Consider the following 110,840-nt stretch of genomic DNA (forward strand, 5'->3'; position numbering starts at 1 on the left):
GGGGGAAAAAAAAAACAAGGGGAGGAGAGAAAAAAACGAAAAAAAAAAAGAAGGGGCCAGTCTTTCCCGGGGCACCGAAGGGGGGGGGGGGAGGAACCCCCCCCCCCCCCCCGACGCCGTGGTGGTGGTTGCGGCAGATCAGCGCGGCACTACTTCTTCAGGACCTCGATGGACGGGTAGTCCGGCATGCGCCTGAAGTCCAGGGCCGCCGACTTGAGGTTCTTCGACTTCGCCGCGACGCCCTTCTCGTCCCACGTCGGGATCGACGGGAGGTCCTTGGCGATCAGGTCCTCCGCCTGCTGGTACAGCTTGACCGCGGCGTCCTTGTCGGCCGTGGCGTCCGCCTGCGCGAGGAGCGCGTCGACCTGCGGGTTCGAGTACGACGAGTCGTTCGAGGAGCCGCCGGTCTTGTAGATCGGGTTGAGGAAGTCCTCGATGGACGGGTAGTCCGCCGACCAGTCGGAACGGCCCATGCCGGTCAGCTTCTTGCCGGTGACGATGCTGCGCCACTGGCCGAAGTCGGTGGCCGGCACGAAGTCGCACTCGACGCCGAGGGTGTTCTTGATGCTGTTGCACGCCGCGGTCAGCGGTTCCTTGCGGCCGCCGTCCGCGTTGGACGCGATGGTCAGCTTGCCCTTGAAGCCGGACTTCGCGAAGGCTTCCTTGGCCGCCGCCGGGTCGTACTTGCAGTACTGGCAGACCCCCGAGCGGGCGCCGGTGATGCCTTGGGCGACGTAGCCGTCCAGCGGGACGTAGGTGTCGTTCATGACCGTCTTGGTGATCTGCGCGCGGTCGATCGACATCGAGATGGCCTTGCGCAGCTCGAGGTTGTCGTAGCCGGGCACGTAGTACGGCACGGCGATGGTGCTGACCCCGAGCAGGTGCCCGGTGACCAGGCGGTCACCCAGGTCGGCCTTGTACTTGCCGCCCGCGACCGCCGACGGCGGCAGCGCCTCCATGAAGTCGAGCCGGCCGCTCAGCAGGTCCTGGTAGGCGGTCTCCTGGCTGGAGTAGATCTTGATGTCGAGGTCCTTGAAGTGGACCTTGTCGTCACCCTTGTAGTCGTCGTTGCGGGTGAGCTTGATGTCCTGGTTCGGCGTCCGCGAGACGAACTTCATCGGGCCGTTGCCGATCGGGTGCTGCTCGAAGGCCTTGGGGTCCTTGAAGAACGAGTCCGGCAGCGGCGCGAACGCCTGGTAGCCGACCTTGATGTCGAACACCGAGAACGGCGAGCTGAGCGTCACCTGGAACTCGTAGTCGCCCTTGGCGACCAGGCCCGACATCTTGTCGGTGGTCGGCTTGGCGTTCTCGTCCTCGGGGTGGACGTCCTTGTACCCCTGGATGTTCGAGTAGAAGTCCGTGTTGAGCTGGCCGTTCGGCGCGTAGGCGCCGTAGTTCCAGGCGTCGATGAAGTTGTGCGCCTTCACCTCGGTGCCGTCGTGGAACTTCCAGCCCTGCTTGATCTTGATGTCGTAGACCTTGGAGTCGGTCGTCGTGATCGAGTCGGCCATCAGGTTGAACGGCTTGGCGTCCGCACCCTTGAACCCGACCAGCGTGGCGAACATCGCCTGGACCGCTTTGGTGCCGCCGAGGTCGTTGATGTTGGTCGGGACCAGCGCGTTCTGCGGTTCGGTGCCGTAGACGCTCACCGTGCCGTCCGGGTCCGTCTCGCCGGCACCCGCGGAGCTGCCCGAACCGCCGCCGCAAGCGGCGAGCGCGAGCGCCAGCGAGGTCATCACCACCGTGGGTCCCCAGAGCCTGCGCGAACGACGCATGTCCCCTCCATCTCCGTCTGTCCGAAAGGTGAGACGCACGCTAGCGGGGGCGGTGAAGGTGATCACAGGACTGCGGTGTTGCAAATCAGTGACGACCGTCGGGACCACCTGGTTGGAGCACAACAAAGGTAGGAAACCGGGTACTCCGGACGGCCTAGCGCGGACAGGTGGTCATCACGCGCTCACGTTCGGTTCGCGTTCGATTCCCGTTGTGCCACAAGCCCTTTCGGATGTCCGAAAGGGCCGGTGGGGAGGTTGTCAAGAGGCCTTTGTGGCCGGAACCGGACCTCCCGGTCCGTCAGGCGAGCGAGAGGGCGATGCCGTCCAGGATGTCGTGCTCGCTGACCACCAGCTCGGTCGGGCCGCCGCGGGCCGCGAGCTGCTCGGCGAGGGTCTGGACCACCACCGCGCCGCCGCCGATCACGTCGACGCGGCCCGGGTGGATCACCGGGTTCGCCGCCCGGGTGGCGTGGTTTTCGGCCAGCAGCTTCGTCGCGAGCCGGTCGATGTCCGCGGGGCCGAGCTTCGACAGGTGGACGCGGTCGCTGTCGTACTCCGGCAGCCCGAGCGCGATCGCCGAAAGCGTCGTGACCGTGCCGGCGACGCCCACCCACGTACGAGCGCGTGCCACGTCGACGACGTCGAACGCGTCGGTGAGGACCTTGCCGGCCAGGTCGCGGGCGGCGGCGATCTCGCCGGCGGTCGGCGGGTCGCTCTTCAGCGCGCGCTCGGTGATCCGGACGCAGCCGATGTCGACGGACTTCGCCGCGGTCACCTCGGCCTTCCTGCCGTCCCAGGTGCCGAGGACGAGCTCGGTCGAGCCGCCGCCGACGTCGGCCACGACGAACGGGCCGTCGTCCGGGTCCTGCTCCCCGACCGCGCCGGTGAAGGACAGGCGGGCTTCCTCGTCGCCGCTGATCACCTCGGCCTCGACGCCGAGGGTCTCGCGCGTCATGCGGAAGAAGTCGTCGCGGTTCTTCGCGTCGCGGGTGGCGGAGGTGGCGACCATCCGCACCTTCTCGACGCCTTTGCGCCGGGCGGCGGCGGTGTAGTCGGCGAGCGCGGCCCGGGTGCGTTCGAGGGCCTCGGGAGCCAGCTCGCCGGTGGCGTCGACGCCCTGGCCGAGCCGGACGATCCGCATCTCGCGGTGCAGGTCGCGCAGGTCGACCGTGCCGTCGTGGCGGGGCGTCAGCTCGGCGACGAGCAGGCGGATGGAGTTGGTCCCACAGTCGATCGCGGCAACACGAGGCATGCGATCACCCTAACCGGCGGCACCCCGCCGACTCAGCTCGACGGCCCCGTGGTGATCGTGGTCGGGGTGGTCGTCGTGGTGACCGAGGTGACCGTCTCCCCGCACGTCGGTGTCGTCGGCGGCGGAGGCGGCGTCGTGGTCGGCTGGCCGGTCGTCGTCTCCGGTGTCGTCGACGGCGGCGGGGTCGTCGTCGTGGTCACGCTCGTGACCGTCGTCGTGGTGGTCGTCGTGGTCGGCGGCGCGCACGACGGTTCCTCGGACGTCGGCGGCTGCGACGTCGTCGGCGGGCCGGCCGGCGTCGTCGTCGGGACCGGGGGCGGCGGGATCGCCGGGACGGGCGGGCCGGCCGCCGCGTTCGGGGCGCCGATCGGGACCGTGCTGTCCGGCACCTGCATGATCCCGTTGCGGTAGGCCTCGGCCCACAGGACCACGGTGTTCACGTACGTGTCGGAGTTGTTGTAGCGGTAGATCGCGCCGCGCAGCTGGTCCGGGTTGGAAAGGTCGAAGCCGCCGGAGCAGAGGTAGCGGCCGGTGGCCAGGGCCGCGTCGAAGATGTTGTTGGGGTCGGACTTGCCGTCGCCGTTGCCGTCGGAGGCGTAGGCGCGCCAGGTCGCCGGGATGAACTGGGTCGGGCCGACCGCGCGGTCCCACACCGGGTCCGTGTCGAGCTCGCCGTGGTCGGTGTCGGGGATCGCGGCGAACGCGCCCTGGCCGTTGAGCTCCGGACCGAGGATCGGCTCGCGGGTGGTGCCGTTCGCGTCGACGTAGCCGCCGCGCGCGTGGTTGGACTCGATCCGGCCGATGCTGGCGATCAGGGCCCAGTCGATGTGGCACGCGGCCTGCTCGCGGCCGAGGATGTCGGCGGCGTTCTTGTACGCGGCGAGCGCGGTGGCGGGGATGCCGAGGGGGCCGTCGGGGAGTTCGTACGCCGGGAGCGGCAGCGGGGTGGGCGCGCCGGGGAGGGTGCCGTCGACGGCGATCTGCTGGATGGCGGAGTGGCCGGGGTCGTAGCCCTGGCCGAGCGCGGCGTCGCGGGTGTGGTCACCGCTGCCGCCCAGCCAGCCGAGCGTGACGACGCCGGCGAGCAACGCCGGGACCACCGCGAAGATGCCGGTGATCAGGGGGTACGCCGTGCGGTGGCGGATCCCGAATCTTCGGGTGTGGCTCCCGACTGCGTCAGGCAGTCGCCGCACGCGCATAGCTCGAAGCCCTCCTGGCCGGATCGGTCACCCACCCTCGGGTGACAGCCTGCCGTACCCGGGGCGCGGTTTCACCCCTTCGGGAGTCTGGATCTCGCCGGACGGGGGTTTTCGCTCACCCAGCCCAGTTATCTGTTTACGCGGCGCGAGCGTTACTCGGCACAGTCTCCCGTGGGCCACCCGTTCGCCTTAAGCAGCTCCAGCGTCTCGTCACCGAACGGATTCACGCCGGGACCGACCGCGAGCGAGTGCGCGACGTGCACGTGCAGGCACTTGACGCGCCCGGGCATGCCGCCGGCGGTGACCTGGTGGCCGAGCGGCTCGATCGCGTCACGCTCGGCGAGGTAGGTCTCGTGGGTGCGCTGGTAGTGCGCGGCCAGGTCGGGATCGGTGGTGAGCCGCTCGGTCATCTCCTTCATGATCCCGGACGCCTCGATGGTGCCGATCATGGAGTTCAGCTTGGGGCAGGTCAGGTAGTAGAGCGTCGGGAACGGCGTGCCGTTCTCCAGCCGCGGACTGGTCTGCACCACGGACGGGTGCCCGCTCGGGCACCGCGCGGCCACGGCCCGCAGCGCCCGCGGCGGCCGTCCGAGCTGCTCCGCGATGATCTCGCGGTCGGCGTCGGTGACGGGCTCGAACCGGTGCTGCTGCGTGCTGTTCACGCGCACCAGGTTAGTTCAGCCGCCCGAGACCTGGTTCCAGAGGTTCTCGTACCAGGAGCCGTCCGGGATCTGCTGCTGTCCCTGCTGCGGTGCCGCGTCCGGGGCCTTGTCCTCGGGCAGCTGGACGATGTACGGCGTCTCGCCCGGCTTGACGTACCGCAGCCGGCGCCGGGCCTCGGCCTCGATCTGCGCCGGGTCGCTCAGCTCCGCCTTGCGGCCCTGGAGCTGGGCGACCGTCTGCTGCAGCTGGGCCTGCTGCGCCTGCTGGTCGCGGATCTCGGTGCGCTGGGCGAGGTACGTGCGCAGGGGCACGGCGATGGTGAACGCCAGCGCGCACACCACGATCGCCACCACCGCCGCGCGGCGGGTGGTGGACATGCCGAGCACCTTCGCCGCACCGGACGCGCGCTTCGCCGCCAGGCTCCGGCGCAGCCGGGCCCGGGTGGTGTCCGCGTCGCCGGTGCGGCGCCGCGCGGCCGCCGTGCCGTCCGTGGGCCGGGGCGGCCGGGAGCCCTGGTTTCCCGCGCGCGCCGCTTCGGGGCGGCGGGCCGGCGCGGGCCGGTTGGCCCGCGTGGCTCCGCCGCCGCCTCGGCGGTTGCGCGTCGTCCTCCCCCGGTCGGCCATTCCCGGCTCAGCCCTCGGCGCTGAACCGCGGGAAGGCCAGCTCGCCGGCGTAGCGGGCGGCGTCACCGAGGGTCTCCTCGATGCGCAGCAGCTGGTTGTACTTCGCGATCCGCTCGCCGCGGGCCGGGGCGCCGGTCTTGATCTGGCCGACGCCGGTGGCGACCGCGAGGTCCGCGATGAACGTGTCCTCGGTCTCGCCGGAGCGGTGGCTCATCATCGACTTGTAGCCGAAGGACGTCGCCAGCGAGATCGCGTCGAGCGTCTCCGACAGGGTGCCGATCTGGTTGACCTTCACCAGCAGCGCGTTGGCGGCGCGGCGGGTGATGCCCTCCTCGAGCCGGTCCGGGTTGGTGACGAACAGGTCGTCGCCGACGATCTGGACCTTCTCGCCGATGTCGGCGGTCAGGGTGACCCAGCCGTCCCAGTCGTCCTCGCTCAGCGGGTCCTCGATGGAGACCATCGGGTAGTCACGGATCAGCTCGGCGTAGTACGCCGACATCTGCTCCGCGCTCTTCTTGCTGCCTTCGAAGGTGTACGCGCCGTCGGCGAAGAACTCCGTCGCGGCGACGTCCAGCGCGAGCGCGACGTCGCGGCCCGGGGTGTAGCCGGCCTTCTCGATGGCCTGCAGGATCAGGTCGAGCGCCTCGCGGTTGTTCGCCAGGTTCGGCGCGAAGCCGCCTTCGTCGCCCAGGCCGGTCGAGAGGCCGCGGCCCTTCAGCACCGACTTCAGCGAGTGGTAGACCTCGGCGCCCCAGCGCAGGGCCTCGCGGAAGGTCTCCGCGCCGATCGGCGCGATCATGAACTCCTGGACGTCGACGTTGCTGTCCGCGTGCGAACCACCGTTGAGGATGTTCAGCATCGGCACGGGCAGCACGTGCGCGTTCGGCCCGCCCAGGTAGCGGAACAGCTCCAGCTCGGCCGACTCGGCGGCAGCCTTCGCGACGGCCAGCGAGACGCCGAGGATGGCGTTCGCGCCGAGGCGGGACTTCGCCGGCGTGCCGTCGAGGTCGACCAGCTTCTGGTCGACGATCCGCTGGTCGACAGCTTCGATGCCGACCATCTCCGGGCCGATCTCGTCGAGCACCGCGGCGACCGCGCGCTCGACGCCCTTGCCGTTGTAGCGGCCGGTGTCGCCGTCACGGAGCTCGACCGCTTCGTGTTCGCCGGTGGACGCACCCGACGGGACCGCGGCCCGCGCGAGCGTGCCGTCGTCGAGAGCCACCTCCACCTCGACGGTCGGGTTGCCACGCGAGTCCAGAATCTCGCGCGCGCCTACCTGCTCGATGAGAGCCACGCCATGCTCCTCGGTGCGTCGTGCCTGCGGTAACGCGCCCAGCCTAGCCGTCGTGGCAGTTCACCCGTTGGAGGCACGGCCGGTCACTCACCCGTCGGCGCGGATCGCCTGCCACCCCGGCGGCAGCTCCACGGTCTCGGACGTCTGCTGCCAGAAGGTCCAGCTGTTGCCGCCGAGGTCGGCGACGGTGAACACTCGCGCGCCGTAAGGCTGGTCCTGCGGCGGGTCGAGCTCGCCCTCGTCGCCGAGCGCCACCTCGACCCGCCGGTAGACGTCGTCGACGTCGTCGACGTAGAGGATGTTGAGCTGGCCGACCGGCCCGTCGACGCCCTTGGCCTGGAAGTAGTCGGGCCCGACGCCGGCGAGCTGGATCCGCGCGTCGCCCGCGCGCAGCGTCGCCTGGAAGACCTCGCCGGCCCCGTCGCAGAACCGGACCTCCTCGGTGAACCCGAAGACCCTGGTCAGCCAGGCGAGCGCCGCCGTGGCGTCGGAGTAGTACAGGTAGGGCGCCAGGCCCCGGTACGGGCTGCTCATGGCGGGACAGTCCATCACGTCCCGTTCGGAGGCGTGTGCAAGCCCCTCCCACGAGGTAACGTGGGATGACCATGACGGACGCCGCAGCTGCTCCGCAGCCTCCCGAAGAGTCGCGGTTCCATGCCTTCCGCCAGGCCGAAGATCTCGTCGCCCGGCGCCGTCCGCTGGACGCGCTGAAGGCGCTGCAGCCGTTGCTGGAGTCCGAGACGGACAAGCCGTCGGTCCACCTCCTGGCCGGGCGCGCGTACTTCCACTCCGCCCAGCTGCGACGCGCCGAGCAGGCGTTCACCCGGGTGCTGGAGCTGGACCCGACCGACCACTACGCCCGGTTCATCCTCGGCCGGACCCTGCAGCGCCTCGGCCGGTTCGTCGAGGCGCTGGCCCAGATGCGGATGGCGTCGGCGATGAACCCGGTGCCGGAGTACCTCGAAGCGATCAGCGAGGTCAAGGCGCGCATCGCGCTGCGCGAATCCTGACCGCCAGGGCCGAACGGCCCGCCTGACATCGGACTTTCGGCCGATCCGGCCGGGCCCCTCGGCCGATCCGCCGCACCCCCTCCCCGGGCGAAGCTGGTTCCAGACCGAATCAGGGAGGAACCGGAAATGTCGATCTTCGCCACGCTGGGTGCTTACGCCGGCTTGCTGCTGCTGGTGCTCATGGCCGTCACGCCGCTGTTCGCCGACCGGGAGCTCTGACTCACGGCGCGACGCTCGCCTCCGCGTAGGCGTCCGCCGCGCTGAAGACGTCCTGGCCGTACGGGACACCCGAGTTGTAGAAGAGGATCGCGCGCCACCAGCCCGCCGGGGTGCCCAGGTCGTCACCGCCCGAACACAGGTAGCGCGCCGCCGTGAAGGCCGCGTCGTCCACGTTCTGCGGGTCCGGCGCGCCGCCGTCGCCGTTGGCCCGCTCCTGGTACTTCTTCCACGTCGACGGCAGGAACTGCAGCGGGCCGATCGCGTGGTCCCACGACTTGTCGCCGTCGAGCTTGCCGCCGTCGGTGTCGTGCACCGCCGGGACGCCGGGCGAGCCGTCCAGCGGCGGGCCGACCACCGGCTTCGCGACGCGGCCGTTCGCGCCGACCGCCGAGAGGTCGAAGTCCCCGCGGCCGGCCTCGACCCGGCCGATGCCCGCCAGCGTCGCCCACGACAGGTGGCACGTCGGCTTCTGCCGCTGCATCCACATCTCCGCCCGGCCGTACGCGGAAAGCACGCGCGCCGGGAGGTGCGTCTTGTCCGCCACGCGCGTCGCCCACGCGTCCAGCTCGGCCTGGTCGGACACCGCCGGCCGGTCGACCGGGGCGGCGAGCCCGGCCCGCGGCGACTCGGCACCGGGCTGCGGGCGCTGCTCGGGGATGGCCAGCGCCGGCTGGACCGGCGGCGGCGCGGCGGGCTCGTCCGGGTTCCGGACACCGATGGTGACGACGAGGACCACGCCGGTGAGCACCAGCCCCAGCGCGAGGGCGATCCGGCCGACGTACCGCCTGGGCGGGCCGCCCGGAGGCGACGACGGAGGCGTGACGGTCGGCTGAGCGGTATCGGCCACCCGATCAGGTTACGGAGCCACTCAAGGGGGTCGCCCGGAAGCCTGACCAGGCAAGCGGATGGTTAAAACAAGCCCACTGCCAGCGACGTCACAGAATTCGTTATCGAGTCGACGCGCAAGGCCCTGACCTGCGGTTACCCTAACCTAACTTCACGACCGCGTCCTGTTTGTCCGGTTGCATCGTTTCGATCGGTCGTACGCTCGCTGGACTTACAGGTGAGCCTTACCTAAAAACTTCCTGGACCCAGAAGAAACTCAGGAGGCGGACCGGTGTTGTTCTCGAGCGCGCTGATCGGGCTGCGTGAAGGCCTGGAAGCCGCACTGGTCGTCAGCATCCTGGTGGCATTCCTGGTCAAGACCGACCGGCGCCACGCGCTGCGCTGGGTGTGGCCGGGCGTCGGCGCGGCCGTGCTGCTGTCGGTCGCCGTCGGCGCGGTCCTCACCTTCACGACCGCCCAGCTGTCCTTCGAGCACCAGGAGCTGCTCGGCGGCAGCCTGTCGATCGTCGCGGTCGTGTTCGTGACGGCGATGATCTTCTGGATGCGCAAGGCGTCCAAGAGCATCGCCGCCGAACTGCGCGGGAAGATGGACGACGCGCTGGACGTCGGCCCGGCGGCCGTGCTGCTGCTGTCGTTCCTCGCCGTCGGGCGCGAAGGCCTCGAGACCGCGGTGTTCTTCTACTCGACCGTCCAGGCCGCGCAGTCGAGCACCGTGCAGCCGCTGATCGGCTTCGCCATCGGCATCGTGGCCGCGGTGCTCCTGGCCTGGCTGCTCTACAGGGGCGCGGTGCGGTTCAACCTGTCCAAGTTCTTCACGATCACCGGCGTGCTGCTGGTGTTCGTCGCCGCGGGCGTGCTCGGCTACGGCCTGCACGACCTGCAGGAGGCCGCCTTCCTTCCGGGCATCACCACCCTCGCGTTCGACGCTTCGAACACGCTGCCCGAGACGTCCTGGTACGGCGCCCTGCTCAAGGGCATCTTCAACTACTCGCAGCAGACGACCGTGCTGCAGGCCGTCGCGTGGGTCGCCTACGTCGTCATCGTGCTGCCTCTTTTCCTCAAGCCCAGCAAGAAGACCGCGCCGGCGCCCGCCGCCGCGGCCGCCCCGAAGGAGTGACCGTGCGCAAGTCCCCCAGAACCCCGCTGGCCGTGGTGGCCGGCGCCGCCGTGTTGGTGACGCTGGCCGCGTGCGACAGCCAGGGCAGCACCGGGAACGACACCGCAGCGGCCGGTGGCCCGGTCAAGGTCGAGGCGTCCGACACCGCGTGCACGGTCTCGGTCAACACCGCCGCGGCGGGCAACGTGACCTTCGAGATCACCAACAAGGGCACCAAGGTCACCGAGTTCTACCTCTACGCCGAGGGCGACCGGATCGTCGGCGAGGTCGAGAACATCGCGCCCGGGCTCAACCGGCGCCTGATCGTCGAGGCCTCCGACGCCGGCAAGTACCAGACGGCGTGCAAGCCGGGCATGGCCGGCAACGGCATCCGCGGCGACTTCACCATCACCGGTGGCGCGCCGAAGCAGAGCGACGCCAGCGCGCAGAAGGCCCAGGCCACCAAGAGCTACGCCGACTACGTCGCGAACAACACGACCGCGCTGGAGGAGGAGACGGGCAAGTTCGTCGACCTCGTCAAGGCCGGCAAGGTCGACGAGGCGAAGGCCGCGTACGCGCGCACCCGCATCTACTACGAGCGCATCGAGCCGGTCGCCGAGAAGTTCGGTGACCTGGACCCGGCCATCGACGTCCGCGAGGCCGACCTCGAGCCGGGTCAGCAGTTCACCGGCTTCCACCGGCTCGAGAAGGACCTCTTCGTCTCCGGACTGCAGGCCGACAGCTCGCAGATCGCGGACAAGCTGCTGACCGACGTCAAGGACCTCGTCGCGAAGTCGAAGACGCTGCAGCTGACCGCGCTCGACCTGGCCAACGGCGCGAAGGGCCTGCTCGACGAGGTCGCCACCGGCAAGATCACCGGCGAGGAAGAGACCTTCTCGCACACCGACCTGTGGGACTTCCAGGCCAACGTGGACGGTTCGAAGGGCGCGATCGCCTCGCTGCGGCCGCTGCTGCAGGAGCGCGACGCCGCCCTCGTGTCCACTTTGGACAAGGAGTTCGCGAACGTACAGGGCCTGCTGGACAAGACGCGCGTCGGTGACGGCTACAAGCTCTACAACCAGCTGTCCCAGGATGACATCAAGGCGTTCGCCTCGGCCGTCGACGCGCTGGCCGAGCCGCTGAGCAAGGTCGCGGAGGTCGTGTCCAAGTGAGTGAAAACGGCACCCGCGTCTCCCGCCGGAAGCTCTTCGGACTGGCGGGCGCGGGTGTCGCGCTCGCCGGAGCCGGCGCCGCGGCGGGCATCGGGATCGACAAGGCGACCGGCGGCAACCCGGCCGAAGCGGCGGTGAACACCGTCGACTTCGACGGCGAGCACCAGGCCGGGATCGTCACGCCGGCGCAGGCGAACCTGCACTTCGCGGCGTTGGACGTCACGACGAAGGACCGCGAGAAGCTGCGGCAGCTGCTGAAGACGTGGACCGACGCGGCCCGCCGGATGACGGCGGGCCAGGAGGTCGTGGCGAACGGCGCGGTCGGCGGCGGCGAGTTCGCCCCGCCCGGCGACACCGGCGAGGCGCTCGACCTGCCCGCGTCGCACCTGACGCTGACGATCGGCTTCGGGCCTTCGCTGTTCGACGGCCGCTTCGGCCTCGCGGGCAAGCGGCCGCCGCAGCTGATCGACCTGCCGCTGTTCCCGAAGGACAAGCTCGACCCGGCCCGCGGCGGCGGCGACCTGTGCATCCAGGCCTGCGCGGACGACCCGCAGGTGGCGGTGCACGCGGTCCGCAACCTGGTCCGGCTCGGCTTCGGCGTCACCGAGGTCCGCTGGTCGCAGCTCGGCTTCGGCCGCAGCTCGTCCACGTCGCGCACGCAGCAGACGCCCCGGAACCTGTTCGGGTTCAAGGACGGCACGAACAACATCAAGTCCGAGGACACCGACTTCCTGCGCGACCAGGTGTGGGCCACGCCCGCCGACGGCCAGGCGTGGATGGCCGGCGGCAGCTACCTGGTGGCGCGCCGGATCCGGATGCACATCGAGACGTGGGACCGCGAAACCCTGGACGGCCAGCAGCAGATCGTCGGCCGCACGAAGGGCACCGGCGCCCCGCTGGGCCAGACCGCGGAGTTCGACGAGCTCGACCTCGACGTCGGCGGCGCGGGCGGCGAGAAGGTGATCGCCGAGGACGCGCACGTCCGGCTGGCCTCGCACCAGGCGCTGAACGGCGTGCGGATCCTGCGGCGCGGCTACAACTTCGTCGACGGTTCCGACGGCGTCGGGCACCTCGAAGCGGGCCTGTTCTTCCTGGCGTTCAACCGGGACACGCGGAAGCAGTACGTGCCGATGCAGCAGGCGCTGTCGTCGAAGGACGCGATGATGGAGTACGTCCAGCACACGGGTTCGGCGCACTTCGCCGTGCCGCCGGGCGTCTCGAAGACCGGCTACTGGGGCGAAGGGCTGTTTGCCTAATACCTTTAGGCTGATCTACACTCTCTTTAGGCAAAGGGAGGTGTAGTGATGGTTCGTGCCGGATTGACCACGGAACGCGTGGTGCTCGCCGGGGCGGAGCTCGCCGACGAGATCGGCTTCGACGCGGTCACGCCGTCGGAGCTGGCGCGGCGGTTCGACGTCAAGGTCGCGAGCCTGTATTCGCACGTCAAGAACGCGCACGACCTGCGGACGAGGATCGCGCTGCTCGCGCTGGAGGAGCTCGCCGACCGGGCCGCCGCCGCGCTGGCCGGGCGCGCCGGGCGGGAAGCGCTGGTCGCGTTCGCCGGCGTCTACCGGGACTACGCCCGCGAGCACCCCGGCCGGTTCGCCGCGGCGCAGCTGCGGCTCGACCCGGAGACCGCGGCGGCGAGCGCGGGCGTGCGGCACGCGCTGCTGATGCGCGCGATCCTGCGCGGCTACGACGTGACCGGGCCGGACCAGACGCACGCCGTCCGGCTGCTCGGCAGCTTCTTCCGCGGGTTCGTCGCCCTCGAAGCCGACGGCGGCTTCGACCACAGCTCGCCCACGTCCGCGGACAGCTGGACCCGCCTCCTCGACGTCCTCGATTCCCTTCTCCGCGATTGGCCACGACCGTGATCACCACCCCGCTGACCGCCGGCCTCGTGCGCGGCGCGCTCGAGCTCGAACCCACTCCCCGCGGCCTGGTGCCGCACCGGCTGCCGGCCCGCGCGCGGGCGCAGAACACCGACGAGCGGCTCGCGATGGCCGAGGCGCAGCCCGCCGGCGTCCGCCTGCGGTTCCGCACGACGGCCACCGTCATCGAGCTGGAGACGGTGCCGACGAAGGTGGAGTATCCGGGCGCGCCACCGCGTCCGGACGGCGTGTACGACCTGCTCGTCGACGGCAAGCTCGCCGCACAGGCGACCGCGCCCGGCGGCGTGCGGTTCCCCGGCCTGCCCGGGCACCTCAAGGACGTCGAGATCTGGTTGCCGCACAACGAACTCACGGCACTGGTCGCGCTGCGGACGGACGCTCCGGTCGTCCCCGCTCCTTTTGCGGACCGGGTGTGGCTGCACCACGGCAGTTCGATCAGCCAGGGCTCGAACGCGCCCAGTCCCTCGGCGACGTGGACCGCGCTGGCCGCGGTTTCGGCCGGGGTCGAGCTGATCAACCTGGGCTTCAGCGGCAACGCGCTGCTGGACCCGTTCACCGCCCGCGCGCTGCGGGACACCCCGGCCGACGTGGTCAGCGTCAAGCTCGGCATCAACGTCGTCAACGCCGACCTGATGCGGCTGCGCGCGTTCGGCCCGGCGGTGCACGGGTTCCTGGACACGATCCGCGAGGGTCATCCGTCGGCGCCGCTGCTGGTCGTCTCGCCGTTGTACTGCCCGATCCACGAGCGGACGCCGGGTCCGGGCGACTTCGACCACGCGGCGCTGGCCGCCGGAAAGGTGCGCTTCCGGGCCACCGGCGACCCGGCCGAGGTCGCGGCGGGGAAGCTGACGCTGGAGGTGATCCGCGACTCGCTGGCGAAGATCGTCGCGCAACGTTCGGACCCGGCATTGCACTACCTGGACGGGCTTTCGCTGTACGGGCCGGCGGAAAACGCCGAGTTCCCGCTGCCGGACGAGCTGCACCCGGACGGCGCGGCACACCGGGTGATCGCGTCGCGCTTCACGGAGCTCGCCTTCGGCGGCCCGTTCGCTTGACTTCAACCTCCCTTGAAGTTGAATGCTTCGGGGCATGTTCACCGAAGCAGAGCTCGCCTACCTCGACGCGCAACCCCTCGGCCGGCTCGCCACCCGGCAGCCGAACGGAACCCTGCAGGTCAACCCGGTCGGCTTCCGGTACAACCCGGACGAGAAGACGATCGACGTCACCGGCCACAACCTGCGCGGCAGCAAGAAGTTCCGCAACCTGGCCGCCGACGACCACGTCGCGTTCGTCGTCGACGACCTGCCGTCCACGGACCCGTGGCGGGTCCGCTGCCTGGAGGTCCGCGGCCGCGCGGAGGCGCTGACGGAGGTGAACCTCCCGGACAACCACTTCGACGACGCCGTGATCCGGATCCACCCGTCGCGGATCCTGGCGTTCGGAGTGGAGGAGTGGGACCGGGAGCCGCTGGAGCTGGAGACGAACATCCGCAACGTCTGAGGCGTCGGCCGCCACGGGACCTGGGGGTTCCCGTGGCGGCCGTCACCGCGTGTGCAACGGGGCATCACACGTGATCAGGCGGGCATCACACGTGATTGGCCGGGCATCTCGTGTGATTGGGCGGGCATCACACGCCGGGCGAGTGATGCCCCTCCAGTCACGCGTGATGCCCCTCCAGTCACGCGTGATGCCTCTTCAGTCACGTGTGATGCCTGGCCGGGCACGTGTTGTCAGCGGCGGCCGCCGCGGGCCGTGTAAACCGCTGTGCCCGCGGCGGCCAGGACCAGCGCCGTCCAGGTTGCCGCCGGGGTCTCGGGCGGCTGGAGCATCCAGGCCACTATGTGGCTCGTCGTCGAGCCGTCGTCCTGGACGAAGGGCGTTATGGCCGCCCACAGCAGCGGGAGCGTCCAGCCGAACTGGCCACCCGCGATCGCTGCCGCCAGGCCGGCCAGGCCCAGTAACCCCGCCGCGTCGCGCAGGATGATCGACAAGTCGACAGTTTCCGTGCCCAGCTCCTGGACCACCAGTACCGCGCCCCCGGCCGCCAGGCCGATCAGGGCCAGGTGCGCGAAGCGGCGGAGCGGCCACGGCAGCGCCGCCGTGCGGTCGAGGTCCGGGTCCTGGCCGCTCAGGCCGATCGCCGCCACCGCGATCCCCGACGTCAACGTCAACATCACCGGCAGCGGTGACCACGAGTCGCGCGCCAGGAACCACAGTCCGGCCGTTGCCAGCAGCAACGCCGTGAACGCCGCCGGGACCTGCCGCGACCGCGCGTACAGCGTCGCCCACCTCATCGCGACGCTCCCGGCACCAGCGTGTCGAGCGGGTCACCCTGGCAGGTCAGCAGCACCTGGCGCACCGCGACCACCCGGGCGCGCTGGACCTCCGCCGGCAGAGCGTGGAACGTCGCCCACGCCCGGTCGAGCTGCTCGGGTTCGCGGAGGATCCACCGCCCGCCGAACTCGGGCAACGGCTTCAGCTCGCCGGTGAAGTACGCCGCCGCGATCATCCGGGCGGCCAGGTCGGCCAGGCCGCCGCCGTACGGGTGGACGCACGACGGCACTCCGGCGCCGGACAGCACCGCGAGCCGCAGGTCGGCCGCGTCCGCCGTGAGCAGGGCGTCGTTGAGCTGGAAGTTCAGGTAGACGACGCCGGGGTCGCGGACGGGCGGGTCGAGCACGGGGGTCGGCCCGACCTGCTCCTCGACCCGCGTCGGCGCGCCGGGGAGCTTCGCCAGCATCGCCAGCGCCTCCCGCCCCGGGCCGGCCAGCGCGGCCAGCCTGTCTTCGTGCGCCCGGCTGACGCAGATCGGCCCGTCGCAGAGCTTCTGCGCGGCGATGCTGTCCGGGGCCAGGAGCCCGCCCGCGGAGGCCGGGAACACCGGCAACGCGATCGCGGCCCCGGCCACCACCGGCAGCAGGCCCAGCAGCCGGGCCCGCACGGAGTTCGACGCCAGCAGCAGCAACCCCGTCACGGCGAGCCCGGTGAACCACACCACCTGCCCGAAGTCCACCGACGACGCCGTCGTCACCAGCGCACCCCGAGGCTGCCCGAGCGTCGGCGCCAGCAGCCCGAGCCGGCTGTAGGACAACGAGAGGCCCGATTCCTGCGACGCCCAGGCGAGCATCGACACCACCAACGTCAGCACGGCCAGCGCGGGCGCGGTCAGCGGGTGCGGCAGCAACCGCCCGGCCGCCAGCCCCACCCAGCTCCCCGCCACGACGGCGAGCACCGCGACGAAGACGACCGGCACGAAGCTCACCGACACGAACCCGCCGTGGCCGAGCACCTCCACCAGGCCGACGCCGAACACCAGCAGGAACCCGAGCGTGCTCAACGCCCCCACCGCGCCGGCCAGCCGGATCGCCCGGTGCCAGCCCGGCCGGGACGTCGTGGACAGCAGCTCGACCATCCCGGAACGGCTGTCGCGCATGCCCTGGATCGCCCCGGCCCCGACGGCGATCGGCCACAGGAACACCAGCAGGAACCGCAGCCACAGCGCGGTGGTCGTCGTGTTCCCCGTCCACGGCGCGGGCACCTTCCACCACGGCCCGGACAGCAGGAACAGGAAGCCGAGCGCCACCACGAGCAGTGCCAGCCCGGCCCAGGGCGCGATCGAGCGCCGCAGTTCGGTGCGCAGGATCATCACCAGGCCCCCTTGCCCGGCTCGTGGTTCAGCAGCGCCGAGTAGCCGCGCTCGATCGGGCTGTCGCCCACGTGCGCCTCGGTGCCGGCTGCGGCCAGCTCGCCCGGCGTGCCCTGGAACACCAGCTTGCCCTCGGCGAACAGGACGACGTCGGAGCACGCCGTGCCCACGTCCTCGACCAGGTGGGTCGAGATCAGCACGCACGAGTCCTGGCCGAGCTCCTGCACGAGCTCCCGGAACCGCACGCGCTGCGCCGGGTCGAGCCCGGCGGTCGGCTCGTCCAGCAGCAGGATGTCCGGGTCGTTGACGATCGCCTGCGCGATCCCGACCCGCCGGACCATGCCGCCCGACAGCGTCTTCATCCGGTCGTCCGCGCGGTCGGCGAGCCCCACCCGCTCGATCGCGCGCTGCACCGCACCCGGAATGTCCTCTTTGGACACTTCCTTGAGCCACGCGATGTACTCGACGAACTCCCGGGCGGTGAACCGCTTGTAGAACCCGAAGTTCTGCGGCAGGTAGCCGATCCGCCGGCGCAGGCCGCGCTGCCCGGTGTGTCCCCCGGCCTGTTCGCCGAGCAGCGACAGGCTCCCCGACGCCGGCCGGAGCACCGTCGCCAGCGCCCGGATCAGCGTCGTCTTGCCCGCGCCGTTGGGCCCGAGCAGGCCGTGCACCCCCTTGCCGAGCGACAGGTCCAGCCCGTCCACGGCCATCTTCCGGCGCCCTACCCGCACCTTCAGCCCCTCGGCCCGGATCTCCCAGGCGTAGGCCGTCGGCGCGACCTCGGCGGCTCCCACAGCACGCATGTTCTTCCTCCCTAGTCGCGCGCGTCCAGCCGGGTGAACGCGCCCTTGTGCAGGGCGACGACCACCGACGTCAGCGCGAAGATCCCCGCCCACACCGGCAGCGCGCCGGTGCTGAGCGCAAACGTTTGCCCGCTCGCCACCACGGTGGGCAGCACCAGTACGGCGACCCACACCGCGACGAGCGTCAGCGCCGCCCGGGTGACGCCGATCAGGCCACCCAGCGCGAGCGTCCCCGTGGTGAAGGCCAGGCTCGGCAGCAGCCAGAGCGCCAGTGCCGTGCCGGTCAGCCAGCCGGCGACCCCGAGCACCGGCAGGACGACGACGAGCACGGCCAGCGTCCGCCGTGCGATGAGGTACAGCCCGGCCCGCGGCGTCGCGACGACGACTTCGTACGCCGGATCCAGCCCCCGCACCCACGACGCGGCGACGCCGAGCACCGGCAGCACCGGCGCGAAGAGCTGCACCGCCGTCACGTCCAGCGCGGACCGCCAGACCTGGTCGAACGCCACCGCGAGCAGCGTGACCCCCACGATCATCCCCAGCCACGGCAGCATCACCGGCGTGACCCACGTGTCGAGCCACCGCCGCCGGCTGCGGTACCGGACCTTGACCGGGCGCCGCACGGGCGCGCCGTGGAAAGGCGCGTCCGGCAGCAGGATTTCGGCACCGAGCCGGCTCCAGACGACGTCCACCACCGGCTGGACGGGCGCCACCTCGGCGAGCCGCGCCCGGCACGCCCGGCACGTCTCCAGGTGCGCTTCGAGACCCCACAGCCGGTCGGCCGGGAGGCCGTAGCCCGCCACGTACTCGGCGATGAGATCGTCCGACGCGTGGGTCATGACAGGGCCTCCTTCATCGCGAACCGCGCCCGGCGCGCGCGGGTCTTGACGGTTCCTTCCGGCAGCCCGAGCAGGACGGCGGTCTCCCGGACGGTCAGCCCGTCGAGCACCATCGCCTGCAGCACCGCCCGCAGCTCGGGGGCGAGTTCGCGCAGCGCGTCACCGACGTCGTCCCCGATCGTCGCCGCCAGTGCCACGTCCTCCGCCGCCGGCACGGGCGCGACGTCGAGCGCCACCTCCGCCGGCAGCTCGGCGTGGTGCGCGCGGCGCCGGAACGCGTCGACCAGCCGGCGCGCCGCGATCGTCCACAGCCAGCCGACCGCGGTGCCGCCGGTCGAGGCCCCCGCGAACGAGGCCGCCGCACGCCACACGGCCAGGTACGTCTCCTGCATGACCTCGGCGACGACCTGCTCGTCGGCGCACCGGCGGCGCAGGCGCACGGCGAGCCAGGGCGACGTGCGGCGGTAGAGCTCCTCGAACGCCGCGCGGTCGCCCTTGGCCGTGCGCTTGACGAGGTGCTCCTCGTCGGCGTCCTCCAGTGGCGGTTTCCTCACACCAGGCAAGACGCCGGATGATCCGAAACGGTTCTCACCCGATTGTGTGCTGCGTCACACTGAGGGCGACGGCCAGAACTTCCGCCAGCCGTCCGCCTCCAGGGTCGTCGGCTCCAGCCCGGCGTCCCGCGCGGCCTGCTCGGCGGCCCGGATGTCGTTCGCGAACTGCTTCGCCTGCGCCCGCAGCTCACCCTCGGGGTCGACGCCCGCGCGCCGCGCCGTCGCCGCGATGCGGAACAGCTGAGCGGCCGCGGCGGTGCCGGCCGGGAAGAGGTCGAGCGGGATGCCCGCGCGCCCGGAGCGCTGGCCGAGCTTGCCGGCCAGCGCCACCGCGGGCTGGCCGAGCGCGACACCGTCCACAATGGACCTGCGCTGCTTCTCCTGCTGCTTCAGCTCTTCCCACTTGAGGTTCTGGTGCTCGACGGTGTGCACCGAGTCCGCACCGGCGAAGACGTTCGGGTGCCGTCCGACCAGCTTCGCGACCAGGTCCGCGGCGACTTCGTCGATGCCGAACGGGTCGGCGGCGTCCTCCGCCGCGACGCGCGCGTGGAACAGCACCTGGAGCAGGACGTCGCCGAGCTCCTCGCGCAGCGCCTCGCGGTCACCCGACTCGATGGCGTCGAGCAGCTCGTAGGTCTCTTCGACCAGGTACTGCCGGAGCGAATCGTGCGTCTGGGCCGCGTCCCACGGGCAGCCGCCCGGCGAGCGGAGCCGGTCCATCACCTCGGCGGCCTCGACCAGCGGCGGTGCCGGTGCCTCGATGACCTCGGCGCCGGTCGCGATGAGCAGCGACGCCGCGGGCTCGTCGCGGGACCCGGCGACCAGCACGACGTCCTTCAGCGAAGGCGCCTCGGTGATGGCCGGGATGCCGAACGCGCTCGCGTCGACGTCCGTGGCCGCGTACACCGCGGTGGCGTCACGCAGGACCTTCAGCGCCGCGGCGGGCAGCGTCGCCCCGCGGACGACTACGACGACGCCGGTGCTCACTGCTGAGTACGGCCGGGACCCCCGACGGGCAGCACGAGGCCCGGGGCGGCGTCCAGGTTCGGCACGACGTCCATGGTGACGACGTCCCACACGCCGTACCGCGGGTTGACGCGCAGGCCGCTCTCCTCGACGTAGGGCTGGAGGAGGCGGGTGCCGATGACGGTCAGCTGGTCGTCCGTCGGCTTCTGCGGCGCCTCGTCGGCGGGCACCACCTGGTCGGTACCGCGGGTCCGGACGACGAAGACGTACCAGTCGGGCTTGGCCGGCATCCGCGGCTGGAACGCGATGACGCTGTTCGCCGGGGAGCCGAACAGCACGGTCTCGGCCAGGGCCGGGTACTGGGCGGCGCCGAAGAGCGAGGTGAGGCCGGCGTCGGAGAACCCGTTGGGGCCGGGCTGGCCGGTCTGCTGGGCCTGCTGGAGCTCCTGGCCCGCCGCCTGCACCGCGGCCTGGACCTTCGACGGGTCGGCGGCGAACTGCTTCGCGACGTCGAACGCCCGCGCCCGGGTCTCGGGGTCGTTCGCGGCGGCGGCGGTGAAGCCGACGTAGTCCGCGCTGACCGCGAGCTTCGGCAGGAACTTGGCGGCGAGCTGGCGCTCGAAGTAGGTGTCGGAGGCGCGCTCGCCGCGATCGCGCACGTTCGCGGCGATCTGCGCGACGGCGAGCGGGTCGCCCTGCCCGGTGTCGGTGACGGGCGCACCCGGCAGCGACGCGGCGATCTGCGCGATCTTCGCCTGGTCCGCGACGAGGTTTTCCTTCTTCGCGGCGTAGGTGATGAGCTCGTGCAGCGCCGCCTGCCGGACGATCTCGCGGCCCAGCAGGACGACCTTGTTCTCGCGGGCGAGCTTCTGCGCGTACGGCTGGTCGCGGACGGCCTGGTCGATCATCGACTGCACCCGGTCGATGCCGAACGACTGGTCGCCGAGGATCGTGGCCGCACCGACCTGGCTGGGACCCGAGCCGCACCCGGCGAGCAGAAGTGCACCGGCAACGACCGCGACCAGCGCGCGAGGGCGCCCCATGATCCGCATCACAGCGCATACCCTCTCACACCATCGCACCCGAAACGCAACACCCGTGCGGTGTCGCCGGGCGTAACCTTCACGACATGGACCACTGGCTGACCATCGAGGTCTTCGATGGCGAGTCCACGGCTTCCTTGTGGCGACTCGCCCGCGGTGACGCACTCACCGAAGCAGCTCTGACGAACGGCGCGGAACAGTGGGTGTGGCACGAACACCGCTGGGGCGTGGTGCTGGAGATCGAGTTCAAGTCGGAGGAAAGCCGCGACGCCTTCCGCGCGCTTCCGGTCGTCACGGCGGCATTGGACGCCGTCCCGGATCCGGCGCGGGGGTTGCTCGTGTACCCGGGACGCGGTGGCGGCGCGGGTTCGCGCATGCCGCGGAAACCCCGGCCGTTGCCGATGGCGAGCGCCGGAGCGGTTCCGGTGCCCGTGGAGTCGGTGAAGATGGGGTTGGCGGAGGCTTCGCCGCCGATGTTCAGCGAAGTCTGCTGACGCGGAAACCCCGGCGCCACAACGAGAAGTGACGCCGGGTGGCCGCTACACCGCCGCGGGCTTCTTGGTGAGCTGAGTCAGCAGCTTCGTGCACCAGTCCAGCAGCTCTTCGTCGCGCAGGGTCGGCGCGCCGATCCGGCCGCCCGCCGGGCCTTCGGTCGGCTTCGGGACGGACACGGTGTTCGTCACCGCCTTGAACATCGCCTTGGGGTACAAGCGCTTCAGCCGGACCATCTGCGAATCCTGCAACGGCAGCGGTGCGAAGCGGATCGTGCTGCCCTGGACCGCCACCTCCGTCACGCCCGCCTCGCGGCACGTGTGCCGGAACCGCGCCACCGACAGCAACCGGTTGACCGGCGCCGGCGGCTGGCCGTAGCGGTCGATCAGCTCTTCGCGGACCGCGTCGAGGCCCTCGGTGTCCGGCGCCGCCGCGATCTTGCGGTACGCCTCCAGCCGCAGCCGCTCCCCCGGCACGTAGTCGTGCGGGATGTGGGCGTCGATCGGGAGGTCGACGCGGACGTCGGCCATCTCCTCGTCCTCCGCCGGCTCCGCGCCCGCGTGCCGCCGGAACGCGTCGACCGCTTCGCCGACCAACCGCACGTACAGGTCGAACCCGACACCCGCGATGTGCCCGGACTGCTCCGCCCCGAGGATGTTGCCCGCGCCGCGGATCTCCAGGTCCTTCATCGCGACCGCCATGCCCGCGCCCAGCTCGGTGTTCTGGGCGATCGTGGCGAGCCGGTCGTGCGCGGTCTCGGTCAGCGGCGCCTCCGGCGGGTACAGGAAGTACGCGTACCCGCGCTCGCGGCCACGGCCGACCCGGCCGCGCAGCTGGTGCAGCTGGGCCAGCCCGAGCAGGTCACCGCGCTCGACGAGCAGCGTGTTCGCGTTCGAGATGTCCAGCCCGGTCTCGACGATCGTGGTGCACACCAGGACGTCGTACTCGTTTTCCCAGAAGCCCTGGATGATCTTTTCGAGCTTGTCCTCGTTCATCTGCCCGTGCGCGGTGACGACGCGGGCCTCCGGCACCAGCTCCCGGATGTGCCGCGCGGCCTTCTCGATCGAGGAGACGCGGTTGTGGACGTAGAACACCTGGCCGTCGCGCAGCAGCTCACGGCGGATCGCCGCGCCGACCTGCTTGTCGTCGTACGAGCCGACGTACGTCAGGATCGGGTGCCGGTCCTCGGGCGGGGTGAGGATCGTCGACATCTCGCGGATGCCGGCCAGCGACATCTCCAGGGTCCTCGGGATCGGGGTCGCGGACATCGTCAGCACGTCGACGTGCGTGCGCAGCGCCTTGATGTGTTCCTTGTGCTCGACACCGAAGCGCTGCTCCTCGTCGACGATCACGAGGCCGAGGTCCTTGTAGCGGATGCCCGTCTGCAGCAGGCGGTGCGTGCCGATCACGATGTCGACCTCGCCGGCGGCGAGCTGTTCCAGGATGAGGTCCGACTCGGTCTTGTTCGTGAACCGGGACAGGCCCTTGATCGTCACGGGGAACGAGCGCATGCGCTCGTGGAACGTGTTCAGGTGCTGCTGCGCGAGCAGGGTCGTCGGGACGAGCACGGCGACCTGCTTGCCGTCCTGCACCGCCTTGAACGCCGCGCGCACGGCGATCTCCGTCTTGCCGTAGCCGACGTCGCCGCAGATGACGCGGTCCATTGGGACGCCGCGTTCCATGTCGGCCTTGACCTCGTCGATCGCGGCGAGCTGGTCGTTGGTTTCGGTGAACGGGAAGGCGTCCTCCAGCTCGCCCTGCCACGGCGTGTCCGGGCCGAACGCGTGCCCGGGCGCGGCCTGGCGCGCGGCGTAGAGCTGGACCAGCTCGGCGGCGATCTCCTTGACCGCCTTCTTGGCCCGGGCCTTGGTGTTCTTCCAGTCGGAGCCGCCGAGCTTGTTCAGCGTGGGCAGCTCGCCGCCGACGTACTTGGACACCTCGTCGAGCTGGTCGGTCGGCACGAACAGCCGGTCGCCCGGGTGCCCCCGCTTGGACGACCCGTACTCCAGCAGCAGGTACTCGCGGGTCGCGCCGGCGACCGTGCGCTGCACCATCTCGACGAACCGGCCGATGCCGTGCTGCTCGTGCACGACGTAGTCGCCGTTCTTGAGCGCCAGCGGGTCCACCGCGTTGCGCCGCCGGGACGGCATCTTGGTGGTGAGGTCCTTTGTGGACGTTCCGGCGCCGGACCCGCGGCCGGTCAGGTCGGCCTCGGTGAGCACGACCAGGGCGCGCTCCGGCGAGACGAAGCCGTCCGTCAGGCCGCCGCAGGTGACCGTGACCAGGCCCGCCGCGGGCACCCCGGTGAGACCGTCACCGGCCTGCGTCGCCGGGACGTCCGCGCCCGAGAGCTGCTCGACCGCGCGCGCCGCGGTGCCCTGGCCGGCGACGACGAGCACCGCCGTGCCGCCCGCCGCCGTGTGGGCGCGCAGGTCCGTCATCGCGCGCTCGAGCTCGCCGCGGTAGGCGGGCGCGGCCTCGATCGAGACGCGGTAGACGTCCGGGTCTTCGCTGGTCAGCTGGGTGAGCGTCCACCACGAGCGCTTGGTGTCCTGGGCGTGCGACGCGATCTCGTCGAGCCCGCGGTAGGCGGACGCGCCGAGGTCGATCGGGGCCTGCCCGCCCGCCGCGGCCGTCGTCCAGGACGCTTCGAGGAACTCCTGGCCGGTGCGGACGAGGTCGGCGGCCCGGGCGCGGATCTTCTCGGGGTCGGTGAGCAGGACGTGCGTGCCGATCGGCATCGCGTCGGTGAGCAGCTCCAGCTCGCCTTCGCAGAGCACCGGGATGAGGGCCTCCATGCCCTCGACCGGGATACCGTCGGCGAGCTTCGTGAGCATCTCGGCCAGGTGCGCGTCCGCTTCGTACGTCTTCGCCAGCTCCGCGGCCTTCTCCTTGACCGGCGGCGTGAGCAGCAGCTCGCGGCACGGCGGCGCGGTGACGCGCGGGATCTCGCCGGGCAGCGACCGCTGGTCGGAGACGGCGAACGCGCGGATCTCGCTGACCTCGTCGCCCCAGAACTCGACGCGGACGGGGTGCTGCGCGGTCGGCCCGAACAGGTCGAGGATGCCGCCGCGGACGGCGAACTCGCCGCGCTTCTCGACCATGTCGACGCGGGAGTAGGCCAGCTCGACGAGCCGTTCGAGCAGCTCCTCGAACGGCTCTTCCTCGCCGACGACCAGGTCGATCGGCTTGAGCGAGCCGAGGCCGGGTGCCATCGGCTGGATGAGGCTGCGGACGGTCGCGACGACGACGCGCAGGGTGTCGTCCCCGGTCTTCAGCCGGTGCAGGACCTCCAGCCGGCGGCCGACGGTGTCGGCGCGCGGGGAGAGCCGCTCGTGCGGGAGGGTCTCCCAGGAGGGGAAGTCGACGACCCGGTGCTCGCCGATGAGCGCTTTGAGCGACGCGGTCAGCTCGTCGGCCTCGCGGCCGGTGGCGGTGACGGCGAGGACGGGCTTCGCGGCGCCCTCGTCGGCGGCGAGGGCGGCGGCGACGAGCTGCCGGGCGGCGATCGGGCCTTGCAGCTCGAGCAGCGGCGCACCGGCGCGCTCGACCACGCCGCGCAGGGCCGGGTCGGGAAGGATGGCGGTGAGGAGTCCGGACAATGGAGCGTTTGTCACCGTCCCAGCCTACGTGGCACCCCCGACAAGTTTCCGATCACGGCTGGTCGCGCAGCAGTTCCGCCACCTCCGCGAGCCGCGGCAGCTGCTCGTCGAACACCTTCGGATCCGTGCTCGCGATGCGCAGCAGGACGTGCTCCGCGCCTTCGTACTCACGAAGCCGCGAAGCGACCTCCGCGACGCTTCCCGTCACCTGCATCTGGATCCCCTGGACGTACTCCGCCGGCGCGCCGTAGTTGGTGAGGCAGTACTCCTCGAGCAGCGCACGCCCACGGTCGGCGTCGTCCTCGACCAGGACCGTCGCGAACAGCGCCGGCGTCACCGGACGCGACGCCTCAGCGCGGATCCGGGCCAGGCCGGACACGTAGTCCGCGGGGTCCGGCGGGTAGGGCAGCCAGCCGTCGTACAGCCGTCCGACGCGCTCCAGCGCGCCCGGCGTGTACGCCGCCAGCCACACCGGCGGTCCGCCCGGCCGCGCGGGCGAGGGGAAGGACGGCAGCGAGTCGTAGTGCAGCACCTCGCCGTGGAACGACGACTCACCGCGCCACGCCGCTCGCCACAGGCCCACGATGTCGTCGAGGCGAGCCCGCCGTCGCGCCCACGGCACTCCCACGAACGCGAACTCCGGCTCGCTCCGCCCGGCGAACCCCGCGCCGACCGCCACCGTGAGCCGGCCGCCGCTGAGCAAATCGAGCGAAAGCAGCTGGTTCGCCGAGAGAACCGGGTCCCGCAACGCCGGGAGCAGCGCGGACGTCCCCAGGGTCACCCGCGAGGTCCGGCCGGCGAAGGCGCCCAGCACGGTGAAAGCGTCCAGCGGAGCCCGCGCGAGGGTGTCGCCCACCCACACCGAGTCGAGGCCGAGCTCTTCGGCGGCGACGGCGGCGTCGACCAGCTCGGGTGCGGTCCGCCCGGCGTCGAGGATGGGCTGGTAGGTCGGTACGACCAGGCCGTAGTTCGTCATGCCGGAAGCGTCGCCGAAGCGGGGAATGCCCTCAATTCCCCGCGGGGAATGGCGTGGCCGAGCAGGATGGGGCCGTGGACTTCGGAACGGCGCTCAAGGACTGGCGCACCCGGCGGCGGCTCAGCCAGCTCGACCTGGCCCTGCGCGCGGGCACGACGCAGCGGCACGTCAGCTTCATGGAGAGCGGCCGCTCGGTGCCCGGCCGCGGCATGGTGCTGCGCGTCGCGGAGTCCCTCGAACTGCCCCTGCGCGAGCGCAACGGCCTGCTCCACGCCGCCGGCTACGCGCCGACGTACCCCGAGACGAAGCTCGGCGACCCGGCGATCCGGCCGGTGCTCGACGGGCTGCGGCGGCTGCTCGACGGCCACCGCCCCTACCCCGCGATCGTCGTCGACCGCTACGGCCTGCTCGTCGCGAAGAACGACGCGTTTTCCCTGCTCATCGAGGGTGTCGACCCGGAGCTACTCGAAGAACCGGTCGACACGCTGCGGCTCGCGCTGCACCCGCGCGGGATGGCGCCGCGCGTCCGGAACCTCGACGACTGGGCCCGGCACATCCTCGAGCGCCTCCGCAACGACCTCGCGCGCACCCCGGACGACCGGCTCGCCGCGCAGCTCGCCGAGCTGAAGGGGTACCTGCCGCCGGAACGGCCGCCGAGCGCGGACCACCTCGGTTTCGCCGTGCCGGTGCGACTGTCCACTTCGGCCGGTGAGCTCCGGCTGATCACGGCGATCACGACGTTCGCGACCGCCGCCGACGTCACCGTGTCGGAGCTCAAGCTGGAGACGTTCCTGCCCGCGGACGCCGAAACCGCGGAACGCCTTCAGAGCACCAGCGCCGTCACCTGACCCATCAGCAGCTCCGCGCTCGCCCACAGCACGGCCGCGCACCCGCTGCCCGCGGCGAACCGGCGGTACGGCATCGCCGCCGAGCCCGCGACGCGCGGCACCAGCGTCCGGACGCCGGCCAGGCAGCGGCCCGCGACCACCGCCGGGACGCCGTAGCGCGCGACCGCCGCTTCGGCGCGGTCCCAGCGGTCCTGGCCGACGCGGCGGGCGAGCCGCGGTCCCCACGAACGTCCTTCGAAGTACGCCACCTGATCGCCGAGGAACGCCGCGAACACGGCCACCGGCAAAGCGATTCCGAAGTGGAGCGTGCCCCGCTCGGCGAGGAACCCCATGAGCAGCAACGCCGACAGCGTCGGCAGCACGATTCCGGGCAGCAGCGCGGTTTCCGCCGTGATCAGCAGCGCGCAGACGAGGTAGACGACCGGCGGTGGAGCGTCAAGCAGTGGCCGCAGCAGGCTGTCCATGGCTCGTCCTCCCCACCGCCACCGGCAGCGCCGCGCGGTAGACGAACGCGGGCGGCAGGTTCCCCCAGACGACCGAAGTGCGCTCCACGACGGCGAAACGGCTTCGCAGCGAAGCGGCGAAGCGACGCGCGGGTGGCGTCCAGGCCGTGTGGGCGTACGCGAACGTCGTGAACCGGCCGTTCGGGGCGAGCGCCGCCGTGACCGCGTCGAGGATGCGTTGCTGGCGGTCCGCGGTCATGGCCGTCCACGGCAGTCCGGAGACGACGACGTCGAGGTGGCCGGCGTCGAGGTGCTCCGCCGAACCGGTGACGACGTCGGCCCGGGGGAAGCGCTTGCGCAGCGAAGCAGCGAAACGCGGGTTGATCTCGTAAGCGGTCAGGCGCGCTTCGGGGCGAAGCAGCGCGAGGACCGCTTCGGTGAACACGCCCGTGCCCGGCCCGAGCTCGGCGACGCGGGCCGCGCGTTCCAGGCCGAGGCCCGCCGTCATCGTCCCGGCCAGCCGGGGCGAGCTGGGCGCGATCGCGCCCGTCAGCATCGGGTGGCGGAGGAATTCCCTGGTGATCGACATGATCCCGACGTTAGGAACGGCACGGGTGGCCGCGAATCCGCCGGCTCGGCCGGTGTCGTCCTCCCCGGGGAGGACACGATCGGGCCGAAGGGATGACGACCCGGGGCGGGTCGCGGCGTTACGTTCGATGGCGTGGAACGACTCGTCGTGTGGGTACGCAAGCACCGGTGGACGGTGGATCTTCCGCTGTACGGCGTGTTCGTCTTCCTGAGCCCGAACTGGAACGACGCCGGCTCGTGGGGTGTCCGCGCGATCCCCATGCTGTTCCTGCTCCCCCTGCTGGTCCGCCGCCGGTTCCCGCGGACCGTCGCGGTGCTGACCATCGCCGGCGCGGCGGCGGTGTACCTCAACGAGGTCTGGGCGTACGACCGCGGCCGCACCGAGCTGGCCATGGCGGTGGTGCTGTTCACGCTGGTGAAGCAGGGTCGGCGGTGGTTCGCCGCGGCGATCGCCCTCGCGATCGGCGTGCTCGACGTCCAGTGGGGCGTCCTCTGGGGGACCTACTCGGACAGTCCCACGTTCATCATCGTCAGCGCGTTCCCCCTGCACATCGCCGCGTGGGCGCTCGGGGAGTTCTTCCGCACCAAGGAACAGCTCGCCGCGGAGGAGGAGAAACGCGCCGACGCCCAGTCACGCGCCGCCGTCGCGGAGGAGCGCACCCGGATCGCGCGCGAGCTCCACGACGTCCTCGCGCACAGCATGAGCGTGATCGTGCTGAACGCCGAAGGCGCGAAGCTCGCCCGGCACCGCGACCCCGAAGCCGTCGACCGCACGCTCGACACGATCGGCCGCACGGGCCGGGACGCGCTCGCCGAGCTGCGGCGGCTCCTCGAAGTCCTGCACGCCGGCCAGGCGGCGCGCAGCCCCCAGCCGAGCATCGACGAGCTGCGTGAGCTCGTCGACCAGTGCGGCCGCGCCGTCGCGCTCGAGGTCACCGGCGACCCCGGTGCCCTGTCCGCGAGTGCCGCGCTGCAGGCGTACCGGATCGTCCAGGAGGCACTGACCAACATGATCAAGCACGCCCCGGCCGACGCGACCGGCCGCGTCGAAGTCGCGTTCGAACCGGCCGAGGTCCGGATCGAGGTGACGAACACCGGCGGGCGGGCCGCACCCGCACCGGCGCCCGCGCTGCCCTCGTCCGGGCGCGGGCTGGCCGGGATGCGCCAGCGGGTCGAGATGTTCCACGGCGAGCTGGCGCACGAGCCGTTGCCGGACGGCGGCTACCGCGTGCGGGCGAGCCTGGCGGTCGGGTCGTGACGGCGCGGGTCCTGCTCTGCGACGACCAGGAGCTGGTGCGCGTCGGGCTGCGGATGATCGTCGAGAGCCAGGACGACCTCGTGGTCGTGGCCGAGGCCGCGAACGGTGAAGAGGCCGTCGCGAAGGCCCGCGAGCTGCGGCCGGACCTGGTGCTGATGGACGTCCGGATGCCGGTGCTCGACGGCGTCACGGCGACCGGGCGGATCTGCGCCGAGCTGCCCGACGTGCGCGTCCTGATCATCACGACGTTCGACCTCGACGAGTACGCGTACGCCGCCCTGCGCGCGGGTGCCAGCGGGTTCCTGGTCAAGGACGCGCCGTCGGAAGAGATGCTCGTGGCGATCCGCGGCGTGCTGCGCGGCGACTCGATGGTCTCGCCGTCGGTGACGCGGCGGCTGCTCGACCGCTACCTCGCCGACGACCGCGATCCGGTGGACGTCGCCAAGCTCGACGTGCTGACCGAGCGCGAGAAGGACGTGCTGGGGCTCATCGCGCGCGGGCACTCCAACGGCGAGATCGCGGCGAAGCTGTACATCGGCGAGACGACGGTGAAGACGCACGTCGGGCGGATCCTCGGCAAGCTGCGGCTGCGCGACCGGGTGCACGCGGTGGTGTTCGCCTACGAGTCCGGACTGGTGCGTCCAGGTACTTGATCACACCCTATTTATCTCCTTGATAGGGAAGGATAGAGTATTTTGCATGACGATATACAAGTCCGAAGCCGGTGCCCGCCTCCTGCGTGAGCGCTACCTCGAAGCCCTGACGGCGTGGCCGGACCACGACCAGGTGCGCGTGCCGACGCCCGAGGGCGAGACGTTCGTGCTGGTCGCCGGGCCGGCGAACGCGCCGCCACTGGTGCTGCTGCACGGCTCCGGCAGCAACTCGGCGGAGTGGGCGCAGCGGATCCCCGCGCTGGTGGAGCGGTTCCGGGTGTACGCGGCCGACATCATCGGCGAGCCGGGGATGAGCGCCGAGACGCGGCCGCCGCTCGGCAGCGACCGGTACGCGCGGTGGCTGGACGCCGTGCTGGACCACTTCGACGTCTCCCGGGCAGCCTTCCTGACGTCGTCGTTCGGCGGCTGGCTCACGCTCGACTACGCGACGCGGCGGCCCGGGCGCGTCTCCGCGCTGGCGCTGCGGTGCCCGATCGGCCTCGGCCCGATGAAGAAGGGGTTCGTCGTCAAGGCGGTGTTCCTGGCCCTGCTCGGGGAGAAGGGACGGCGGAAGTCCGTCGCCGGCGTCGTGGGCGAGCCGGAGTCGTCGCCGATCGTCGAGCAGCAGCTGCTCGTGTCCGCGCACTACCGCTACCGCACCGGCCCGTTCCCGGTCTTCGGCGACGCGGCGCTGGAGCGGCTGAGCATGTCGGTGTACGCCGTCGCGGGAGCGGAGGACGCGATGGTCGACTCCGCGACGACCAAGCGTCGCCTCGAAGCGGCCGGCGCGGTCGTCGACCTGGTACCCGGCACCGGGCACTACATCCCCGGCTCGGGCGACCTGGAGTTCCTGAAGGCGTCGGCGGCGAACGGCGATTTCACCGCTTGATGGCAGGATGAGCCGTATGCGGTGTGTGCTGGGTCTCATCGGAGCAGTGTCCCTGCTGGTGGCGGGCTGCTCGGGCGCCTCGAGCGCGCCGGTCCAGAACATCCCGCCCGCGTCCACGCCGGCGACGTCGAGCGGGAAGTTCAAGGTCGAGACGGTGACCGCCGGGCTGCAGCACGGCTGGGACATCGGCTTCCTGCCCGACGGCGGCATCCTCGTGCCACAGCGGCCCGGCAAGCTCGCGCTGGTCCGCGACGGGAAAGCCACCGACGTCAAGGCCGACTTCTCCGACGTCCTCGTGCAGGGCGAGGGCGGGCTGCTCGGCATGGTCATCAGCCCCGACTTCGCGACCAGCCGCGAGTTCATCACCTGCCAGGACCACCAAGAGGGTGGCAAGGCCGTCGACATCCGGCTGGTCACGTGGAAGCTGGCCGAAGACGGCGGGAGCGCGTCGAAGGTCAAGGACCTGCTGACCGGGCTGCCGGTGAACCCGAGCGGCCGGCACTCCGGCTGCCGGCCGACGTTCGCACCGGACGGCGCCCTGCTGGTCGGCACCGGCGACACGGCCCGCGCGTCGATCGCGCAGGACCGCCACTCCCTGGGCGGAAAGGTGCTGCGGCTGGACGCGAAGACCGGGAACTCGTTGCCGGACAACCCGTTCATCACGTCGTCGAACCCGAAGGAACGGCTGATCTACACGTTCGGCCACCGCAACGTCCAGGGCGTGGCGATCCGGCCGGGCAGCGGCCAGGTGATCACCGCCGAGCACGGCCCGACCTTCGACGACGAGGTCAACCTGCTGAAGCCGGGCGCGAACTACGGCTGGGACCCGTCCAAGGGCGGCACGGACTCGAGCTACGACGAGAGCGTGCCGATGACCGACCTCAAGCGGTTCCCCGACGCGGTGAGTCCACTGTGGACATCCGGCAAGATCACCGAAGCGATCAGCGGCGACGCGTTCCTGACCGGCGCGCAGTGGGGCAAGAACGACGGCGCGCTGGTCGTGGTGGCGCTGAAGGGCCAGAAGCTGCTGCTGTACCACTTGGACGCGGCGGGCAAGGTCCTGGACGTCTCGCTCCCGCCGGAGTTCGACGACAAGTTCGGCCGGTTGCGGGCCGTGCGGACCGGCCCGGACGGCGCGCTGTACGTGACGACTTCGGACGGGACGGACGACAAGTTGCTGAAGGTCACACCGGCCTGAGCATGAGAAAACCACGGCCGCTGAGTGCCGTGAACACTTCCGCCGGGGCGGCGGATCGCGGAACATGGTGTGTACCAAGAGTTTTCGCCCGCCCCCGACGGTTGTTGGACGCGGTCCGAAGATAGCGTTCCCGCGGCAGCACCGCGCCGGTCCCCGAGCGCCATCGCCGACCTGGCGATCGGGGACCGGCCTCCAAACCGTGCCCCGCCCGGCGAACCCTAGGATCGGGGCATGACCAAGATCGACCCGGCCACGTCCGCGCTCGTGCTCGTCGACCTGCAGGAGCGGATCGTCGCGCTGCCGACCACGCCCTACAGCGGGAAAGAGGTCGTCGCGAACGCGCTTCGGCTGCGGACAGCGTTCCGCGAGGCCGGCGCGTCCGTGGTGATCGTCAAGGTGTCGCGGCCGGACAACCCGCCGGGCAACGAGCTCGTCTTCGACGCGCAGGACGACAAGATCGTCACCAAGTACGCGATCGGCGGCTTCGCGAACACCGACCTCGACGAGTTCCTGCGCGGAGCCGGCGTGAAGACGGTGTACTTCGGCGGAATCGCGACGGAGTTCGGCGTCGAGTCGACCCTCCGCGCGGCCAGCGACCACGGCTACGACACGGTGGCGGTGTCGGACGCGATGACCGCACTGTCCGAGATCTCGCACGAAAACGCGATCACGAAGATCTTCCCGCGCCTCGGCACGGTCGTGACGACGGACGAAGTGTTGGCGGGCCTGGCGTGATCGACAAGGTCGCGTGGATCCACGTGGTGGACGGCCGCGTCCTGGCGGCCCGCTCACGCGGCAAGGACAAGTTCTACCTGCCCGGCGGCAAGCGCGAGCCGGGCGAGACGGACGTCGAGACGCTGGTCCGCGAGATCCGCGAAGAGCTGGACGTCGAGATCAAGCCGTCGACGATTTCCCCGGCGGGCACGTTCGAAGGCCAGGCGCACGGCAAGGCGGAGGGCACGGTGGTCCGCACGACGGCTTACTCGGCGGAGTACACCGGGACGTTGGCGGCCAGCAGCGAGATCGAGGAGATCGCGTGGTTGGCCTACGCGGACCGGCCCCGGGTGTCGTTGGTGGCGCAACTCATCTTCGACCACCTGCACGAGACGGGCCAGCTGCGGTGATCGACAAGATCGCCTGGCTGCACCCGGTGAACGGCCGGATCCTCAGCACGCGTTCACGCGGCAAGGAGGTGTACTACCTCCCGGGCGGCAAGCGCGAGCCGGGCGAGACGGACGTCGAAACGCTGATCCGCGAGATCCGCGAAGAACTGGACGTCGAGATCGAGCCGTCGACGATTTCGCCGGCGGGCGCGTTCGAGGCGGAGGCCCACGGCCACGCGGGGACTTTGGTCCGGATGACCTGCTACACGGCGGAGTACACGGGGACTTTGGCCGCCAGCAGCGAGATCGAAGAGATGGTGTGGCTGAGGTATGCGGACCGCGACCGGGTCTCGGCGGTGGACCGGCTGATCTTCGACCACCTGCGCGAGACGGGCGTGCTCAGGTAGCGAGGAACTCGGCGACGTCCGCGCTGAACCGGCGCAGTTCTTCGCCCGGCGTGACGAACGTCCGGACGGTGCACGACCAGTGGCGAGTCCAGCCGGAGTCGGGTCCGTGCAACGTCCACGCCAGCTCCACGGAACGGCCGTGGTGGGTCGCGTGGAGTTCGAGGTCGTCGCGAAAGGACTTCCACACCCGCTCGCCCGCCCGCCCAGCCACGGAAGTCCCGGTCAAGGCCGGCGGCGAACGTCCCGAGGCCGTCGCCGTGGAGGGTCTCCACGCTCAGAGTGACGGCCAAGCCGGTGCTTTCGGCCCGCGCCGTGAACCACACCAGGTCGCCCTCCGACGCGTCGAGGTCCGCGAAGGTTATCGCGGCGCCAGGCCCCGTCAGGGAAACCGTCACCCCAGTCGCAGCTTCGGCTTGTGCTCCAGGTGCGAAAGCCCGTTCCAAGCCAAATTCACCAGGTGCGCCGCGACTTCGTCCCGCTTCGGCTTGCGCGCGTCCAGCCACCACTGTCCCGTCAGCGCGACCATTCCCACCAATGCCTGCGCGTACAGCGCCGCCAGTTTCTCGTCGTAGCCTCGGGCCGCGAACTGCTGGGCCAGAATGTGTTCCACCTGGCTCGCGATGTCGTTCAACACCGTCGAGAACGTCCCCGTGGAACTCGCCACCGGGGAATCGCGGACCAGGATGCGGAAACCGTCGTGGGAATCCTCGACGTACGACAGCAACGCCGTCGCCGCTTGTTCCAGCATCACGCGGGGGTGGCCGCCGTGCAGGGTGGACACCATGCGCTCCAGCAGCAGCTGGGTCTCGCGGTCCACCACCACCGCGTAGATGCCCTCTTTGCCGCCGAAGTGTTCGTACACCACGGGTTTCGACACGTTGGCGCGGTGCGCGATCTCCTCGATCGACGTTCCGTCGAAGCCCTTTTCGGCGAACAACGCCCGCGCCACGTTCAGCAATTGCTGACGCCGCTCGCTGCCGGTCATCCGGACGCGCGTCACCGGGGCGACCGGACGCGCCCCGGTGACCTGCTGCTCACGCTTCGACCGTCGTCTCCCCGCCACTCCCCGAACCCTACTTGACTAGCCCTTTTCCGTCGCGATTCGGGCCAGGCGCTGCGGGGTCGGCCAGCGGACGTCGTGCACCCAGCCGAACTTCTCGAAGATCCAGATCAGCCGCGCGGAAATGTCGATCTGGCCGCGCTTGACGCCGTGGCGCGCGGACGTCGGGTCGGCGTGGTGCAGGTTGTGCCACGACTCGCCGAAGCTGAAGATCGCCAGCGGCCAGAAGTTCGCCGACTTGTCGCGCGCGGCGAACGGGCGCTCGCCGATCATGTGGCAGATCGAGTTGACCGACCACGTCACGTGGTGCAGCACGCAGATGCGCACCAGCCCGGCCCAGAAGAACGCGGTGACCGCGCCCCACAGCGACCAGGAGATCAGCCCGCCCAGCAGGGCCGGCAGCGCCAAGCTGACCAGCGACCACAGCCAGAACAGGTCGTCGACCTTCTTGATCGCCGGGTCCTTGACGAGGTCGGGCGCGAAGCGCTCGGCGTTGGTCTGGTCGCGCTCGAAGAGCCAGCCCATGTGCGCGTGCCAGAAGCCCTTGGCGATGGCCCACGGCGAGGTGCCGAACGCCCACGGCGAGTGCGGGTCGCCGTCGCGGTCGGAGAACGCGTGGTGGCGGCGGTGGTCGGCGACCCAGGTGATGACCGGGCCCTGCAGCGCGATGCTGCCGGCGATGGCCATGACCACGCGCAGCCACGGCTTGGCCTTGAACGAGCCGTGCGTGAAGTAGCGGTGGTAGGACACCGTGATGCCGAGCCCGCTGATCGCGTAGAACACCACGAAGATGCCGACGTCGACCCAGCTCAGTCCCCAGCCCCAGGCGAAGGGCACCGCGACCAGCAGTGCCACCAGCGGCGCGATCACGCCGAAGTAGACCGACAGCTGCACGCCGATGCCTCGCGTGCCTTCAGTAACGGGTTTGGGCCCCTTGGGAGCCGAAGGCTCCCCGGTGGGCTGAGAACGGTCGAGCGTGGCCGTCATACGCTTCACTTCTCCCTATGCGGGCAACCTTTGACGTAGGGTGCCCTAACCTACGATGCCGTAAGTTACGGTACAGGAGGTTTCGGCGACTGGGGAGTGCCGGAAGCCTCACACCCGTACTTCGGAACCGGGGTACCCGGCGGACTGGGCGGTAACGCATCCCCCGCGCGGACGACACCCGATCGTCGCTATCCTGACCAGGATCGATCCGCCGTAGTGTAATCGGCAGCACTTCAGATTTTGGTTCTGACAGTTCAGGTTCGAATCCTGGCGGCGGAGCAGCTCGAGGACCCGAACCCACGACACCGGGAGGTTGGCGCTGACCGACGAGGCGACCGACCCGGGTCCGGCCAGGCGTCCCGCCCTGGCCGAGATGTCCGACGCCTGGCTTGTCGGGCGTGCGCGGGAACTGATCGCCGCGGTCCAGCGGCAGGAGTACACCCAGCAGCTGCAGATCGTCGAGCTCATGGACGAGCTGCTCGACGAGACCCAGCGCCGCGGCGAGCCGACGATGATCGCGCAGCTCCTGCGCGCGTCCGCGATCGCCCGGCTGATCACCAGGGGCCTGGCCGCGGAAGCCGAACCGCGGCTCGACGAGATGCTCGCGCACACCCGGCGGCACGGCCTCGCCCTGCTGCGGGCCGACGCGCACGCGCTGCGCGGCCGCCGGCTGGTGATCGCCTCGCAGGAAGACCCCGCGCTCACCGAGATCGCCCGCGCGCTGGCCATCCTCGACGACTCCGCGATCCCGAACCGGCAGGTCGGCATCCGCCAGTGGAACCGGATGCTGTGGTCGGCGCTGAACGACTGCTGGATCGTGCTGAACCAGCTCGGCGTGTACGAAGCGGCCGAAGAGGTCATCGGCCGTGCGGCCTCCGCGATCCGCGAGAGCGCGAGCCCGCACGAAATCACGCTGCAGCTGATGAACCGGGTCAAGATGCTGCTCGGCTGGGGCCTGCGGCTCGAGCGCATCGACGAGTACGACGAGAGCGCCGAGAAGTTCCGCACCGCCGCCTCCATGGCCGTGGCCGCCGAAGGCCCGTTCACCGAGTCGCTGTTCCCGCGGAAGGCGGGCGTCGCGGCCGTCGACCAGGTCGGCGTCCTCGCCTCGGCGCAGGCGCTGCACAGCCCGAGCTCCGACCAGATCGACCGGCTCCGGGCGCTGCACGAAGGCACCGGCTACCCGGGCGAACGCGAGATCGTCGCCATCGCGCTGGCCCGCTGCCTCGACCAGGCCGGCCGCCGCGAAGAGGCGCTCGATGTGCTGCGGCACGCCCGCGAGTCGCTGACCGACGACACCTCGCAGCCGTCGATGCGGCTGAACATCGCCCGCGAGCTGGCCCGGCTGGACACCAGCCCGGACTACGCGTCCGGCGCGAGCCAGTCGCTGATCGACTACGCCACCCGGCTCGAGTCCGAGATGTGGAGCCTGCGCGAGTCGCAGATCGCCACGCTGAACGCGCGCCGCGAGCACGAACGGCTCTCCGCCGAGCACGGCGCGATCACCCAGCAGGCCCTGCAGGACCCGCTCACCGGCCTGCCGAACCGGCGCGCGCTGGACGAGAAGCTGCGCCTGCTCGCGTCGTCGGCCGACGCCCAGCCCCTCGCCGTCGCGCTGGTCGACCTCGACGGCTTCAAGGGCGTCAACGACAAGGCGTCGCACGCCGAAGGCGACAACGTGCTGCGCGTCGTCGCGAGCACGCTGCGTGACGCCCTGCGCGGCGACGACCTCGTGGCGCGCTACGGCGGCGACGAGTTCATCGTCCTGCTCCCGGGCACGCCGGCGTCCGCGGCGAAGATGGCGCTCGGCCGCGCGGTGAAGTCCGTCGCGGGACTGCCGCACCACCTGTCGCACGGCGTCACACTGTCCATCGGGCTCGTCTCACTAAGGCCGCAGGAGCGCGGCGAGCAGGTCCTCGCCCGCGCGGACGCGGCCATGTACCAGGCAAAACGCGGCGGCGGCAACCAGGTGGCCTCGGCCAACTCGATGGTCGCCGACCCGGGCGGTGCGTGGCCGGGCGACGCCCCACCTACCGACCCCGCGTGGGACACCGAAGAGCACAGTTAGGATCTGAGCCCGACAGAAGCCATTCATTGGTAACCGTTGGGAGCGCCGTTGACCGGCCCGCTGAGCACGTTGATCCTCGCCGCGGGTGAGGGCACCCGCATGCGATCCGCGACCCCGAAGGTGTTGCACCCGATCGCCGGGCGGCCCCTCGTCGAGCACGCCGTCCGGGCCGCCGCCGGCCTGGACCCCGAGCACCTCGTGGTGGTGACCGGCCACGGCCGCGAGGCCGTCGGCGCCCATCTCGCCACGGTCGCCACGGCACTCGGGCGCGAGGTCGGCACCGCGGTGCAGGCCGAGCAGAAGGGCACCGGCCACGCGGTGGGCTGCGCGCTCGCGACCCTGCCGGCCGACCTCACCGGCACCGTGATCGTCAGCTACGGCGACGTCCCGCTGCTCGACACCGCGACGCTGCGCGCCCTGCTCGACGAGCACACCGACGCGAAGAACGCCGTCACCGTGCTCACCGCGGTGGTCGACGACCCCACCGGCTACGGCCGCATCACGCGCGACGACGCCGGCAAGGTCACCGGGATCGTCGAGCACAAGGACGCCACCCCGGCGCAGGCCGAGATCACCGAGATCAACTCGGGCGTCTACGCCTTCGACGCCGCGGTGCTGCGCGACGGCCTTTCGCGCCTGTCGACCGACAACGCGCAGGGCGAGCTCTACCTCACCGACGTACTGGGCATCGCGGACGGCGACGGGCTGCACGTCGGCGCCCTCGTCGTCGACGACCCGTGGCTGACCGAGGGCGTCAACGACCGCGTCCAGCTGTCGGTGCTCGGCGCCGAGCTCAACCGCCGGATCGTGCGGCGCTGGCAGCGCGAAGGCGTCACGGTCGTCGACCCCGCGTCGACCTGGATCGACGCCGGCGTGACGCTGTCGCGGGACGTCGTCATCGAGCCGGGCGTCCAGCTCAAGGGCTCGACGTCGGTCGGCGAGGGCAGCACGGTCGGCCCGGACAGCACGCTGACGAACGTCAAGATCGGGGCGGGCGCCTCGGTGGTGCGGGTGCACGGCTCCGACTCCGAGCTGGGCGACCGCGTCAACGTCGGTCCGTTCACCTACCTGCGGCCGGGCACGAAGCTGGGCGAGAAGGCCAAGCTCGGCGCGTTCGTCGAGACGAAGGCCGCCGACATCGGCGCCGGCACGAAGGTGCCGCACCTCACCTACGTCGGCGACGCCACGATCGGTGAGCACAGCAACATCGGCTGCTCGAGCGTGTTCGTGAACTACGACGGTGTCAACAAGCACCGGACCGTTATTGGTTCGTATGTCCGATTGGGAGCCGACAACACCTTCGTCGCTCCGGTGCAGGTCGGTGATGGCGCTTACAGTGGGGCGGGTGCCGTGATCCGCGAGGACGTCCCGCCGGGCACACTCGCGGTGTCGGCGCCGCCGCAGCGCAACATCGAAGGCTGGGCGATCCGGCGCCGGCCGGGTACGCCCGCGGCGGAGGCGGCCCAGGCCGCCCTCGACGCCGAGTCAGCAGCAGGAACCGACGGGGAGTCGCCAGCATGAGTCCGAAGTCAGGTACGCCGAAGAAGAACTTGATGCTCTTCTCCGGACGGGCGCACCGGGAGCTCGCCGAAGAGGTCGCCGAGCACCTCAACGTGACGATCACCCCGCAGACGGCCCACACGTTCGCCAACGGTGAGCTGTTCGTCCGGTTCGAGGAGTCCGTCCGCGGCACCGACGCCTTCGTCATCCAGGCGCACACCACGCCCATCAACGAGTTCGTGATGGAGCAGCTGATCATGGTGGACGCGCTCAAGCGGGCGAGCGCGAAGCGGATCACCGTGGTGATGCCGTTCTACCCGTACGCGCGCCAGGACAAGAAGCACAAGGGCCGCGAGCCGATCTCGGCCCGGCTGATCGCCGACCTGTTCAAGACCGCGGGCGCCGACCGGATCATGACGGTCGACCTGCACACCGCGCAGATCCAGGGCTTCTTCGACGGCCCGGTCGACCACCTGATGGCGCAGACCGTGCTGGCCGACCACATCAAGAAGACCTACGGCAACGCCGACATCACCGTCGTCTCGCCGGACTCGGGCCGCGTGCGGCTGGCCGAGAAGTGGGCGCAGACGCTGGGCGACCGGCCGATCGCGTTCATCCACAAGACGCGCGACCCGGACAAGCCGAACCAGGCCGTCGCGAACCGCGTGGTCGGCAAGGTCGAGGGCAAGCTCTGCGTCCTGATCGACGACATGATCGACACCGGCGGCACGATCGTGAAGGCCACCGAGGCCCTGATCGACGAGGGCGCGGCGGACGTGGTCATCGCGACGACCCACGGCATCCTGTCCGACCCGGCGACCGAGCGCCTTTCGCAGTGCAAGGCGCGCGAGGTCATCGTGACGAACTCGCTGCCGATCCCCGAGGAGAAGCGCTTCGAGGGACTGACGGTCCTGTCGATCGCCCCGATGCTGGCGGAGGCCATCCAGCAGGTCTTCGAAGACGGCTCGGTGACGTCCCTCTTCGACGGCAACGCCTGAAGAAACCGTCCGCCGGGCGCGAACTCCGCGCCCGGCGGCGGTTCCCGGCGCTAGCGTCACCGGCATGGGGAACTTCAAGTTCGGCGTCAGCCTCCGCGGGATCGGCGGCCGGGACGCCTGGATCGCCAAGTGCCGCCGGGCCGAAGAGCTCGGCTACGACGTCATCACCATCCCGGACCACCTGGGCACCGGGTCGCCGGCGCCGTTCCCGGCACTGGCCATGGCCGCCGCCGTCACCGAACGGCCGCGGCTCGGCACCCTCGTCTCCAACGTGCCCTTCTACAACCTCGCGCTCTTCGCGCGCGAAGTCTCCTCGACGGCCGCGCTGCTCGACGGGCGGCTCGACCTCGGGCTCGGCGCCGGGCACATGAAAGCCGAGTTCGACAACGCCGGACTCCCCTGGCAAAAGGCGTCCGAGCGCATCGCCTACCTCGAAAAGAGCCTCGGCTACCTGCGGAAACACTTCGAAGACGAGGGCATCACCCACCCGCGGCTGCTCATCGCGGGCAACAGCGACGGCGTCCTGGAGCTGGCCGCCGCGCACGCGGACGTCGTCGGGTTCGCCGGGCTCCGGCAGCAGCCCGGGAAGCCGCCGGGCACCTTCAAGCTCGACAACGCCGAGGCGATGGACGAACGCGTCGCGTACTTCCGGTCCCGGGCCGGCGGCGATCCCGAATACAACATGCTGGTCCAGCACGTCGAGGTCACCGACGACCGCCGGGGAGCCGCCGAGGCGTGGCACGTGAAGACCGAGCGCAGCGCCGTCCAGGACGCCCGTGAACTCCTCGACGCGCCCCAGCTCCTGCTGGGCACGGTCGAGGAGATCGCCGGGCAGCTGGAACGCCGGCGCGAGCGCTACGGCTTCTCCTACATCACGGTCTTCGAGCCGTTCCTCGAGACCTTCGCGCCGGTCCTGAAGGAACTTCAGTAAGCGACGGTGAACCGCGCGCGGCGGTGCTTCGGCTGCTCGATCTCGTCGACGTACGCGGTCGCGAAGTCGTCGCCGCCGATGTGCGACTTGCCGTTCTCGTCGGTCACCAGGACGTCGCCGCCGATCCGGAACTCACCCTTGCGCTCGCCCGGCGTCCAGGCACCGAACTCGGCGGCGGGGCTGACGTAGAACCAGTCCAGGCCCTCCGGCTGTTCGCGCAGCAGGGCGAGCACCTCGGCGTGGTTGCCGGCCTCTTCCTTGTACTCGGCCGGGAACTCCGGGGTGTCGAACAGCCGCGGGCCGCCCTCGGCGACCAGCAGGCTCGCCGCACCGCCCACGAACGACAGCCGGACGCCGTTCTCGCGCGCGATCCGCGCCAGCGCCGGCACGGCGTCGATGAGCTTCTTGCCGTCGATCGCGCGGGCCGGGGTGGCCACCACGAACACATCGGCGTCCTTCGCCAAGCTCGCCACGAGCTCCTCGTCGTGCAGCGACCCCTGCCGCTCGTCGACGCCATCGGGCACCGCGCCGGTGTTCCGCGCGACGCCGACCACCTCGTGTCCGCGCCGCAGCGCCTCGGTGCCGATCCTGCCCCCGGCGTACCCGGTCCCCCCGAAAACCACCAGCTTGGCCATGTCACTTCTCCCGTTCGAATCGGCTGTACCCCCACTTCTTGAGCGGGGCGTGGGGACCGCGCCCCCACTAAGCAGAGCCGATGCTAGGAACGGAAGATCACCTACTTCAACGGAAGGAACGCACCCCCGGGTAGGTGTCCAGCTCAGCCGCCCAGGCCCGCGAACTCCGCGGCGACCTTCTGCTTCACCGCGTTGACGTCGAGGGCCGCGCGCACCTCCGCCGTCGCGTTCGGCTTGGACAGCACCTGGTAGCTGGCCGTGCGGTTCGGCAGCTTGAACTTGACCGTGCAGGACATCTTGACCGTCGCGTACGGCTCGGCGTCGGCCGCCGTCGTGCAGGTCTGCGCGCCGAGCGAGTCGGCGCTGACCTCGACCGAGAGGTTGATGTGCACGACGCTCTTGCCGCCCGCGGCCGGCGAGCCGACCACGCTGGTGGAGACGTCGACGGTCGTCGTGCAGGAGCCGACGAAGTCCTTGCAGTCGAGGGTGTCGTTCGTGACGACGGCGCTGGCCTGCACCAGGCCCTCGAACGGCTGGCCCAGCCCGCCGACGGCGTTGTCGAGGTCGGTGTGGAACGTCTTCAGCGCGTCGCCGGCGACCGGGTCGACGCGGAACTCGGCGCCGAACTTCGGGCCGGCCTGCGGGTCGAGCAGCGCCGGGGCGAAGCTGACGACCCGGTTCGGCTTGGCCGTGGTGACGCGCAGGACGCTCGGCGCGGCGCCGAGCTGGTAGACCTCGGTGCCGTCCGGCAGCTTCGCCTTCACCGGGTCGCCCAGCCGGTCGAGGCCGGTCAGGGCCTTGCGCAGCCCGTCGGCGAGCGCCTGCGGGGCGAACCGGGCCGCGGGGTCGAAGGGCAGCTCGGACCCGAGCGAGCGCACCCAGCTCGTGCCGAACTGCGTGTCCTCGTCGATGGCGTGCGCTTTCCAGTAGTCGGCGTCGGCCTGCAGGTAGAACTGCCCCGCGGCCGAGGTCACCTGGACGACGCGCCCCTCGACCGGCAGCCCGCCGAAGGCGTTGCCGCCGCGGGTGACCCGGAACTGCTGCTCGGCGCCCTTGGCCGCCGACTTCAGGGAGAGCGCGGGCGTCTGGCCCAACGCGGTGAGGGCAGCGTCGACCGCGGCGCGCTGCTCGGCGCGCCGATCGGCCGTCTGCTGCCCGGCCGCGGAGACCCCGGCGCTGCCGGGGACCGCCACCTGGCAGCCGGCCAGCAGTCCGCCCAGCAGCAGCACCGCCGCCACCATGGCCCGTCGAGCCCGCATCTTTTCCGCCCCTTGCTCCGCGTCTGCGTCCGAGCACACCTCGGCCGGTGAAGTCCCGCCACCGGATTTGTGTCGTCACGCACCGGGGATAGGAGGGTTCTAGCCTGGTCCGGGCCCCCGCCGCAACCCACCGTGATGAGGTTGGTTTACACTCTTGAGGTTGTCTCGGCGAGGCGGGGCCCCACTGGGGTGCCCGGCGTGATCGACGCGGCGGCTCGGAGTAGCTCCCGGCTGTTGTGCACGCCCGGAAAACTCGCCGCCGAACGCGACCACTGAACAGAACACCGCATCCCCCGCCGCAGCATGCTGTTCACCGCACCATGTTCGTGATTTGAAGGAGTGCCACACCGTGTCCGAGGTACGTCTGTCCGTCGAGCCGCGCACCGAGTTCGGCAAGGGCGCCGCGCGCCGTACGCGTCGCGCCGGCAAGATCCCCGCCGTCCTGTACGGCCACGGCTCGGACCCGCGGCACTTCGCGCTGCCGGCCATCGAGTTCGCCCGCGTCGTCCGCGAGAACGGCTCCAACGCCGTCATCACGCTCGACCTCGAGGGTTCCGACGAGCTGGCGCTGACGAAGACCATCGTCGTCCACCCGCTGAAGAACTACATCGAGCACGTCGACCTGCTGGTCGTCAAGCGCGGCGAGAAGATCGTCGTCGACGTCCCGCTGGTCGTCTCCGGCAACCCCGGCCCCGGCGGCCTGGTCAACCAGGGCATCGACACCCTGCAGGTCGAGGTCGAGGCGCTGCACATCCCGGAGCAGTTCGAGCTCTCGATCGAGGGCGCCGAGATCGGCACCCAGTTCCTGGCCAGCCAGGTCGAGCTGCCGCAGGGCGCCGTCCTGGTCACCGACCCCGACGCGCTCGTCGTGGCCGTCAACGAGCCGCAGCGTGAAGAGGCCGACGACGACGCCGCCGAAGCGGGCGAAGAGTCGGCCGAAGCCGCCGAATAACATTTCCGCATGACCGAAGACCTGCCCGGGGCCGGCGAGCTGATCCTGCTCGCCGGCCTTGGCAATCCCGGACCCCAGTACGCCGGAAACCGGCACAATGTCGGCTTCATGGTGCTGGACGAGCTCGCCTCCCGGATCGGCGGCAAGTTCAAGACGCACAAGAGCGGCGGCGAGGTGCTCGAAGGCCGGCTGGCCGGCCGCCGCGTCGTGCTGGTGAAGCCGCGCACCTACATGAACCTCTCCGGCGGGCCCGTGGTCGGTGCGGCGCGGTTCTACAAGGTGCCGCCGACCGGCATCGTCGTGGTGCACGACGAGCTGGACGTCGACTTCGGCGCGCTGAAGCTCAAGTTCGGCGGCGGCGACAACGGGCACAACGGACTCCGCTCGATCACGAAGTCGCTCGGCACCCGTGACTACTACCGGGTCCGGTTCGGCATCGGCCGCCCGCCCGGCCGCCAGGACCCGGCGGACTTCGTGCTGAAGGACTTCGGGACGGTCGAGCGCAAGGAGCTCCCGTTCGAGGTGGACCGGTGCGCGGACGCGACCGAAGCGCTGGTCGGCACCGGTCTCGCGGCCGCGCAAAACGCCTTCCATGCGGGCTGACATCGGTGGCAAGGTGAACCTATGACCCCTGACGAAGTCCGGGCGATCGCGTTCGGCAAACCCCGCTTCGGCCGGCGCGGCTACAACGAGGACGAGGTCGACGCCTTCCTCGACCTGATCGCCGATGCGCTCGACGGCCGGAACATCCTGACCGCCGACGACATCCACTACGTCGATTTCACGATCATGCCCGTCGGCATGCGCAGCTACGACCAGGCTCAGGTCGACCTGTTCCTGGACGAGGCCGAGGCGGCGCTCATCGAGCTGCGGAACCCGCGGCCGGTGGTCGAGGAGCGGCGCCCCGAGGGCCCGCGGAAGTGGTTCGGCCGCAGCTGACGATGTGAAACCGGCCACACAGCGCTGCGTAGTTCCGGCTCACTCACAGGCGGATGGCGGCCGCCCATCGGGGTGAGCTTCCCGGTCCGCCCCTTCCGGGGGAACCCGTTCACGGGTTAGGACGGTGTACGGGAGTTCGCACCGCCAAACCCCGGAATCGGAGAGTTCCATGTCGTTCACCGCCGAAGACCTCGCCGAGGTCACCTTCGGTAACGCCCCGATCGGCCGCCGTGGCTACGCCAAGCACGAGGTCGACGAGTTCGTCCGGCGCATCGCCAAGACGTTCGCCGAGGAGGACGACCTGACCGCCGCCGAAGTGCACCACGTCATCTTCGCGAAGCCGTTGATCGGCAAGCGCGGCTACGACGAACGCGAGGTCGACGACTTCCTCGACACGGTGGAAGACCAGCTCGCCACCCGCACCGGCCACGCCCCGGACCTCCCGGGCGCCCGCACGGCTTCGGAAGCGATGGCCGAACGCGCCATGCCGCCGACCCTGCGCGCGGAGCGCCTCCAGCAGCGCTGACCGCTCCGGCGGCGGGCCGGCGACGGCCCGCCGCCGGAGTGCGTCAGGAGTCGGCGTTCTTCTTGATCTTGTCCGCGAACTGCTGCGCCGTCGCCGCGCGCTTGACCTTGCCCGACGGGGTCTTCGGCAAGCTGCCCGCCGGCAGCACCACCACCGCGTACGGCCGCATGTCGACCGCGTCGCGCACCCGGGCCGAGACCTGCTTCATCAGGTCCTTCTCGGCCTCGGCGTCGCCCGCCAGCTTCGACTCCACGACCACCGCGAACCGCTCGCGCCGGCTGCCCGCGTCCAGCCGCACCGCCACCGCGTTGCCCGCCCGGACCCCCTCGACCGACGTCGCCGCGCGCTCGATGTCCGTCGGGTACAGGTTGCGGCCGCCCATGATGATGACGTCCTTGCGCCGGCCGCAGATGACGATCTGGCCGTCCACCAGGTAGCCGAGGTCGCCGGTGTTCAGCCAGCCTTCGGCGTCCTGCGTGTCGAGCGGGCCCTCCATGGTCAGGTAGCCGGGTGTCACGGCCTCGCCGCGCAGCCGGATCTCGCCGACCTCACGCTCGCCGACGCGCGCACCCGCGTCGTTGACGATCTCGGCTTCCAGGCCGTCCAGCGGCGGGCCGAGCACCGCGAACGACCGGACGCTGTCGGTATCGCGCCGCGGGTCGCCCTCGGGCACCGGCACCGCGCGGTTGTCCGCCTCCAGCGCGTCGGCCTCGACGACGTCGAGCGTGAGCCCGGTGAACAGCGGCGCGAACGACACCGCGAGCGTCGCCTCGGCCATGCCGTACGCCGGGAAAACGCATTCCGGCGGCATCTTGAACCGGGCACCGGCGTCCACGAAGGTCCGGACGGCGGTCTCGTCGATGGGCTCGGCGCCGTTCAAGGCGATGCGCAGCTTCGAAAGGTCGTAGGCATCGTCCTCGTCGACGCGCGCCATCCGGCGTCCGACGATCGCGTACGCGAAGTTCGGCGCCGCCGTCGTCGTGCCGTGGTACTTGGTGATCAGCTCGGGCCAGATCAGCGGTCCCGAAAGGAACTCGACCGGCGTGATCTTGACGAGCTCGACGCCGAAGGTCATCGGCACGGTCAGGAAGCCGACCATCCCCATGTCGTGGAACGTCGGCAGCCAGGACACCATGACGTCGGTGTCGAAGTCGAACTCCGCGCGGTCGACCATGGCCTTGACGTTGGAGTACAGGTTCCCGTAGGTGATCCGCACGGCCTTGGGGTCGGCGGTCGAGCCGCTCGTCAGCTGCAGGAGCGCGGTCTCGCCCTCGTCGGTGGCGACGACGTCGGCGAGGGGCTCGGCATCGACGAGGTCGCTGATCAGCTTGAAGCCGATGCCCTTCTCCTCGAGCACCGGGGCCAGCTGGTCGAAGGGCTCGCCCAGCAGCACGAGGTTCGAGCCGATCATCCCGAGCACGCGCACGGTGTCCTCGGCCCACTCGGCGAGGTCGGTGCGCGGGGTGGGCTGGTGCAGCATGGTGACGCTGCCCCCGGCCAGCCAGACGGCCTGCACGGTCGGCGCGATCAGCACCGGCGCGGCGGCCAGCACCCCGACGGCCGTACCCCGCTCGAACCCGGCGCCGACCAGCCCGCCGGCGACCCGCCGGGCTTCTTCGTGCACCTCGGCCCAGGTCCGCCGAACCGGCTCCTTGGGCTCCCCGGTGACCATGCCACGCTGCTGACCTCGTCCCGCCGCGGTGGCGACGAGCGTGTCCACGAACCTGCTCATGGGCGTCAGATTACTGTCTGGGTGTCAACATCCGCCGTCCAAGGCGGAAACCGGGCCCTGAAGCCAGCGGTCCACTTGGCGCTGCCCCCGCAGCCGGACCACGACGAGATCGGGGTACCGGTTCTCGTCGATCACCTTCCGGACCCGCGCGCGCAGGATCGGGTGGTACCGCCACGCGACGCGGACGATGTGCTCCCGGTCGGTGAAGAAGGTGTGCAACGGCCCTTCGACGTTGCCCCCGGCGATCTTCGAACCGCGGCCGACACGACGCGCAAGCGTGCGCCTGACGACCCGCGCCATGGTCAGGGCACGCGGGTGGTCGAGCCACACCAGCACGTCGAGGCGGGCGGTCATCCGCTCCCGGACCGCCTCGCCCTGCCACTCGATGGCCCAGACTTCGCCGTCGAGGTGGTCGAGGACGTCGGCCTGCCACGTCTCCCGCACGGTCCAGCCGGGCCCGTGGAAGAAGGACTCGAACTCCACATACGGCACGCCCAGGCGTTCGCCCAGGCTGCGCGCGAGGGTCGACTTGCCCGAGCCCGCGGGGCCGGCCACCGCGATCCGCCGGATCGGCCTTGCGCCGAGGGAGTCACGAGGCCCGAGGACCCTCACTCGAGCAGTTCGGACGTCTCCAGCCAGCGGGCCTCGACGTCCTCGATCTCGCCCTTGACGCCCTTCAGCTGGCCGTTGAGCTCCATCAGCTTCGACGGGTCCGTCGCCGCCTCCAGCAGGGCCGCGTGGAGCTTCTCCTCCTTCGCGTGCAGCTGGTCCAGCTTGCGCTCGAGCCGGCCCATCTCCTTCTGGGCCGCCCGCACGTCCGCCGCCGACTTCTTCGCCTCGGCCTTCGCTGCCGTCGGGGCCGCCGCGGCCGCCGGTTCCTTGGCGAGCGCCCGGCGGTTCAGGTACTCCTCGATGCCGCCCGGGAGGTGGGTGATGCGGCCGTCGCCGAAGAGGGCGACGATCGTGTCGCAGACTCGTTCGACCAGGTACCGGTCGTGCGAGACGACGATCATCGTGCCCGGCCAGCCGTCGAGCAGGTCTTCCAGCTGCTGCAGGGTGTCGATGTCCAGGTCGTTCGTCGGCTCGTCGAGCAGCAGCACGTTCGGCTCGGCCATCAGCAGCCGGCACAGCTGCAGCCGGCGCCGCTCGCCGCCGGAGAGGTCGCCGACCGGGGTCCACTGGCGCGCCTGCGGAAAGCCGAGCTTCTCGCCCAGCTGCGACGCCGTCATCTCCTGCTTGCCGAACACCACGCGCCCGGCCACCTGCTCGATCGCCTGCAGCACACGCAGGTCGGCGGGCAGGTCGTCGAGCTCCTGGCGCAGGTGCGCGAGCGCGACCGTCTTGCCCTCGATCCGGCGCCCGGTCGAGCCTTCGACGTCGCCGCCGAGCAGCTTCAGCAGGGACGTCTTGCCGGAGCCGTTGATCCCGACCAGGCCGATCCGGTCACCGGGGCCGACCCGCCAGGTGACGTGGTCGAGTAGCGTCCGGTCGCCGACCTTGTACGTCGTGTCTTCCAGCTCCAGCACGGTCTTGCCGAGCCGGCGCTTCGCGAACGCCATCAGCTCGACGGAGTCGCGCGGCGGCGGGACGTCCGCGATCAGCGCCTCGGCCGCGTCGATGCGGTAGCGCGGCTTCGACGAACGCGCCTGCGGACCGCGGCGCAGCCACGCCAGCTCCTTGCGGGCCAGGTTCTGCCGCTTCTCCTCGGCCGTCGCGGCCAGCCGCGCCCGCTCGGCGCGCGCGAAGATCCAGTCCGCGTAACCACCTTCGTACATCTCGACGCGGCCGTTCGCGACCTCCCACGTCAGGCTCGCGACGGTGTCGAGGAACCACCGGTCGTGGGTGACGACCACGACCGCGATCCGCCGGTTCAGCAGGTGGTCGGCCAGCCACTGGACGCCTTCGACGTCCAGGTGGTTGGTCGGCTCGTCGAGCACGACGAGGTCGAGCTCGCCGGTCAGCGCGGCCGCCAGGGAGACCCGGCGCCGCTCGCCGCCGGAGAGGTTCGCGGTCGGCGTGTCCAGCCCGATCGCGGTGATCCCGAGTCCGTCCACAATGGACCGGACGCGCGCGTCGGCGGCCCATTCGTGCTCGGCGCCGTAGCGTTCGAGCACGACCTCGCCGACGGTGCTGCCGTCCGGGAGCTCGGTCCGCTGGGTGACCACGGCCATCCGCAGGCCACCGACGTGGCTCACCCGCCCGGAATCCGGCGCGGCGAGTCCGGAAAGGACTTCCAGCAGCGTGGTCTTGCCGCCGCCGTTGAGGCCGACGACACCGATGCGCTGCCCGGCCGCGACGCCCAGCGAGACGCCGTCCAGCAGTGGCTTCACCCCGTAGGACTTGCTCACCGCTTCCAGGTTGACCAGGTTGGCCATCCGCTCAGCCGTTCCTTTCCGGGAAAGAGAAATCTACAATGGACGGTCAGGCGTGCACGCGCGGCGGCGCCGGGCGCGGCGCGTCGTCCCCGCCGACCACGCGGGCGCCGGGGACCGGGCCGTGCGCCACCCGGACCGTGCGGCACACCCCCGCGCCCGACAGCTCCGCGGCGACCTCGACCGCGGTCTGCGCGTCCTCGCAGAGGAACGCGCACGTCGGGCCGGAGCCGGAGACCGTGCCGGCGAGCGCGCCCGCGTTGACGCCGGCCCGGAGCGTCCGGCGCAGCCCCGGCCGCAGCGAAACCGCCGCCGCCTGGAGGTCGTTGCCCAGCAACAGCGCCAGCTGACGCGGGTCGCCCGAAGCCAGCGCCTCGACGACCGGGGTGTGCGAGCCGATCCGCGGCGGGTTGCCGTCCGCGCGCAGGCGATCCAGCTCCTTGAACACCTTCGGCGTCGACAGCCCTTCGGAGTCGAACGCCAGCACCCAGTGGAAAGTGTGCCGCGACAGCACCGGCACGAGCTGCTCGCCGCGCCCGGTGCCCAGCGCGGTGCCGCCGTAGAGCGCGAACGGGACGTCGCTGCCCAGCCCGGCGGCGAGCTCGGCCAGCTCGTCGCGCGTGACGTCGAGGTTCCAGAGGCTCGCCAGCCCGACCAGCGTCGCCGCCGCGTCGGCACTGCCGCCCGCCATGCCGCCCGCGACCGGGATGCCCTTGCGCAGCACCACCCGAACGTTCGGCGCTTCGGTGCGGCCGACGTGCGCGGAAAGCGCTTCGACCGCGCGCCAGGCCAGGTTGGTGCCGTCGGCGGGCACCGAGCCCTCGCCCTCGCCGTAGATCTCCACGCCCGGCTCTTCGGTGACCGCGACGGTCACCTCGTCGGTCAGCGACAAGGCCTGGAACACGGTCACCAGCTCGTGGTAACCGTCTTCGCGCAGGTCGTCGACCGCCAGGTGCAGGTTGACCTTGGCCGGGACCCGGACGGTGACTGGGGGCGGAACTACGGCGAGCACCCGACCAGCCTACGTGGCCGCGAAAACGCCCCGATGCGACGTGCGCATCGGGGCGTTTACGGCGTTCGGGTCAAGCTGCCGCGACACCCTGGGGGCCGCGCGCGGTGTGCGTCACGTGGCCGCCGCGCTCGGCGACCCACGCCAGTGCCGCGTCGGCCCGCTCGCCGCGGACGCCGAGGCGGAACCGGCCGACCGGGGTGTCGCCGATCCGGGTCAGGCCGCCGCCGATCGTGGCGAACTCGACGTCGAACCGGCCCGCGGCCTCGGGCAGCAGCGCGCCGACCGAAGCGAAACCGATCAGCACGACGTCGGCCGAGCGGTCGTAGCGGGCGATCTGGGCGCGGGTGGTCTCGATGGCGGGCAGCAGCGCCTGCGCGGTGCGGCTGGCCGGGTTCGAGACCAGGTCGAGGACAGTGCCGCGCTCGACGACCGTGCCGTCTTCGAGCACCGCGACGTCGTCGCAGACCCGGCGGACCACGCCGGCGTCCGGGGTCGTGACCACGACGGTGGTGCCCAGCTCGGCGCGGGCGCGGTCGAGCACGGTGAGCACCGCGCCGGCCTCCTCCGGGTCGATGCCGGCGGTCGGGTCGTCGGCGAGCAGCACCGCCGGCGCCGCGGCCAGTGCCTTCGCGACCGCGACGCGGCGGAGCTGACCCTCGGTCAGCTCACCGGGACGCTGCGTCGCGCGCTGCGTCAGGCCGACGAGGTCGAGCAGCGAGCCGACCCGGCTGCGGCGCTGCGGGCCGTCGACGCCGAGCTGCTCGAGCGGGGAGGCGATGTTGCCGGCGATCGTGCGCTCGGCGATCAGCTCCGGTTTCGTCGAGACGACGCCGAGCTGGCGGCGGATTTCGCGCAGCCGGCGGCCGTCGAGGGTGCCGGTGTTGAGGCCGTCGAGGCGGACGACGCCGCGGTCGGGCCGCTCCTGCAGCGCGATGCAGCGGGCGAGGACGGACTTGCCGGACCCGGCCGGGCCGACCACGCCGAACAGCGAGCCGGCCTGGACCTCGACGCTCACGTCGTGCAGGGCGACGACCGAGTTTCCGTTGGTGGCAAAGGTTTTGGACAAGTTTTCGACGGTGATCACGAAGGCTCCAGAAAACGGGGTGCGCGCAGCGCGCGGCACCCGGCCGCAGGCGAAGTCCGTCCTTTGAGGACGGTGCATGAAGAAGAGGTGGACCGGCTACGACAAGCTCAGTGGGAGCGTCGACATGCGGTCACGGAGCGGCGGCCTTCGTCGACTACGCGACGCCTGGTCAGGAGCAGGGGGCGAGCTACCCTCTTCATCGGAAACGGCCTCCATCGGTCCTGGCGGTAGCACCTTCCCCGCGGGGGGTGGTTGCTGCGACTTCGGCGAGCCAGGTCTCTCAGTCGCTCGGGATGGACACTTCCGAGTAAAGCCGATCCCGGCGAGCGAAAGCAAGCCTGTTGGCCCAGATCACACGAGTGGAGGTGTCCGAATCGCGAGATCGCACGTCAAGAGGCGTATTTTCGCCGGACCGCGTTGACTTCCACTGTGGACGTGCTAACGCGCGGCGGCGAGCCTCGCGAAGTCGTGCACGTCCAGCTGTTCACCGCGGGTCTTCGGGTCGATCCCGGCGGCCGTGAGCAGCTCCCCGGCCCGCTCGGCCGAGCCCGCCCAGCCGGCGAGCGCGGCGCGGAGCGTCTTCCTGCGCTGTGAGAAAGCGGCGTCCACGAGGCCGAAGAGCCGATCGCGGTCGTCCGACGCCGGAGCGTCACCGCGTTCGAAGGCGACGAGCGCGGAGTCGACGTTCGGCACCGGCCAGAACACCGAGCGCGGCACGGCGCCGACCTTGCGCGCGGGGCCGTACCAGGCGAGCTTGACGCTCGGCACGCCGTAGATCCGGCTGCCGGGGCCCGCCGCCATCCGGTCGGCGACCTCGGTCTGGACCATGACGAGGCCGGACGTGAGCGACGGCACCTCGGCGAGCAGGTGCAGCACGACCGGGACGGCGACGTTGTAGGGCAGGTTCGCGACGAGCGCGGTCGGCCGCGGCAACTGGTCGTCGGTGATCCGCAGCGCGTCGGCCGTGACGACCTGGAGCCGTTCCGAGACCTCGGGCCCCCGGTCGGCGACGGTCTTGGGCAGCCGTTCGGCGAGCTTGGGATCGATCTCGACGGCGACGACGCGCGCACCGGTGGCGAGCAGCCCGAGGGTCAGCGACCCGAGCCCGGGCCCGACCTCGAGGACGACGTCGTCCGGGCCGACGTCCGCCAGCTCGACGATCCGCCGGACGGTGTTGGGATCGTGCACGAAGTTCTGCCCGAGCTTCTTGGTCGGCCGCACGTCCAGCTCGGCCGCCAGCCCGCGGATCTCGGCAGGTCCCAACAGTTCAACCACCGCTGGAGCTTACCGATGGGGCATCACGCGTGACTGAGCAGGCATCACGCGTGATTGGAGGGGCATCACGCGTGATGCCCGCCTGATCACGGGTGATGCCCCTCGGGACACGCGTGATGCCTTTCCGCGCACGCGAAACGGCCCCCACTTCGTCGAGGTGGGGGCCGCTCGAAAAGCGTGTCAGGCCTTCTTGCCGCAGACCGGCCAAGCGCTGTAGCTGCCGCCACGGCCGGCCTTGACCTTCTCCGCGATCGCGATCTGCTGCTCGCGCGAAGCCTGGTTCGGGAGCGCCGCGTACTCGTCGCCGCCGTAGGCGTCCCACGTGCGCTTGTCGAACTGGAGGCCGCCGTAGTAGCCGTTGCCGGTGTTGATGGCCCAGTTGCCGCCCGACTCGCACTGCGCGATGCGGTCCCACGCGGAGCCGTCGCCGATCGCCGGCGTCGGGGCCTGCTTGGTGCCGACGTGGATGATCTTCGGCTTCGGCTGGGTGATGACCTGCTCGGAGATGCTCTCGCGGGAGACCTCTTTGCCGTTCTTCTGCGTGACCTTGTAGGTCACCATCTTCTCGCCGGGCGTGCCCGGGTCCTCGACCGAGGTCTTGCCCTTGACGAGGTCCGGGTCGTCGACCTTCTGCTCGGGCGGGGCGATGTCTTCCTTCTGGACGACCGTCGAGACGCCGGTGCGGCTGATGTGCACCTCGGCGCCGTCGGTCAGCTTGACGTCCAGACCGCCCTCGGCCTGGTCCTCCGGGCCCAGGGTGAGCTTGTACTCGCCCAGGAACTCCTTCGTGGTGACCGCGGTCGTGGTGACCTTCTTCGGCGCGTTGGCGCCGTCGTAGAGCGTGAGGTTCTTGAGGGTCTTGATCTCGACGGTGGCGCCCTGCAGGGGCAGCTCGCCGTCCTTCGGCATCGACATCCACGTGCCGGGCTTGTCCACCCCGGCCATGCCGAGCTGGCCGAGCGCGTCGCCGAGGTGGGTCGCGCGGACCCAGGAGGTGTGCTCCGCGCCGTCGACGATCATCTTCAGCTGACGGCCGCGCTCGAGCTTGATGACACCGCCGTCGCCGACCTCCGCCTGCGGGGACGGGGAGAGCGAGTCGTGCGCGCCGACGGACAGGCCCGCGTCCTCCAGCACTTCGCCGACGGTGTCGCCGAACGAGTGCACGGTGGTCTGCTGGCCGTCGACGTCGACGGTGATGCTCTTGTTCATCGCCAGCGCGGCCGCGCCACCGCCGGCGATGCTGATCATGACGCCGAGGACGGCGCCCTTGAGGAAGCGGCGCTTCCAGATCTTGGTGGTCTCGCGCAGGCCCTCGTCCAGCATGGCCCGCTTGGCCTGCGGGGACGCGGTCCGGTCCGCCTCGATCTCGTCCGGGATGACGATCGGTGGCAGGTACGTCGTCTCGGCGTTGATGAGCCGGATCAGCTCGTCGACGTCGACGTCGATCTCGGCCATCATCGCGTCGGCGTCGGGGCCGAGCGCGGCGAGGATGTCCTGCTGCGTGATGTTCGGGTCGTCGGAGAAGTCGAGCTGGCCGTAGGCGGTGTCCTCGTAATGACGATCGAGGACGGCCGCGGAGCGCGCTCCAGCCTGTCTGCTACCTGTCACCGCTGTCGTTCCCTTTCCCAAGACGCCGTTCGGGGCGGCGTCTTTACGTCTGGGCCCGCAGCCGGCGCCATCGTCACGGTCCCGGTCGTACCTACCCGGTTCCGCTTCCCCGACGTGCACTGACGTGACTGTGGGCGTAACAGCCGGCAACTGCATGGTGCAGTACCGACCGGCACGATCACGGGACAGTAACGGGTCCCGCCGGGTTGCGCAAACACCCCCCGGAGTGTCGTGATCCCCGTCACTCCATCAGGTGGACGATCAAGGAACCCTGATGTCGCAATGCGTTCAACCCGTTGTGACACTGGGGAGTCGGTAGACCCGCTCGGCAGTGGTCCGGACCGATTCGGCGACTTCGTGGACAGCTTCGCCCCTGAGCGCCGCGAGGTGACGGACGGTGTAGGCCGCGCCGAACGGCTCGTTCGGCCGCCCACGGAACGGGTGGGGGGTCAGAAACGGTGCGTCGGTTTCGACGAGGTACTGGTCCGCCGGGCAGAGCCGGGCCGCCTCGTGGAGCCCCTTCGCGTTCTTGAACGTCACCGTGCCGGCGAAGGAAAGGACGTATCCCGCGTCGACGCACTTGCGCGCCATTTCCGCGTCTCCGGAAAAACAATGGAAGATTACGGCATTCGGCGCATTCTCTTCGGCCAGGATGCGCAGCACGTCGTCGTGGGCCTCGCGGTCGTGGATCATCAGCGGCTTGTCGAGCCGCTTGGCGAGGTCGATGTGCCAGCGGAACGCCTCCTGCTGGGCGTCGTGCGGCGAGTAGTCCCAGTAGTAGTCGAGGCCGGTCTCGCCGACCGCGACCACGCGCTCGTGGCCGGCCAGGCGCTCCACTTCGGACTTCTCGGCCTCGCCGAACTCCTTGGTGCGCGTCGGGTGGATCGCGACGGCGGCCCAGACCCGGCTGTCCCAGGTGGCGGCCTCGGCGGCCCAGCGGGCCGAGGCGAGGTCGTCGGCGACCGTGACGACGCGGGCGACGCCGGCGCGCTCGGCGCGGTCGACCATGGCCGTGACCTCGGCCGCGGTGACCGCGCCGCACGCGTCGAGATGGGTGTGCGCGTCCACCACCGACACCGGGAGCCGGTCCGGGACCGGCGGCAGCTCGCGCTTCTCGTCACCCATGCATACCTCTTACTCCTTGGTGATCGGCGCCCACTCCGGGCCGGTCTCGCCGAGCGCCGGGTCGAGCTTCGTGAACAGCGGCGACGGCTTCCGCAGGGGCTTGCCGACCTCGATCGGCTTCGACTCCCACTTCGCCTGCTCGCCCGCGTAGTCGCCGGTGAGGATCGGGTTGACCCGGCCGGCGATGTCGAGGTCGTCGACCTCCTTGAGCTCCGGCTGGGCAGCCCAGACGCCGGTGCCGCCGAGGGCCTCGTGCACCTTCTGGGCCGAGTGCGGCAGGAACGGCGTCAGCAGCGTGTTGGCGTCGGAGACGACCTGCAGCGCGGTGTGCAGCACCGTGTCGCGCCGCGTGGGGTCGTCCTTGAGCTTCCACGGCTCCTGGTCGGAGATGTACTTGTTCGCCGCGGTGACGACCTTCATGGCCTCGCTCGCCGCCAGCTTGAACCGGGACCGGGCCAGGTGCGCGCCCGCGGTGTCGAAGGCCTTGCGGGACAGGGCCTTCAGGTCCTCGTCGGCCGCCGTCGGGGCCTCCGGGCGCGGGATGGCGCCGACGTTCTTGTGCGCCATCGAGATGGACCGGTTGACCAGGTTGCCCCACTCGTTGGCCAGCTCGAAGTTGGTCCGGCGGACGAACTCGTCCCAGGTGAAGTCGGTGTCCTGGGTCTCCGGGCCGGCGACCGAGATGAAGTACCGCAGCGTGTCCGGGCCGAAGTCGCGCAGGAAGTCCTCGACGTAGATGACGCGCCCGCGCGAGGTCGAGAACTTCGAGCCGCTCATGGTGAGGAACTCGCTGGAGACGATCTCGTCGGGCAGGTGCAGCTTGCCGTACTTGCCCGGCTCGCCGCCCTTGTCGCCCTCGCCGTTGTGGCCGAACAGCAGGGCCGGCCAGATCTGGGCGTGGAAGGTGATGTTGTCCTTGCCCATGAAGTAGTACGACCGGGCGTCGGGGTTGTTCCACCACTCCTGCCACGCGTCCGGGTTGCCGGACCGGCGGGCCCACTCGACGCTGGCCGAGAAGTACCCGATCACCGCGTCGAACCAGACGTAGAACCGCTTCATCGGCTGGTCGCTCCAGCCGTCGAGGGGGATCTTGACGCCCCAGTCGAGGTCGCGGGTGATCGGCCGGGGCCGCATGTCGTCGATCAGGTTCTTGGTGAAGTTGAGGACGTTGGGGCGCCAGTCGGTCTTGGTGCCCAGCCAGTCGCCGAGGGTCTTGGTGAACGCCGGCAGGTCGAGGAAGTAGTGCTCGGTCTCGACGAACTTCGGCGTCTCGCCGTTGATCCGCGACTTCGGGTTGATCAGCTCCGCGGCGTCGAGCTGGTTGCCGCAGTTGTCGCACTGGTCGCCGCGCGCGCCGTCGTACCCGCAGATGGGGCAGGTGCCCTCGACGTAGCGGTCGGGCAGCGTGCGGCCGGTGGACGGGCTGATCGCCCCGCGCGTGGTCTTCGGCACGACGTAGCCGTTGCGGTGCAGCGCCAGGAAGATCTGCTGCGTCACCTCGGCGTGGTTGCCGGTCGTGGTCCGGGTGAACAGGTCGTAGGAGAGGCCGAGGCCCTGCAGGTCGTTGCCGATCTGGCGGGTGTACTTGTCCGCCGTCAGCTGCGGGGTCGAGTTCTCCTTGTCGGCCTGGACCGTGATCGGGGTGCCGTGCTCGTCGGTGCCGGAGACCATGAGCACCCGGTTGCCGGCCATTCGCTGGTAGCGGGAGAAGACGTCGGACGGGACGCCGAATCCGGACACGTGGCCGATGTGGCGGGGGCCGTTGGCGTAGGGCCAGGCCACCGCTGTCAACACAGGGGTGCTCATACCTTATTAGCCTACGGAGGGCGTCACACGGATTGTCGAGAGGGAGGCCTGGGTTGTCGGCGACACGTCTGCTCGTGCTCGGGGTGGTGCGGATGTACGGCCGCGCGCACGGCTACCAGGTGCGGCGGGAGCTGCTCGGCTGGTCGGCGGACAAGTGGGCCAACGTCCAGCCCGGGTCGATCTACCACGCGCTGAAGAAGATGACCGCCGAAGACCTGCTGGAGCTGGTCGACGTCGAGCCCGGCGACGGCGGCCCCGACCGCACGGCCTACCGGCTCACCGACGTCGGCGAGCAGGAGTACCAGGTCCTGCTGTCCAAGGCCCTCTCCGATCCGGAGCTCAACCACCCGGACCTGTCGGCCGGGATCTCGCTGATGACGACGTTGCCGCGGGCCCGGGTGATCAACCTGCTGCGGCACCGGCTCGTGCACCTGGAGGCCGAGCAGCGGCAGGCGAAGCTGATGCTCGAAGAGATCAAGGCGAGCATGGAGCTGGGCACGCCCGAGCACGTCGGCGAGCTGTACCGGCTGTGGGGCGGGATCACCGACGCGAGCCTGACCTGGCTCGAAGGCCTGGTCGCCCGGCTCGAAGCGGGCGAGTACGTGATGGCCGGCGAGTAATCAAGTTTGACTAACACGCTCCCTCCGGGGCACAGTGTGCGCTTCAAGTAGTCAAGTTTGATTAGGAGATCTCATGATCACGGCACGCGGTCTCGAGCGGCGGTTCCGCCGCAAGGGCCGCTCTGGGGGCGAAGTACACGCGGTGAAGGGCGTCGACCTCGACGTCGACGCGGGCGAGCTCGTCGGGTTCCTCGGACCGAACGGCGCCGGGAAGACGACCACGCTGCGCATGCTGACCACGCTGCTGAAGCCGACCGCGGGCACCGCGACCGTCGGCGGCCGCGACCTGCTGACCGACCCGCTGGGGGTGCGCGAGCGGATCGGCTACGTCGCGCAGGGCGGCAGCACCTCGCCGGAGACCAAGGTCGCCGACGAGCTCGAGCTGCAGGGACGGCTCTACCGGATGAGCAAGGCCGACGCGATCGCGCGCGGCGCCGAGCTGGTCGAGCAGCTCGACCTGACCGGGCTCGACCAGCGGCCGACCAAGACGCTTTCCGGTGGCCAGCGACGACGGCTCGACATCGCGCTCGGGCTGATCCACTCGCCGGGGCTGGTGTTCCTCGACGAGCCGTCGACCGGGCTCGACCCGCAGAGCCGCGCCAACCTGTGGGAGCACATCAGGCGGCTGCGCGCCGACCAGGGCGTCACGGTCTTCCTCACCACCCACTACCTCGACGAAGCCGACTCGCTGGCCGACCGGCTGATCGTCATCGACGACGGCCGGATCGTCGCCGAGGGCACGCCCGACGCGCTCAAGGCGCAGGTCAACGGCGACCGCGTCGAAGTCGGCGTCGATCCGGAGCAGGGCGCGGACGCCGCCGAGATCGCCGGCCGGCTGGCGGGCGCGCAGGAGCTGTCCGTCGCCGGCGGCGAGGTGCGCTTCCGCGTGCCGCGCGGCGACGTCGCGCTCCCGGAGCTGCTGCGGGCGCTCGACGCGAAGGACATCCCGATGCGGTCGGTGCGGGTCCACCGGCCGACGCTCGACGACGTCTTCCTGACCCTGACCGGGCGCTCGCTGCGCGAAGCCGAGGAGGGCACCCGTGCCGCGTGACACCTGGCTGATCTTCCGCCGCGACATGACGGCGGCGCTGCGCAACCCGACCTGGCTGGTGATCGGGCTCGCTCAGCCGCTGATGTACCTCTTCTTCTTCGGCCCGCTGCTCGTGGACATGCTCGGGCGGGGCGGCGTCCCCGAAGTGGACGGCTGGATGATCCTGACCCCGGCCCTGATCGCGCAGCTGGCCCTGTTCGGCAGCTCGTTCGTCGGCTTCGGGCTGCTCGCCGACTACCGGGCGGGCGTGGTCGAGCGGTTCCGCGTGACCCCGGTGAGCCGGGTGGCGCTGCTGCTCGGCAAGGTGCTGGCCAGCTCGCTGCAGGCGGTGGTGCAGGCCGCGCTGATCATCGCGCCGGCATACCTCGTGTTCGACCTGGACGCGCCGTTCTCCGGAGTCCTGCTCAGCCTGGTGATCGTGTTCCTGCTCGCGGCTTCGCTGGCGTCGTGCTCCTACGCGCTGGCGTTGACGTTGAAGAGCGAGGAGACGTTCCCGGCGTTCCTCAACGCCGTGCTGATGCCGTTGCTGCTGCTGTCCGGGATCCTCATCCCGATCACGTCGGGGAACGCACCGGCGTGGCTGTACACGGTTTCCCGGATCAACCCGTTCCGGCACGTGGTCGACGTCGAGCGGAACTCCTTCCGCGGCGACTTCACCACGGACGCGTTGTTCACCGGCAGCGTCGTGGTGCTGGCGATGGCCGTGGTGTCCGTGTGGTGGGGCGCCCGAACGTTCCAAAAGGAGAGCGCCTGATCAAAAAGGCCTGATCAACCGCGTGTGAGTCACTGCGGGTCCGCTCCCGGCGACGTATGGTGTGCTCTCATCTACGCGCCGGGGGCGGACTGTGACGGAGCCGGAAGCCGAGCTCGGCATCTCGCTGTCCCACCGCGAGCACGTGACCGACTGGCAGGCCGTGCGCGCCGCGCAGACCCGGTTCGTCTCGGTGACGATCAGCGAGAACGTCAACTGGAGCAGCTCCGCCTCGGAACGGAACCTGGCCGGCGCCCAGGAAGCGGGGCTGCACGCCGGCGGCCGGCACTACGCGCGTCCCGGCGCGGTGCACGACCAGGCCGACCACTTCGTCCGCACGGCCAGCAGGCTCGGCGCGTTCGCCCCCGGTTCGCTGGCGCCGGCGCTGGAGGTGGCGGCACCCAGCGTCGACGACCGGTTCATCAAGGCGTGGATCAAGTACGTCCGGCAGGCGGCCCGCATCGAGCGCGTGCTGGTCTACGCCGACTACGACTGCTGGCAGAACCGGCTGCACCCGGACCGCTGGGCCGACTCCGAAGTGGTGCTGTGGCTGATCCGGCACAACGGCATCCCGGGCCGGGCCGGCTGGTTCCACTCGCGACTCGGCGTGCACCAGCACGCGTGCGCGCCGGACGTGCCGGGCGTCGAGGGGCCGGTGGAGCAGAACGCCGTGGTGTACCCGTTCACATTGGGCGACTTGCTGCTCTGACGTGTGGTGATATGTCGCCATGCGCGTGACGAGCAGGCCACTCCGGACGAACGTCACGCCCGCGCGCGCTTTCTCGGTACTTGCTCACCACAACGCCTCCCGCGGGCTCTCGCCACCCGCGATGCTGTCCGGCGAGTGGTTCGGCGGCCACGCGGTGATCGCGCCCACTCTCGCCGTTTCTCCCCGCGACTTTCCTTCGCCCGGCGAGGTCGACGCCCCGCCCGGCGTGATCGGGGGCGGGTGGTTTGGATATCTCTCCTACGACCTCGCGGATCCTTCCGGCCGGACCGGCGCGTTGCCGGCGTCCGCGTGGGGCTGGGCGGACCACGTGCTGCGGTGGTCCGCGTCGGGCGTCTGCTACCTGGAGTCCCTGGACGGCGGCGGGCCTTCGGTGTCCACAATGGAGTCGCTGCTGGCTTCTCCTCCCGCCGATCTTTCCTGGACGGCCGGGCCGTTGCGGCGTCCGCTGCCGTCGGAACACCGGGACGCGGTGAAGGCGTGCGTGCACGCGATCGAGGCCGGCGAGCTGTTCCAGGCGAACATCTGCAGCCGGTTCACGGGGTCGTTCTCCGGCTCTTCCGCCGGGTTGTTCGCGGCTGGCGTGTCTTCGCTGGCGCCTCGCCGGGCGGCCTTCCTGGCCGGCCCGTGGGGGTCGGTGGTGTCGTTCTCGCCGGAGCTGTTCCTCGAGCGGCACGGCCGCGCGGTGCGGTCGACGCCGATCAAGGGGACGCTCCCCCGGCGCGGACCTGCCGACGACGGGAACGCCCTCCTGCTGCGGCAGTCCACAAAGGACGTCGCGGAGAATGTGATGATCACCGACCTGGTGCGCAACGACCTGGGGCGGGTGTGCGAAGTCGGGTCGGTGACGGTGCCGTCGCTGCTGCGGGTCCGCCCGGCGCCGGGTGTCTGGCACCTGGACTCGACGGTGACGGGCGTGCTGCGTCCGTCCGTTTCGGACGCCGAACTGCTGGCGGCGACCTTCCCGCCCGGCTCGGTGACGGGCGCGCCGAAGATCCGCGCGCTGGACCTGATCGCCGCGCTGGAACCCTGCGGGCGCGGGGTCTACACGGGCGCGATCGGGCTGGTGTCGCCGGCGGCGGGACTGGAGCTGAACGTCGCGATCCGGACGTTCGAGATCCGCGACGACGTCATCTCCCTCGGCGTCGGCGGCGGCATCACGGCGGATTCGGACCCGGAGGCGGAGTGGCAGGAGTGCCTCCACAAGGCGGCACCCCTGGAACGCCTACTTGCCGGGGTCGAGCAGTAGCTTGCCGACGGTCTTGCGGGAACGCAGGGCCTCGTGCGCGCCGCGCGCGTCCGACAGGGCGAACTCGCCGCCGGGGATCGCCTTGAGCTTCTTCTGGAGCACCAGGTCGAACAGCTCGGTGAGGGCGGTCCCGAAGACGTTGCCGGGCAGGCGGAAGACGTGCGGCAGCCACATGCCGCTGATCGTCGTGCTGTGGCCGAGCAGGTTGCGCATCTCGACCGGCTTGGGGTTCTCCCGCCCGGCCATGCCGTAGAAGGCCAGCCGGCCGAACGGCGCGAGGGCGGCGATGCTCTGGTCGGTGGTCGTGCCGCCGACCATGTCGAGCACGACGTCGACGCGGCGGCCGTTGGCGTCGAGGAGCGCCTCGGTCATGTCCTCCGCGCGCGAGTCGACGGCGACGTCGGCACCCAGTTCGAGGGCGAGGGCGCGCTTCTCCTCGCTGCTGGCGGTGGCGATGACGCGGCCGGCGCCCCAGGCCTTGGCGAGCTGCACGGCAACGGTCCCGACCCCACCGGCGGCGGCGTGCACGACGACCGATTCGCCCTTTTCCAGGTGGGCGTTCTTGCGCAGGAGGACCCAGGCGGTGGCGCCCTGGACCAGCATGGACAGCGCGGTGAGGTCGTCGATGCCGTCGGGAACGGGGAAGGTGGTCGCCTCCGGCGCGACGGCCTTCTCGGCGTAGCCACCCCCACCGTTCAGCAGAGCGACGACGCGCTTGCCTTCGGGGGTCCGCCCGACCACCTCACCACCGGGAACGAGTGGCAGCTTCGACGGCGCGAGGTAGCTGTTCTCGGCCTGGTGGGTGTCGGCGTAGTTGACCCCGATGCGGTCGACGTCGATGAGGACCTCGCCCGGGCCGGCCACGGGATCGGGCAGTTCGACCGGCGTGAGCACCTCGGGTCCGCCGAACTCGGTCACCTGCACTGCGCGCATGTCGCTGTCCCTCTCGCCGTCCGCCGTTCGATGTGAGACATTCTGACATATGTCTCACTCAGCTGCGTTCGCCCTGGCCCGCGACTGGTTCCTCGCCGGTCGGCGCGTGGACATGGGCGAGCTGGCGGAGGCGCTGTCGATCAGCCGCGCGACCCTGCACCGGCGGGTGGGATCGCGGGATCTCCTTCTGGGCGAGATCCTGTGGTCGCTGTCGTCGGCTTCGATCGTCCGGCTGCTGCCCTCGTGCTCGGGTCGCGGGGCTGCCGGGGTGGCTGACTTCGTGAGCGGGTACGTGCGGTCCGCGAACGAGTCGCCGCCTTTCCGGGACTTCTTGCGCCGGGAGCCCGAGCGGGCTTTGCGGCTGCTGACGACGCGCGCAAGCGTTTGCCAGCAGCGGACCACGGCGGAGCTTTCGAACCTGCTGGCTTCGGAGGTCGCGGCCGGGCGGCTGGTGCCGCCGTTGCCGGTGCCGGACCTGGCTTACCTGCTGGTGCGGATCGGCGAGTCTTTCGTGTACACGGACGTGATCACCGGGGATGCGCCCGACGCGGAGAAGGCGCATGCCGCGGTGACCGCGTTGCTGACCTAGGGGTGGTCGAGGATCACGTCGACGTTGATGTGCTGCTGGTCGAGCACGCCGCTGTAGACGCGGACACCTCGCAGGTCGCCGTACCAGTAGTCGCTGTCCTGGCCGTTGGACCGAGCGCGCCCGAGGAAGAGGTCCTCGAGGTCGCTCGCGCCGTTCCCGACGGTGACGCCGTCGACGCACTTCGGGCTGTACTGCCGCTCGTCCGTCGTCGCGTACAGGCACGCCTGGTGCGTCACCGCGTCGTACGTCCCGGCGAGGTGCGTCCAGACGCCGGACTCGGCGTCGCCGTCCGGCGTCACCTGGGCGGTCCCGAGCGTCCAGTTCCAGGCGGGGTGCCAGGCGCCGTTCGCGTCCTGCGTGCCGCGGTAGCCCAGGAGGTACGGCGACGTGGACGCACTGTTCGCCCCGAGCGCCGTGCGGCCGGCCTTGTCGACGCCGGCGGCGTCGGACGGGTCACGCTGCTGCTCCCGCTCGACGTCCGCCTCGGTCCAGGTGTGCTTGACCCAGGCTTCGGCGGTGAAGCTCCGGTCGCTGCGGAAGTTCTGCGGGCGCGGCCCTTCGACCTGGGCGCCGCCGTCGAACGGGAAGCGGGCGACGTTCGCGCCGTTGTCGTCGGTGGTCAGCTGGAAGCTCCCGGCCGGGGTGCCCGTGACGCCGCTGACGGTGTCCGTCGTGGTGCCGTCGAGCTGGTAGTTCGCCCGCAGCACGGCGGTGTTGGCGAGCTCGGCCACTTCGGCGGACGGCACCGCGCGGTCCCACACCTGAACCTGGTCGATCGAGCCCGTGAAGGCGCCGATGCGGAATGGGCCGCTCGACCGCCACGCGGTGCCCGCCGGGATCGTCGTTTCAGCGGCGAGTGCGCCGTTGACGTAGAGCCGTTCCTTGCCCGCGACCACGTCGTGGACGCCGGTCAGGTGGGTCCACTTCCCGAGGTGCGGGGCGAGGGACGTCTTCGCCCACCGCCAGTGCCCCCCGGCGGTGCTCAGCCCGAACTCGAGGCTGTCGGACGTGGCCCCGAGGCTGAACGCGTCGCCGGAGGCGCCTCCCTGCGCGGCGAAGGTGTAGCAGCCGGGCTTGTCCAGCTTCACCCAGGCCGAAACCGCCAGGCTCCCCGCGGTGTCCACCACCGGCGACGACGTCGCCGCGCCGGTGCCCGCCAGCGCCTGTCCCTGGCCGTGCCCGATCGAGTCGTCGGTCGCGGACCGGCCCGGCGAATCCGAGTAGCCGGGGCCGTAGGCGACGTTCGCCCCGGTCACCGTGCCGTCGGCGCCGGTGGCGTCGGCCGTGTCACCGTCCAATGTGTACTCACGAACAGCGGGAAGTCCCGCCGGGACGCCGTTCTGGCTGTAGAGGGTGGTGACATCGGCGGCGGAAAGGGCGCGCCCGAAGGCCGCCACCTCGTCGATCGCGCCGTGGAACAGGTTCGCCCGGGCGCCCGCGACCAGGCCGCCACCGAGGACCAGCCGGCCCACCCCGCCCGAAGCCGTGGCGGGGACCGTCTGCTGGGCTTGGCCGTCGACGTACAGCGTCGCCGTGTGGGCCGTCGCGTCGTAGACGCCCGCGAGGTGCGTCCAAGTGCCCGCGGCCGGAGCCGTCGTGGAGACCGCCGACCGCACGACCGGGTTCGCGACGTCCGAGCCGCTCAGGCTGAACGCCCACTTGCCGGTTTCCAGGTACTGCAGGGCGAACCCGCTCGTCCGGGTGCCGTCCTGCGACAGCACCACCCGCCGCTCGCCCAGGTCGGCCGCGTCGACCCAGGCCGACACCGAGAACGACTTGCCGAGGTCCAGGACCCGCGCGCTCGTCGCGAAGTAGTCGCCGGGCAGGCCGCTCACGGTCGCCGCCTGACCGAGCTTGCCCGGCGCGAAACCACCCGAACCGGCGCCCGCGTAGCGCAGGCCGGCGAACTGCGAGCGGCCGTCACCCTCGAACTGCCACGCCGCCACCGGGGCCGCGGCGTCCTTGACCAGGAACGAGTAGTCGGTCCGCGCCGACGGCGTCTTCGCGGCGTCGCACGCCCACGCGCTCAGCACGTGCGAGCCCGAGCTGGCGGGCGCGATGGCCGTGGTGGCGGGACCGTGGGGCACCTTCGGCGTCACCGTGCCGGCCTCGACGCCGTCGCAGCTCGGCGCGACCGAGTTGTCCAGCCGCCAGACGTAGTGGTCGACCGGGGACCCGGTGCCGGCCGGCGTGAACGTGAAGTCACCGGGCTGGCCGGGACCGCCGCCGAACCCACCGGCCGGGTACGTCGACGAGGAGACCACCGGCGGCGCCGGCTCGACCGTCGCCGCGTCGGCCGGACGCGCGAAGGCCGCGGCGGGGACGATCCCGGACACCACGGCCAGCACGAGGAAAACCACGCCACGGCCGGATCTCGACCGGGAAGCAGACACGACGGAAGACACGCGGAAACCCCTCCTCCGCGGCCTGGACAGTCCTGGCCGCGCCCAAGAGGAACGATCGCCGATGATCGATTGCGGCGGTAGCGGCCGAATGGCTCAATATTCGGATTTGACCTGGGACAAAACAGACATTGCCCTTCCGGCGTGATCACCGGGGATGCGCATCATCCCGGTCACTACGCCTTCCGCGCCAGCAGGACGGCGTCGTAAAGCTCCTTTTTGGACACCCCAGCGGCCTCGGCGACCTCCGCCGCCGCGGTCTTCAGGCGCTCGCCCGCCGCCACTCGGGAAGAGACCTCCGAAACCAGGTCCGCCACCGAGACCTCCCGCGGCTCCGCCCCGGAAAGCACCACCGTGATCTCCCCGCGCACACCCTCCGCGGCCCAGGAAGCCAGCGACGACAGACTCCCCCGCTTCACCTCTTCATACGTCTTCGTCAGCTCACGGCACACCGCGGCGGGCCGATCCGGGCCCAGCACCGAAACCGCGTCCGCCAGCAACGACGCCACCCGGTGCGGAGACTCGAAGAACACCACCGTCCGAGGCTCGTCCCGAAGCGACGTGAGCCAGCGGGACCGCTCCCCAGGCTTACGAGGCGCGAAGCCTTCAAAACAAAACCGATCACACGGCAAACCGGACAAAGCGAGCGCCGTCGTCACCGCGGACGGGCCCGGCAGGCACGTCACCGGAATGTCCGCCGCGACGCACGCCGACACCAGGCGGAAGCCCGGATCGGACACACTGGGCATACCGGCGTCCGTCACCAGCACCACCGTCTCGCCCGCGCGTAACGATTCGAGCAACTTGGGCAGGCGCGCCGTCTCGACGTCTTCGTAGAAGCTCACCACCCGGCCTCGCGGAGTCACCTCCAGTGCCGATGCCAGCGAGCGGAACCTGCGGGTGTCCTCGGCCGCTATGACGTCGGCTTCCGCCAGCGCTTCCGCCAGGCGGGGCGACGCGTCGCGGACGTCGCCGAGCGGGGTTGCGGCCAGGACGAGACGACCGGGAACTAGCGAGGCACTCACCGGGCCAGCCTAGGCTGATCAGCGGATCCGGACGACGCACGCCCTGCCCCGCCCGTAGGATCGCCCCCGTGACCGCCGTGCTGACCCGTCCCGACGACGAAAGCGTCCGGCCGGACCCGGTCGAGGCGCTCCGGCCGCCGACCGACCGCGAAGTGACCCTGCTCGGCCGCGGCATGCCGGCCGACCGGCTGCGCGGCTGGGTCGTCACCCTCGTGCTGACCCTCATCGGCGGCATCGTCCGGCTGCAGAACCTGGGCGTGCCGACGGACAAGGGCAGTCCGGTCTTCGACGAGAAGCACTACGTCCCGCAGGCGTGGCAGATGCTGCGCAACGGCGGTTACGAGGACAACTACGGCTACGAGCTGGTCGTCCACCCGCCGCTGGCCAAGCAGCTGATCGCGATCGGCGAATGGCTGTTCGGCTACAACGGCTGGGGCTGGCGGATCATGCCCGCGCTGGCCGGCACGCTCATCGTCTTCCTGACCATCCGCATCGCCCGCCGGCTGACCCGCTCGACGCTGCTCGGCGGCATCGCCGGCATCCTCGTGATCAGCGACGGCGTGCTGCACCTGCAGTCGCGCATGGGCATGCTCGACATCTTCATCGCGCTGTTCGTGCTCGCCGCGTTCGCCTGCCTGCTGGTCGACCGCGACCAGGTGCGCACCCGGCTCGCGACGGCGGTCCGCGAAGGCTGGGTCAACGAGTCCGTGTGGGGCCCCAAGCTGGGCTTCCGCTGGTGGCGGTTCGCGACCGGGCTGATGATCGGGCTGACCTTCGGCGTCAAGTGGTCGGCGCTGTACTACATCGTCGCGTTCGGGCTGCTGTGCGTGTTCTTCGACGTCGCGGCGCGGCGCGCGGCCGGCGTCGAACGGCCGTGGCTCGGCACGATCCGCCGGGACGTGCTGCCCGCGCTCTGGGCGATCCTGCTCGTCCCGTTCCTGATGTACCTCGCCGCGTACTGGGCGTGGTTCGCGAGCGAGACCGCGACCGACCGGCACTACACCGAGATCAAGGACATCGCGCCGGGCATCTGGTCGTGGGTGCCGGCGTCGCTGCGTTCGCTCGCCGACTACACCGGCAACGTCCTCCACTTCCACGAAACGCTGGTCACGCCCAAGGACAACCCGCACCCGTGGGAGTCGAAGCCGTGGACGTGGCCGATGGGGCTGCGCCCGATGCTCTACAGCTACGACGGCGAGGTCACCGGCTGCGGCGAGTCCCGCTGCGTCAGCGCGACGATGCTGATCGGCACGCCGGCGATGTGGTGGCTGGCCATCCCGATGCTGGGCTGGTCGGTCTGGCGCTCGATCTTCCGCGCGGACTGGCGCTACGCGGCGGTCCTGGTGGGCTACCTCGGCGGGTACGTCTTCTGGTTCACCAACATCGACCGCCAGATGTACTTCTTCTACGCGACCCCGCTGGCGGCGTTCCTCGTGCTGGGGCTGACGTTGTGCCTCGGCCAGATCCTGGGCAGCGCCCGGCGCGGGTTCGAAAGACGCGGGACCGGTCTGCTCGTGGTGTCGCTGTACGTGGGCCTGGTGGTGGCGAACTTCGCCTGGCTGTGGCCGATCCTGAACGGGGTTGCGATCACCACGGGCCACTGGGAAGCCGAACGCTGGCTGCCCTCCTGGCGGTAGGGCTGGCCGACCGCGCGAGGGCGCGGGCACGCCACCGCCCTGCTGCGGGCGAGCCTGCTGGTCGCCCGCGAGGCCGGCCTCGGCAACGTCCTGCTGACCTGCGCTCCCGAGAACCACGCGTCGCGTCGGGTGATCGAGCGCAACGGCGGCGTCCTGGCGGACACCAGTTCCGCCAGACGGCTGCGGTACTGGTGCCGGCTCAGCCCGCGAAGTACGCCCCCGGCGTGACCCCGACGGCGCGCCGGAACGCGGCGACGAACGCGCTCGCCGAGCTGTAGCCCACTCGGTGGGCCACCGCCTCCAGCGGCGAGCCCTGCGCCAGCAACGGCAGCGACGCACGCAGCCGCACCTGGGTGCGCCACGTCCCGAACGGCATCCGGCACTCGCGGACGAAGATGCGGGCCAACGTCCGCTCCGCTGCCCCGACGTCCCGCCCGAACTCCGCGAGGCTGCGCGGGTCCGCCGGGTTCCGCAGCACCGCCGTCTCGACGTCGCGAGCGCGCGGGTCGGCCGGGGAGGGCACCACGATCGGGACCACTTCCAGGGGCTCCAGCAGGTCGAACGCCACCGCCTCGGCCCGCAGCCGCGCCGCCGGGGCCACGCTGTCGCCGGTCAGGTACTCCAGGAGCTCGCGCAGCAGCGGGCGGACGACCACCAGCCGGGGAACGGGCCACGACACCGGGGACAACGCGGGATCGGCATAGATGCCGCGCAGCGCCGCCCGGCCGAGCGCGCCCGTGCGGTGCTGGACGCCCGCCGGGATCCACAGGGCGCGGGTCGGCGGGAGCACCCAGCCCGCGTCACCGGACTTCACCGCGACGACGCCGCGGGCCGACCAGACCAGCTGGTGCACCGGGTGCTCGTGCCACGGGAACCAGGTGCCGGCGGGCAGGTCGACCTCGCCGAGGAGCATGGCTTGACCGTTTCGCGACATCATTTGTCAGGCTATCGGCTACCGGCCACCAGCACGCGGAAATAGCGTCGGACGCATGCCGATGAACCTGATCCACCGCAAGATCTGCAGCTCGGAGAAGTGGGCGGCGACCGTCGAGGAGCGCCTCACGCCGTGGCTGGAGGACCGGAACCTGGGCGACGACGTGCTGGAGATCGGGCCCGGGTTCGGCGCCACGACGAAGGTGCTGCTCGACACCGTCCCGAAGCTGACGGTCCTGGAGATCGACCCCGCGTCGACTGAGCTGCTGCGGGCGAAGTACGGCGACCGCGCCGAGGTCGTCGAGGGCAGCGGCGCGGAGATGCCGTTCGAGAGCGGCCGGTTCTCGGCCGTCGTCTGCTTCACGATGCTGCACCACGTGCCGACCAGGCAGCTGCAGGACGCGATCTTCGCCGAGGCCGCACGGGTCCTGCGCCCGGGCGGCACGTACTGCGGCAGCGACGGCCAGCTCAACCTGCGCTTCCGGCTCCTGCACATCGGCGACACGATGAACGTGATCGACGCGGCGACGTTCCCCGCGCGCCTGGAGAAGGCGGGCTTCGGGCAGGTGAAGATCCAGCACCACCCGAAGGAACTGCTGATCTTCGAGGCCGTGAAGCCCGGCTAGCGGCGGGGCAGCTGGTTCCCCGGCTGACGCGGCACCACCCGCGTCACCGGCCCGTCGGCCGACTTGCCGGCCCGTGACAGCCAGCCCTCGACCTCGCGCCGCACGGCGCTCAGCGTCGGACGTCGACGTGGTTCCGGGTCCAACGAAGCCGCCAGCAGACGCGCGTGTGCGCTGCGCTGGGGCAGGCGGGACACCGGTTCGGCGCGGGCCGCGGCCATCAGGGCCGCCATCGGCGTCTCGCGGGTGCCGCGCGGAGGCTGGCCCGACAGCGCGTAGCTGATCGTCGCCGCCAGCTGCCACGCGTCCGACGCCGGGGACGCCGTCGCGCCCATCGCCTGCTCCGGGGCCACGAAGTCGGGCGTGCCGATCATCATGCCGGTCGCCGTCATCTTCGAGTCGCCCTGGCTGCGGGCGATGCCGAAGTCGATCAGGTGTGCCAGGCCGCTCGGGTCGAGGATGACGTTCGACGGCTTGATGTCGCGGTGCAGGACGCCCTTCTCGTGCGCCGCGGCGAGCGCGCCCGCCATCGTCGCCCACAGGCGCCCGGCCGCGACGTCGTCGAGGGGGCCCTGGCCGTCGACCAGCTCGGCCAGCGGACGGCCTTCGAGGTACTCCATGACCAGCGCGAGCCCGTCCGGCTCCTCGGCCAGGTCGTACACCTTGACGCAGTTGGGGTGGCTGACCACGGCCAGCGCGCGGGCCTCGCGCTGCATGCGCTCGGCGGTGTCGCGGTCCGGCGCGTGCGCGATCTTCAGCGCAACCGTGCGGTTCAGCTGGGTGTCGACGGCCTGCCAGACCGTGCCGAAGCCACCCGCGCCGAGCTGCTTGACGCGCCGGTAGCGGCTGCCGCCGGCGTTGCGCGAGCCGGGCGGCGGCGGGATCGGGCCGGGGGCCGCGGCCAGCGCGCCGGCCATCGGCGGGGGTTCGGGAGCGGCCGCCAGCGCCGTCTTCGGGTACGGCCGGTTGACCGGAGGAGGCGGCGGTGGCGGCGGGGTCGGGCGCGGCTGGACCTGCGACGGCGGCGGTCCCTGCGGTTCCTGGTCGCGGCGCGGCGGCGCGTCCGACCGGTTGATCACCGACCACGGCGGCGGCCCGACCATCGCGACCGGGATCAGGCCCAGCACGCTGAACGGCAGGAAACCCAGGAAGAAGTGCAGGGCGGTGTTGGCCTCCATGCCGACGCTGAACACGAGCATCGCGGCGAACGGGATCCAGAAGAACCGCGACGGCCACTTCGGGCCGCGGCGGAAGGCCGTGCGGCCCTGCAGCATCACGAACAGCAGCGAACCGGCGCCCAGCACGACGAAGGCCGCCAGGTAGACGAAGACCGGGAGGTCGTCGGGGCCGGTGCTGCCGGCGGAAAAGACGTCGAAGACGGTCTGCCGCCCGCCCAGGTACGACTTCTGGTTGTCCACCCAGCAGAAACCGCTGGTCAACGTGGACGTCTCCGTCTTGGACAGCCCGGACTTCTGGTTCGAGAACTCCGCCCGGAACACGCCGGACACGCCGTTGGACAGCAGCCACGGCAGGATGAGCGCGCTGAACAGCCCGATCGCGGCGAAGACGCCCAGCGTCGTGACGTCGTAGCGGTTGCCCGTGCCCTTCCGGATGATCGCCACCGCCAGCGCGCCGATCGGCGGCAGCAGTGCGACGAGCGCGCCGGCCGCACTCGTGGCCCAGACCCAGTCGCCGGGGCAGAAGCCCGGGCCGAACAAGGAATGGGCTAGCGAGAGCAACGCGCTCGCGAGTCCGTTCACCGCCGGGCTCCCCTCACTGTCCGTATTCGCTTGGTATCGCCACACGGCGTTTTCCTGCGGTCCAGCTTAGGACGCAGCCGGCCGCCGTTGGGTTGCCGGGTCTTCAGGGTGCCCGGAATCCGGCGAGCCCGCCGCCCGCGCGTCATGATGGGGTCGGAGCGGACGTCCGACGCGAAGGAGCGGGAATGGGTGCGTACTCCGAGGCCTACCAGCGGAGCCTGACCGAGCCGGACGCGTTCTGGCTGGAAGCGGCCCGGAAAATCAGCTGGACGAAGGCCCCGGAACGAGCGCTGGACGACACGAATCCGCCCTTCTACCGCTGGTTCCCCGACGGTGAGCTGAACACCTCGTACAACGCGCTCGACCGGCACGTCGAGGCCGGCCGGGGCGGCCAGGCCGCACTGATCTGGGACTCTCCCGTGACCGGACGGCAACGCACCTACACCTACGAAGAGCTGCGGGACGCGGTCGCGCGGTTCGCCGGTGCGCTCAGCTCCCTGGGGGTCACGAAGGGTGACCGGGTCATCGTCTACCTGCCGATGGTGCCCGAAGCCGCGATCGCGATGCTGGCCTGCGCGCGGATCGGCGCGGTGCACTCGGTGGTCTTCGGCGGCTTCGCTCCGAAGGAGCTCGCGGCACGGATCGAGGACGCGAGGCCGAAGGTGATCCTGGCGGCGTCGTGCGGCATCGAGCCGACGCGGGTGGTCGAGTACAAGCCGATCATCGACAGCGCGCTCGCGATGACCGAGCACCAGCCCGACCACGTCGTCGTGCTGCAGCGCGAGCAGGCGCCGGCCGAGCTGACCGGCCGTGACCTCGACTGGGCCGAGCTGGCGGCGGGCGCCACCCCGGCCGAGCCGGTGCCGGTCGCGGCCACCGACCCGCTCTACATCCTCTACACGTCCGGGACCACCGGGAAGCCGAAGGGCGTCGTCCGCGACACCGGCGGCCACGCGGTCGCGCTCGCCTACTCGATGGACGCGGTCTACGACGTCCACGCCGGTGACGTCTGGTGGACGGCGTCCGACGTCGGCTGGGTGGTCGGGCACTCCTACATCGTGTACGCGCCGCTGCTGGCCGGGGCGACGACCGTGCTCTACGAGGGCAAGCCGGTCGGGACGCCGGACGCGGGCGCGTTCTGGCGGGTCATCGCCGAGCACGGCGTCCAGGCGCTCTTCACCGCGCCGACCGCGCTGCGGGCGATCAAGAAGGTCGACCCGGACGCCCTTGAGCTCGAAAAGCACGACCTCAAGGCGTTCAAGACGCTGTTCATGGCCGGCGAGCGGCTCGACCCGGAGACCTACCACTGGGCGCACGAGAAGCTCGGCACGCCGGTTATCGACCACTGGTGGCAGACCGAAACCGGCTGGGCGATCGCGGCCAACCTCCGCGGTGTCGAGCCGATGGAGGTCAAGCCCGGTTCGGCGACCAAGCCCGTCCCCGGCTGGGACGTCCGGATCCTCGACCAGGCCGGCGACGAGCTGCCGGCCGGGCGCGAAGGCGCCATCACGGTGAAGCTGCCGCTGCCGCCGGGTTCGCTGCCGACGCTGTGGGGCGACGACGAGCGCTACCGCGAGGCCTACCTCTCCCGCTACGACGGCTACTACCTGACCGGCGACTCCGGCTACCTCGACGAAGACGGCTACCTGTTCGTCATGGGCCGCACCGACGACGTCATCAACGTCGCCGGGCACCGGCTTTCGACGGGTTCGATGGAGGCCGTGCTGGCCTCGCACCCCGCCGTCGCGGAGTGCGCCGTCATCGGCGTCGCCGACCAGCTCAAGGGCCAGCTGCCGCGCGGATTCGTCGTGCTCAAGGCGGGCCAGGACATCGCCGAGGAGCAGCTGCGGGACGAACTGGTGGCCATGGTCCGCCGGGACATCGGGCCGGTCGCCGCGTTCCGCGATGTGTCCATTGTGGACGCCCTGCCGAAGACGCGGTCCGGGAAGATCCTGCGCAAGACCATGCGCGCGATCGCCGACGGCCGCGACGAAGCCGTGCCCTCCACGATCGAGGATCCGGGCGTGCTCGACGCGATCCGGGCCGCCCTTCGTTAAGAGCTGTTCCAAATACCTCGGCTGGTCTGTACCTTTGGGTGGAGTCCCCGACCGGAGGTGCCCTGATGCGCTTGTCCAGAGCCGTCTTGACCACGGCGATCGTGAGTCTGACGGCAGTCGGCCTGCCCGCCGCCGCAGCAACGGCCCCAGCCCCCGCCGCCCCAGAACGCAGCATGACCGACGTCGTCCCGGCGCCCGTCTCGGCGAAGGCCGACCCGCGGGGCGACTTCAAGCTGACGCCGTTCACCGTCATCAGCGCCGACCGCGGCGCCGGCCAGGTCGCGGACTACCTGCGCGGCCTGCTCCGCCCGGCCACCGGCTACCCGCTGCCGGTCGTGCCGCGCGCGTGGGGCGTCCCCGCGATCTCGCTGCAGCTCGGGCACGACGCCCGGACCGGCACCGAGGGTTACGAGCTGAAGGTCGCCCACGACGGCGTCTCGCTGAAGGCCAACACCGCGGACGGGCTCTTCGAGGGCGTCCAGTCGCTGCGGCAGCTGCTGCCGTCCGCGATCGACGCGAAGCGCGTCCAGCACCGGACGTGGACGGTCGCCGGCGGCACGATCCTCGACTACCCGCGCTTCGGCGAGCGCGGCGCGATGCTCGACGTCGCCCGGCACTTCTTCCAGCCGGACCAGGTCAAGCTGTACATCGACCAGATTGCCCAGTACAAGATCAACACGCTGCACCTGCACCTCGCGGACGACCAGGGCTGGCGCATCGAGATCAAGAGCTGGCCGAAGCTCGCGACCGTCGGCGGCAAGACGGCGGTCGACGGCGATCCGGGCGGCTACTACACGCAGAAGCAGTACAAGGACATCGTCGCGTACGCGGCTTCGCGGCACATCACGGTGATCCCGGAGATCGACATGCCGGGCCACACGAACGCGGCGCAGTCGACGTACGCGGAGCTGAACTGCGACGGCAAGGCCGTCCCGGTCCGCACGGACACCGAGGTCGGCTACAGCTCGCTGTGCATCTCCTCGCCGATCACGTACAAGTTCGTCGACGACGTCGTGCGCGAGCTGGCGGCGATCACGCCGGGCCAGTACCTGCACATCGGCGGCGACGAGGCGCACGCGACGCCGCCCGCGGACTACCTGACCTTCCAGCAGAAGGTGCAGCCGATCGTCGCCAAGTACGGCAAGAAGGTCACCGGCTGGCACGAGATCGCGAAGTCGAACCTGCCGGTGTCGGCCGTCCCGCAGTACTGGGACTTCGGCGGCGACAACGAGTCCGTCGCGGCCGCCGCGGCCCGGGGCAACAAGATCCTGATGTCGCCGGCGAACTTCGCGTACCTGGACATGAAGTACAACCCCGACACCCCGCTGGGCCAGGACTGGGCCGCGCTGGTCGAGGTTCGCGACGGGTACAACTGGGATCCCGCGTCACTGGTGACGGGCGTCGGTGAGAAGCAGGTCGCGGGTGTCGAGGCGCCGCTGTGGACCGAGACCATCCGGACGAGCAACGACATCGAGTACATGGCGTTCCCGCGGCTGCCGGGGATCGCGGAGATCGGCTGGTCGCCGAAGTCGACGCACAACTGGGACGCCTACCGGCTGCGGCTGGCCAAGCAGGCCCCGCGCTGGGTGACCCAGGGCATCGACTTCTACCGCTCCCCGCAGGTCGACTGGAAGTAAGCGGTCGTGAGTGAGAAACAGTGTTCTAACACTGTTTCTCACTCACGACAGTCTTGCACCGATGGCTCGCCTGGCCAGTGCGTAGGCCTGCGTTCCGCCGTTGAGGACCGCGTCCGCGTTCGCCGCGCGGCCCAGCGCGTGCAGCTCGAAGGCCAGGACCTCCGCGTCGGCGTCCAAGTGGCCGAGTGAGACCGCCTCGAAGGCCGTCTCGCGGATGAACGTCGCGAACGAGCCGCTCGCCGCCGCCACCGCGTCGTGCACCCGGCCGGGGCGGGCGTCGAACTCCGCGCCGACGTTGAAGAAGAAGCACCCGCCCGGGAAAATGCGCTTTTCCGAGTAGTCGAGCCAGTTCTCGCAGATCGCGCGCAGCCGCGGCAGGCCCGGCGAGACCGCCGACGCGGGCGTCACGACGTACGAGCGGAAGATCTCCAACGCCGCTTCGACCGTCGCGAGCTGCAGCTCCTCCTTCGAGCCGAACAGCGCGAACACGCCGCTCTTGCTCAGCTCCAGCTCGGTGGCCAGCCGGCCGAGGGACAGCCCGTCGAGGCCGTCCACCGACGCGACGTCCGCCGCCCGGCGCAGCACCAGCCGGCGGGTGGCGTCGCCGCGGGCGACCCGGCCGTCAGCCGGCACGCCGCGCCCGCCAGCGGTCCACAGTGGACTGGATGCCGGTGCTCCACTGCTCCGCCAGCCCCGGGGTCGCCAGCACGCGGTCGGCGAAGTCCAGCGCCGCCCCGATGCGCTCCGGCGGCAGCTGCCCGTAGTTGGCGAACGAGATGACGTACACCTCGGCGATCGTCGGCGCGGCCGCCCGCTCGACCAGCTCGAGCGCGCCCGAGGTCGGCACGATCCCCGGCCGCAGCACGCGCAGGTACCAGCCGGAGCGCAGGGAGTCGATCATCGCCGGGGTGATGTCCTTGCGGCCGGTCTTCATCGCGAGCTTGTAGCACGGCGACCGCGGCTGCGAGACCTGCACGAGCGCGTCACCCCAGGCCCAGACGTCCCCGATCCGCACGTCGTCCTCGGTGACGCCGGACAGCGAGATGTTCTCGCCGAAGTCGGCCGTCGACACCTCGAAGCCGTCTTCCCGCCAGGCCGCGTAGTGCTCGGCCGGGTAGACGTAGACCGCCTTGTCGGGGCCGCCGTGCACGGTGAGGTCGGCCTGCCGGTCGCCGTCGAGGTTCAGCTCGGTCAGCCGCAGCTCCGGCGCCGTGACCAGCGCCTTCGTGATCCCGCTCAGCACCGGCAGCTCGCGCCGATACCCCAGGACGCTCGGTTCGCCCACGTAGACGCTGTCGACGTTCATCCCTCGAAGATAGCACGACCGTTCGTATTGTTTTCTGCCTCTAGAGTGGCGATCATGGAGCTTCTCGACCAGGCCCGCGCCCACGTCGACTCCGGCGCCTTCTTCACCGAACTGGCCCGGCTCGTCGCCTACCCCACGGTCAGCGACGCACCCGAAGGCCGCGCCGCGATCCAGGCCTACCTCGACGAGGTCCTGACGCCCGCGTTGACCGCGCTCGGCTGCGCCGTCACCCAGCACCCCAACCCCGACCCGGCGGGCGGCCCGTTCCTGGTCGGAGTCCGCACGGAAGGAGAAGACGTCCCGACGCTGCTCTGCTACGGCCACGCCGACGTCGTCGGGGAAGCCGGCGAGTGGAGCGACGGACTGGCCCCGTGGACGCTGACCGCGGACGGCGACCGCTGGTACGGCCGCGGCACCGCCGACAACAAGGGCCAGCACCTGATCAACCTGACGGCGTTGCGGCTCCTCCTCGAAGCGCGCGGCAAGCTCGGCTTCAACCTGAAGTTCCTCTTCGAGACCGGCGAGGAGATCGGCTCACCCGGGCTCACCGAGTTCGCCGAGCAGGAGCGGGACCTGCTGGCGGCCGACGTCCTGATCGCCTCCGACGGCCCGCGCCTCGACGCGGCGACGCCGACGCTGTTCCTCGGCGCTCGTGGCGGAATCCGGATCGACCTGGACGTCGACCTGCGCCCGGGCGGCGCCCACTCCGGCAACTGGGGCGGCATCCTGCGCAACCCGGCCACGACGCTGGCCGCGGCGATCGCGAGTCTCGTCGACGGCCACGGCCGCATCCAGGTGCCCGCGCTGCTGCCGCCGGAGCTGCCGGAGTCCGTCCGCGAAGCGCTGGCCGACGTCGTCGTCGATACACCGGACGAAAGCTGGGGCGATCAACGACTGAGCCCCGCCGAGCGGCTCTACGGCTGGAACACCCTGGAGGTGCTGGCCCTCGACGCCGGGAACGCCGACCGCCCGGTCAACGCCATCCCCGGCCGCGCCCGCGCGGTGCTGCAGCTGCGGTACGTCGCGGGCACCGACGTCGAACGCGTCGCGCCCGCCATCCGCGAACACCTTGCCGCGCAAGGGTTCCCGATGATCGAGGTGACCACCGAAGCCAGCTTCAAAGCCAGCCGCACGCCGGTCGACGACCCGTGGGTGACCTGGGCCCGCGAAGCACTGGCCAAAGCAGGAAAGCCGGTCGCGCTGCTGCCCAGCTTCGGCGGCGGCCTGCCCAACCACGTCTTCACCGACGTCCTCGGGCTGGCGACGCTGTGGCTGCCGCACTCCTACCCGGGGTGCAAACAGCACGCGCCGGACGAGCACCTGCTCTCCTCGATCGCCCGAGAAGGGCTGGTGCTCGCCACGGCGTTGTTCGGCGCTATCGGTTCAGCACCGCCGACTCTTCGTCGGTGAGCAGCCGGGAGCGGATCAGGAAGCGCACGCCTTCGGGCGCCTCCAAGGAGAATCCGCTCCCGCGACCCGGCACGACGTCGATCGTCAGGTGCGTGTGCTTCCAGTACTCGAACTGCGGCCCGGACATCCAGACCGGCACGTCGGCGATGCCCTCGACCTCCAGCGAGCCGAGGTGCACGTCCGACGCGCCGGTCTTGAACTCGCCGTCCGGGTAACACATCGGGGCACTGCCGTCGCAGCACCCGCCGGACTGGTGGAACATCACCGGCCCGTGGAGTGACACCAACTGCCGCAGGAGGTCAGCGGCAGCCGGTGTCAGGTCTACGCGCTCGGTCATCAGAAGAATCCGAGCGCCTGGTCGGAGTAGGAGACGAGCATGTTCTTCGTCTGCTGGTAGTGGTCCAGCATCATCTTGTGGTTCTCGCGGCCGATGCCGGACGCCTTGTAGCCGCCGAAGGCCGCGTGCGCCGGGTAGGCGTGGTAGTTGTTCACCCAGACGCGGCCGGCCTGGATGTCGCGGCCCGCGCGGTAGGCGGTGTTGCCGTCCCGCGACCAGACGCCGGCGCCGAGGCCGTACAGCGTGTCGTTGGCGATCTTGACCGCGTCGGCGTAGTCGTCGAACTTCGCCACGGACACGACCGGGCCGAAGATCTCCTCTTGGAAGATCCGCATCTTGTTGTCGCCGGCGAACACGGTCGGCTCGACGTAGTAGCCGCCGGACAGGTCGCCGCCGAGGTCGCTGCGGACGCCGCCGGTGAGGATCTCGGCGCCTTCCTGCTTGCCGATGTCGATGTAGGACAGGATCTTCTCGAGCTGGTCGTTCGAGGCCTGGGCGCCGATCATCGTGTCGGTGTCGAGCGGGTTGCCCTGCTTGATCTTGCGGACGCGCTCGACGCCGTCGCCGAGGAACTTGTCGTAGATGCCCGACTGGATCAGCGCCCGCGACGGGCAGGTGCAGACCTCGCCCTGGTTCAGCGCGAAGAGCGCGAAGCCCTCCTGCGCCTTGTTGTAGAAGTCGTCGTTCCGCGCGGCGACGTCGTCGAAGAAGATGTTCGGGCTCTTGCCGCCCAGCTCGACGGTCACCGGGATGATGTTCTCGCTGGCGTACTGCAGGATCAGCCGGCCGGTCGTGGTCTCGCCGGTGAAGGCGACCTTGCGCACGCGGCTGCTCGACGCCAGCGGCTTGCCTGCCTCGACGCCGAAGCCGTTGACGATGTTCAGCACGCCCGGCGGGATGAGGTCGCCGATGATCGAGAGCAGCACGTGGATCGACGCCGGGGTCTGCTCGGCCGGCTTGAGCACGATCGCGTTGCCCGCGGCCAGCGCCGGGGCGAGCTTCCAGACCGCCATCAGGATCGGGAAGTTCCACGGGATGATCTGCGCGACCACGCCGAGCGGCTCGTGGAAGTGGTAGGCGACGGTGTTCTCGTCGATCTGCGAGATGCCGCCCTCCTGGGCGCGCAGCGCGCCGGCGAAGTAGCGGAAGTGGTCGATGGCCAGCGGGATGTCGGCGGCGAGCGTCTCGCGGACGGCCTTGCCGTTCTCCCACGCCTCGGCGACCGCGATCTTCTCGAGGTTCTGCTCCATCCGGTCGGCGATCTTGAGCAGGATCCCGGCGCGCTCCTCGGCCGAGGTCTTGCCCCAGGCGGGGGCCGCGCCCCAGGCCGCGTCCAGTGCCTTCTCGACGTCGGGGGCGGTGCCGCGGGCGATCTCGCAGAAGGTCTTCCCGGTGACGGGGGTCGGGTTCTCGAAGTACTGGCCGCCGGCCGGCGGGACGTACTCGCCGCCGATGTAGTGGTCGTAGCGTGATTCGAAGCTGACGACACTGCCTTCGGTGTTCGGTGCGGCGTACTGGACCATCTTCCCTGCCTCGTTGCTCGGAGTGACGGTGTGCTGGTGGCGGCGAACGTAAGCCGGGCAACGTTGCACGCGCGTTGCAAGCCTGTGAGCTGGCTCTCTACGCTGGTGGACGTGGCAGAGGCGCCCGAACCGGAGCTGCTGCGCGACCCCGAGTCGTACGCGCGGCTGCTGGAGCACGTCCGCGAAGCGGTGCTCCAGGGCGTTCCCGGGCCCCGGTCGCCACGCTCGGTCGTCTCCGACTCGTGGAACCGCTCGCTCGCCGCGCGCGTCGACCCGGACGAGGGCGAAGCGCCGTTCGTCTTCGACACCGACGCCCTCGCTTCGCTGCGTGAAGCCCATCCGCTGGCGCCGGTATTGCCGGTGCTGCGGCAGATGCTGGTGAGCATCGCCGACGACGCCGAGCACGTGATGATCGTGACCGACGCCGACGGCCTGATCCTGTGGCGCGAGGGCGAAACGGCCCAGCTCCTGCGCGGCGACCGCGTCGGCCTCACCGAAGGCACGCGCTGGAGCGAGGCGGCGATCGGCACGAACGCCATGGGCACGGCCCTGGCCACCGGCGAACCGGTGCAGATCTACTCGGCCGAGCACCTGGTCCGGCGCTACCACACGTGGACGTGCGCGGCGGCGCCCGTGCGCGACCCCGAGACCGGCGTCCTGCTCGGCTCCATCGACGTCAGCGGGCCGCTGCGCACGGTCCACCCGGCGATGATCTCACTGGTCACAGCCACGGCGCAGCTCGCCGAAGGCCAGCTGCGCGCCCACCTCGCGGTCCGCGACGAACGCCTGCGGCGCGCCAACATGCCGCACCTGGAAGCCCTGCGCGGACGCCCCGGCGCCCTGCTCTCGGCCGGCGGGCGGGTGCTGGCGGCCCAGGCGTGCCTGCTGCCGTCCACAGTGGACGTCCGGCGCGGCGGCGGGACGGTCGCCCTGCCCGACGGCCGCCTCGCCACGGTGGAGCCCCTGGCGGAGGGCTACCTGCTCCGGCTCGCGTCCGGCGGCGTCGGGCAGCGCTCCCGCCTGCGCCTCGGCTACCTGTCCGACGGCGCACACTCGACCACAGTGGACGGTCGCGAGGTGCCGATGACGTTGCGCCACGCGGAAATCCTGACGCTGCTGGCCCTGCACCCGAACGGCCTCTCCGCGGAACGGCTGGCGCTGCAGCTCTACGGCGAGACGGGCAACCCGGTGACGGTCCGCGCGGAGATCCACCGCCTGCGCTCCCAGCTGGGCGCGACGGTGGTGCAGACGCGCCCGTACCGCCTGGCGGCCGACGTCGACGCGGACTTCGCCCGGGCGCGGACGGCGTTGCGCGGCGGTTCGCCGTCCGACGTCCTGCGCGTCTTCCGCGGGCCGCTGCTGCCGGAGTCGGAAGCGCCCGCGATCCGCGAGGAACGCGAGTCCCTCACGGCTCAAGTGCGTCAGGTGGCGTTGAACAGCGGCGACCCGGGCGTGCTGTGGTCGTTCTGGGAGACGGCGTGCGGGGTGGACGACTTCGCGGTGCTGGACGCCCTGCTGAAGACGCTCCCGGCGGCCGACCCGCGGCGGGCCGCCGTCTCGGCCCACCGCGCCCGGCTCGCCTGAGGCGTCAGGGCTTGAGGCCGGTCACGCCCCGGCCGGTCGCCATGTCGAACGGCACCGACGCCTGGTCGTGGACGATGACCCAGCCGTTCTCCCGCTTCCGCAGGACGAACGTGGCGCGGACCCACATCCCGTCGACCGCCGTCCCGTCGCGCAGGGTGCCGCTGACCCGGCCGAAGCCGTGTCCGACGGCCAGGTCGGTGCTCAGGATGAGCGTGAGGTCGCGCAGCTCGTAGTCCACCTCTTCGAAGAGGGTGAAGACCTTGGCCCAGTTCTTCAGCTTCGCGTCGATCCCGACGTGCTGCAGCGGCGGCTCGACGTCGAAGGACACGACGTCCTCGGCGTAGACCCGCCTGAGCGCGTCGAGGTCCTTGGCTCGCAGTCCTTCGACGATCTTGCCGATGTGCTGCCTGACTTCCGATTCGTGCGTCATGCCAGTACGACGGAGTGCCCCGCCGGATTGTGACGACCCGATGTAGACAGCGTCTACACAAGTTTGATAGACAGTGTCCACAAGGTGAACCACGGGTTACGGAGATCGGAATGAGCTACCACCGTTTCGTCGTCCTCGGCGACAGCTGCGCCGAAGGTCTCGACGACCCGTACCCGGACCAGCGGGCCTACCGGGGCTGGGCGGACTTCGTCGCCGCCCGGCTCGCCCAGGACGAGCCCGCCTTCCGGTACGCCAACCTGGCCGTCCGCGGCCGCCGGCTCGACCAGATCGTCCCCGAGCAGGTCCCCGCGGCCACCCGGCTCGAGCCCGACCTCGTCGCGCTCTTCGGCGGCGGCAACGACGTCATGAGCCGCGGCTGGGACGCGCGGACCGTCGCCCGGCGGGTCGACGCCGCCATCCGGGCCTGCACCGAGATCTCGCCGGTCGTCGTCACCTTCACCCTCAGCGACATCTCCCACCGGATGCCGCTCGGGCACCGGATGCGGCCGCGGATCGTCGCGCTCAACGAAGCCATCCGCGAGGCCGCCGTCAGCTACGGCGCGCTGCTCATCGACCTCTGGCCCGACCAGGCCGTCACCGACTCGCGGTACTTCGGCGCCGACCGGCTCCACCTCTCCGCGCACGGCCACCGCCGGCTCGCCGCCTACGTCCTCGGTCTGCTCGGCGTCAGCCACGACCCCGCGTGGCTCGATCCGCTGCCCGGCGTCGCGGCACCGGCCGGCTGGCGTGCCGACGCGCACTGGCTGCTGCGCGAGGTCCTGCCGGTCGCCGTGACCCGCACGCGCAACCGGATGATCGGCCGCCAGCCCGGCGACGGCTTCTTCCCGAAGCGCCCGGACCTGCTCCCCATGACCCGGGACGAGGCATGGGCACCCGGCAACGCCTGATCGACACCGCGTCCGAGCTGCTGGCCGGCGAAGGCGTCGACGCGGTGACGCTGCGCGGGATCGCGAAGGCCGCCGGCGTTTCGCACGGCGCCCCGCTGCGGCACTTCTCCGGCCGCGCCGAACTGCTGTCCGCCGTGGCGACGCGCGGGTACGCCGACCTGCTCGCCCGCCGGGAGACGCTGCCGGGGAACTCGCCGCGGGAGCGGCTGACCGCCGCCTGTCACAGCTACCTCGACTTCGCGCTGACCAACCCGGCGATGTTCGAGCTGATGTTCCGCCGCGACCTGGTCGACGCGGACGACCCGGCGCTGTCGGCGGCGGCGAGCGCGGTGTTCGACACCTTCGCCGTGCTGGTGGCGGCGGTGCCGACGCCGATCGCGCGGTCGGGCGCCGACCTGCGGCTGGTCGCGGCGTCACTGTGGGCGGCGTTGCACGGCCTCGCGCAGCTGTGGCTGTGGGGCGGGCTGGCCGGGGCGAGCTTCGCGCCGTCGCCGGAGTCGGCGCTGGCCGTCACGCTCGACGCGTACCTGAACTGAGCGCCCGACATCACCGCGGGCACACCGCTACTGAGCGCCCGGCGAAGAGGGCGCACCAAAGCCCTCCCCCTTGCCTTGGGTTGGGACCCCCTCTCCACCGAGCCGGGCGAGGTTAGCGATGAGTGACCACGCAGCGGAAGCAACCGGCGACGCAGTGCTGGGTAAACCTTGGCGGTACTCCTCGGGGTCCGCCTACCGCGAAAGATCGACCAGGTAGCTTCGCAGCGTGCCGGGACTCCTTCGCGCGCGGCCGCTGCTCGCCGACACCGTGCTCGCGGTCGTCGTCGCGGCGTACCAGCTCATCGGCGCGACCGACCTCGGCGGGCACTTCGGCGACCACGCGCGGCCGCTCGGTCTGGTCCTCGCCGTCGTCAGCGCACTGCCCCTCGCGCTGCGCCGGCGGTTCCCGATCCCGGCGCTGGTGGCGTGCGTCGTCCTGATGGGACTGTTCTACGGCCTCGGCTTCCGGTCGCAGCTCGGCCAGCTCAGCGTGGTCGTGGCCGCGTACACCGTGTGGGCGCACTGCCGGTACCGGGACGCGCTGCTCGTGACGGTCCTCGGCCTGGCCGCCTACGAGACGTCGATGCTGTTCGGCAGCCCGGTCTCCCCGGTCGGCGACTCGCTGCTGGCGCTGCTGCTCGCCGCCGGGATCGCGGCGATCGGGCGCGCCGCCTACGTGCGCGGCCACCGCTTGCGCGACGCCGAGGAGACCCTCGCCGAGGAGCGCGTCCGGATCGCGCACGAGCTGCACGACGTCGTCTCGCACCACCTTTCGGTGATCGCGGTGCAGGCCAACCTCGCGCGGTACGTCTTCGAGTCGGCGCCGGACACCGCGCGGACGGCGCTGGACACGATCACCGGCACGACGACCGAAGCGCTCGACGAGCTGCGACGCCTCCTGAGCGTCCTGCGCCCACCGCAGCACGTGCCGGCGGAGTACCGGCCGCAGCCCGGGCTCGCCGACCTGGACGCGCTCGCCGCGCGGGTCCGCGACGCCGGGATCCCGGTCGAGGTGACCATCACCGGCTCGCCGCGGCCGTTGCCGCCGGGCCAGCAGCTGTGCGCGTTCCGCGTCGCGCAGGAGGCGCTGACGAACGTGCTCAAGCACGCCGGTTCCCCGGCTTCGCTGACGCTCGAGTACCGGCCGGCCGAGCTGGTGCTCAGCGTGACGGACGCGGGCGGGCGCGCGGTCGTGCCGAACCCGGCCGGGCACGGGCTGGTCGGCATGCGCGAACGCGCCCGGATGTACGGTGGCGTGATCGAGATCGGTCCCCGTGACCCGGCCAGGTTCGCCGTCGTGCTGACCCTGCCCTACCCCAGCCGCCCGTCGCCCGAACCGCAGGAGCCCGAGTGACCAGCGTGCTGGTGGTCGACGACCAGGACCTCGTCCGCGCCGGGTTCGCCGCACTCCTGGCCGCCGTGCCGGGCATCGACGTCATCGGCGAAGCAAGCGACGGCCTCGAAGCCGTCTCGAAGGCGGCGGCCCTGCGTCCCGACGTCGTCCTGATGGACATCCGGCTGCCCGAGCTGGACGGCGTCCGGGCGACCGAGCGGATCCTCGCGTCGGCGTCGCCGCGACCCAGCGTGATCATGCTGACGGTGTTCGACCTCGACGAGTACGTCTACGCGGCGTTGCGCGCGGGCGCGTCGGGCTTCCTGCTCAAGGACAGCCCGCCGGCGACGCTGGTCGCGGGCATCCACGCGGCCGCCCACGGCGACATGCTGTTCGGCCCGACGATCACCCGCCGGCTGGTGGAGGCGTTCACCGCGGCGGCGCCTGCCACCGCACCGGAGCTGCCGGGGCTGACCGACCGCGAGCGGCAGGTGCTGCGGTCCGTCGGCACGGGCGCGACGAACGGCGCCATCGCGGCCGAGCTGGGCGTCAGCGAGGCGACGGTGAAGACGCACCTCAACCGCCTGATGGCGAAGCTGGGCATCTCGAGCCGGGCGCAGGCGGTCGTCGTGGCGTACGAAACCGGGCTGGTGTCGCCGGGCGACACGCGCACCCGGTGCGCGCGTCCGAACACCTGATCGAATACCCTGCGTCCATGACCGAGTCAGACCCGCAGCTCGAGCGCATCCGCAAGCTGCTGGCCAAGGCCGAGGACCCGGCGGTCACCGAGGCGGAGGCCGAGGCCTACAACACGAAGGCCGCCGAGCTGGTCGCGCGCTACGGGATCGACCAGGCGATGCTGGCCGCGTCCGGGGCGAGCTCGGACGAGATCGGCACGCTGAAGATCCCGATGAACGATCCTTACAGCCGTGACAAGGCGAGCCTGCTGACCTCGGTCGCCTACCCGCTGCGCTGTCGCACGCTGCTGCACCGGTTCGGCCAGAAGGTCGACAGCGTCACCGTGTTCGGCTACCGCTCCGACCTCGGCCGGGTCGAGCTGCTGTTCACCAGCTTGTTGTTGCAGGCGAGCACGCAGCTGACGCGCGTCCGGCCGGACGGTTTCTTCCCCGGCGAGTCCCTCGCCGCCTACCGCCGCACGTGGCTGCACGGTTTCGCCCGCGCGGTGCACGAGCGGCTGTCCCACGCGGAACAGGAAGCGGTCCGCACGGCGGCGCCCGGCGAGCGGTCGGCCGAGCTGGTCGTCCGCGACCGCGCCCAGCTGGTGCAGCACGCGTTCGACTCCGAGTACGGCGACCTACGTTCCGCCGCACCCCGGCGACTGTCCGGCAGCGGCTACCTCGACGGCCACGACGCCGGCACGCGCGCGAACCTGGACCCGTCCGCGTTGACCCGGCGCCAGAAGGCCCTGCGCTAAGCCTCAGGGATCACCCCGATACCCCGTCGTCTCACCACCTGCTAACTTTTGTTGGCATGTGGACCACGGGCGACGAGCTCCTGCGGCAGCTGGGCGCCCTCGGCAACCCGCACCGGCTGCGGATCGTCGCCGCCCTGCGCGTCGAACGCACCTATGTCAGCAAGCTCGCGCGCGAGCTGCGGATCAGCCGCGCGCTGCTGCAGGTCCACCTGCGCAAGCTCGAAGCCGCGGGCCTGGTCGAGGCCAGCTTCGAGGTCGGCGAAGACGGCAAAACCCTGCGGTTCTACGAGCTCACGCCGTTCTCCGTCGTATTGACACCCGAAACCATCGCGGCCGCCGTGCCGACACTGACCACACCGGAATCCGTCCAGGGGGACGGCCAGGAGGGACGGACATGAACTGGCACCAGTGGCAGGAGATCATCGGCGTGACCGGGGTCTTCGTCCTGATCACCGTCGTGCTGTCGATCGCGATCGTGCAGCTCGCCTCGACCTGGCGCGCCAAGGCCGCGCTCGCCCGCGAGGACGAATACCGGAGCCTCGCCGAGAAAGCCGTGCGGTCCCAAGAGGAAACCGAACGGCAGCTCCGCGACGTCCAGGACCGCCTGCGGTCCATCGAGCACGTACTCAAGGAGGTCGACTGACCTGAGGCCCTGGACCGCCGAGCGGCAACTCGGCGGCCCAGGAAGAAGAAGCACCCACTCGCCCGAGGGCGAGCTCTCATCGGATCACTCCTTCACGGAAGGACTTTAGTTCATGCTGCCCGCAACCACGCCCGTGGTCGAACGCGTCGCGCACTGGTCGGCGCGCCACCGCGCCGCGGCGATCTTCGGCTGGCTGGCGCTCGTCGCGCTCGCCGGGGTCATCGGCACCTTCGCCCCCGGCACCGACGCGCGGTCGAGCCCGGCCGGCGACGCCGGAACCGGTCAAGCCGTCCTCGACCGGCAATCCACGCACGAACCGTTCTGGGAGAACGTCCTGGTACCACGGGATTCTCCAGCCGTCGCCGACTTGGTGACGACGTTGTCGGCGTCCGGCGCGGTCGCCGACATCCGCTCCCCGCTCGACGACCCGGCCCAGGTCTCCGCCGACGGCCGGTCCGGCCTGGTCACCTTCCGGATCCTCGGTACCGGCCCGGAAATCAAGCCGAACCTCGCGACGGCGACCGCGGCCGTCGACGCGGTGGCCGCCCGCCATCCGGACGCCCGGCTCGCGCAGGCCGGCGACCTCAGCGTGTCCGGCGCGGTCGACAAGAGCATCAAGGAGGACATCGCGCGGTCCGAGACGCGCTCGCTGCCGCTCACCCTGCTGATCCTGCTGGCCGTGTTCGGCTCGCTCGTCGCGGCGGCGATCCCGGTCCTGCTCGCGGGCACCACGGTGCTCGCGACGGTCGGGCTTCTGTCCGCAGTGGACAATGTGATTCCCGTCAACAGTGCCACTTCCTCGATGACCTTGCTGATCGGCATGGCCGTCGGCGTCGACTACTCGCTGTTCTTCCTCCGCCGCGTGCGGGAGGAACGCGCGCACGGCGTCGCCGAGTCGCTCCGGATCGCCGCCCGGACGTCCGGGCACGTGATCGTCGTGTCGGGACTGACCGTGGCGCTGTGCGTGACCGGGCTGCTGTTCACCGGGCTCGACAACCTCCGCGGCCTGACCGTGAGCACGATCATCGTCGTCGGCCTCGCCGTGCTGGCGTCGGTGACCGTCCTTCCCGCGACGCTCTCGCTGCTCGGCACCCGCGTCGATCGCCTCCGGATCCCGTTGCTGGGCAAGCGTGGCACGCGCTCGCGGTTCTGGGCCGGCGTCGCCTCGATCGTGACTCGGCGGCCGAAGCTGTGGACCGGGATCGCCGCCGGGCTGCTGGTGTTGCTCGCGCTTCCCGCAGCCGGCATCCGGCTGCAGGACCCGGCGCCGACCGAGAGCCTGCCGCGCACCATCCCGGTGATCGACGCGGCCGCGCGCGTCCAGGAAGCGTTTCCCGGGGTGACGATGCCGGCGCACGTCGTGCTCTGGAGCGACCGGGGCCCGGCCGACACCCCCGCGGTCCGCCGGGCGGTCGACGAGCTCACCGCCCGGACGCCGAAGCCCGCGGTCGTGGTCCCGGTGGACGACGCGCTCGTCGTGCGGATCCCGCTCGGCGGCACCGGGAACGACGAAGCAGCCGACCGGACGTTGACGGCGTTGCGGGAAACCCTGCTGCCCCAGACGATCGGCCGTCTGGACGGCGTCCACTTCGCCGTCGCGGGCCGGACCGCGGAGGCGCACGACTTCACCGCGCAGGTGCTCGCGCGGGCGCCGTACGTCTTCGGGTTCATCCTGCTGCTCGCGTTCGTGCTGCTGCTGGTCGTGTTCCGCTCGGTCGCGGTGCCGGCGGTGTCGATCCTGCTCAACCTGCTCTCGGTCGGCGCCGCTTACGGCGTGCTCACGCTCGTGTTCCAAGACGGCTTTCTCGCACCACTGCTGGGTTTCACACCCTACGGCGGCGTGCTGGGCTGGCTCCCGATGTTCCTGTTCGTGCTGTTGTTCGGGCTGAGCACGGACTACCACGTCTTCATCCTCAGCCGGATCCGCGAACGACGGCGGGCGGGCAGTGACGCGCGAACAGCGATCGTCGAAGGCACCGCGCGCAGCTCCGGCGTCGTGACGAGCGCCGCGCTGATCATGACCGGCGTGTTCAGCATCTTCCTGAGCCTCGCGGCGATCGAGTACAAGATGCTCGGGCTCGGCATGGCGGTCGCGATCCTGCTCGACGCGACGCTCGTGCGTGGCGTGCTCCTGCCCGCGGCACTGGCCTTGTTCGGCGACCGGCTCTGGCGCACCGAAGCTGTAGCATACCTTAAAGATCCCTCCAGAACTCTTCACTTGTCCTGACAGATCACTTTCGGCACGGTGGACAGCGTGACTGGATGGGTGCGTATCGCCGTTCTGGCCCTGCTGTGGGGCTCGGGCTTCCTGTGGATCAAGCTGGCCCTGACCGGGCTGAGCCCCGTCCACCTCACGCTGATCCGCTGCGCGCTCGGCGCGTTGACACTGCTGGCCATGGCCTTCGCGACCGGCCAGCGCCTGCCGCGCGACCGGCGGACGTGGGGCCGGCTGGTCGTCGCGGCGTTCTTCTGCAACGCTCTGCCGTTCGCGCTCTTCGGCATCGGCGAACGCACGGTGGACTCCGGCGTCGCGGGCGTCATGAACGCCACGACGCCGTTGTGGTCACTGCTGATCGGCGTCGCGCTCGGCACGGACCGCCGCCTCGGCCCGGCCCGGTTGCTCGGGCTGGGCCTCGGCTTCGCCGGCGTGCTGGTGATCTTCGCGCCGTGGCAGCAGGCGGGCCTGCTGAGCGGCGGCGCGCTCGCCCTGCTCGGTGCCGGCCTCAGCTACGCGATCGCGTTCGCTTACATGGCCCGGAAACTGCCGCCCGCCGGCGCACCGCTCGCGCTCTCGGCCGCCCAGCTGATGACGGCGACGGCGTTGACCGCGGTGGCCCTCCCCGCGTCCGGCGAGGCCCCGCACCTGAACCTGACCGCGGTCGTGGCGGTGACGATCCTCGGCGTCTTCGGGACCGGCATCACCTTCTACCTCAACTACCGGGTCCTCACCGACGAAGGCCCGACGGCCGCCGCGACCGTCGGCTACCTGCTCCCGGTGGTGTCGGTCGCCCTCGGCGCGCTCGTCCTCGGCGAACCGCTGACGCCGAGGGTCGTCGGCGGCATGGTGATCGTGCTGGCCGCGGTCGGCCTGACGCGCCGGCCGGCTCAGGCGAAGGCGCCGGCGAGCTCACCCGGCGGCCTCGCGACCCCGAAGTAGTCGCCCGTGCCCAGGTCCGCGCCGGCCGTGCTCCACCAGCTCGCCTGGTCTTCGGTGCGGATCCCGTCGACGACGAGCGTGGCGCCGACCTGGCGGACCAGCGGCACCAGCGCACCCAGGAACGTCGACTCCGAGCGCGCCTGCCACTCCGCGAGCCGCCGGTCGACGCGGACGATGTCGACCGGCAGGTCCTCGACCGCCCGCAGGTCGCCCGGCCCGAGCCCGAACTCGTCGAGCATGACGCGGACCCCGAGACCGGCGATCGTCGTGACGTTCTCGCGGACGCCGGACACCGGCAGCGCGCCGACCGGGACGCCGAGCGTCAGCTGTTCCGGCGGCAGGCCGGTGTCCGCGAGCAGCCGCGTCACGCGCGTGCCGAGGGCTTCGTCGGTCACCTGGTTCCCGGTGAGCCCGGCGACCACCGGCAGCCGGGAACCCGCGCGCTGCCGCCACCATTCGCCCTGACTGCCGGCCGCGCGCAGCAGCCAGTTCCCGAGCGGCAGCACGAACCCGGTCGACTCGGCGAGCTCCGCGCAGCGTTCGTGCGCCAGCGGCCGTCCGTCCGGCCGGTCCCAGTGCAGGCGGGCCTCGAACCCGGCGACCTCGCCGTCGGCCAGCCGGGTCAGCGGCCGGTAGCGCACCCCGATCTCGCCGTTCTCCCAGGCGCCGGCCATGCCGACGGCCAGCGCCTGCGTCCGCCGGTCCTGGGCGTCGGCGTCCTGGTCGAACATCTTCCACTGCCCGCGCCGGTGCGCCTTGGCCCGCCGCAGCGTCTGGTCGGCCGCGCGCAGCAGCTGCGCCGGGTCGATGCCCTTCGCCGGCCGGTGCACCACGCCCGCGCTGGCCGACAGCGCGAGCCCGTGGCCGTCGACGAAGAACGGCTCGGCGAGCTCGTCGTTGATCGCGCGCACGATGGAGTCGATGTCCGGCGTCTTCGCCGAGTTCTCGACGAGGATGCCGAACTCGTCGGCGTGGAACCGCGCGATCATGGACCGCTCGCGGGCCATGACGGCCTTGAGCCGCTGGGCGAAGTGCACCAGCAGCTGCTCGCCGACGCGGGTGCCGAGGCTGTTGCAGACCATGCCGAACGAGTCGAGGTCGACGTGGAAGAGGGTGACGCCGTACTCCGGGTCGGCGCGCCGCAGCGCCGCCTCGAGGTGGGTGCCGAAGTACTGGCGGTTCGGCAGGCCGGTCAGCACGTCGTGCAGGGCCTGGCGGCTCAGCTCACCCTGCAGCAGCATCAGCTCGGTGCCGTCCTCCACCACGAAGACGAAGTGGGCGGGCCGGTCTTCGGCGTCCCGCAGCAGCGACGCGGTGAGCGAGATGCGGGCGACGTCACCATCCTTGCGCAGCAGCCGCTGGGAGAGCCGGATCCGGTCGCGGCCGCCGTCGGCCAGCGCCGCCAGCTCCTCGCGGAGGACCTCGGCGGTCTCCGGGTGCACGTGGTCGGCCAGCCGCGTCCCGGTCAGCTCGCCCGCCGGGTGCCCGAGCATCTCGGCCAGCGCGGCGTTCGCCCGCACGATCCGGCCGTCGAGGGCGACCAGCGCGACGCCGCTCGCGGACGACGTCACGACCTCGTCGAAGCGCGCTTCACTCTGCTTGAGGTTCCATTGCGCGTCTCGCACCGCCTTGAGCAGCGAGAGGTGCATGATCTCCTGCTGGTCGAGGACGCTGCGCTCGTGCGCTGTCAGAAAGCCGCAGGAGACCGCACCCAGCGCCAGCACGATCCGTTCGGCGAAGCGGTCCACCGGCTGCAGTTCGGGCAGCCGCGGCAGGCCCTTCCCGAGGACTTCGAGGGTGCACCGCAGTCCCGGCTCGCCGACGTAGCCGAGCCCGACCAGCCGCGCGCCGATCCGTTCGGCCGGCGCCGTGTCCGCGGACGTGCCGCTCAGCGACTCGACCAGCGTGTCGAGCATTCCCCGCAGTTCTCCGTCGAGCAGCTCCCGGCTCAGCGAAACGACGGTCACGCCGCTGAGCAGGTACGCCCATTTCCGGGCGAGCACGGTCCGCCCGCGTTCCGGGTCGGCGTTCGCCGGGTGCTCCGGCAGTTTTTCGATCATCGGCATTTCGCGGCGTCCGCTCAGCTCTTTCGGCCGATTCCGGCGTAGACGAGCATGTTCATCTCGGCCGCGGCGGCGATGTCCGCCGGCCCGGCCGGCCGCCATTCGCCGCAGCCGACCAGTCCCGGTTCGATGATTTCGAAACCGGTGAACAGCCGGGACACCTGGTCGTGCGTTCGCAGCGTCACCTGATCGGGACTCCGGCTTTCCTTGATCAATTCGGTCGCTTCTCCGAGATTTTCGCCTTGGTGGTCGCCGGTCACGTGGGTGATCGCGAGAAAACTTCCCGGCGCCAATACCGAACTGTAGCGCGCGACGAGGTCGAGCGGATCGGATTCGTCGGGAACCCAATGCAACATCAACAACATCAGCAGTCCGACCGGTTTATCGAAGTCGAGCAAACCGCGCACCGATGGTGCATCGAAAATCTTTTCGGGGTCCCGCATATCGGCCTGCACAATCGCTGCACGATCGTTGCCGGCCAGCATCAGTTCACTGTGGGCGACCGCCACCGGGTCGCGATCGACGTACACCACCCGGCAGTCCGGGCTTTCGGCCTGGGCGACCTCGTGCACGTTCGCCACCGTGGGAATACCGGAGCCGATGTCGAGGAACTGCCGGATCCCCTGGCCGGTCAGGTACCGCACCGCGCGGCCGAGAAACGCGCGGTTCACGCGCGCCGCGTCGCGCAGCCCGGGCATCGCGTGTTCGATCTGTTCCCCCACCGCGCGATCGACGGCGAAGTTGTGCCCGCCGCCCAGCATGAAGTCGTAAGTGCGCGCCATGCTGGGCACGGAGATATCAACACCCGGCGGAACCCATTCCGGCGATCGTGTCACGGAGAACACCTTCTCAGCGAAGTTTCGGTGCGAAAGAGCTTAGCGATTCCGCGTGGCACGTCCACTGCGCCATCTGCGTGAGCCCATACCACCCGATCGGGCACTGTCTTGTTCGACCGGACGCGCCTACCGTAGGCCGTCGCCTTGGGAAATCCACACAATGGCGTAACAAGGAGTCCGCATGAGCGTCCCGGTGGCCCCCGGCCGGTGGCCTTTTCTCGGGCACACTCCGGCACTGCTGCGGCAACGCTCCGCATTCACCGATTCCCTGCACGAACACGGGGAAATCGTCAAACTCCACCTCGGCCCGATGCCCGCTTACTTCGTCACCAGTCCGCGACTGGCTCACGAAGTGCTGGTCACGGCGGGGCCGAAGTTCCGCAAGGGCGTCATGTTCGACAAGTTCAAGCCGTTCGTCGGCAACGGCTTGGTGCTTTCGAACGGCGACTTCCACCTCCGGCAGCGGCGCCTGATGCAGCCGGCGTTCCACCGCGACCGCCTGGCCGCGTACGCCGGGACCATGCGGCGCGCGGCGACCGAGCTGAGCGATTCGTGGCAGGCGGGCGAAGTGCGACCGCTCGACGAAGACCTGCAGGAGCTCGCGGTGACGATCGTCGGCGAGGCCCTGTTCTCCACGGAAATCGGGAAAGCGGCGGTCGACGAAGCCCGCCGGTCCATTTACCTCATCATCCAGCAGGGAATGATTCGCGCGTTGTCCCCGAAGTTCGTCGAAAACCTGCCGATACCCGGCAACCGGCGGTTCGACGAGGCCATCGAGCGCATGCGGGAAATCGTCGTCGAGGTCATCCGCGACTGGCGCACCGAGAGCGTCGACCGCGGCGACCTGCTTTCGACGCTCTTACTGGCCGGCATGACCGACGAGCAGGCCCGCGACGAGGTGCTCACGCTGCTCACCGGCGGCATCGAGACGACCGCGCTCGCGCTGTCCTGGACGTTCCACGAGCTCGGCCGGCACCCGGACATCGAGGCGCGCGTGCACGCCGAAGTCGACGAGGTGCTGGGCGGCCGTCCGGTCACCGTCGACGACATCCCCCGGCTGACCTACGTCCGGCAGGTGATCGACGAGGTGCTGCGCTGCTACTCGCTCTGGATGCTGATGCGCCGCACGCTCGAAGAGGTCGACCTCGGCGGCACGCGGATCCCCGCGGGCGCCGAGGTGATCGTCAGCCCGCACGCCCTGCACCACGATCCCGCGTCCTACCCCGACCCGGACCGGTTCGACCCCGACCGCTGGACTCCCGAACGGATGGCGCACCTGCCCAAGGGCGCGTTCGTCCCGTTCGGCGCCGGCGGGCGGCAGTGCATCGGAAACCGCTTCGCCCAGAACGAAATCGTCATCACGGTGGCGACGGTGGCCGCGCGCTGGCGGCTGGTCCCGGTCCCGGGCCGGCCGGTGCGCGTGAAGTTCACCTCCGCCGCCTACCCGGACAACCTGCCGATGACGGTCGTCCCCCGTCGCTAGTTGGAGGTCTTTCCCCGTGCTACGCCGTTTTTGTGCTGTCCTCGTGCTGTTCGCGGCCACGCTGTTCGTGCCCGCGCCGGCCCAGGCGGCGGTAACCTGCGAGGACCTGTACGTCCCGGTCACGGTGGCGCTCCTGCCGCAGACGATGCACGGCCGCCTGTGCACCCCGGCCGGCGCGTCGACGGTGGTGGTCCTCATCCCCGGCGGCACGTACAACGCGTCCTATTGGGACATCGGCTACACGCCGGCGACCCGGTCGTTCCGCCTGGCGGTGAACCAGGCGGGGATCGCGACGCTCGCCCTCGACCGCCTCGGCACCGGCCAGAGCTCGAAACCGTTGAGCGCGTTGCTGAGCGCCTCGGTCCAGGCGACCGCGGCGCACGCGGTGGTCCAGTCGGTGCGCCCGAGGTTCGCGAAGGTGGTCATCGGCGGCCACTCGATCGGCTCGGCGATGGCGATGATCGAGGCGGGCCGCTACCGCGACGTCGACGGCGTGCTCGTCACCGGGATGACGCACCGGATGAACCTGGTCAGCGTGGTTCCGACGCTGGCCCAGATGATCCCGGCACCCCTGGACCCGGCGGTCCCCGGCCGCGACGCGGGCTACCTGACGACCGACCCGGGCACCCGCTACGCGGCGTTCCACACACCGGGCCCGTACGACGCCGCGGCGATCGCCTACGACGAGTCCACAAAGGACGTGTTCGCGGCGACGGAGGCGGTGGACAGCCTGACGCTGACCACGGTGGTCACCCCGGCATCCCAGCAGATCACGGCCCCGGTCCTGTTGGTGGTCGGCAACGACCCGAACTTCTGCGGTCTCCTGGGAAGCGATTGTTCGTCCCCGCAGGCGTTGCGAGCGTCCGAGGCGCCGTTCTTCGGAACGTCACAGCTGCAGACGTACATCCTGAACGGCTACGGCCACGCGATCAACTACGCCCCGAACGCCCCGACGTACTTCGGCGTGGTGGGAAACTGGCTGAAAGCGCTCCAGTAACGACGAAGCTCACGAGCGCGACCCTCATTCGGCGAGAGGGGAGCGCTCGATGATCGACTACGCCCACCAGCACCACGTCCTGGACGCGTGCGTCCGCGGCGAGCACCGCGAGGAGTCGGTGGCGGCGCTGCGTCGCTACTTCGACCAGCGCCGCTACACCGGCCGCTGGTTCGAGCGTTTCGCCGGCGGCGGCGACGGCCCATCGGTGGCCAACACGGTGACCGAAGCCGACGTCCTGGCGCTGAACTTCCTCAGCATCACGAGCCTCGCCGAAGTCGCGATCGACACGACCATGACGTACTCCCACCAGATCCGCGAGCTGCTGGAACAGATCCCGGCGGACATCCCCATGCATTCGGCCCCGTGGTCGGCCTACGAGCCGGGCGCACCGGCCCACAGCCTGTGGGAACTGTTCCGCCAATGCGGCGGCAAGCACCGCCCGGTGACGGCGTCCAAGCTCCTGGCCCGCAAGCGCCCCGGCCTGACCCCGGTGTACGACAGCCGCGTGAAGGCCATCCTCAAGGCACCCACGAGCCCGTGGAACTGCCTGTGGAGCTGGTTCCACACGGACCCGACCAGGGCATCGGCGGTGGCGGAACTACGCACGGAAGCGGGCGGCATCGAGGACATCACCCTGCTGCGCTGCCTGGACGTCGTCCTCTGGATGAAAGGCCGGACACGGACGTGAGCTGAACCGGTGTGCCGTCCGATCGCCGGCTGACGATCGGACGGCACGTACCTACCAGGTGACCGGCAACTCGTGAACACCGTAGATGTTCATGTCGGTCCGCAGCTTCACCTCTCCGGCGGGGATGGCGAGCCGGAGAGAGGGGAAGCGGCGCAGCAGGCCGTCGAACCCGGCGCGCATCTCGATGCGGGCCAGTTGCTGCCCCAGGCACTGGTGCACGCCGTGGCCGAACGACAGCAGCCCCCGCGCGTTGCGGTGGATGTCCAGCACGTCCGGCTCCGGGAATCGTCGCGGGTCGCGGTTGGCGGCCAGCAGCGACACGACGACCGTCGATCCTTTGAGGATCGTTTCGCCCTCGAGTGAAAGGTCCTCCGTCGCGTAACGGAAGAAGATGTCGGCCACGGACAGGTACCGCAGCAGCTCCTCCACCGCCCCCGGCATCAACGACGGATCCGCCCGCAGCGAAGTCAGCTCCGCCGGGTGCTCCAGCAACGCGAAAGTGCCCAGGGACAGCATGTTCGCCGTGGTCTCGTGCCCGGCGATCAGCAGCAGGAACGCCGCCCCGGTCAGCTCCTCGATCGTGAGGTCCTCGTGGCGGGCCAGGTCCGAGAGGATGTCCTCGCCCGGCGAAGACCGCTTGCTCGTGACCAGTTCGGACAGATACGTGTTCAGCGCGATGTACGCGCCCATCTTCTCTTCGAGCGTCTGGTCCCGGACCATGAACTGCGCCGAGTTCGCCTGGAACGAAGCACGGTCCTCGTAGGCGACGCCGAGCAGCTCGCAGATCACCAGCGACGGCACCGGCAACGCGAACTCCGCCACCAGGTCCACCGGACCCGCGAGGCTCGCGAGGTGGTCCAGCTGCCGCTCGACGATCTCGGCGACGTGCTCTTCGAGCTGCTTCATCCGCTTGACGGTGAAAGCGCCGGTCAGCCGCTTGCGCAGCCGGCCGTGGTCGGGCGGGTCCATCGCGATGAACATGCCCGGCAGCTGCGGGGACGGCTCGGTCGCGACGGGCATGCCGGGTGTCTCGTACGGCACGTGGACGACGTCGAGGTCCAGCCGCGAGCTGAACCGCGTGTCGGCCATCATCTGCCGCACCGCTTCGTAGCCGGTGACCAGCCAGCCCTCGTGCCCGTCCGGGAAGACCATCGGACTGACCGGCCGCACCGAGCGCAGCCGGGTGATCTCGCGGGGCGGGTCGAACGGACCCGCGTCGCGCTCCATCGGGAGTCCCTGCGGGATGTCCATCGGAGGTCCTTTCGTGGTGGTTGTGCCGATCACCATCGCCGCCGGACCTGACACGGCGCTGACACGGCCCAGACACCCAGGGCGCCCGTGGCATCATCAGCCTGGTGCAGATCGGGATACTGGGGTCATTCGAAGTTCGCGCGGACGACGGCGTCGTGGCCGACGTGCCGGGCGCCCGGCTGCGCGGACTGCTGATCGCGCTCGCGCTGGAGCCGGGCCGGGTGGTGCCGAAGGCGACGCTCGTCGACTGGATCTGGGGCGAGAACCCGCCCGCCGACGCGGCGAACGCGTTGCAGCGCTTGGTTTCCCGCTTGCGGAAGGTGCTTCCGGACGGCGAGGTCGAGGGCCGTCCCGCCGGCTACCGGCTGACCGTCGACCCCGACGCCGTCGACGCCGTGCGGTTCGAACGCCTCGTCACCCAGGCCGGTGACGACGTCCGGCAGCTGCGCGAGGCGCTGGCGTTGTGGCGGGGCGCAGCCATGCAGGACGTCGGCCTGACCGAGAGCGCCGCGTTCGACGCCGCGGTCACCCGGCTCGAAGGACTCCGGCTGGCCGCCCTCGAGGACCGATTCGACGCGGAGACCGACTTCGGCCAGGGCATCGTCACCGAGCTCACCGACCTGGTGGCCGCGCACCCGGCCCGGGAGCGGCTCGTCGGCGCGTTGATGCGCGGCCTGGTCGCGACCGGCCGGGACACCGAGGCCTTGCGCGTCTACGAGCGCACGCGCGAGACGCTGGCCGACGAACTGGGCGTCGACCCGTCGCCGGAGCTGGCCGCACTGCACGTCGCACTGCTGCGCGGCGAACTGACCCGGCGCGAAGAGCCCCGCAAGACGAACCTGCGCGCCGAGCTGACCAGTTACGTCGGCAAGGACGACGACGTCGCCGCCGTCCGCGGGCTCGTCACCGGGCACCGGCTCACCACGCTGGTCGGGCCGGGCGGCTCGGGCAAGACGCGGCTGGCCACCGAAACCGCGCGCACGATGCTCGACGGCGTGCCGGACGGCGTCTGGCTCGTCGAGCTGGCGCCCACCGAGGGCGATGTCGCCCAGGCGACGCTTTCCGCGCTCAAGCTGCGCGACGCCCTGCTCGGCGACACCTCGGACGTCGAGCCGATCGACCGGGTCATCGCGGCCGTCCGCGACCGGGACCTGGTGCTGGTCCTGGACAACTGCGAGCACGTGATCGAGTCCGCGGCGGCCTTCGCCCACCGCGTGCTCGGCGAGTGCCGCCGGCTGCGGATCCTCGCGACGAGCCGGGAACCCCTGGGCATCACCGGCGAGGCGCTCTGGCCGGTCGCGCCGCTCGTCCTGCCCGCCGAGGACGCCGACCCGGACAAGATCGAGTCCGCGCCGGCCGTCCGGCTGCTGCGCGACCGGGCTCAAGCGGTGCGCACGGACCTCGCTTCCGACGCCGCGACGCTGTCGACGCTCGCCCGCGTCTGCCGGGCGCTGGACGGGATGCCGCTGGCCATCGAGCTCGCCGCGGCCCGCCTGCGCACGATGTCCCTCGATCAGCTCGCCAACCGCCTCGACGACCGGTTCCGCCTGCTGACCGGCGGCAGCCGCACCGCGCTGCCGCGGCACCGGACGCTGCGCGCGGTGATCGACTGGAGCTGGGAACTGCTTTCCGACGACGAACGCGTCGTCCTCTGCCGGCTTTCGGTGTTCGCCGGTGGCGCGAGCCTGGAAGCGGCCGAGCGGGTCTGCGGCAGCGACGCGGCCGAGGAGCTGCTGACCGCGCTGGCCGAGAAGTCGCTGGTGGTCACCGAAGGCGATCAAGCGCCGCGCTACCGGATGCTCGGCACGATCAAGGAGTACGCGGAGCAGCGGCTCGCCGAGGCCGGGAACACGGACTCGGCGCGTCGGGCGCACCTCTTGTACTTCACCGAACTCGCCGAAAGCGCGGAGCCGCACCTTCGCCGTGCGGACCAGCTGAGGTGGCTCGCCACCCTCGACGCCGAACACGACAACATGGCCGCCGCGATGCGCGGGGCCCTCGTGGCGGGCGAAGCGCCCGAAGCGATGCGGCTCGCGGCGGCCGCGGGCTGGTACTGGTGGCTCGCCGGGCACAAGACCGAGGGCAACGAGCTGCTCATGGCGGCCGCCGCCCTGCCCGGCGAGGTGCCCGACGAAATCCGCGCCACGGTGTACTCGTTCGTCACGGGCTTCCTGACGTCCGGCCGGGAAAGCGACCAGTTCCAGGCAGCGGACTGGATCCACCAGGTCCACGAGCTCAGCGGCCGGATCGAGCGCCCGCACCCGGCGGTGTCGCTGGTCGCCGCGCTGGAACGCATGCTGCGGTCGCCGGAGGACTTCCTGCCCGCCTGGGAACCGCTGCTCGCCGACGACGACCCGTGGGTCCGCGGCCTCGCCCGGCTGCAGCTCGGCAAGATGCGGATCCAGCTCGGCGGCGACGAGCAGGAGGCGGACGGCTTCCTCGAGACGGCGCTGACCGAGTTCCGCGCGCTCGGCGAGCGGTGGGGGACGTCGTTCGCCCTGACCGAACTGGCCGACCGGATCGCCATGCGCGGCGAGTTCGCCGGCGCGTGCGAGCACTACGAGCAGGCGATCGTCGTCGTCACCGAGGTCGGCGCGACCGAGGACATCGTGCGGATGCGGTCGCGGCAGGCCCAGCTGTACTGGCTGTCGGGGGACGAGGAAGCCAGCGCGGCGGCGATGGCCGAGGCGCAGCGGCTCGCGGAACGGGTCGCGTGGCCGGAGGCGCTGACCGAGCTGGCCCTGGCGAAGGCGGAGCTCGCTCGCTGGAGCGGCGACGCCGTCCAGGCCCGCCGGCAGCTCGACGTCGCGACGGAGATGCTGGGCACGGCGGCCGAGCGGGCGAACATCCAGGTGACGACCCAGGATCTCCTCGGCTACCTCGCCGAGGACCTCGGCGAAGCCCGCGACCACCGCGTCGCGGCCTTCCGGGCGGCGACGGAGGCGGGGACCGCGCCGATGATCGCGCAGGTGCTCGTCGGGATCGCGGACCTGGCCCTGCGGCGCGAGGAGTACGAACAGGCCGCGCGGCTGCTCGCGGCGAGCGTGGGCGTGCGCGGCGTGCCGGACCGCGCGCAGCCGGACGTCGCCCGGATCGAGCGGGCCACGCGGAATCGCCTCGGTGACACGAAGTTCACCGAGGCGACTCAGGAGGGAACGCGGGCGAGCTGGCGCGAGCTGGCCGAAGTCACGCTCGCTTCTTGAACGTCGACCGGGCCCACAGGTAGCCGACCAGGGCGATGCCGACACACCAGGCGATCGCGGCGATCGCGTAACCGGCCGACGGCGTGCCGTTGAGCAGTCCGCGCACGGTTTCGATGATCGGCGTGAAGGGCTGGTACTCCGCGAACTGCCGCAGGCCCGGGCCCATCTTGTCCGCCGGGGCGATCGCACTGCTGAAGAACGGCAGCATGACCAGCGGCACCGAAGCCATGCCCGCCGTCTCCGGGGACTTGGCGAACAGTCCCAAAGCGACAGTCAGCCAGCCGGCCGCGAAGGCGAGCAGCAGGACCATGCCGACGACGCCCAGCCAGTCGAGGAAGCTCGCGTGGGGACGGAAGCCCAGCGCGAACGCCACCCCGACGAGGGCCACGATGGCGACGACGTTCGTCAGGACGCTGGCGACGACGTGCCCGGTCAGCACCGCGCCGCGCGAGACGTCCATGACCTTGAAGCGGTTGATGATGCCCTTCGTCATATCGGAGTTCACCGACGTCGCGGTGGCGCCGAGCCCGTAGCAGATGGCGAGCAGCATCAGGCCGGGCGTCGCGTAGTCGACGTAGTTCACGCCGACGTCGAAGGCGTCTCCCAGCATGTACACGAACATCAGCATGATCACGATCGGCATCAGGACCGCGTTGAACACCGAAGTCGGGTTCCGGGCGACGTGCTTGAAGTTGCGGCGCAACATGACCGTCGAGTGGGTGCTCATTTCGCTGCGACCTCCGTGCTGTGGCCCGTCAGGGCGAGGAAAACGTCGTCGAGATCAGGGGTGTGGACGGAAAACTCGTCGGCGGTGATGGCGTACTCGTCGAGCCGGTCGAGCAGGCCCCGCAGTGACTTGGTGCCGCCGTCGCCGGGAACCCGCAGGGTCAGCGTCTCGTCGTCACGCGTGGAGCCGGCGATGACCCGCGCGGCGGCGTCGAGCTCCGAGATGGCGGTGAACCGGAGCCGGACGTGCGTCCCGGGGATCTGCCGCTTGAGCTCGTCGGGCGTGCCCTGGGCGACGAGGCGCCCGCGGTCGAGCACGGCGATCTTGTCGGCGAGCTGGTCGGCTTCGTCGAGGTACTGGGTGGTGAGGAAGATGGTGACGCCGTCGGCGACGAGGTCCTTGACGATGGACCACATGGTGCGCCGGCTGCGCGGGTCCAGGCCGGTCGTGGGCTCGTCGAGGAAGATGATCCGCGGGTCACCGACGAGCGTCATGGCGAGGTCGAGCTTCCGGCGCATGCCCCCGGAGTAGGTCGAGGTGGGCTTCCCGGCCGACTCGGTGAGCTCGAACCGCTCGAGCAGATCTGCGACGACCCGCTTCCCGTTCTTGACCGGGCTCAGGTCCACCATGAGCTGCAGGTTTTCCTGCCCGGTGAGCAGTTCATCGACGGCGGCGAACTGCCCGGTGACGCCAATGGCCTTCCGAACGGCCTTGGCCTCGGTGTCGACGTCATGCCCGGCGACGCGCACGGAGCCGCCGTCGGCCTGCGCCAGGGTGGTGAGGATGTTGACGGTGGTGGTCTTCCCGGCCCCGTTCGGACCGAGCAGCGAGAAAACACTCCCGGCGGCAACATCCAGATCGATGCCGTCCAGGACGACTTTGTCTTGGTAGGACTTCCGCAGCCCCGCCGCGGTGATCGCTGAAGTGGTCATGGGAGGACTGTGATCCCCCGCCCTGACACGAACCTGACCCCGAACTGACACGGCGCCTGACATGTGAGCGGGTACGAAAAAGGCCCGCATCCATGGGATGCGGGCCTTCAGAACGTGGAGCTGAGGGGAATCGAACCCCTGACCTTCTCGATGCGAACGAGACGCGCTACCAACTGCGCTACAGCCCCTTGTTCGTGCTCGTAGAGCTTAGCAGTGCCCTACGAGCACCTGTCGGAGGGGGTCACTCCCCGACCGCCCGTCGATAAGGCCCGGTCCCCGGCTCGTCGAGCTCCTCGAACGCGGGGTCCTCGTCGTCCAGATCGACGACCACCGCGCTGCGACGCACCCGCGAAGTCGGTGACGGACGGCGCTCGACCACCTCGCGGCGGACCGGCTCGACGACGTCCACGTCTTCGACGTCCTCGACCGGCTCGTCCTCCTCCGAGAACGACTCCTCCGAGACCGGAGCCGCCGGCCGCGGCGTCGAGCGACGAGGCGCGCGAGTGCTGTTGAAACGGGCGAGGCGACGCTGCCGGATCTCCTCCTCGATCCGCACCTGGCGGCGCAGGTATACGAGGTAGCCGACGAGCACGACGTCGATCGCCGCGTGGCCCCACCAGACCAGCGGCATGACGAAACCGGCGACGGCGGCCGTGATCACCGCGACCGTGAGCAGGATGACGACGATGCGCTGCCGGAAGCCGTACTTCGCGCGCGCCGCGATCTCCGCCGCTTCGGGGTCGAAACCGCCGCGACCGGGGCGGTAGCCCGCGCGCTCGCGTTCGGCCCGCTCTGCCCGGGACGGCTGCGGGAGCGGCTCGGGCTCCGGCTCCTCGTAGTCGTCCTCGAGTTCGAGGTCGGCCTCCAGCTCCGCGAGGTCGTCCTCGACCGAAAACCGGGACTTGACGGGCTCCTCGGACATGGCGAATTCCTCCCGGTCTTCGTTGCGTCCACTGCGTACGACCCTGGCCGCCATCGCGGAGTCGGCGGTGCGGGCCACCTGCTGCCGCCGACGCGCGACCATGGGCACGAGAACGACGAGCCATGCCGCGGCGAGCGCGACGATGATCACGGAACTGGGCATCTCCCGTCACCTCCCCCGATCCTTCACCTGAAATCACGCTAGTCACAGGAGTAACAGATCGGACGGAGGCTCGCCGGGTTGGATCACGGAAATGCCTCACCGGATTAGGTGAATCTCACAGCATGTGGTAACGCGCTCACGGACCCGGGTGGGTAATGACCCTCAGGCGTAACCGGCGCGGCCCGCCGCGACCAGCCGCGACACCAGCCCGGCCCCGGTCTCCTCGCGCGTGACGGCGAAGCAGTAGTGGTCGCGCCAGGCGCCCGCGACGTCGAGGTAGCGCTCGAACAGACCCTCCTGCCGGTAGCCCGCCTTGGTGAGAACCCGCAGGCTGGCGCTGTTTTCCGGGCGCACGGTGGCCTCCAGCCGGTGCAGCCCGGCCGGGCCGAAGGCGTGGTCGGTGACCAGGGCGACGGCGGCCGTCGCGACCCCGCCGCGGACCACGTCGGACGACACCCAGTAGCCGATCCAGGCGGACCGCAGCGACGCCCGGATGACGTTACCGACGGTGATCTGGCCCGCGAGCCGGCCGTCCAGGGTGATCGTGAACGGCAGGCACTGACCACGCCGTGCGAGCGAGCGCAACGCCGCCCACTGCGACGGCCACGACCAGAAAGCGTTGCGTTCGGGCCACGGGCCGACGCCGGTCGGCTCCCACATCTCGAGGTGCGCCCGGTCCCGGAGCCGGATCCGGCTCCACTCGCCGGCGTCGCGCAGCCGCACCGGCCGGATCGCGACCTCGCCGGCGGGCACCCGCAGCGGACCGAGCCGGGCCGGCCAGCCCGGGTGCCGGCTTTCCACCGGGTAGGACACCCCCGACACGGAGTTCATCAGGCCCGTTGCGCCAGGAAGGTGACTTGGACCTGCTCGCCGGCGGGGACCTCGGTCAGCTCCTCCGGCACGTTGATCAGGCAGTTCGCCTCGGCCAGCGACGCGAGCAGGTGCGCTCCCGACTGGCCGAGCGGCTGGACCAGGTACTCGCCGTTGGCCTCGTCGCGCAGGAGCTGGCCGCGGAGGAAGCCGCGCCGGCCTTCGGTCGACGTGATCGGCGACAGCAGCCGTGCCCCGACGATCCGCCGGTGCGGGTTGCGCGTCCCGCGCGCGGCCCGGATCAGCGGCCGGACCAGCACCTCGAACACGACCAGCGCGCTCATCGGGTTGCCGGGGATGAGGAACGTCGGCACCGAGTCGGGGCCGAGCCGGCCGAACCCCTGCACCGAGCCCGGGTGCATCGCGACCCGCGTCATGTCGATCCGGCCGAGGTCCGAGAGCGCGGCGTGGACCTCGTCACCGGTGGCGCCCCCGGCGCCGCCCGCGACCACGACGATCTCCGACATCAGCAGCCGGCCTTCGACGATCTCCCGCAGCCGTTTCGGCTCGCTCGGCACGATGCCGACCCGGCTGACCTCGGCGCCCGCGTCCCGGGCGGCCGCGGCGAGCGCGTAGGAGTTGACGTCGTAGACCTGCCCGACCGACGGCGTCCGGTCGATGTCGACCAGCTCGTCGCCGACCGACACGATCGAGACCCGCGGCCTCGGGAAGACGAGGACCTTGGCCCGGCCGACCGCGGCCAGCAGGCCGACCTGCGCCGAGCCGATCGTGTCGCCGCGGCGCACCGCGACGTCGCCGATCTGGACGTCTTCGCCGGCCCGGCGCACGTAGCCCGCGGACGGCACCGAGCGGTGCACGGTGACCCTGGCCTGGTGCCCGTCGGTGTAGGCGAGCGGCACGACGGCGTCGGCCAGCGTCGGCAGCGGCGCGCCGGTGTCGACCCGCACGGCCTGGCCGGGCTGCAGGCGCCGCGGCTGACGTGAGCCCGCGGCGATCTCGCCGACTACCGGCAGTTGCACCGGCTCCTCGCCCGCGGCGCGAACGTCCACGCTGCGCACCGCGTAACCGTCGACCGCGGCCTGGTCGAACCCGGGCAGCGCGTGCTCGGCGACCACCTCCTCGGCGCAGAGCAGCCCCTGGGCCTCGGAGATCGCCACGCGCACCGGCTGGGGCCGGACGGCGGCTTCCAAGGTCATCGAGATCTGCGCGTCGACCGAGCGCAGCTCGGTCTCGTCCCCGGCCACTTCGGGCCGTGCCGCGTCGAGGGATTCCGTCATGGGCGATCTGTCCCGATCCGTTCCGTCAGCCACGCCCGTAAAGATGGACCGTACTCGGGCGTTTCAAGCGCGAAATCGACCGCGGCGCGCAGGAAACCACCCGGATTCCCCAGGTCGTGGCGTCCGCCGCGGTGCACGACGACGTGGACCGGGTGTCCCTCGGAGATCAACAGCGCGACGGCGTCGGTCAGCTGCAGCTCACCACCGCTGCCCGGCGTGATCCGCTTCAGCGCGTCGAAGATCGCCCGATCAAGCAGGTAGCGCCCGGCCGCGGCGTACGTCGACGGCGCGTCCTCCGGCTTCGGCTTCTCGACCATCCCGTGCACGCGCTTGACGTCTTCGTCGTCGGTGTCGGAGACGTCGAAGACGCCGTACGGCGAGATCTCGGCCTTCGGGATGTCGAACGCGCAGAGCACGCTGCCGCCGAACTGCGCCCGCACCGCGCCCATCCGCTCGAGCACGCCGGTGGGGAGCACAAGGTCGTCCGGCAGGAGCACGGCGACGGCCTCGTCGTCCGGTTTCAGGTTCGGCTCGGCCTGCGCGACGGCGTGGCCGAGGCCGAGGGCCTGCTCCTGGATGGCAGTCTCGACGGCGAGCAGGCTCGTCCCGCGCCGCACCTTCTCCAGTAGCTCGGTCTTGCCCTTGGCCTCGAGGTTCTTCTCCAGCTCGGGCTGCTCTTCGAAGTAGCGGACGACGGCGTCCTTGCCCGGTGAGGTCACGATGACCAGGCGTTCCGCGCCCGCGGCGGCGGCTTCGGCCGCGACCAGCTCGATCCCCGGGGTGTCGACCACCGGCAGCAGCTCTTTGGGCACGGCTTTCGTCGCCGGCAGGAAGCGCGTCCCGAGGCCGGCGGCCGGCACGATGGCGGTTCTGAACGTCTGGGTGGTTGCGGCGCCCGTCATGGGCGCAGAGCCTAACGTGAGGTCATGCACGCGCTGGGCAATGAGCACCTGAGCAAGGCGGAGTGGCGTGACCGGCTGACGCGCGCGCGGGCGGACCAGACCGCCGAATCACACGCCCGGGAAGCGTCGGCGCTGGTCAGTGCGGTGTCGAAGGTCACATCCGGCACGGTGGCCGCGTACCTGCCGTTCGGCACCGAGCCGGGCACGACGGCGCTCGTCGACGCGCTGGCGGCCGGCGGCGCGCGGGTGCTGCTGCCCGCCATCCGGTCGCGGGTGGATCCGCTCGACTGGGCCGAGTACACGGGCGAGGCCGATCTGGTGCCCAGCCGCTTCCGCGGCATCCGCGAACCCGGCGGGAAACGCCTGGGTACCGAGGCTGTGGCGGCCGCGGACCTGATCTTGGTGCCCGCGCTGGCGGTGGACCGCCGGGGCGTCCGGCTCGGCCGGGGCGCCGGTCACTACGATCGTTCGCTGGTGTTCGCCGCGGCCGGCGTGACGCTGCTGGCCGTCGTCCGGGACGAGGAGCTGGTCGAACGGCTGCCCGGGGAACCCCACGACGTGCGCATGAGCGGGGCCTTGACGCCGGGTCGAGGCGTGCTCGAGCTGCCGATGTGAGCAACGAGGAATTGCGTTCGGGGAATGCTTTCAAGCACAATTGGGTTGGCACTCTGGTCGGATGAGTGCCAGCAAAGGAGCCGTCAGTGCCTACGTACCAGTACGCCTGCAAAGAATGCGACCACCGGTTCGAAGCCGTGCAGTCGTTCTCGGACCCCAGCCTGACCGTGTGCCCGCAGTGCTCCGGCGTGCTGCGGAAGGTCTTCAGCTCGGTCGGCGTCGTCTTCAAGGGCAGCGGGTTCTACCGCACCGACTCCCGCGACGCGGGCAAGTCGAGCACCACCGCGGCCCCGGCGAAGACCGAGACCAAGACGGAGTCGAAGTCGGAGACCAAGTCCGACACGAGCTCGGCATCATCCTCCTCGGGTACGACAAAAACCACCGCCGCCGCTTCCTGACCGCGAGGTTGTCCACAACACGCCGGTTGTCCACAGATGCCGGACTCGGCCCTTCCGGCGGCCGGTCCGGCTTCCCTAACGTCGATCTTGTGCGGCAGACCGCCGCACTCGATCCGACCGAGGGGGCACCGTGGACGTCGCGGCGAGGTTCCGCACTCCTGATCTGACCCGGCTGCAGGGCCGGCGGACACGGCTCATCCGCCGCTGGCTCGCCGTCGGCCTGCTGCTGGCCGGCGCGCTGCTCTTCGCGCATCCCGGTTCCGCGCGGGGCGCACCGACGACTCCGACCGTCGTCGCAGCGCACGACCTCCCTTCCGGCACGGCTCTGTGCGCTCTCGACGTCCGGCTGGCCGATCTTCCCGATTCCACGCGTCCGGCGGGTGCGTTGACCGCTTTGGACGGCGTCGACGGACGTCTGCTGGCGGGTGCCGTCCGTGCCGGCGAACCCCTGACCGACGTCCGGCTGGCGACGACCATCCCCGGGGCGGGTGATCCCACGACGGCGACGGTGCCGGTGCGCCTGGCCGACGCCGGCGTCGCCGAGCTGCTGGAGCCCGGCGGGCGCGTCGACGTCGTCGCGGCGCCGGAACCGGGCGTACCCGCGTCGGTGCTGGCGGGCGGGGCGACGGTGGTGTCGGTCGGGCCGCGGGAGGCGTCCGCGGCGAAGGGACCGCTGGTGCTGCTCCGGCTCCCGGAGGCGATCGCGACGACGGTGGCGGCGATTTCACTGGAGCGTCCGGTAACGGTTACTCTCCGCTAGCCCACCCCCGCCGTCCCCGTTCGTGAGGAGAGCAAGTGTTCAAGGGTTTCAAGGATTTCCTGATGCGCGGCAACGTCGTGGACCTCGCCGTCGCGGTGGTCATCGGCTCGGCGTTCACGGCCATCGTGACGGCGTTCACCAACGGCCTCATCAAGCCGCTGATCAGCACGATCGGCGGCACGGACGCCGCTAACGGCCTCGGCTACCAGATCTTCGAGAACAACAAGGCCACGTTCCTGAACTTCGGCGACGTGATCAACGCGGCGATCAACTTCGTGCTGGTCGCGGCGGTGGTCTACTTCGTGATCGTGCTGCCGGTGAAGCACCTGCAGGAACGGCGCAAGCGCGGCCAGGAGCCGGGCCCGTCGGAGCCGACCGACGTCGAGCTGCTCATCGAGATCCGCGACCTGCTGCGCGCCCAGTCCCAGCGCGACAACGGCCGCGACTGAGCGGGTCAGCGATCGTGGTGCGGCGGCCGGTTCTCCCGGTACCAGTCGTCCGGGAGGCCGGTGCGCCGGTCGGGATCGCGCTCGTCGGAAGTGGTCTCGGGCAGGACGTCCCCGAAGATCTCGTCGACCCGCCGGCGCTGCTCGCTGGTGGCCTTGGGGTCGCGCTGCTGACCGGACATGCCCCCAGTCTCCCACGACGCGTTCATTGACAACTCCACAGCGAAGGTCACGGCGTTCCGGCCTCGCCGAGTGCGCCGAGGCGCCGCTGCTGAGCCGGCGACAGTCCGAGGCCGGCGGCGGCGAAGTTCTCTTCGAGGTGCGTGATCCGGCCGGTCCCCGGAATCGGCAGGATCACCGGTGAGTGCCCCGGCAGGCAGGCGCGAGTGCGACCTGAGCGGCGGTGGCGCCCAGCTCGGCCGCGATGGCGGCGATCGCGGCTCCGCCGACGGCAGCGACGGGCCTGCTCGACCTGGTCACGCAAGATCCGCGGCCGGGCGTCCAGCCGCCACTCACCGCCAGGCCCGGCGCGCGCGACACCCACCTTGGTGGTGATCACCAGCCCGGCCGGATACGGGTACAGCGCCGAGGCGAGCACCTCTTCGTTGGCTCCGCCGCCGTAGAGGTAAGCGGTGTCGATCAGCGTGACGCTCAGTTCGTCGGCCCGCCGGGCGACCGCGATCGCCTCTTCGCGCGCCGAACCGGGTTCGGTCGGCAGGTGCATCGCCCCGAAGCCGAGCCGGCACACCTCGAAGTGCCCACCGATGCGGAAGTCCATGACCGGGGCGACGGTATCGGCGGCACCCCGATCACGCGAGGGAGATTCAGACCTCTTCGAGGCCCGAAAGCTCGTCGATCACGTGCGGCACGAGCGAGGTCAGCGTCGCCATGCCGTCGCGCACCGCGGAGCGCGACCCGGCGAGGTTGACCACCAGCGTGCTCCCGGACACCCCGGCGAGGCCCCGCGAGATCCCGGCGTCCACGGCTCCGGCCGCCAGCCCGGACGCCCGGATGGCCTCGCTGATGCCCGGGATCGGCCGGTCGAGCACGCCGGCGGTGGCGTCCGGCGTGCGGTCACGCGGCAGCACACCGGTGCCGCCGACCGTGATCACCAGGTCGGCGCCGCCGATCACGGCGGTGTTGAGCGCATTTCGGATCCCCGTGGTCTCGGCCTCGACGACCACGACACCGTCGACGATGAAACCCGCCTCTTCGAGCAGTTCGGTCACCAGCGGGCCAGTGGTGTCTTCGTGCTCGCCGTGCGCCACGCGATCGTCCACGATGACCACGAGGGCTCGGCCCAGCCGTTGTGCACTCCGTTCCATGCCGCCACCGTAGTCGGTTTCGACCACCCGGCGCCGGGAGGTGCCGGGTGAGTTCTGACGATTCCGTGACGTGCCCGCGCGCGGCCGGGCACGCCGGTCCGCGGCCCCCTAGCGTGACCGGTGTGCGCGTACTGGTCACCGGCGGAGCCGGGTTCATCGGGTCTCACATCGCCGATCTCCTGGCGGATGGGGGTGACGAGGTCGTCGTGCTCGACAACCTCCTCCCCACCGCCCACGGCTCCCGCACCCCGCCGGCGTACACCGGCAGGCACCGGTTTCTGCGCGGCGACGTCACCGACACCGAGATCGTCGCCGAACTGCTGGACGGCGTCGACGCGGTCTGCCACCAGGCGGCGGTGGTCGGGCACGGCGTCGACCCGTCGGACGCGCCGTCGTACGCCCTGAACAACGACTACGGCACGGCGGTCCTGCTGGCCGGCTTGCACGCGGCCGGGGTGCGGAAGCTCGTCCTGGCCTCGTCGATGGTCGTCTACGGCGAAGGCCGGTACGCCTGCCCGGACCACGACGTCGTCCCGCCTTCCCCGCGCCGCGCGTCCGATGTGGACGCCGGCCGCTACGAGCCGCGGTGCCCGGCCTGCGGCACCGAGCTGAGCTGGCGGCTGGTGCCCGAGGACGCGCCGCTGAACCCCCGCAGCACGTACGCGGCGACGAAGCTGGCGCAAGAGCACCTGGCCGGCGCGTGGGCCCGCCAGACGGGCGGCAGCGTGTGGGCGATGCGCTACCACAACGTCTACGGCCCGCGGATGCCGCAGAACACCCCGTACGCCGGGGTGGCGTCCCTGTTCCGCTCGGCCCTGGTGCGCGGCGAAGCCCCGCTGGTCCTGGAGGACGGCCGCCAGCAGCGCGACTTCGTGCACGTCCACGACGTGGCCAGGGCAAACGTCCTGGCGCTCAGGACAGCCGGCCCGGAGGGCGACCTCACACCACTCAACGTCTGCTCCGGCACCCCGCACACGGTGGGCGAGCTGGCCGAGGAGCTGGCGCGCGCCTGCACCGGCCCGAAGCCCCAGGTGGCCGGCGGCGCCCGCCCGGCCGACGTCCGCCACGTGGTCGCCGACCCCGCCCGCGCTCGCGAACTGCTGGGCTTCACCGCGGAGGTCGGCTTCGAAAAGGGAATCGCCGACTTCGCGACGGCGGAACTGCGCGCCCCGGTCTGACCTCAGCCCGCGAACGCCTGCGCGACGGTG

109 protein-coding genes, 2 tRNA genes, 2 pseudogenes and 1 riboswitch are annotated in these 110,840 nt (G+C 71.0%); of the genes and pseudogenes, 56 read left to right on the forward strand and 57 right to left on the reverse strand.

The window, feature by feature from the left end:
- Positions 1 to 149 precede the first annotated feature (149 nt).
- From ACZ7PG_RS26975 to ACZ7PG_RS27005, 7 genes are all read right to left on the reverse strand, one after another.
- On the reverse strand, positions 150 to 1,775 hold the full coding sequence (locus tag ACZ7PG_RS26975; RefSeq protein WP_470241848.1) for a peptide ABC transporter substrate-binding protein: 1,626 nt from the start codon (positions 1,773 to 1,775) through the stop codon (positions 150 to 152).
- A gap of 298 nt (positions 1,776 to 2,073) precedes the next feature.
- Positions 2,074 to 3,027 carry a Ppx/GppA phosphatase family protein gene (locus ACZ7PG_RS26980; RefSeq protein WP_470241849.1) on the reverse strand — a complete coding sequence of 318 codons (954 nt, stop codon included), beginning with the start codon at positions 3,025 to 3,027 and terminating at the stop codon, positions 2,074 to 2,076.
- Between the two features lie 32 nt (positions 3,028 to 3,059).
- Positions 3,060 to 4,226, reverse strand: coding sequence for a lytic transglycosylase domain-containing protein (locus ACZ7PG_RS26985; protein ID WP_470241850.1), 1,167 nt, complete (start codon positions 4,224 to 4,226; stop codon positions 3,060 to 3,062).
- A 152-nt stretch (positions 4,227 to 4,378) separates the two neighbouring features.
- A complete protein-coding gene (locus ACZ7PG_RS26990) occupies positions 4,379 to 4,888 on the reverse strand; it encodes a DUF501 domain-containing protein (RefSeq protein WP_470241851.1) in 510 nt (169 codons plus the stop codon).
- Positions 4,889 to 4,903: 15 nt separating this feature from the next.
- A complete protein-coding gene (locus tag ACZ7PG_RS26995) occupies positions 4,904 to 5,266 on the reverse strand; it encodes an FtsB family cell division protein (protein ID WP_470242422.1) in 363 nt (120 codons plus the stop codon).
- Between the two features lie 253 nt (positions 5,267 to 5,519).
- Positions 5,520 to 6,806: a phosphopyruvate hydratase gene (gene eno / locus ACZ7PG_RS27000; RefSeq protein WP_086682649.1), complete on the reverse strand. Its 1,287-nt coding sequence runs from the start codon at positions 6,804 to 6,806 to the stop codon at positions 5,520 to 5,522.
- 87 nt (positions 6,807 to 6,893) lie between these two features.
- On the reverse strand, positions 6,894 to 7,340 hold the full coding sequence (locus tag ACZ7PG_RS27005; protein ID WP_470241852.1) for a VOC family protein: 447 nt from the start codon (positions 7,338 to 7,340) through the stop codon (positions 6,894 to 6,896).
- Positions 7,341 to 7,411: 71 nt separating this feature from the next.
- On the opposite strand from ACZ7PG_RS27005, the gene ACZ7PG_RS27010 reads away from it, so the two are divergent.
- Positions 7,412 to 7,816: a tetratricopeptide repeat protein gene (locus ACZ7PG_RS27010; RefSeq protein ID WP_470242423.1), complete on the forward strand. Its 405-nt coding sequence runs from the start codon at positions 7,412 to 7,414 to the stop codon at positions 7,814 to 7,816.
- A 220-nt stretch (positions 7,817 to 8,036) separates the two neighbouring features.
- On the opposite strand, the gene ACZ7PG_RS27015 is transcribed toward ACZ7PG_RS27010, so the two are convergent.
- Positions 8,037 to 8,783, reverse strand: coding sequence for a lytic murein transglycosylase (locus ACZ7PG_RS27015; protein ID WP_470242424.1), 747 nt, complete (start codon positions 8,781 to 8,783; stop codon positions 8,037 to 8,039).
- Positions 8,784 to 9,152: 369 nt separating this feature from the next.
- On the opposite strand from ACZ7PG_RS27015, the gene efeU reads away from it, so the two are divergent.
- From efeU to ACZ7PG_RS27045, 6 genes are read left to right on the forward strand one after another with little or no spacing between them, the layout of a single operon-like run.
- Positions 9,153 to 9,998, forward strand: coding sequence for an iron uptake transporter permease EfeU (efeU, locus tag ACZ7PG_RS27020; protein WP_470241853.1), 846 nt, complete (start codon positions 9,153 to 9,155; stop codon positions 9,996 to 9,998).
- Complete coding sequence (gene efeO / locus ACZ7PG_RS27025) at positions 9,995 to 11,149, forward strand: iron uptake system protein EfeO (protein ID WP_470241854.1); 1,155 nt, start codon at positions 9,995 to 9,997, stop codon at positions 11,147 to 11,149. The genes efeU and efeO overlap by 4 nt, the downstream gene beginning before the upstream one ends.
- Positions 11,146 to 12,405 carry an iron uptake transporter deferrochelatase/peroxidase subunit gene (gene efeB / locus ACZ7PG_RS27030; RefSeq protein ID WP_470241855.1) on the forward strand — a complete coding sequence of 420 codons (1,260 nt, stop codon included), beginning with the start codon at positions 11,146 to 11,148 and terminating at the stop codon, positions 12,403 to 12,405. Before efeO ends, efeB begins: the two co-directional genes overlap by 4 nt.
- Before the next feature lie 48 nt (positions 12,406 to 12,453).
- Positions 12,454 to 13,023: a TetR/AcrR family transcriptional regulator gene (locus tag ACZ7PG_RS27035; protein WP_470241856.1), complete on the forward strand. Its 570-nt coding sequence runs from the start codon at positions 12,454 to 12,456 to the stop codon at positions 13,021 to 13,023.
- On the forward strand, positions 13,020 to 14,096 hold the full coding sequence (locus ACZ7PG_RS27040) for an SGNH/GDSL hydrolase family protein (RefSeq protein ID WP_470242425.1): 1,077 nt from the start codon (positions 13,020 to 13,022) through the stop codon (positions 14,094 to 14,096). Before ACZ7PG_RS27035 ends, ACZ7PG_RS27040 begins: the two co-directional genes overlap by 4 nt.
- 34 nt (positions 14,097 to 14,130) lie before the next feature.
- Positions 14,131 to 14,541, forward strand: a complete 411-nt coding sequence (locus ACZ7PG_RS27045) for a PPOX class F420-dependent oxidoreductase (RefSeq protein ID WP_470241857.1) — start codon at positions 14,131 to 14,133, stop codon at positions 14,539 to 14,541.
- 230 nt (positions 14,542 to 14,771) lie between these two features.
- Here ACZ7PG_RS27045 and ACZ7PG_RS27050 read toward each other — a convergent pair whose 3' ends face one another.
- From ACZ7PG_RS27050 to ACZ7PG_RS27080, 7 genes are read right to left on the reverse strand one after another with little or no spacing between them, the layout of a single operon-like run.
- Positions 14,772 to 15,335, reverse strand: coding sequence for a hypothetical protein (locus tag ACZ7PG_RS27050; protein WP_470241858.1), 564 nt, complete (start codon positions 15,333 to 15,335; stop codon positions 14,772 to 14,774).
- Positions 15,332 to 16,687, reverse strand: a complete 1,356-nt coding sequence (locus tag ACZ7PG_RS27055; protein ID WP_470241859.1) for a hypothetical protein — start codon at positions 16,685 to 16,687, stop codon at positions 15,332 to 15,334. The genes ACZ7PG_RS27050 and ACZ7PG_RS27055 overlap by 4 nt, the downstream gene beginning before the upstream one ends.
- Positions 16,687 to 17,490: an ABC transporter ATP-binding protein gene (locus ACZ7PG_RS27060; protein WP_470241860.1), complete on the reverse strand. Its 804-nt coding sequence runs from the start codon at positions 17,488 to 17,490 to the stop codon at positions 16,687 to 16,689. The genes ACZ7PG_RS27055 and ACZ7PG_RS27060 overlap by 1 nt, the downstream gene beginning before the upstream one ends.
- Positions 17,491 to 17,501: 11 nt before the next feature.
- On the reverse strand, positions 17,502 to 18,329 hold the full coding sequence (locus ACZ7PG_RS27065; RefSeq protein ID WP_470241861.1) for a zf-HC2 domain-containing protein: 828 nt from the start codon (positions 18,327 to 18,329) through the stop codon (positions 17,502 to 17,504).
- On the reverse strand, positions 18,326 to 18,883 hold the full coding sequence (locus ACZ7PG_RS27070) for an RNA polymerase sigma factor (RefSeq protein ID WP_470241862.1): 558 nt from the start codon (positions 18,881 to 18,883) through the stop codon (positions 18,326 to 18,328). Before ACZ7PG_RS27070 ends, ACZ7PG_RS27065 begins: the two co-directional genes overlap by 4 nt.
- Before the next feature lie 54 nt (positions 18,884 to 18,937).
- Positions 18,938 to 19,870 carry a nucleoside triphosphate pyrophosphohydrolase gene (locus tag ACZ7PG_RS27075; protein WP_470241863.1) on the reverse strand — a complete coding sequence of 311 codons (933 nt, stop codon included), beginning with the start codon at positions 19,868 to 19,870 and terminating at the stop codon, positions 18,938 to 18,940.
- Positions 19,867 to 20,892 (reverse strand): hypothetical protein, encoded by a 1,026-nt coding sequence (locus ACZ7PG_RS27080; RefSeq protein WP_470241864.1) that lies wholly within the window; start codon positions 20,890 to 20,892, stop codon positions 19,867 to 19,869. Before ACZ7PG_RS27080 ends, ACZ7PG_RS27075 begins: the two co-directional genes overlap by 4 nt.
- Before the next feature lie 86 nt (positions 20,893 to 20,978).
- Here ACZ7PG_RS27080 and ACZ7PG_RS27085 point away from each other — a divergent pair, with 86 nt between their 5' ends.
- The gene (locus ACZ7PG_RS27085; RefSeq protein WP_470241865.1) at positions 20,979 to 21,386 is read left to right on the forward strand and encodes a hypothetical protein; all 408 of its coding nucleotides are present in this window, start codon (positions 20,979 to 20,981) and stop codon (positions 21,384 to 21,386) included.
- 45 nt (positions 21,387 to 21,431) lie between these two features.
- Here ACZ7PG_RS27085 and mfd read toward each other — a convergent pair whose 3' ends face one another.
- Both mfd and ACZ7PG_RS27095 read right to left on the reverse strand, forming a co-directional pair.
- Positions 21,432 to 24,986 carry a transcription-repair coupling factor gene (gene mfd, locus ACZ7PG_RS27090; protein WP_470242426.1) on the reverse strand — a complete coding sequence of 1,185 codons (3,555 nt, stop codon included), beginning with the start codon at positions 24,984 to 24,986 and terminating at the stop codon, positions 21,432 to 21,434.
- A gap of 52 nt (positions 24,987 to 25,038) precedes the next feature.
- Entirely contained in the window at positions 25,039 to 25,962 is a 924-nt protein-coding gene (locus ACZ7PG_RS27095; RefSeq protein WP_470241866.1) for an LLM class flavin-dependent oxidoreductase, read from the reverse strand.
- 74 nt (positions 25,963 to 26,036) lie between these two features.
- On the opposite strand from ACZ7PG_RS27095, the gene ACZ7PG_RS27100 reads away from it, so the two are divergent.
- A complete protein-coding gene (locus ACZ7PG_RS27100; protein ID WP_470241867.1) occupies positions 26,037 to 26,810 on the forward strand; it encodes an MmyB family transcriptional regulator in 774 nt (257 codons plus the stop codon).
- On the opposite strand, the gene ACZ7PG_RS27105 is transcribed toward ACZ7PG_RS27100, so the two are convergent.
- Entirely contained in the window at positions 26,786 to 27,274 is a 489-nt protein-coding gene (locus tag ACZ7PG_RS27105) for a DedA family protein (protein ID WP_470241868.1), read from the reverse strand. The genes ACZ7PG_RS27100 and ACZ7PG_RS27105 overlap by 25 nt on opposite strands.
- Entirely contained in the window at positions 27,246 to 27,842 is a 597-nt protein-coding gene (locus ACZ7PG_RS27110; RefSeq protein WP_470241869.1) for a class I SAM-dependent methyltransferase, read from the reverse strand. Before ACZ7PG_RS27110 ends, ACZ7PG_RS27105 begins: the two co-directional genes overlap by 29 nt.
- 132 nt (positions 27,843 to 27,974) lie before the next feature.
- Here ACZ7PG_RS27110 and ACZ7PG_RS27115 point away from each other — a divergent pair, with 132 nt between their 5' ends.
- The 7 genes from ACZ7PG_RS27115 (at position 27,975) to ACZ7PG_RS27145 (ending at position 33,349) form a co-directional block, all read left to right on the forward strand.
- Positions 27,975 to 29,099, forward strand: coding sequence for a sensor histidine kinase (locus ACZ7PG_RS27115; RefSeq protein ID WP_470241870.1), 1,125 nt, complete (start codon positions 27,975 to 27,977; stop codon positions 29,097 to 29,099).
- Entirely contained in the window at positions 29,096 to 29,752 is a 657-nt protein-coding gene (locus ACZ7PG_RS27120) for a response regulator (protein ID WP_470241871.1), read from the forward strand. The genes ACZ7PG_RS27115 and ACZ7PG_RS27120 overlap by 4 nt, the downstream gene beginning before the upstream one ends.
- A gap of 46 nt (positions 29,753 to 29,798) precedes the next feature.
- Complete coding sequence (locus tag ACZ7PG_RS27125) at positions 29,799 to 30,641, forward strand: alpha/beta fold hydrolase (RefSeq protein WP_470241872.1); 843 nt, start codon at positions 29,799 to 29,801, stop codon at positions 30,639 to 30,641.
- A gap of 16 nt (positions 30,642 to 30,657) precedes the next feature.
- Complete coding sequence (locus ACZ7PG_RS27130) at positions 30,658 to 31,839, forward strand: PQQ-dependent sugar dehydrogenase (RefSeq protein ID WP_470241873.1); 1,182 nt, start codon at positions 30,658 to 30,660, stop codon at positions 31,837 to 31,839.
- Positions 31,840 to 32,070: 231 nt separating this feature from the next.
- Positions 32,071 to 32,574 carry an isochorismatase family protein gene (locus ACZ7PG_RS27135; RefSeq protein WP_470241874.1) on the forward strand — a complete coding sequence of 168 codons (504 nt, stop codon included), beginning with the start codon at positions 32,071 to 32,073 and terminating at the stop codon, positions 32,572 to 32,574.
- Positions 32,571 to 32,963 (forward strand): NUDIX hydrolase, encoded by a 393-nt coding sequence (locus ACZ7PG_RS27140; RefSeq protein ID WP_470241875.1) that lies wholly within the window; start codon positions 32,571 to 32,573, stop codon positions 32,961 to 32,963. The genes ACZ7PG_RS27135 and ACZ7PG_RS27140 overlap by 4 nt, the downstream gene beginning before the upstream one ends.
- Positions 32,960 to 33,349, forward strand: coding sequence for an NUDIX hydrolase (locus tag ACZ7PG_RS27145; RefSeq protein WP_470241876.1), 390 nt, complete (start codon positions 32,960 to 32,962; stop codon positions 33,347 to 33,349). Before ACZ7PG_RS27140 ends, ACZ7PG_RS27145 begins: the two co-directional genes overlap by 4 nt.
- Here ACZ7PG_RS27145 and ACZ7PG_RS27150 read toward each other — a convergent pair.
- The 4 genes and pseudogenes from ACZ7PG_RS27150 to ACZ7PG_RS27165 all read right to left on the reverse strand — a co-directional run bounded on the left by ACZ7PG_RS27150 (position 33,342) and on the right by ACZ7PG_RS27165 (position 35,396).
- Entirely contained in the window at positions 33,342 to 33,560 is a 219-nt protein-coding gene (locus ACZ7PG_RS27150) for a DUF6228 family protein (RefSeq protein WP_470241877.1), read from the reverse strand. The two genes, ACZ7PG_RS27145 and ACZ7PG_RS27150, sit on opposite strands and share 8 nt — an antisense overlap.
- A 40-nt stretch (positions 33,561 to 33,600) precedes the next feature.
- Positions 33,601 to 33,855: pseudogene (locus ACZ7PG_RS27155) on the reverse strand (hypothetical protein); the annotation flags it as partial.
- Positions 33,741 to 34,334: a TetR/AcrR family transcriptional regulator gene (locus ACZ7PG_RS27160; RefSeq protein ID WP_155544196.1), complete on the reverse strand. Its 594-nt coding sequence runs from the start codon at positions 34,332 to 34,334 to the stop codon at positions 33,741 to 33,743. The gene ACZ7PG_RS27160 and the pseudogene ACZ7PG_RS27155, both read right to left, overlap by 115 nt.
- A gap of 96 nt (positions 34,335 to 34,430) precedes the next feature.
- Entirely contained in the window at positions 34,431 to 35,396 is a 966-nt protein-coding gene (locus tag ACZ7PG_RS27165; RefSeq protein WP_470241878.1) for an acyl-CoA desaturase, read from the reverse strand.
- Between the two features lie 207 nt (positions 35,397 to 35,603).
- Between ACZ7PG_RS27165 and ACZ7PG_RS27170 the strand changes: the two genes are divergently transcribed.
- The 5 genes from ACZ7PG_RS27170 (at position 35,604) to ACZ7PG_RS27190 (ending at position 40,893) form a co-directional block, all read left to right on the forward strand.
- Positions 35,604 to 35,675: transfer RNA gene (locus tag ACZ7PG_RS27170), tRNA-Gln, on the forward strand.
- A gap of 34 nt (positions 35,676 to 35,709) precedes the next feature.
- Positions 35,710 to 37,464 carry a GGDEF domain-containing protein gene (locus ACZ7PG_RS27175; protein WP_470241879.1) on the forward strand — a complete coding sequence of 585 codons (1,755 nt, stop codon included), beginning with the start codon at positions 35,710 to 35,712 and terminating at the stop codon, positions 37,462 to 37,464.
- 48 nt (positions 37,465 to 37,512) lie between these two features.
- On the forward strand, positions 37,513 to 38,985 hold the full coding sequence (gene glmU / locus ACZ7PG_RS27180) for a bifunctional UDP-N-acetylglucosamine diphosphorylase/glucosamine-1-phosphate N-acetyltransferase GlmU (RefSeq protein ID WP_470241880.1): 1,473 nt from the start codon (positions 37,513 to 37,515) through the stop codon (positions 38,983 to 38,985).
- On the forward strand, positions 38,982 to 39,962 hold the full coding sequence (locus tag ACZ7PG_RS27185) for a ribose-phosphate diphosphokinase (protein ID WP_470241881.1): 981 nt from the start codon (positions 38,982 to 38,984) through the stop codon (positions 39,960 to 39,962). The genes glmU and ACZ7PG_RS27185 overlap by 4 nt, the downstream gene beginning before the upstream one ends.
- 64 nt (positions 39,963 to 40,026) lie before the next feature.
- Positions 40,027 to 40,893, forward strand: a complete 867-nt coding sequence (locus tag ACZ7PG_RS27190) for a TIGR03621 family F420-dependent LLM class oxidoreductase (RefSeq protein ID WP_470241882.1) — start codon at positions 40,027 to 40,029, stop codon at positions 40,891 to 40,893.
- Here the strand turns inward: ACZ7PG_RS27190 and ACZ7PG_RS27195 are convergent.
- Both ACZ7PG_RS27195 and ACZ7PG_RS27200 read right to left on the reverse strand, forming a co-directional pair.
- Entirely contained in the window at positions 40,887 to 41,528 is a 642-nt protein-coding gene (locus tag ACZ7PG_RS27195; RefSeq protein ID WP_470241883.1) for an NAD(P)-dependent oxidoreductase, read from the reverse strand. The genes ACZ7PG_RS27190 and ACZ7PG_RS27195 overlap by 7 nt on opposite strands.
- A gap of 143 nt (positions 41,529 to 41,671) precedes the next feature.
- A complete protein-coding gene (locus ACZ7PG_RS27200; RefSeq protein ID WP_470242427.1) occupies positions 41,672 to 42,766 on the reverse strand; it encodes a hypothetical protein in 1,095 nt (364 codons plus the stop codon).
- 370 nt (positions 42,767 to 43,136) lie between these two features.
- On the opposite strand from ACZ7PG_RS27200, the gene ACZ7PG_RS27205 reads away from it, so the two are divergent.
- The 4 genes from ACZ7PG_RS27205 (at position 43,137) to ACZ7PG_RS27220 (ending at position 45,204) form a co-directional block, all read left to right on the forward strand.
- Positions 43,137 to 43,739, forward strand: a complete 603-nt coding sequence (locus ACZ7PG_RS27205; protein WP_470241884.1) for a 50S ribosomal protein L25/general stress protein Ctc — start codon at positions 43,137 to 43,139, stop codon at positions 43,737 to 43,739.
- 9 nt (positions 43,740 to 43,748) lie between these two features.
- Positions 43,749 to 44,342: an aminoacyl-tRNA hydrolase gene (gene pth, locus ACZ7PG_RS27210; protein WP_470241885.1), complete on the forward strand. Its 594-nt coding sequence runs from the start codon at positions 43,749 to 43,751 to the stop codon at positions 44,340 to 44,342.
- 21 nt (positions 44,343 to 44,363) lie between these two features.
- Positions 44,364 to 44,678 carry a DivIVA domain-containing protein gene (locus ACZ7PG_RS27215; protein WP_470241886.1) on the forward strand — a complete coding sequence of 105 codons (315 nt, stop codon included), beginning with the start codon at positions 44,364 to 44,366 and terminating at the stop codon, positions 44,676 to 44,678.
- A 169-nt stretch (positions 44,679 to 44,847) separates the two neighbouring features.
- The gene (locus tag ACZ7PG_RS27220; RefSeq protein WP_470241887.1) at positions 44,848 to 45,204 is read left to right on the forward strand and encodes a DivIVA domain-containing protein; all 357 of its coding nucleotides are present in this window, start codon (positions 44,848 to 44,850) and stop codon (positions 45,202 to 45,204) included.
- 43 nt (positions 45,205 to 45,247) lie between these two features.
- On the opposite strand, the gene ACZ7PG_RS27225 is transcribed toward ACZ7PG_RS27220, so the two are convergent.
- The 9 genes from ACZ7PG_RS27225 to metG form a co-directional block, all read right to left on the reverse strand.
- The gene (locus ACZ7PG_RS27225) at positions 45,248 to 46,936 is read right to left on the reverse strand and encodes a fatty acyl-AMP ligase (protein WP_470241888.1); all 1,689 of its coding nucleotides are present in this window, start codon (positions 46,934 to 46,936) and stop codon (positions 45,248 to 45,250) included.
- 24 nt (positions 46,937 to 46,960) lie between these two features.
- Positions 46,961 to 47,491 carry a P-loop NTPase family protein gene (locus tag ACZ7PG_RS27230; RefSeq protein ID WP_470241889.1) on the reverse strand — a complete coding sequence of 177 codons (531 nt, stop codon included), beginning with the start codon at positions 47,489 to 47,491 and terminating at the stop codon, positions 46,961 to 46,963.
- A gap of 53 nt (positions 47,492 to 47,544) precedes the next feature.
- A complete protein-coding gene (locus ACZ7PG_RS27235) occupies positions 47,545 to 49,311 on the reverse strand; it encodes an ABC-F family ATP-binding cassette domain-containing protein (RefSeq protein ID WP_470241890.1) in 1,767 nt (588 codons plus the stop codon).
- A 46-nt stretch (positions 49,312 to 49,357) separates the two neighbouring features.
- The gene (locus ACZ7PG_RS27240) at positions 49,358 to 50,320 is read right to left on the reverse strand and encodes a 4-(cytidine 5'-diphospho)-2-C-methyl-D-erythritol kinase (RefSeq protein ID WP_470241891.1); all 963 of its coding nucleotides are present in this window, start codon (positions 50,318 to 50,320) and stop codon (positions 49,358 to 49,360) included.
- A gap of 70 nt (positions 50,321 to 50,390) precedes the next feature.
- Positions 50,391 to 51,404, reverse strand: a complete 1,014-nt coding sequence (locus tag ACZ7PG_RS27245; protein WP_470241892.1) for a methionine ABC transporter ATP-binding protein — start codon at positions 51,402 to 51,404, stop codon at positions 50,391 to 50,393.
- A gap of 193 nt (positions 51,405 to 51,597) precedes the next feature.
- A riboswitch (SAM riboswitch) is annotated at positions 51,598 to 51,704 on the reverse strand.
- A gap of 138 nt (positions 51,705 to 51,842) precedes the next feature.
- Positions 51,843 to 52,679 carry a 16S rRNA (adenine(1518)-N(6)/adenine(1519)-N(6))-dimethyltransferase RsmA gene (rsmA, locus tag ACZ7PG_RS27250; protein WP_470241893.1) on the reverse strand — a complete coding sequence of 279 codons (837 nt, stop codon included), beginning with the start codon at positions 52,677 to 52,679 and terminating at the stop codon, positions 51,843 to 51,845.
- A gap of 180 nt (positions 52,680 to 52,859) precedes the next feature.
- On the reverse strand, positions 52,860 to 54,287 hold the full coding sequence (locus ACZ7PG_RS27255; RefSeq protein WP_470241894.1) for a transglycosylase family protein: 1,428 nt from the start codon (positions 54,285 to 54,287) through the stop codon (positions 52,860 to 52,862).
- 288 nt (positions 54,288 to 54,575) lie between these two features.
- Positions 54,576 to 55,412: a TatD family hydrolase gene (locus ACZ7PG_RS27260; protein WP_470241895.1), complete on the reverse strand. Its 837-nt coding sequence runs from the start codon at positions 55,410 to 55,412 to the stop codon at positions 54,576 to 54,578.
- Between the two features lie 9 nt (positions 55,413 to 55,421).
- Positions 55,422 to 57,218, reverse strand: a complete 1,797-nt coding sequence (gene metG, locus ACZ7PG_RS27265; RefSeq protein ID WP_470241896.1) for a methionine--tRNA ligase — start codon at positions 57,216 to 57,218, stop codon at positions 55,422 to 55,424.
- A gap of 53 nt (positions 57,219 to 57,271) precedes the next feature.
- On the opposite strand from metG, the gene ACZ7PG_RS27270 reads away from it, so the two are divergent.
- The 5 genes from ACZ7PG_RS27270 to ACZ7PG_RS27290 all read left to right on the forward strand — a co-directional run bounded on the left by ACZ7PG_RS27270 (position 57,272) and on the right by ACZ7PG_RS27290 (position 61,616).
- Positions 57,272 to 57,838: a PadR family transcriptional regulator gene (locus ACZ7PG_RS27270; protein WP_470241897.1), complete on the forward strand. Its 567-nt coding sequence runs from the start codon at positions 57,272 to 57,274 to the stop codon at positions 57,836 to 57,838.
- A 73-nt stretch (positions 57,839 to 57,911) separates the two neighbouring features.
- Positions 57,912 to 58,889 carry an ATP-binding cassette domain-containing protein gene (locus ACZ7PG_RS27275; protein ID WP_470241898.1) on the forward strand — a complete coding sequence of 326 codons (978 nt, stop codon included), beginning with the start codon at positions 57,912 to 57,914 and terminating at the stop codon, positions 58,887 to 58,889.
- Positions 58,879 to 59,643 (forward strand): ABC transporter permease, encoded by a 765-nt coding sequence (locus ACZ7PG_RS27280; RefSeq protein ID WP_470241899.1) that lies wholly within the window; start codon positions 58,879 to 58,881, stop codon positions 59,641 to 59,643. Before ACZ7PG_RS27275 ends, ACZ7PG_RS27280 begins: the two co-directional genes overlap by 11 nt.
- Before the next feature lie 91 nt (positions 59,644 to 59,734).
- Positions 59,735 to 60,349: a glycoside hydrolase family 25 protein gene (locus ACZ7PG_RS27285; RefSeq protein WP_470241900.1), complete on the forward strand. Its 615-nt coding sequence runs from the start codon at positions 59,735 to 59,737 to the stop codon at positions 60,347 to 60,349.
- A 19-nt stretch (positions 60,350 to 60,368) separates the two neighbouring features.
- Complete coding sequence (locus ACZ7PG_RS27290; RefSeq protein WP_470241901.1) at positions 60,369 to 61,616, forward strand: aminodeoxychorismate synthase component I; 1,248 nt, start codon at positions 60,369 to 60,371, stop codon at positions 61,614 to 61,616.
- Here the strand turns inward: ACZ7PG_RS27290 and ACZ7PG_RS27295 are convergent.
- Complete coding sequence (locus ACZ7PG_RS27295) at positions 61,593 to 62,549, reverse strand: quinone oxidoreductase family protein (protein WP_470241902.1); 957 nt, start codon at positions 62,547 to 62,549, stop codon at positions 61,593 to 61,595. The genes ACZ7PG_RS27290 and ACZ7PG_RS27295 overlap by 24 nt on opposite strands.
- Positions 62,550 to 62,598: 49 nt before the next feature.
- Between ACZ7PG_RS27295 and ACZ7PG_RS27300 the strand changes: the two genes are divergently transcribed.
- Positions 62,599 to 63,138, forward strand: coding sequence for a QsdR family transcriptional regulator (locus ACZ7PG_RS27300; RefSeq protein WP_470241903.1), 540 nt, complete (start codon positions 62,599 to 62,601; stop codon positions 63,136 to 63,138).
- On the opposite strand, the gene ACZ7PG_RS27305 is transcribed toward ACZ7PG_RS27300, so the two are convergent.
- Both ACZ7PG_RS27305 and rsmI read right to left on the reverse strand, forming a co-directional pair.
- Positions 63,135 to 65,498: a LamG domain-containing protein gene (locus tag ACZ7PG_RS27305; protein WP_470241904.1), complete on the reverse strand. Its 2,364-nt coding sequence runs from the start codon at positions 65,496 to 65,498 to the stop codon at positions 63,135 to 63,137. The genes ACZ7PG_RS27300 and ACZ7PG_RS27305 overlap by 4 nt on opposite strands.
- Positions 65,499 to 65,716: 218 nt before the next feature.
- Entirely contained in the window at positions 65,717 to 66,565 is an 849-nt protein-coding gene (gene rsmI, locus ACZ7PG_RS27310; RefSeq protein WP_470241905.1) for a 16S rRNA (cytidine(1402)-2'-O)-methyltransferase, read from the reverse strand.
- Between the two features lie 68 nt (positions 66,566 to 66,633).
- On the opposite strand from rsmI, the gene ACZ7PG_RS27315 reads away from it, so the two are divergent.
- Positions 66,634 to 68,202: a dolichyl-phosphate-mannose--protein mannosyltransferase gene (locus ACZ7PG_RS27315; protein WP_470241906.1), complete on the forward strand. Its 1,569-nt coding sequence runs from the start codon at positions 66,634 to 66,636 to the stop codon at positions 68,200 to 68,202.
- 18 nt (positions 68,203 to 68,220) lie between these two features.
- Positions 68,221 to 68,430 (forward strand): annotated as a pseudogene (locus tag ACZ7PG_RS27320) (GNAT family N-acetyltransferase); the annotation flags it as partial.
- On the opposite strand, the gene ACZ7PG_RS27325 reads toward ACZ7PG_RS27320, so the two are convergent.
- Positions 68,402 to 69,115, reverse strand: coding sequence for an AraC family transcriptional regulator (locus tag ACZ7PG_RS27325; protein WP_470242428.1), 714 nt, complete (start codon positions 69,113 to 69,115; stop codon positions 68,402 to 68,404). The pseudogene ACZ7PG_RS27320 and the gene ACZ7PG_RS27325 overlap by 29 nt on opposite strands.
- A gap of 76 nt (positions 69,116 to 69,191) precedes the next feature.
- Between ACZ7PG_RS27325 and ACZ7PG_RS27330 the strand changes: the two genes are divergently transcribed.
- Positions 69,192 to 69,761: a class I SAM-dependent methyltransferase gene (locus ACZ7PG_RS27330; protein ID WP_470241907.1), complete on the forward strand. Its 570-nt coding sequence runs from the start codon at positions 69,192 to 69,194 to the stop codon at positions 69,759 to 69,761.
- Here ACZ7PG_RS27330 and ACZ7PG_RS27335 read toward each other — a convergent pair.
- Entirely contained in the window at positions 69,758 to 71,518 is a 1,761-nt protein-coding gene (locus ACZ7PG_RS27335; protein ID WP_470241908.1) for a serine/threonine-protein kinase, read from the reverse strand. The genes ACZ7PG_RS27330 and ACZ7PG_RS27335 overlap by 4 nt on opposite strands.
- 185 nt (positions 71,519 to 71,703) lie before the next feature.
- Here ACZ7PG_RS27335 and ACZ7PG_RS27340 point away from each other — a divergent pair, with 185 nt between their 5' ends.
- Positions 71,704 to 73,575 carry a propionyl-CoA synthetase gene (locus tag ACZ7PG_RS27340; RefSeq protein ID WP_470241909.1) on the forward strand — a complete coding sequence of 624 codons (1,872 nt, stop codon included), beginning with the start codon at positions 71,704 to 71,706 and terminating at the stop codon, positions 73,573 to 73,575.
- A gap of 65 nt (positions 73,576 to 73,640) precedes the next feature.
- Positions 73,641 to 75,212 (forward strand): beta-N-acetylhexosaminidase, encoded by a 1,572-nt coding sequence (locus ACZ7PG_RS27345; protein ID WP_470241910.1) that lies wholly within the window; start codon positions 73,641 to 73,643, stop codon positions 75,210 to 75,212.
- Positions 75,213 to 75,254: 42 nt separating this feature from the next.
- Here the strand turns inward: ACZ7PG_RS27345 and ACZ7PG_RS27350 are convergent, their stop codons facing one another.
- Together ACZ7PG_RS27350 and ACZ7PG_RS27355 are read right to left on the reverse strand one after the other, a co-directional pair.
- Positions 75,255 to 75,845, reverse strand: a complete 591-nt coding sequence (locus ACZ7PG_RS27350; RefSeq protein WP_470241911.1) for a TetR/AcrR family transcriptional regulator — start codon at positions 75,843 to 75,845, stop codon at positions 75,255 to 75,257.
- Positions 75,835 to 76,518, reverse strand: coding sequence for an MOSC domain-containing protein (locus ACZ7PG_RS27355; RefSeq protein WP_470241912.1), 684 nt, complete (start codon positions 76,516 to 76,518; stop codon positions 75,835 to 75,837). The genes ACZ7PG_RS27350 and ACZ7PG_RS27355 overlap by 11 nt, the downstream gene beginning before the upstream one ends.
- A 54-nt stretch (positions 76,519 to 76,572) precedes the next feature.
- Here ACZ7PG_RS27355 and ACZ7PG_RS27360 point away from each other — a divergent pair, with 54 nt between their 5' ends.
- A complete protein-coding gene (locus ACZ7PG_RS27360) occupies positions 76,573 to 77,928 on the forward strand; it encodes a M20 family metallopeptidase (protein ID WP_470241913.1) in 1,356 nt (451 codons plus the stop codon).
- Here ACZ7PG_RS27360 and ACZ7PG_RS27365 read toward each other — a convergent pair.
- On the reverse strand, positions 77,894 to 78,265 hold the full coding sequence (locus ACZ7PG_RS27365; protein ID WP_470241914.1) for a DUF779 domain-containing protein: 372 nt from the start codon (positions 78,263 to 78,265) through the stop codon (positions 77,894 to 77,896). The two genes, ACZ7PG_RS27360 and ACZ7PG_RS27365, sit on opposite strands and share 35 nt — an antisense overlap.
- Entirely contained in the window at positions 78,265 to 79,788 is a 1,524-nt protein-coding gene (exaC, locus tag ACZ7PG_RS27370) for an acetaldehyde dehydrogenase ExaC (protein WP_470241915.1), read from the reverse strand. The genes ACZ7PG_RS27365 and exaC overlap by 1 nt, the downstream gene beginning before the upstream one ends.
- A gap of 111 nt (positions 79,789 to 79,899) precedes the next feature.
- Between exaC and ACZ7PG_RS27375 the strand changes: the two genes are divergently transcribed.
- The gene (locus ACZ7PG_RS27375; RefSeq protein ID WP_470241916.1) at positions 79,900 to 81,372 is read left to right on the forward strand and encodes a helix-turn-helix domain-containing protein; all 1,473 of its coding nucleotides are present in this window, start codon (positions 79,900 to 79,902) and stop codon (positions 81,370 to 81,372) included.
- Positions 81,373 to 81,376: 4 nt separating this feature from the next.
- On the opposite strand, the gene ACZ7PG_RS27380 is transcribed toward ACZ7PG_RS27375, so the two are convergent.
- The gene (locus tag ACZ7PG_RS27380; protein WP_470241917.1) at positions 81,377 to 81,802 is read right to left on the reverse strand and encodes a YybH family protein; all 426 of its coding nucleotides are present in this window, start codon (positions 81,800 to 81,802) and stop codon (positions 81,377 to 81,379) included.
- 110 nt (positions 81,803 to 81,912) lie between these two features.
- Between ACZ7PG_RS27380 and ACZ7PG_RS27385 the strand changes: the two genes are divergently transcribed.
- The 9 genes from ACZ7PG_RS27385 (at position 81,913) to ACZ7PG_RS27425 (ending at position 89,814) form a co-directional block, all read left to right on the forward strand.
- On the forward strand, positions 81,913 to 82,710 hold the full coding sequence (locus ACZ7PG_RS27385) for an SGNH/GDSL hydrolase family protein (protein ID WP_470241918.1): 798 nt from the start codon (positions 81,913 to 81,915) through the stop codon (positions 82,708 to 82,710).
- Positions 82,689 to 83,246 carry a TetR/AcrR family transcriptional regulator gene (locus ACZ7PG_RS27390; protein ID WP_470241919.1) on the forward strand — a complete coding sequence of 186 codons (558 nt, stop codon included), beginning with the start codon at positions 82,689 to 82,691 and terminating at the stop codon, positions 83,244 to 83,246. The genes ACZ7PG_RS27385 and ACZ7PG_RS27390 overlap by 22 nt, the downstream gene beginning before the upstream one ends.
- Before the next feature lie 226 nt (positions 83,247 to 83,472).
- Positions 83,473 to 84,600, forward strand: coding sequence for a sensor histidine kinase (locus ACZ7PG_RS27395; RefSeq protein WP_470241920.1), 1,128 nt, complete (start codon positions 83,473 to 83,475; stop codon positions 84,598 to 84,600).
- The gene (locus ACZ7PG_RS27400; RefSeq protein ID WP_470241921.1) at positions 84,597 to 85,277 is read left to right on the forward strand and encodes a response regulator; all 681 of its coding nucleotides are present in this window, start codon (positions 84,597 to 84,599) and stop codon (positions 85,275 to 85,277) included. The genes ACZ7PG_RS27395 and ACZ7PG_RS27400 overlap by 4 nt, the downstream gene beginning before the upstream one ends.
- Positions 85,278 to 85,294: 17 nt before the next feature.
- Entirely contained in the window at positions 85,295 to 86,014 is a 720-nt protein-coding gene (locus ACZ7PG_RS27405; protein ID WP_470241922.1) for a DUF2786 domain-containing protein, read from the forward strand.
- Between the two features lie 56 nt (positions 86,015 to 86,070).
- Complete coding sequence (locus ACZ7PG_RS27410; protein WP_470241923.1) at positions 86,071 to 86,412, forward strand: ArsR/SmtB family transcription factor; 342 nt, start codon at positions 86,071 to 86,073, stop codon at positions 86,410 to 86,412.
- Positions 86,409 to 86,657, forward strand: a complete 249-nt coding sequence (locus ACZ7PG_RS27415) for a hypothetical protein (RefSeq protein WP_470241924.1) — start codon at positions 86,409 to 86,411, stop codon at positions 86,655 to 86,657. Before ACZ7PG_RS27410 ends, ACZ7PG_RS27415 begins: the two co-directional genes overlap by 4 nt.
- 112 nt (positions 86,658 to 86,769) lie before the next feature.
- The gene (locus ACZ7PG_RS27420; RefSeq protein ID WP_470241925.1) at positions 86,770 to 88,884 is read left to right on the forward strand and encodes an MMPL family transporter; all 2,115 of its coding nucleotides are present in this window, start codon (positions 86,770 to 86,772) and stop codon (positions 88,882 to 88,884) included.
- 39 nt (positions 88,885 to 88,923) lie between these two features.
- Positions 88,924 to 89,814, forward strand: a complete 891-nt coding sequence (locus ACZ7PG_RS27425; protein ID WP_470241926.1) for a DMT family transporter — start codon at positions 88,924 to 88,926, stop codon at positions 89,812 to 89,814.
- On the opposite strand, the gene ACZ7PG_RS27430 is transcribed toward ACZ7PG_RS27425, so the two are convergent.
- Both ACZ7PG_RS27430 and ACZ7PG_RS27435 read right to left on the reverse strand, forming a co-directional pair.
- Positions 89,763 to 91,880: a putative bifunctional diguanylate cyclase/phosphodiesterase gene (locus ACZ7PG_RS27430; protein WP_470241927.1), complete on the reverse strand. Its 2,118-nt coding sequence runs from the start codon at positions 91,878 to 91,880 to the stop codon at positions 89,763 to 89,765. The genes ACZ7PG_RS27425 and ACZ7PG_RS27430 overlap by 52 nt on opposite strands.
- Positions 91,881 to 91,894: 14 nt before the next feature.
- The gene (locus ACZ7PG_RS27435) at positions 91,895 to 92,713 is read right to left on the reverse strand and encodes an SAM-dependent methyltransferase (protein ID WP_470241928.1); all 819 of its coding nucleotides are present in this window, start codon (positions 92,711 to 92,713) and stop codon (positions 91,895 to 91,897) included.
- A 181-nt stretch (positions 92,714 to 92,894) separates the two neighbouring features.
- Here ACZ7PG_RS27435 and ACZ7PG_RS27440 point away from each other — a divergent pair, with 181 nt between their 5' ends.
- The 3 genes from ACZ7PG_RS27440 to ACZ7PG_RS27450 all read left to right on the forward strand — a co-directional run bounded on the left by ACZ7PG_RS27440 (position 92,895) and on the right by ACZ7PG_RS27450 (position 95,881).
- A complete protein-coding gene (locus ACZ7PG_RS27440) occupies positions 92,895 to 94,196 on the forward strand; it encodes a cytochrome P450 (RefSeq protein ID WP_470241929.1) in 1,302 nt (433 codons plus the stop codon).
- A 124-nt stretch (positions 94,197 to 94,320) separates the two neighbouring features.
- Positions 94,321 to 95,193: an alpha/beta fold hydrolase gene (locus tag ACZ7PG_RS27445; RefSeq protein WP_470242429.1), complete on the forward strand. Its 873-nt coding sequence runs from the start codon at positions 94,321 to 94,323 to the stop codon at positions 95,191 to 95,193.
- A 49-nt stretch (positions 95,194 to 95,242) separates the two neighbouring features.
- Positions 95,243 to 95,881: a DUF6308 family protein gene (locus tag ACZ7PG_RS27450; protein ID WP_470241930.1), complete on the forward strand. Its 639-nt coding sequence runs from the start codon at positions 95,243 to 95,245 to the stop codon at positions 95,879 to 95,881.
- Positions 95,882 to 95,932: 51 nt separating this feature from the next.
- Here the strand turns inward: ACZ7PG_RS27450 and ACZ7PG_RS27455 are convergent, their stop codons facing one another.
- Positions 95,933 to 97,132: a cytochrome P450 gene (locus tag ACZ7PG_RS27455; RefSeq protein WP_470241931.1), complete on the reverse strand. Its 1,200-nt coding sequence runs from the start codon at positions 97,130 to 97,132 to the stop codon at positions 95,933 to 95,935.
- A 104-nt stretch (positions 97,133 to 97,236) separates the two neighbouring features.
- On the opposite strand from ACZ7PG_RS27455, the gene ACZ7PG_RS27460 reads away from it, so the two are divergent.
- A complete protein-coding gene (locus ACZ7PG_RS27460) occupies positions 97,237 to 100,335 on the forward strand; it encodes an AfsR/SARP family transcriptional regulator (RefSeq protein WP_470241932.1) in 3,099 nt (1,032 codons plus the stop codon).
- Here ACZ7PG_RS27460 and ACZ7PG_RS27465 read toward each other — a convergent pair.
- The 7 genes from ACZ7PG_RS27465 to ACZ7PG_RS27495 form a co-directional block, all read right to left on the reverse strand.
- Complete coding sequence (locus ACZ7PG_RS27465) at positions 100,319 to 101,062, reverse strand: ABC transporter permease (RefSeq protein WP_470241933.1); 744 nt, start codon at positions 101,060 to 101,062, stop codon at positions 100,319 to 100,321. The genes ACZ7PG_RS27460 and ACZ7PG_RS27465 overlap by 17 nt on opposite strands.
- Positions 101,059 to 101,994 carry an ATP-binding cassette domain-containing protein gene (locus tag ACZ7PG_RS27470; RefSeq protein WP_470241934.1) on the reverse strand — a complete coding sequence of 312 codons (936 nt, stop codon included), beginning with the start codon at positions 101,992 to 101,994 and terminating at the stop codon, positions 101,059 to 101,061. Before ACZ7PG_RS27470 ends, ACZ7PG_RS27465 begins: the two co-directional genes overlap by 4 nt.
- A 115-nt stretch (positions 101,995 to 102,109) precedes the next feature.
- Positions 102,110 to 102,182: transfer RNA gene (locus ACZ7PG_RS27475), tRNA-Ala, on the reverse strand.
- Between the two features lie 53 nt (positions 102,183 to 102,235).
- Positions 102,236 to 103,078 carry a divisome protein SepX/GlpR gene (gene sepX, locus ACZ7PG_RS27480; RefSeq protein ID WP_470241935.1) on the reverse strand — a complete coding sequence of 281 codons (843 nt, stop codon included), beginning with the start codon at positions 103,076 to 103,078 and terminating at the stop codon, positions 102,236 to 102,238.
- A gap of 162 nt (positions 103,079 to 103,240) precedes the next feature.
- Positions 103,241 to 103,909 carry a GNAT family N-acetyltransferase gene (locus tag ACZ7PG_RS27485; RefSeq protein WP_470241936.1) on the reverse strand — a complete coding sequence of 223 codons (669 nt, stop codon included), beginning with the start codon at positions 103,907 to 103,909 and terminating at the stop codon, positions 103,241 to 103,243.
- Positions 103,909 to 105,186 (reverse strand): molybdotransferase-like divisome protein Glp, encoded by a 1,278-nt coding sequence (gene glp, locus ACZ7PG_RS27490; protein WP_470241937.1) that lies wholly within the window; start codon positions 105,184 to 105,186, stop codon positions 103,909 to 103,911. The genes ACZ7PG_RS27485 and glp overlap by 1 nt, the downstream gene beginning before the upstream one ends.
- Complete coding sequence (locus ACZ7PG_RS27495) at positions 105,183 to 106,088, reverse strand: UTP--glucose-1-phosphate uridylyltransferase (RefSeq protein WP_470241938.1); 906 nt, start codon at positions 106,086 to 106,088, stop codon at positions 105,183 to 105,185. Before ACZ7PG_RS27495 ends, glp begins: the two co-directional genes overlap by 4 nt.
- Positions 106,089 to 106,112: 24 nt before the next feature.
- On the opposite strand from ACZ7PG_RS27495, the gene ACZ7PG_RS27500 reads away from it, so the two are divergent.
- The 4 genes from ACZ7PG_RS27500 to mscL all read left to right on the forward strand — a co-directional run bounded on the left by ACZ7PG_RS27500 (position 106,113) and on the right by mscL (position 108,310).
- Complete coding sequence (locus ACZ7PG_RS27500; RefSeq protein WP_470241939.1) at positions 106,113 to 106,703, forward strand: 5-formyltetrahydrofolate cyclo-ligase; 591 nt, start codon at positions 106,113 to 106,115, stop codon at positions 106,701 to 106,703.
- Positions 106,704 to 106,789: 86 nt separating this feature from the next.
- Positions 106,790 to 107,101: an FmdB family zinc ribbon protein gene (locus ACZ7PG_RS27505; RefSeq protein WP_470241940.1), complete on the forward strand. Its 312-nt coding sequence runs from the start codon at positions 106,790 to 106,792 to the stop codon at positions 107,099 to 107,101.
- A gap of 130 nt (positions 107,102 to 107,231) precedes the next feature.
- The gene (locus tag ACZ7PG_RS27510) at positions 107,232 to 107,861 is read left to right on the forward strand and encodes an SAF domain-containing protein (RefSeq protein ID WP_470241941.1); all 630 of its coding nucleotides are present in this window, start codon (positions 107,232 to 107,234) and stop codon (positions 107,859 to 107,861) included.
- Positions 107,862 to 107,896: 35 nt separating this feature from the next.
- Complete coding sequence (gene mscL, locus ACZ7PG_RS27515; RefSeq protein ID WP_470241942.1) at positions 107,897 to 108,310, forward strand: large-conductance mechanosensitive channel protein MscL; 414 nt, start codon at positions 107,897 to 107,899, stop codon at positions 108,308 to 108,310.
- 5 nt (positions 108,311 to 108,315) lie between these two features.
- Here mscL and ACZ7PG_RS27520 read toward each other — a convergent pair whose 3' ends face one another.
- From ACZ7PG_RS27520 to ACZ7PG_RS27530, 3 genes are read right to left on the reverse strand one after another with little or no spacing between them, the layout of a single operon-like run.
- Positions 108,316 to 108,489: a hypothetical protein gene (locus ACZ7PG_RS27520; RefSeq protein ID WP_470241943.1), complete on the reverse strand. Its 174-nt coding sequence runs from the start codon at positions 108,487 to 108,489 to the stop codon at positions 108,316 to 108,318.
- A 47-nt stretch (positions 108,490 to 108,536) separates the two neighbouring features.
- On the reverse strand, positions 108,537 to 109,085 hold the full coding sequence (locus ACZ7PG_RS27525) for an aldo/keto reductase (RefSeq protein ID WP_470241944.1): 549 nt from the start codon (positions 109,083 to 109,085) through the stop codon (positions 108,537 to 108,539).
- Positions 109,086 to 109,131: 46 nt separating this feature from the next.
- Positions 109,132 to 109,632 (reverse strand): MogA/MoaB family molybdenum cofactor biosynthesis protein, encoded by a 501-nt coding sequence (locus tag ACZ7PG_RS27530; RefSeq protein WP_410610225.1) that lies wholly within the window; start codon positions 109,630 to 109,632, stop codon positions 109,132 to 109,134.
- A 122-nt stretch (positions 109,633 to 109,754) separates the two neighbouring features.
- On the opposite strand from ACZ7PG_RS27530, the gene ACZ7PG_RS27535 reads away from it, so the two are divergent.
- Positions 109,755 to 110,810, forward strand: a complete 1,056-nt coding sequence (locus ACZ7PG_RS27535) for an NAD-dependent epimerase/dehydratase family protein (RefSeq protein ID WP_470241945.1) — start codon at positions 109,755 to 109,757, stop codon at positions 110,808 to 110,810.
- Positions 110,811 to 110,840: the final 30 nt, after the last annotated feature.

Source organism: Amycolatopsis sp. NPDC114504 (genome assembly GCF_055633595.1).

Excerpts from the sequence above, each read along its gene's own strand:
- ACZ7PG_RS26975 (WP_470241848.1), bottom strand. The coding sequence starts at position 1,775 with ATGCGTCGTTCGCGCAGGCTCTGGGGACCCACGGTGGTGATGACCTCG.
- ACZ7PG_RS26980 (WP_470241849.1), bottom strand. The coding sequence starts at position 3,027 with ATGCCTCGTGTTGCCGCGATCGACTGTGGGACCAACTCCATCCGCCTG.
- ACZ7PG_RS26985 (WP_470241850.1), bottom strand. The coding sequence starts at position 4,226 with ATGCGCGTGCGGCGACTGCCTGACGCAGTCGGGAGCCACACCCGAAGA.
- ACZ7PG_RS26995 (WP_470242422.1), bottom strand. The coding sequence starts at position 5,266 with ATGTCCACCACCCGCCGCGCGGCGGTGGTGGCGATCGTGGTGTGCGCG.
- ACZ7PG_RS27005 (WP_470241852.1), bottom strand. The coding sequence starts at position 7,340 with ATGAGCAGCCCGTACCGGGGCCTGGCGCCCTACCTGTACTACTCCGAC.
- ACZ7PG_RS27010 (WP_470242423.1), top strand. The coding sequence starts at position 7,412 with ATGACGGACGCCGCAGCTGCTCCGCAGCCTCCCGAAGAGTCGCGGTTC.
- ACZ7PG_RS27035 (WP_470241856.1), top strand. The coding sequence starts at position 12,454 with ATGGTTCGTGCCGGATTGACCACGGAACGCGTGGTGCTCGCCGGGGCG.
- ACZ7PG_RS27045 (WP_470241857.1), top strand. The coding sequence starts at position 14,131 with ATGTTCACCGAAGCAGAGCTCGCCTACCTCGACGCGCAACCCCTCGGC.
- ACZ7PG_RS27050 (WP_470241858.1), bottom strand. The coding sequence starts at position 15,335 with ATGAGGTGGGCGACGCTGTACGCGCGGTCGCGGCAGGTCCCGGCGGCG.
- ACZ7PG_RS27055 (WP_470241859.1), bottom strand. The coding sequence starts at position 16,687 with ATGATCCTGCGCACCGAACTGCGGCGCTCGATCGCGCCCTGGGCCGGG.
- ACZ7PG_RS27060 (WP_470241860.1), bottom strand. The coding sequence starts at position 17,490 with ATGCGTGCTGTGGGAGCCGCCGAGGTCGCGCCGACGGCCTACGCCTGG.
- ACZ7PG_RS27065 (WP_470241861.1), bottom strand. The coding sequence starts at position 18,329 with ATGACCCACGCGTCGGACGATCTCATCGCCGAGTACGTGGCGGGCTAC.
- ACZ7PG_RS27080 (WP_470241864.1), bottom strand. The coding sequence starts at position 20,892 with ATGGGGCGCCCTCGCGCGCTGGTCGCGGTCGTTGCCGGTGCACTTCTG.
- ACZ7PG_RS27085 (WP_470241865.1), top strand. The coding sequence starts at position 20,979 with ATGGACCACTGGCTGACCATCGAGGTCTTCGATGGCGAGTCCACGGCT.
- ACZ7PG_RS27095 (WP_470241866.1), bottom strand. The coding sequence starts at position 25,962 with ATGACGAACTACGGCCTGGTCGTACCGACCTACCAGCCCATCCTCGAC.
- ACZ7PG_RS27105 (WP_470241868.1), bottom strand. The coding sequence starts at position 27,274 with ATGGACAGCCTGCTGCGGCCACTGCTTGACGCTCCACCGCCGGTCGTC.
- ACZ7PG_RS27110 (WP_470241869.1), bottom strand. The coding sequence starts at position 27,842 with ATGTCGATCACCAGGGAATTCCTCCGCCACCCGATGCTGACGGGCGCG.
- ACZ7PG_RS27125 (WP_470241872.1), top strand. The coding sequence starts at position 29,799 with ATGACGATATACAAGTCCGAAGCCGGTGCCCGCCTCCTGCGTGAGCGC.
- ACZ7PG_RS27130 (WP_470241873.1), top strand. The coding sequence starts at position 30,658 with ATGCGGTGTGTGCTGGGTCTCATCGGAGCAGTGTCCCTGCTGGTGGCG.
- ACZ7PG_RS27135 (WP_470241874.1), top strand. The coding sequence starts at position 32,071 with ATGACCAAGATCGACCCGGCCACGTCCGCGCTCGTGCTCGTCGACCTG.
- ACZ7PG_RS27160 (WP_155544196.1), bottom strand. The coding sequence starts at position 34,334 with ATGACCGGCAGCGAGCGGCGTCAGCAATTGCTGAACGTGGCGCGGGCG.
- ACZ7PG_RS27165 (WP_470241878.1), bottom strand. The coding sequence starts at position 35,396 with ATGACGGCCACGCTCGACCGTTCTCAGCCCACCGGGGAGCCTTCGGCT.
- ACZ7PG_RS27185 (WP_470241881.1), top strand. The coding sequence starts at position 38,982 with ATGAGTCCGAAGTCAGGTACGCCGAAGAAGAACTTGATGCTCTTCTCC.
- ACZ7PG_RS27190 (WP_470241882.1), top strand. The coding sequence starts at position 40,027 with ATGGGGAACTTCAAGTTCGGCGTCAGCCTCCGCGGGATCGGCGGCCGG.
- ACZ7PG_RS27195 (WP_470241883.1), bottom strand. The coding sequence starts at position 41,528 with ATGGCCAAGCTGGTGGTTTTCGGGGGGACCGGGTACGCCGGGGGCAGG.
- pth (WP_470241885.1), top strand. The coding sequence starts at position 43,749 with ATGACCGAAGACCTGCCCGGGGCCGGCGAGCTGATCCTGCTCGCCGGC.
- ACZ7PG_RS27215 (WP_470241886.1), top strand. The coding sequence starts at position 44,364 with ATGACCCCTGACGAAGTCCGGGCGATCGCGTTCGGCAAACCCCGCTTC.
- ACZ7PG_RS27220 (WP_470241887.1), top strand. The coding sequence starts at position 44,848 with ATGTCGTTCACCGCCGAAGACCTCGCCGAGGTCACCTTCGGTAACGCC.
- ACZ7PG_RS27225 (WP_470241888.1), bottom strand. The coding sequence starts at position 46,936 with ATGAGCAGGTTCGTGGACACGCTCGTCGCCACCGCGGCGGGACGAGGT.
- ACZ7PG_RS27235 (WP_470241890.1), bottom strand. The coding sequence starts at position 49,311 with ATGGCCAACCTGGTCAACCTGGAAGCGGTGAGCAAGTCCTACGGGGTG.
- ACZ7PG_RS27260 (WP_470241895.1), bottom strand. The coding sequence starts at position 55,412 with ATGGGTGACGAGAAGCGCGAGCTGCCGCCGGTCCCGGACCGGCTCCCG.
- metG (WP_470241896.1), bottom strand. The coding sequence starts at position 57,218 with ATGAGCACCCCTGTGTTGACAGCGGTGGCCTGGCCCTACGCCAACGGC.
- ACZ7PG_RS27275 (WP_470241898.1), top strand. The coding sequence starts at position 57,912 with ATGATCACGGCACGCGGTCTCGAGCGGCGGTTCCGCCGCAAGGGCCGC.
- ACZ7PG_RS27290 (WP_470241901.1), top strand. The coding sequence starts at position 60,369 with ATGCGCGTGACGAGCAGGCCACTCCGGACGAACGTCACGCCCGCGCGC.
- ACZ7PG_RS27295 (WP_470241902.1), bottom strand. The coding sequence starts at position 62,549 with ATGCGCGCAGTGCAGGTGACCGAGTTCGGCGGACCCGAGGTGCTCACG.
- ACZ7PG_RS27300 (WP_470241903.1), top strand. The coding sequence starts at position 62,599 with ATGTCTCACTCAGCTGCGTTCGCCCTGGCCCGCGACTGGTTCCTCGCC.
- ACZ7PG_RS27325 (WP_470242428.1), bottom strand. The coding sequence starts at position 69,115 with ATGCTCCTCGGCGAGGTCGACCTGCCCGCCGGCACCTGGTTCCCGTGG.
- ACZ7PG_RS27330 (WP_470241907.1), top strand. The coding sequence starts at position 69,192 with ATGCCGATGAACCTGATCCACCGCAAGATCTGCAGCTCGGAGAAGTGG.
- ACZ7PG_RS27340 (WP_470241909.1), top strand. The coding sequence starts at position 71,704 with ATGGGTGCGTACTCCGAGGCCTACCAGCGGAGCCTGACCGAGCCGGAC.
- ACZ7PG_RS27345 (WP_470241910.1), top strand. The coding sequence starts at position 73,641 with ATGCGCTTGTCCAGAGCCGTCTTGACCACGGCGATCGTGAGTCTGACG.
- ACZ7PG_RS27355 (WP_470241912.1), bottom strand. The coding sequence starts at position 76,518 with ATGAACGTCGACAGCGTCTACGTGGGCGAACCGAGCGTCCTGGGGTAT.
- ACZ7PG_RS27360 (WP_470241913.1), top strand. The coding sequence starts at position 76,573 with ATGGAGCTTCTCGACCAGGCCCGCGCCCACGTCGACTCCGGCGCCTTC.
- ACZ7PG_RS27365 (WP_470241914.1), bottom strand. The coding sequence starts at position 78,265 with ATGACCGAGCGCGTAGACCTGACACCGGCTGCCGCTGACCTCCTGCGG.
- exaC (WP_470241915.1), bottom strand. The coding sequence starts at position 79,788 with ATGGTCCAGTACGCCGCACCGAACACCGAAGGCAGTGTCGTCAGCTTC.
- ACZ7PG_RS27380 (WP_470241917.1), bottom strand. The coding sequence starts at position 81,802 with ATGACGCACGAATCGGAAGTCAGGCAGCACATCGGCAAGATCGTCGAA.
- ACZ7PG_RS27385 (WP_470241918.1), top strand. The coding sequence starts at position 81,913 with ATGAGCTACCACCGTTTCGTCGTCCTCGGCGACAGCTGCGCCGAAGGT.
- ACZ7PG_RS27390 (WP_470241919.1), top strand. The coding sequence starts at position 82,689 with ATGGGCACCCGGCAACGCCTGATCGACACCGCGTCCGAGCTGCTGGCC.
- ACZ7PG_RS27405 (WP_470241922.1), top strand. The coding sequence starts at position 85,295 with ATGACCGAGTCAGACCCGCAGCTCGAGCGCATCCGCAAGCTGCTGGCC.
- ACZ7PG_RS27410 (WP_470241923.1), top strand. The coding sequence starts at position 86,071 with ATGTGGACCACGGGCGACGAGCTCCTGCGGCAGCTGGGCGCCCTCGGC.
- ACZ7PG_RS27415 (WP_470241924.1), top strand. The coding sequence starts at position 86,409 with ATGAACTGGCACCAGTGGCAGGAGATCATCGGCGTGACCGGGGTCTTC.
- ACZ7PG_RS27420 (WP_470241925.1), top strand. The coding sequence starts at position 86,770 with ATGCTGCCCGCAACCACGCCCGTGGTCGAACGCGTCGCGCACTGGTCG.
- ACZ7PG_RS27430 (WP_470241927.1), bottom strand. The coding sequence starts at position 91,880 with ATGCCGATGATCGAAAAACTGCCGGAGCACCCGGCGAACGCCGACCCG.
- ACZ7PG_RS27440 (WP_470241929.1), top strand. The coding sequence starts at position 92,895 with ATGAGCGTCCCGGTGGCCCCCGGCCGGTGGCCTTTTCTCGGGCACACT.
- ACZ7PG_RS27450 (WP_470241930.1), top strand. The coding sequence starts at position 95,243 with ATGATCGACTACGCCCACCAGCACCACGTCCTGGACGCGTGCGTCCGC.
- ACZ7PG_RS27455 (WP_470241931.1), bottom strand. The coding sequence starts at position 97,132 with ATGGACATCCCGCAGGGACTCCCGATGGAGCGCGACGCGGGTCCGTTC.
- ACZ7PG_RS27465 (WP_470241933.1), bottom strand. The coding sequence starts at position 101,062 with ATGAGCACCCACTCGACGGTCATGTTGCGCCGCAACTTCAAGCACGTC.
- ACZ7PG_RS27470 (WP_470241934.1), bottom strand. The coding sequence starts at position 101,994 with ATGACCACTTCAGCGATCACCGCGGCGGGGCTGCGGAAGTCCTACCAA.
- sepX (WP_470241935.1), bottom strand. The coding sequence starts at position 103,078 with ATGCCCAGTTCCGTGATCATCGTCGCGCTCGCCGCGGCATGGCTCGTC.
- ACZ7PG_RS27485 (WP_470241936.1), bottom strand. The coding sequence starts at position 103,909 with ATGAACTCCGTGTCGGGGGTGTCCTACCCGGTGGAAAGCCGGCACCCG.
- glp (WP_470241937.1), bottom strand. The coding sequence starts at position 105,186 with ATGACGGAATCCCTCGACGCGGCACGGCCCGAAGTGGCCGGGGACGAG.
- ACZ7PG_RS27495 (WP_470241938.1), bottom strand. The coding sequence starts at position 106,088 with ATGACGGGCGCCGCAACCACCCAGACGTTCAGAACCGCCATCGTGCCG.
- ACZ7PG_RS27500 (WP_470241939.1), top strand. The coding sequence starts at position 106,113 with ATGCACGCGCTGGGCAATGAGCACCTGAGCAAGGCGGAGTGGCGTGAC.
- ACZ7PG_RS27520 (WP_470241943.1), bottom strand. The coding sequence starts at position 108,489 with ATGTCCGGTCAGCAGCGCGACCCCAAGGCCACCAGCGAGCAGCGCCGG.
- ACZ7PG_RS27525 (WP_470241944.1), bottom strand. The coding sequence starts at position 109,085 with ATGGACTTCCGCATCGGTGGGCACTTCGAGGTGTGCCGGCTCGGCTTC.
- ACZ7PG_RS27530 (WP_410610225.1), bottom strand. The coding sequence starts at position 109,632 with ATGGAACGGAGTGCACAACGGCTGGGCCGAGCCCTCGTGGTCATCGTG.